This window comes from Rhodococcus sp. ACPA4, from assembly GCF_002300185.1.
Taxonomy (GTDB): Bacteria; Actinomycetota; Actinomycetes; order Mycobacteriales; family Mycobacteriaceae; genus Rhodococcus_F; species Rhodococcus_F globerula.
Window position 1 is genome coordinate 16263 of the sequence record NZ_NSDY01000002.1, and the last position, 114661, is coordinate 130923.

Below are 114661 nucleotides of genomic sequence, written 5' to 3' on the forward strand. Positions count from 1 at the left end.
AGCCTGAGACGTGATGCGTAGCCGATTGAGGCGAATTCAGTGATCCTATGCTGCCGAGAAAAGCCTCTAGCGAGCTTTCACACGGCCCGTACCCCAAACCGACACAGGTGGTCAGGTAGAGAATACTAAGGCGATCGAGATAACTATGGTTAAGGAACTCGGCAAAATGCCCCCGTAACTTCGGGAGAAGGGGGGCCCTGTCTGGTGACGACATTTACTGTCTGAGCTGGGTGGGGCCGCAGAGACCAGTGAGAAGCGACTGTTTACTAAAAACACAGGTCCGTGCGAAGTCGTAAGACGATGTATACGGACTGACGCCTGCCCGGTGCTGGAAGGTTAAGAGGACCGGTTAGTTCTTCGGAGCGAAGCTGAGAATTTAAGCCCCAGTAAACGGCGGTGGTAACTATAACCATCCTAAGGTAGCGAAATTCCTTGTCGGGTAAGTTCCGACCTGCACGAATGGCGTAACGACTTCTCAGCTGTCTCAACCGTAGACTCGGCGAAATTGCATTACGAGTAAAGATGCTCGTTACGCGCGGCAGGACGAAAAGACCCCGGGACCTTCACTACAGCTTGGTATTGGTGTTCGGTTCGGTTTGTGTAGGATAGGTGGGAGACTGTGAAACGGTGACGCCAGTTATCGTGGAGTCGTTGTTGAAATACCACTCTGATCGAATTGGACCTCTAACCTCGGACCATGATCTGGTTCAGGGACAGTGCCTGGTGGGTAGTTTAACTGGGGCGGTTGCCTCCCAAAATGTAACGGAGGCGCCCAAAGGTTCCCTCAGCCTGGTTGGCAATCAGGTGTCGAGTGCAAGTGCACAAGGGAGCTTGACTGTGAGACTGACAGGTCGAGCAGGGACGAAAGTCGGGACTAGTGATCCGGCACCGGCAAGTGGAAGCGGTGTCGCTCAACGGATAAAAGGTACCCCGGGGATAACAGGCTGATCTTCCCCAAGAGTCCATATCGACGGGATGGTTTGGCACCTCGATGTCGGCTCGTCGCATCCTGGGGCTGGAGTAGGTCCCAAGGGTTGGGCTGTTCGCCCATTAAAGCGGCACGCGAGCTGGGTTTAGAACGTCGTGAGACAGTTCGGTCTCTATCCGCCGCGCGCGTAAGAAACTTGAGGAAGGCTGTCCCTAGTACGAGAGGACCGGGACGGACGAACCTCTGGTGTGCCAGTTGTTCCGCCAGGAGCACCGCTGGTTAGCTACGTTCGGAAGGGATAACCGCTGAAAGCATCTAAGCGGGAAGCCTGTTCCAAGATGAGGTTTCTCACCCCCTCGAGGGGGTAAGGCCCCCGGCAGACCACCGGGTTGATAGGCCAGAACTGGAAGTACAGTAATGTATGCAGGTGACTGGTACTAATAGGCCGAGGACTTACCACAAAGAAGCTACGCGTCCACTGTGCGGTATCTGAAACAACACACAGATACCTTGAATTCGATTCCCCATCATTCACCGACACTTGTCGGTGGGTGTGTGGAGGATCTGGTTCACGGTTAGTTACTGTGACAGTTTCATAGAGTTACGGCGGTCATAGCGAAGGGGAAACGCCCGGTCCCATTCCGAACCCGGAAGCTAAGCCCTTCAGCGCCGATGGTACTGCACTCGACAGGGTGTGGGAGAGTAGGACACCGCCGAACACAACTTGAGAAAGCCCCCCAACATTGTTGGGGGGCTTTTTCGTGTCCCCGAAACACCCCCCGGGATCGAGCGAACGGTACACCCGTCGCCTCGGATCGACCGAACGTACCGTTCGCACCATCACGGGCGGGGCAATCGAGGCGAACCGGACCCTGTTACAGCGCTGATTCCAATGTCTCGCAGAGCATTTCGAGTGCCCGAGGGTACTGGGACGGCGATGGCGTGCTGTAGCCGACAACAATGCCGTCGGAGCCGGCGGAAGACGTGTCGGGGTGCCGGAATGTTGACAGCCCTTCAAGTCCGAGGCCGCGCGAATTCGCGGCAGCCATCACGGATTGTTCGCTGCCACGGGGCAATCGAACTACGGCATGAAGTCCCGCGGAGATCCCCTCGACCCGAACTTCGGGTACTCGCGCAGAGAGGATCGCAACCAGTTGATCGCGTCGTTGTCGGTAGGAAACCCGCATCTTCCGAATGTGAGTGTCGAACCGTCCTGACTCGATGAAGTCTGCCAGCGTCAGCTGATCGGTTGAACTGACCCAACGCTCGTACGGCCCTTTGACTGCGAGCGCGGGTTCGATCAATCTGTCCGGCAACACCATCCAGCCGATACGAATGGCCGGCGAGAGCGTCTTGCTCGCGGTTCCGAGGTAGGCGACGTGTTGTGGGGCGATCCCCTGTAGTGCGCCGACGGGTTTTCTGTCGTAACGGAATTCACCGTCGTAGTCGTCTTCCAGTACTACTCCGCCAGTGCTCGACGCCCATTCGACGGCAGTTGCCCGTCGTGCGGGTGTGAGCGGTCCGCCGAGTGGAAACTGGTGCGTCGGCGTCAGAAGTGCGGCTCCGGCGGTAGTGGATGCCAATTCGTCTGTGCACGTGCCTGATTCGTCAACCGAGATAGGAACGGTTCGTATGCCCTCGTCGATCAGTAACTTCCGGTGTAGATGAAGACTGTAAGCATCCACTGCAAATGTTCCGCCTAGGGTGCGGGCTAGAAGCGCGATCCCGTGACCTGAACCGGCGCTGACCACTATTCGATTCGGGTCTACCCGCACTCCTCTGGTTCGGCCCAGGTACCCGGAGAGGGCATTGCGAAGTTCGACGCGACCTCGGGGGTCGGTGGCGCCAAACGCGTCGTTAGGTGCTGCGGTTAAAGCCCGTCGGGCAGACGAAATCCAGGCAGAACGAGGAAAAGCTGATACGTCAGGCGATCCGGGCATCAAACTGTGTGTGAAGCGCACTGTCGATGGTGCGCGCGCCGCGTCATTGCGGGAGTCCGCGAGCGAAGCGACGACGGTGCCGGAGCCCTGACGTGTCGCGAGCCACCCGGCTGCGGCGAGTTCGGCGTAGCAATCGGCCACGGTGTTTCGCGCTATGCCGAGGTCGTGTGCAAGAGTGCGTGACGGCGGGAGTCTGGTGCCAGGCTTCAAGACACCGCCGTCGATCGCGTCGCGAAGTGCCTGCAGAAGCGCTGCTTTGACGCCGACGCCGTGCGGCAGTTCGATGTGCAGATCGAAACCGAGATTGGCCCACGAATTCACTCGCAAATTGAACCATGTTTGAGGGTCATTGCGAGATTATCGTTCTAGGTATGACAACAACAGGGCAACGACTCAACATCGCACAGCTGGCACCCGACGTTTACAAGGCCATGGTCGCGCTGGACAGTGCTGCACGTAAGGGCCTGGATCCCACACTGGTCGAGTTGATGCTGACGCGTGCGTCGCAGTTGAATCATTGTGCGTGGTGCTTGGACATGCACACACGTGATGCGCGCAAAGCCGGCGTGACGGAGCAGAAGCTGTACCTGCTGAACGCATGGGAGGAAGCCCGGGATCTCTACTCCGACAAGGAGCGCGCAGCCCTCGCATTGACGGAGGCCGTCACAGTTCTCACCGACGGGTTTGTTCCCGACGCCGTATACAACGAGGCGTCCGAGCACTTCGCCGACGCAGAGCTGGCTCAGCTCATCAGTGTCATCTTGACCATCAATGCATGGAACCGCATTGCCGTCACTTCGCGTATGGCACCGCCTGTCCGGGACTGATTCCCCTCGTGTGGATAGTCTCGCGGCATGGATCTTCGACTTTCGGGAAAACGCGCAATTGTTGCTGGTGGTAGCAAGGGGATCGGGCTTGCGATCGCCAGAGGTTTGGCCGAGGAAGGCGTCGATCTCGCGATACTTGCCCGAACAGAACAGTCAGTGACCGACACGGCCCGAGAACTGGCGTCGGAGTTCGGGATTCGAGCAATCGGCGTGGCCGCCGATACGCGAGACGACGACGCAATTCAGGCGGCGGTACGTGAGGTTGTCGCGACGTTGGGTGGCGTCGACATTCTGGTCAACTCTGCGGCAACCCCGTGGAGCGCTGGAAGGCCAACGGATTTCTGGTCGACGACCGATGACGTAGTGCGGGGAGAAGTCGAGGTGAAGGTTCTCGGCTATCTCCGTACGGCCCGGGCAGTCGCCCCGCACATGGTGGCGCAGGGCTGGGGCAGGATCATCAACATCAGTGGCCTGGGCGCGCGTACCGCCACCTCGATTGCGCATACGGTGCGCAATGTCAGTGTCTCCGCGCTGACGAAGAACCTGGCGGACGAGTTGGGCCCCAGTGGAATCAATGTGACGGTTGTCCATCCTGGGGTGACTCGAACCGAGCGACTGAAGGCACGGATCGAAGGTGAGATGAATCTGACGGGGCAATCGCTCGCCGAGGTGGAGGAAGGAATTGCCACCAACTCGATTCGCAAGATCGTCGACGCCGCCGAGGTGGCCGACGTCGTCACGTTCCTGGCGTCGCCGCGCAGCGTCGCGATCACGGGTGACGCGGTTGCTGTCGGCGGCGGTATTCCGGGGCCGGTGTACTACTGACCTGCACGGAAGAGTATAAATACATCTTGTGTCTATGTTGCATTCCACGGCGGAGTCGGTATTCCGCGAAGTGAAGGAACTCATCCTGTCCGGGGAGTTACCCGGTGGTGAGCTCATCAGCGAGGGCGAGATCGCCAGTCGAATGGAGTGCAGTCGGACTCCCGTGCGTGAGGCGTTTCTGCGGCTCGAAGCCGAAGGGTGGATGCGCCTGTACCCGAAGAAGGGTGCATTGATCGTCCCCGTGGCGGACGGCGAGGCCGAGCATGTGGTCGCGGCGCGGCAACTGGTAGAGACGCAGAGTGTGCGTGTTGTAGCTGACCGACCGCAGGCTCGCAGCGGATTGATTGCAGCTTTGCAGGCGAGCATGGCCGAGCAGCGCGAGCTAGCCGACGGCGGCGACGTCGCAGCATTCAGCGCCGCCGACGCAGATTTCCATAAGATGATCGTTGCTGCGGGTGATAACCCTCTGCTCGATACCTTCTACGCCGGTCTGCGGGATCGACAGCGGCGCATGACGGCACGATCGATCTCGCTCGACCCCGGCAAGCTCCCCAGGATTCTCGAAGACCATGCCGAACTGGTCAGCCTTGTCGAGGCCGGCGACGCCGATGCATACAACGACGCGGTGCTGGCGCACATGCGTCGTGTTCATGGTCTCGGACTGCGCGGGGGCCTGTGATGAGCGTCGAAACCCTGTTGTCGAACAGGTCAACGGAAAACCGTTCTGCCCGAGCTTGGCTCATGGTTGCCGCCAGTATGTTCGCAGTTGCCTGGGGCGGGAACGAATTCACACCGCTGTTGGTGATGTACCGAATCGACCACGGCTATTCGCCCGTGATGGTCGACTTCTTCCTCTTTGCCTACGTAGTAGGGATCGTTCCTGCGCTCTTGCTCGGTGGCCCGCTGTCCGATCGGCTGGGTCGACGCCCGATCATGCTCCCGGCCCCGTTCATCGCGATCGCAGGCTCGACGCTGCTGGCTTTCGGAGCAGATTCCGCAGCCGTCCTGATTGTCGGACGTATTCTCTGCGGTATCGCGCTGGGAATCGGCATGGCCGTCGGCGGTTCCTGGGTGAAGGAACTATCTGCAGCTCCTTGGGATCCCGATGCCACCGAGGGCTCTGGTGCCAGGCGTGCCGCGATGAGTTTGACCGCCGGTTTTGCGTTGGGTGCGGGCTTCGCCGGCGTGTTGGCACAGTGGGCGCCACTGCCCAGCGCGTTGGCTTATGTCTTGCATATCGTGATCACTGTGCTTGCGGGAGTTGCCTTGTGGCGCGCACCTGAGACTCGCGCCGCGCAACCGAAGACCGAGCGTCGACGGTTGATCGACGACCTGAAGATTCCGTCGGCAGGTCATCGCCGATTCCTGTACGTAGTTGTTCCGTTGGCGCCGTGGGTGTTCGGAGCAGCAAGTGTCGGGTACGCAGTCATCCCCGCGCTGATGACCGGCCACAGTGGCAATGCGCCGGTCGCCTTCTCGGCGTTCCTCTGTGTTGTTGCCTTGGCCTGCGGATTTGCGATCCAGTCCCTCGGACGCAAGATCGACACGAATAGCAGTGCACGTGGCGCCGTCGTCGCGCTGGTGTTCCTGGTAATCGGAATGGCTGCAGCGGCCTTGGTGGCGTCGACGCTGACAGTTGCCGCCGCGATTGTTGCGGCTGCGATCCTGGGCTGCGGGTACGGAATGGCGTTGGTGTCCGGCCTGCTCGAGATTCAGCGCATAGCCGGGCCGGATGACCTCGCCGGCCTGACCGCAGTGTTCTACTCGATCACCTACATCGGGTTCGCGGTTCCGGCGGTCTTGGCGATGCTGTCGGAAAGCATTCCGGCGCTGAGCTATACGGCAACCCTGTTGTTCGGCTCTGCGGCAGCTGCGGCCTGCCTCGTACTCGTACTGTTCAAATCCCGGTCGCATCTCCCGGCGGATGAATCGGCTATGGTCAAGGCGGGCTGAGCCTGGCCCACGAATCAGGAGGAATACTCAATGGGGACTTGGGGTTCGGGACCGTTCGAAAACGACGCGGCCGGCGATTTGCTTGTGGCGGTTCGGGCCGGTGAGTTCGACATCGCCGATTTCACCAGCCATGTCGACGACGAGTACGTCGAGGTGGACGATTCGCAGGCGGCAATCGCGATCGCTGAGATTGTTGCGGTGGCACATGGACTCCTACCGGCCCCTGAGCAACTCGACGGTATCGATGCCGTTGCCTACACCGCGTCCTTGACCCCGGAGCAGCGCGAATGGATTCTCACGACACTCGAGCGCACAATTGCCGACCCCGAAACTTCCGAACTCTACGAGTTGTGGGCCGAGAACGGTCCGGAAGATGTCGAGGAATGGCGGGCGCCGATCCTGAAAAGGTTGGAGAGCCTCAAAACCCTGAGCTGAGGTCGGACTGATCGATGACTCAGGTCCGGCGAGGTAGGGGTTTCTGATTGAGCCACGCGTCCCACAGTGGACGCAGCGGGATGTCGGTGAATCGTGATGCCAGATCGGTGAACTGCTCGGTACTGACAGTGCTGTGGCGGTGCTTGGTAGTCCACTGACGGAGGAGTTCGAAGAACTTGTCGTCTCCCAGAACCCCGCGCAAAGTGTGCAGGGTAAGAGCGCCGCGTTTGTAGATTCGATCGTCGAACATCATGGCCGGCCCGGGATTGCCGAGGATGAGATCCTGAGGCTTGCGCATCAGTCCTTGATAAGCGTTGGCCGCAAGGGCTTCGGACGACGGGCCACCAGAGTTTTCAGACCAGATCCACTCCGCGTAACAGGCAAAGCCTTCGTGTAGCCAGATGTCGCACCACGCGCCGATCGTGAGGCTGTTGCCGAACCACTGGTGTGCCAACTCGTGTGCGACAAGGCGTTCGGAGCCGCGTCGGCCGGTGCAGTGATTGGCGCCGAAAATCGAGAGCCCCTGTGCTTCGATGGGAATCTCGAGTTCGTCGTCGGTGACCACGGCGGTGTAGTCGGCAAAGGGGTACGGGCCGAACAGTTTGCCGAAGACGTCGAGCATCTGCGGCTGGCGTGAGAAGTCGACGTCGAACTCGTTGTGCAACCGGGGTGGATGAACCGCGAAGATCGGGACCCGGCCGGAGCTGACCTGTCGATGCTCGTACTGCCCGATCTGAATGGTCGCCAAGTAGGTGGCCATGGGCTCGGTCTGCTCGTACACCCAGGTGGTTGCGCTGGCGCGGGTTTGCTTGCGCACCAATGCGCCGTTGGCGAGTGCGTAGAACGGTGAATCGGTGGTGATCGAAATGCGGTACGACGCTTTGGAACTGGGGTGGTCGTCGCACGGGAACCACGACGCGGCCCCGTTGGGCTGGCTCGCGACGAGGGTTCCTTCGGTGAGTTCTTCCCAGCCGACTTCACCCCAGAGACCTTTGATGGGTTCGGGGTTTCCGGTGTACTGAACGGTGACCGAGAGCGCTCCGCCGGCGGGAATCTTGGTGCCGGGCGTGACGATCAGCTTGTTGTTCTGGCGGGAGTACTTGGCGCCGCGGGCGCCGTTGACCGACACCTTGGACACCTGCAGGTTCTGGGCAAGATCGAAGCTGAACTTGGATCGGTTCTCGGTGGTGACGGCGGTGATGACGGCTTTGCCCGCCAGACGGTTACTGAAAACCTTGTAGGTCAGTTCCAATTCGTACCGGGATACGCGATATCCGCGGTTGCCGTTCTGCGGCAGGTAGGGATCGATCGGCTCGTCGAGCATCTTGTTCGGCTTCACGAAGCCGCCCATGGGGCAATGGGGTTGCCCTGCCACCGGGTCGACGGCGGAACGGTGTCGCCTCGCATGACCAATGATGCAGGTCCGACGGTTGCGCCTGCGCCGATTCCGGCTGCGGGTAGCGCGACACAGTGTGGTCCCAGCGTTGCTCCGGCTCCCAAGGTGACGGTATCCATGGCCATAATCCGATCATGGAAGAGGTGAGTTTGCACGACGCACCCCCGTTCGACGGTTGCCCCGTCACCCAAAGTCACGAGATCTGCTTCGGGTAGCCAGTACGACTCGCACCAAACCCCTTTGCCTATTTTGGCGCCGAGTCCGCGCAAGAAAATGTTCAGTACGGCAGTGCCAGTTGCTGCTCGTGCGAACCAGGGCGCCGCGACAGTCTCGACAAAGGCGTCAGCAACCTCGTTGCGCCAGACGAAGGAACTCCAGAGCGGATGCTCCACCTTCTTGATCTTGCCGACGACAAGCCACTTGGCCGCGACGGTGATCGTCCCGGCAACTGCGCCCGCGATCAGCAAGACGACGCCACTGAGCAGAGCGGCGAACCAGAATCCGACGGCGCCGGCGAGGGCTTCGAGTGCAAACAGCACGCCAAGGCCGATGCCGAAGGTGACCATGACGGGGATGAGTCGGCAGGTTTCCACGACGCCGCGGGCGATCTTGAGACGCGTCGGGGGATTGAAGGTGCGGGCCGCGTCGGTGTCTCCGACTGCACGACGCAGGCGCACGGGCGGGCTACCGAGCCAGGAGGATCCGGACTTCGCCTTCGACGGCGTCGCGGACAACACCGCAACAAGCCCGTTCTTGGGGACGCGTCGGCCGGGGGCGGTCATTCCGGAGTTGCCGAGGAATGCGCGCTTGCCGATCTTGGCGTGCTCGATGTGCATCCAGCCGCCGCCGAGCCCGTAGCTGGCGACCATGGTGTCGTCGGCGAGGAACGCGCCGTCTGCGACGGTCGTGAACTTGGGAAGGAGCAGGACGGTGGACGCTTCGACGTTCTTGCCGATCTTGGCGCCGAGGAGGCGCAACCAGCCGGGGGTGAGCAGGCTGGCGTACAGCGGGAAGAGGAAGGTGCGGGCGGAGTCGAGTAGACGCTCGGTGGCCCAGACCTGCCAGCCGATCCGGCTGCGGACGGGGTGGTATCCCTCGGTCAATCCGATCGACAACAGGCGTACTGAGACTAGCGTGATGACGGCAAAGACCAGCAGGCTCAGAATCGTCGCGAAGGGAAGCATGATGAGCGACTGGGCAATTGCGCTACCGAGGGTTTCGGTGTTGCGAATCCACCAACCGATCAACACGATTCCGGCCACGAGAGCAAAGATCGGGACACCGGCAAGGAAGACGGACGTGATGCCGTACACCGGAACCCAGCCGGGGGCGCGCTTCGGATGTTCCGACGGCCAAGGATGATTCGCTTTGCCGACCTTGGTGGCTGGCGAACCTGCCCACTGCTGATTGGCTTTCACCCGGCCGAACACAGCTGATCCGGGTTCGACGACGGCGCCGCGTCCGACACGGGCACCGGGCAGAAGTGTGGAACGCGAACCGATAGAAGCACCGGCCCCGATCTTGATCTCACCGATATGAATGAGATCGCCGTCGATCCAGTGACCGGACAGGTCGACTTCGGGTTCGACGGAGCACCCGTCGCCGAGTTCGAGCATGCCGGTGACGGGCGGCAACGTGTGCAGGTCGACGCCGTGGCCGATGTCGGCTCCGAGGGCTCGCGCGTAGTACAACATCCACGGTGCGCCCGAAAGATTCGCTGCGCCACTGGCTTCGGTGAGTCGCTGAGCGATCCACAGTCGCATGTGTTCACTGCCGCCGCGCGGGTAGGTGCCCGGCTGCAGGTTTCGCAGCAGCGCTCGGGTACCGATCACCGCGATGGTCATACGGCCGATCGGCGTGATGAAGACGATGAATGCCAACAGAATCCACCACCACGAGACCGTCGGCGCCCAGCTGACGTCGACGAACCACGCGAGAACGTTGTTCGCGATCGCGATCCAGGTAACCCACTGGAGTCCGGCCAGGGTGGTGATCGGAACCGTTGCCGCAACCTGAGCCAGTTGGGTTTTCAGAGGCGTGGGCGTGACGATACGTGGTTCGACGGTTTCCGTAGGAGCCAATTCGTCGAGGTATTCGGCCAGGGACCCCAACCGTGGATGATCGTAGAGCTGGGCGACGGTGACCTCGGGGAAGCGTTCGCGTAGTGCCGTCACCAGCTGCGCCGCGGAGAGTGATCCGCCGCCCACTTCGAAGAAATCGTTGTCGAGGCCGGTGATCTGGGCGCCGAGGATGGAACCCCACAGTCCCGCGACCCAGGCCGCGGTTCCGTCGAGTCCGAGTGCGGCTCCGGCATCTTCGCCGGCACCGGGCAGGGGCCAGGGGAGAGCGTTGCGGTCGACTTTGCCGGAGGTGCGTGTCGGGAGTTCGTCCATCAACGCCAGACGCGGGACGAGCGCTGCCGGCAACTGTTCGCTGAGCGTCGCGTGTGCGGCCTTGAGGTCGAAATCGGGGTCGGTGCTCGCGATGTATCCCACGAGTATTTGGTTTCCGGCCGCAGTCTTCTTGACCGCGGCTGCGGCACCACTGACACCGGGAAGGTTCTGCAGCGCGTTGTCGACCTCGCCGAGTTCGATCCGTCGGCCACCGAGCTTGACCTGATCGTCGGCCCGGCCCTGGAACATGAGCCCCTCGAGCTCGAGCCGGACGAGGTCGCCACTGCGATAGGCACGCTCCCAACCGAGTGAGGGCATCGACGCGTACTTCTCGGCGTCTTTTGCCGGGTCGAGATAGCGGGCGAGGCCGACGCCACCGATCACCAGTTCGCCCACCTCCCCGACTGCGACGGGGTTGTTCTGAGCGTCGACGACTGCGAGGTCCCAGCCGTCGAGGGGGAGCCCGATGCTGACGGGACTCTTGCCGTCCATCAAAGCCCCGCACGCAACAACCGTCGCTTCGGTTGGTCCGTACGTGTTCCACACCTCGCGGCCTTCGACGGCCAGGCGTTCGGCCAACTCGGGCGGGCAGGCTTCACCGCCGAAGATCAGGAGGCGGACAGCTTCGAGGGCCTCGGCCGGCCACAACGACGCCAACGTGGGAACAGTAGAGACGATGCTGACGTCGCGGGAGACCAGCCACGGCCCGAGGTCCATGCCACTGCGCACGAGTGATCGCGGTGCGGGAACCAGGCAGGCGGCATGACGCCACGCGAGCCACATTTCCTCACACGACGCGTCGAAGGCGACGGACAGTCCCGCGAGAACACGGTCACCGGGCCCGATCGGCTCGTCCTGAAGGAACATGCGGGCCTCGGCGTCGACAAACGCTGCGGCATTGAGGTGGGTGACGGCGACGCCCTTGGGTGTGCCGGTGGACCCGGAGGTGAAGATGATCCAGGCGTCGTCTTCGGGCAGGGGATCGCGCACGGGTGGGTGCTCCAGCCGCTTCGGTGCCGTGCCAGGCCCGATGCCGTCACCCGTGATGATCGCGGCTACCTGGGCTTCACCGAAAACGAGTTCGGCGCGCTCTTCTGGATCATCGGCGTCGACGGGTACGTAGGCGGCGCCGGCCGCGAGGATCGACAGGATTGCCACGTACAGCGAACGCGAACCGGACGGCATCCGGATGCCGACGCGATCACCCGCGCCGACTCCGGCATCGGCGAGCCAGCGCGCGCCCTGTTCGATTTCGCCCAGCAGTTCGGCGTACGACAGCGTCGTCTCACCGTCGTCGATGGCAGGTGCTTCGGGGTTGGCCTGCGCGGATGCCCGCACGATGTCGATGAGGGTGCGCGGCGCAGGTGCCTGCGTCGAGCGGAGAAATACGGACGGAATCCCGAAAGACGATTCCGTTTCCGCGTGCGGCTGGAGTGGCAAACCCGTTGATCCTGTTCTGCTCATGAATCTCAGTCGTGCGACCTGTCGAGTTGTTATCTCATGACAAGTTTGCGAGTTGGTGAACAGTTCTGCCTAATGCAACATGCCGACGCGGCGCTTATTCCGAGTTTGTGACGCTCTGCAGGTGCCCTTCAGCCGAATCGGCGAACTCCGGAGTGTCGAATACCTCGCCGCCCAGCGGATCGACGGCACGAGAATCTGCGGAGATGTCGACGACGCCGGTATCCGGGTTGATGTTGACCGCGTGCTGCGGGACTTCGTGGACTGCGACGAACATGTGGGTATCACTCGGATCAGTGGTGATTCCTGATTGCGACGGCGTCAGCCCGGCGAAGCTCGACGAGATGTTCAGGTCGCGCAATCGTTTGGTCGACGGTTGTGGCACGTCGACCGAGCTGTTGGTGGTCGAGATCCGCAAGTACCGCGGAGCCGCGGCAACCTCGTATCGGAACGCCTTGAGCATCGACAGGCACGCCAGCACCATGATGATCGAGAACGGCACAGCCGTCGCGATAGCCACGGTTTGCAGGGCGGTCAGTGATCCACTGCCGCCGACAAGGAGCAGAACAGCTGCGGCGGCGCCGGACAGGAAGGTCCAGTAGACCCGGGTGATCTTGGATGTCTCGAGATTGCCGCCCGTCGCGAGAATGTCGATGACGATCGAGCCCGAGTCGGCCGACGTCACGAAGAAGAACACGATGACAACGATCGCGAGAACACTCGAGATAGTGCCGAGCGGAAGACCGTCGAGCAGCGTGAACAGCGACGTGTTGGTATCGACGGCGCCGGACGCGTCGAGCATGGTGCCCTCGTTGCGCTGACGCAGGATGCCGGAGTTGCCGAAGATCGTGAACCACAGCGAACCGACGAGTGTGGGCGCGAGCAGAACACCGAACACAAATTCACGGATGGTGCGTCCACGCGAAATGCGGGCGATGAACATGCCGACAAACGGCGCCCAACTCATCCACCATCCCCAGTAGAAGATCGTCCACGCGCCGGCCCAGCCGTCGTCGGCAAACGGCGAGGTGCGCAGCATCAGTTCCGGAAGAGCCTGAACGTAGCCGCCGAGGTTCTGCACCCAGGACTGCAGGAGGAACAGCGTGGGGCCGAGGATCAGCACGAACAGAGCCAGAACCGCGGCCAGGATCATGTTGATGTTGGAGAGCCACTTCAGTCCCTTGGTGACACCGGAGACCACGGAGAAGGTAGCCATACCGGTCACGATGACAATGATGGCGATGACCAACCAGTTGTCGGTCTCCACCCAGCCGAGGTAGTCGAGGCCGGCGGTAATCTGCTGAACACCGAATCCGAGCGAGGTCGCGACGCCGAACAGGGTGCCGACGATCGCAACGACGTCGATGGCGTGCCCGATCTTGCCCTCGATGCGGGCGCGTCCGAGCAGGGGTTCGAGGAGCCAGCGGATCGACAGCGGGCGACCCTTGCGGTAGGTCATGTACGCCAGTCCGAGGCCGACGACAACGTAGATTGCCCACGCGTGCAGGCCCCAGTGGAACATCGTCAGTTCCATTGCCTGATTTGCGGCCGCGTCGGTCGATCCTGCTACCCGGCCCGCGACCGGCGGGTCCACGTAGTGCGAAAGTGGTTCTGCCACTCCGTAAAACACCAGACCGATGCCCATGCCTGCACTGAAGAGCATGGCAAACCAGGACATCATGCCGAACTCGGGTTGTTCGTCGTCGCGGCCGAGTCTGATGTTGCCGATCCGGCTGATCGCGCAGTAGAGCGCAAAGACCACAAATCCGGTGGCAGACAGGATGTACCACCAGCCGACACCATCGGTGATGGCGTTGTTGAGGCTCTGGAAGGCGTCGGACGCAGTCCCGGAGTAGATCACAGCAAAGGCGATCAACCCGAAGATCACTATCGATGCCGGGACGAATACGGGTTTCCGTAGTCCCCTCCACGCGTTTTTGACCGCAGTCATCTCGCTCCTTCACACAGTTCAGCGTTCTTGTCGCATTCCGGCGACATCGTCGACGCGCTCAGCCCTCGTACGGCGGCCACAGGTCGCGTAGGTGGGCATGCGCTCGCACCATCGCAGTAAAGACCGGGCTATTGCTTTGCAATTCAACGTAGCTGCGCAGTTCTGGTGACTCAAATGAATGAAAGATGGTGCAGTGTTGACGAATCTGCCGGTCTTGTTCGACTATCGATCTGTATTTTGTTGCTGTTTAAGGATTCTCGTAATCGTTTGCTCGAAATCTGTTCGAATCTCTCTGGAATGCAAGGAATGAAGGGTCAATGCGAGATTCGGAACGAATCGTATTTGTCAAACTCGGTGAATGATTCTGTAGGTCAAGCGCTTATGGCCCGTGAATGCTCCTCGGAAGGTTGCGGTGCCACGGAGGCCGAAACGTTACCGTGATGGTGGTCACCACGAAGAGATGTCGGGCGATTTGTCGGAGTCGAGAGCGTGTTCTGCGTTGGGGTTGACAAGCCGGTTGACTCCTGCCATTCTCGTTTGCAGGTCACGAGTACCAGTGTTCAGCCCCGGCTTGCTGGTCGGCAACCCTCCTCCGCGGTGGGGTGCTCCGGGTGACGACCCGGCTGTATCCGAAAACGGATTCGGCAAGCGCGGACTCTTCCGGGGACATCACCCGAACGAATGAGTCCTTGAACGTGAGGATTGTCTTCGATGACTGCTGTTCTGAGTGCCGATACCTGCACCGCTCCCATTGCCAAGGTTTCTGGTGCCGACCTACAGGTTCCCCTGGTCCAGGGTGGCGAGTGTTCCTACGCGAACTTCGACTACGCAGCGAGCGCGCCGGCATTGGCCCAGGTCACCGACCGCATTGCAGAACTTCTTCCCACGTACGCCAGCGTCCACCGTGGTGCCGGATACGCCTCCCGCATCTCCACGCTGACCTACGAGAACGCTCGCGAATCGGTTGCTCGCTTCGTGAACTGCGCTGACGATCAGGTTGTCGTCTTCACCCGCAACACCACGGACTCGCTCAATCTTCTCGCTCAGTCCGTGCCGGGCAGCACCGTCGTTCTCGACGTCGAGCATCACGCAAACCTGTTGCCCTGGAACGACGCTCGCATCGTCACGGCCGCCGATACCGTCGAAGAGACCATCGAGCGCCTGATCGCGGAACTGTGCACCAAGCCCGCCGCGCTCCTCGCCATCACGGGAGCGTCCAACGTGACCGGCGAGATCCTGCCGATCGCACGCCTCGCGGACATTGCACATCGTTGTGGTGCACGCATCCTCGTCGACGCCGCTCAGTTGGCTCCCCATCGTCGTATCGATCTGCAGGAATGCGGAGTCGACTACCTCGCGTTCTCGGGTCACAAGCTGTACGCACCGTTCGGTGCCGGCGTCCTCGTCGGTCGCCGCGACTGGCTCGACGAGGCCAAGCCGTACCTCGCCGGTGGCGGCGCTGTCCGTGAGGTGACGCTGGAATCCACCGAGTGGGCCTGTGCTCCCGCCCGTCACGAGGCCGGTTCGCCCAACGTCCTCGGTGCTGCTGCAATCGCCGCAGCCTGCGACGCACTGACCGCGCTCGACTTCGACGCCATCTCGGAGCACGAGAAGGCGCTCACCGCTCAGCTGACCGACGGACTGGCCGCCATCGCCGGCGTCAACTTGCTCCGGTTGTGGGCCGATGCTCCCGACGCCGTCGGAATCGTCACCTTCACGGTCGACGGCTACGAGGCCGGCGAGGTTGCCGCATTCCTCTCCGCAGAACACGGCATCGGCGTCCGCGACGGACGCTTCTGCGCACATCCGCTGCTCTCGCGTCTCGGCCTGTCCGGCGGTGCCGTGCGCGCCAGCCTCGGGTTGGGCAGCAGCTCCGACGACGTCACCCGCCTGATCAACGCCGTGAGCATCCTGGTTTCGAATCAGCGTGATTGGAACTACGAAAAGACCGCCGGTGCATGGAATCCCGTGCCCGAGACCCGCACTTTCCTTGGTGGCACCGCCGGCGACGCCGGCGCAGCCGAATGCGTCTGAGCCCACATCCGGATGCACTGATCGAAATAGGCAACTAACATGGCAGACATGACAACTGCGACGTTTGGAATGTGTACGAGCTGACGATCGTCTCGCGCTCACCCCTCCCTCCATACTTTCGGAGAAACACATGTCTTCTATCGCATCTCATTCCCTGCATGTAGCTGTTGAACTCACCGGATTCGGCCACCACCCCGCCGCCGAAGGAGCTCCCGGAAACCTTCCGCTCATCGGCGCGGATTACTGGGTGGATCTCACCGAAGGTGACACCCTTCTCGATCTGACGGCCTTCCCCGTCAATGTCATTCGTATCCGGGCCACCGACCTGCGCGACGCGCAGGCTCAGTGCGCCCAGATTCGTGCAGCGATCGCCGAGGACGGCCGCGATCCCGACTCTGTTGCAGTGTTGGTCGATCTCGAAGTTCTGATCGCTCCGGAAGCGCGGGCCGCGCGTAAAGAGTTGGCGCAGTTGGACAGTGCGCTGAACGTCCCGCGAGTCCCGGCGTCGCTGCATTACGTCGGTACGCCGTCCGGGCTCGGCAGTTTGATTGCCGATATTCGGGCTGCCGACGTCGCAGACGGTGTGACTTTGCTCCCGTTGTCGTTGCCTCGAACCCTCGAACATCTTGTCGGCGAAACCATTCCGTGGCTGCAGTCGCGGGGATTGGTGACTCCGGCCACCGCTGTCGACGAAGTTCTCGGTCGCTTCGGATTGCCCCAGCGTCAGCGCACTCTCGCGTCCTGATCACCGATTGCATCTGCGTACAGGTGGAACAGCGAGGGTAGTTGGTCGGCGCCGTCCACCTGCGCCAGAAGTGTCCAGCACTGCGCAGTGATCGACCGCGCTCTCTTGCCGATCCAGTTGGTGGGCAGTAGTTCCGGTGGCAGGAGCGGATCGGGTTCCATTGCTCGCGTGAATTCAGCCGCGAGTTCGACGGTCATCGTGACGGCGTCGGTGGCAGTGAAGGCTGAGGTGTTCCGCAGTTTTTGCAGGCGCGCGGTCGCCACGTTCAGTAGCTGATCGTATCCGGCCACGATCTGATCCAGCGGCCACAATTGTGCGGCAATCTTCGACGGGTCTTCGAGGGTGCCCACTTTCAGATCGCGAGTGGTAAGCGAAGACAGATACTGTTCGACGTCGAGTTGGGCGGCCGCATCGAGAACATAGGGTTCCCACGCGTGCGGCGAGACGTACAAGCCGCCCTGCACCAGGGCTCCACCGAGATAGGTCACCCTGGTGCGCAGTGCATCTCGCGCTTTCCGCGACGACTCCGGAATTGCGAATCCCACCACATGCCAGCGCCCATCCCACGGCGCCTCGGTGCCTCGATCTTGTTGATAGGCGAGCCGAACGAACTCGACGTCGGGTTCCATCTCCCGCACGGCTTTCGGGGTTGCCCGCAGCGTGGCCTGGCGTCCACGTCCCTCCTGCGTGAACTTTCCCTCGGCGACCAACCGCTTGATGCACAGTCGAACCTGCTGATCCGTCATGTCGAGGGCGCCGGCGGTGGCATACAGGGTGTGCCCGTCGACAGTTCCGTCTGCGCGCAGAAGTCCCTCGATCAGAATCCGCGTGGGTACGTCGACAGCTGTGTCGGTCATTGCCCGGCCCTTTCTTTTCTTATCGACATCTTCGCCCCTCACTGTACTATCCAATTAGAAACGATCGTTTGACATTCGTACGTTAGGGCGGGGAGGTGGCGGTGCAATCGGTGAGCGAGAGGACGAACAGCCCACGTTTACGCAGGTGGGTGATCACTTCTCTGGGGGTGGTCGTTGTACTGATCATTGGTCTGGTCGGCTGGACCCTGTACCAAAACACCTACGACATCCGTGAGGAAAAAGTGACGATCACCGGGGGATTGGTGCCGCTTCAGGGAGTGTTGGCACTTCCCGATCACGGTGACGGTCCCTTCGGGCTGGTAGTTTTTGTCCACGGAGACGGACCGATCGATGCAACACACGAGACCTTCTATCGGCCGCTCTGGGAGTCGTTCGCGCAGGCAGGCTACGCGTCACTTTCGTGGGACAAACCGGGGGTCAACGGGGCGCCGGGCAATTGGCTCGGCCAGAGCATGGATGATCGAGCCGCGGAGACAGAAGCGGCGATCGAGTGGGCGCGGGGACGCTCGGATATCGATCCGGCTCGCATCGGCCTGTGGGGTGCAAGTCAGGCAGGCTGGGTGATGCCCAAGGTGGTAAACCTCGATTCGGACATCGCGTTCGTCATTGCTGTGAGTCCCGCGGTCAACTGGCTAGAGCAAGGTGAATTCAATACTCGTGCAGAGCTTTCCGAACGGAATGCGTCGGCCGACGCATTCGAGAAGGCCCGGGCCGACCGGGTGAAGAGCTTGGAACAGTTGGCCAGGGACGCGTCGTTCGACGATCTCGTGGTGTCCGGTGAGGCTGACGGTCTCACCGAAGATCGGTGGAACTTCATCCGGAAAAACTATCGGTCTGATGCCCGAGCCGATCTCGAAACCGTGGATGTTCCGGTGCTCTTGATTCTCGGCGGACATGACGTGAATGTCGACGTGGCAGATACGGAATCGGTGTATCGCGAATTGCTCGACTCACCAGGGCAATTGGTGGTCAAGAAGTACCCTGAAGCGACTCATTCGCTGGTGGAAAAGAACCTCGAAGACTCCGAACTGATGTCGACCCTGGTGGCCGTCCTTGCACCTCGTTCGCTCTTCGCGCCCGGGTATCTGGCGGACCAAACCGCATTCTTGGCGGGAATTCAGGGCTGAGTGAAGTGACGGACTGTGATGCCGTGCTCGTCGATCCGGACGGTTCCGTCCTCGTACATACGCTCAGATGACCATGTGGCAGTAGATGCGGTCGCCACGGTGCACTGCCCCGGTTGCCAGTTCGGCAAGCGCGGCGAGAAATGGCACCGATTCCTCGGAAGGCTCGACCGTCTCGTCGATTGCCCAAGCGCGAGCCGCTGCCATCACACCTTCGGCATCCAAACCGGCTAGTGCGTCCCGTAGTTCGTCGGCGACGGTCAGGATGTAAGCGTCACCGTCGTCGTTGACGGCAACCAGCGATCCTCGCCTGAGTCCGGCTGTGATCTCGTCATATGTCCTGCCGGTGAGCACCGACTCGAGGCGGCTGAGCGAGACGATCGGGTCGACGCCCTTGGCTTGCACAGGGTCGATCGGCCCGTCGTCCAATGCGGTGGCTGCGGCGGCATCCGAGGGGGCTGCGAAGTAATCGGTGATGGCAGACATACACCGCATATTCTCACATCTGTCTGACCGCCGGCGGGCCTGGAAATTAGGAAACCGTCGGCACCTGATGGTGTCGACGGCTTCGCAAGTGTCAGTGCCCGCCTTGCGCCTCTCGGCAAGTGGCCGCTCGAAGCGGCATTTCTGGGGTGGTACCCGGGGCAAAGAACCGAACACTGACAGCCAGTACAACGACCGGGTCCTAGAAGTTATTCCACAGCCGTCACCTGCGGGTATTGATCATCCGAAGCGCAAAACGGAACAAGACCGCAGCGCCAAGGCCGACAGCGAGGCCCGCAAGAACGTCGGTGAGAAGGACTCCGATACCAACACCGAGGACCGTCGCGGCCGCGACGGCAAGGGCGACATCAGCGCGAGGAGCGGCTATCGCGAGGTCCTTTCCCGAGAATCGAACGAGTGCCGGTCCAGCGGAGCATGCCATAAATCCGTTCTCTGTGGGTGTGACGCGGCGGGCGAGGCCGACTCCGACTTCTCTGAGACAAACGCGAAGCGGGACGCAGTCAGAGTCACGTCGGCGCCATTTGCTGTTTCGGCAAGGAACGTTGCACCAACCGTGGAGATTACTCATCCTGGAATGCATGAGCCCCGAACACCATGACCACGAACACCATGACCACGCACACCAGAATCACGACAACCACGCTGACGCGACCGAGAACCCGTTTGCCAAGGCGGATGCACAATTCTGGAACTCGCTGTACGAGGAACGCCCAGCACGGTGGAGCGGAAACCCCAACCCGCAGTTGATCGCCGAGGCTTCAGACCTTGCGCCGGGTACCGCGCTTGACGTCGGATGCGGCGAGGGCGCCGACGCTCTGTGGTTGGCACGCCGCGGGTGGAAGGTCACGGGCACGGATATTTCGTCGGTGGCGCTCAGTCGCGCTAAGGCTCACGTCGAGGGCTCTGGCGTTGATATCGAGTGGCTGGAAGCAGACCTGACCAAGTGGGATCCGCAGGGCCGTTCGTTTGATCTGGTGTCCGCGCAGTTCTTCCACATGCTCGAACCCGCACGCGGGGAACTGTTCCGAGCTCTCGGTGAACTGGTTGCACCGGGTGGTCATCTGCTGATTGTCGGCCACTCGCCCCACGAGTCGCCGACGGAGCACCATCGAGCAATGCTGCATACCCCGGACTACGTGGAGTCGCTGTTCACGGATGGGTGGAAGGTGTTGGTCTCGGAGTCGCGGGAGCGCGATCTTCCCGCGAACCCCGAGATGCATCACACCACGGATACCGTTGTGCTGCTTCAGCGATTGAGTGCGAGTACCGACAGCAGCTCGTAAGCGACGTGAGCCGCTGCGATACCGGTGATCTCGGCGTGGTCGTATGCCGGCGCGACCTCGACGATGTCGGCGCCGACCACGTTGAGGCCCACCAAACCTCGCAGTGTGTTCAGCAATTCGCGCGACGTCATGCCGCCCGCTTCCGGTGTTCCGGTACCCGGAGCGTGGGCGGGATCGAGTACGTCGATGTCGACGGAGACGTACACCGGGCCACCGTCGAGGCGCTTACGCATGCGCTCGACGATGCTGGCGACGCCGTCGACCTCGTAATCGTCGCTGCGAATCACCTGGAAGCCGAGCACTCGGTCGTCCTCGAGGTCCTTCTCGCTGTAGAGCGGTCCGCGGATGCCGATGTGCTGTGAGCGCTCCATATCGATGAGGCCCTCTTCGCTGGCGCGGCGGAAAGGTGTTCCGTGCGTGAAGGGTTGGCCGAAATAGGTGTCCCACGTATCGAGGTGGGCATCGAAGTGCAGCACGGCGATGGGTCCGTGATCGCGTGCGAGTGATCGCAGGATCGGCAGCGCGATGGTGTGGTCGCCACCGAGCGTGAGCACCGAGGAGCCGTCGGCGCGCAGGTCGGTGACCGCGGATTGAATCGTCGTCAACGCTTCTTGGATGTCGAAGGGATTGACGCCGATGTCGCCGAAGTCGGCAACCTGCTGGTTGGCGAAGGGGGAGACCTTCAAAGCCGGGTTGTACGGACGCAGCAACTTCGACGCAGCGCGGATGTGACCAGGGCCGAAGCGCGCGCCGGGGCGGTAGCTGACCCCTGAGTCGAAGGGGATTCCCAGGATGGTCACGTCGGCGCGCGACACCTCGTCCAGACGCGGCAGGCGCGCAAAGGTGGTTGGTTCGGCGTATCGGGGGACTCGAGTCGCGTCGACTGGTCCGATGAATGATCCGGCGTCGTTGGTGGCCATGTGTGGGGTCCCTGCTTGTGAACGGCACATCGGTGATGTAGCTCTCTGTGCAAGTATGGTTTCTTCAAGAAGCCTATTTGTCAACTCTTGTTTCCTATAGGGGACAGATTGTGTTGAAGGAGTTACCGCGTGGTGAAGATGAAGGACAGCTCGGAGCCTGGTGGGCCGCAGATCGGGGCCAGGCTCAAGGCTGCCCGTCAGTCGAAGCGATTGACCCTCGACGACCTGGCCGCTTCGTGCGGAGTGACCAAGGGATATCTGTCGAAACTCGAGCGCGATCACGTCAACGCGTCGGTGGCGACCCTGATCAAGGTGTGCGCTGCACTGGAGATCCCGGTCGGCTCGCTGTTCGAGAACGCGACAGCAGGTGAGGTGGTCCGCGCCGACGCTAGGCCACAGATCAGCTTTGGCGGCGAAAAGATGGCGGAATTCCTGCTCACGCCGTCGAATGAGCGTCGCATCCAGGTGCTGATGAGCGAAATCGAACCCGGTGGGGGAAGTGGGCGGGAGTACTACAGTCTGCCGGCCGATGTGAACTTCGTTCACGTCCTCGAAGGTGGTTTGCGGGTGTCGTTCGAGGGCGGGAGAACCGACCCGGAAAGTGAGTCCGTCGACGCGGAGGACGTGGTCCTCCAAGTGGGGGATTCGTTCACCTTTGCTCCGCGTCACAACCACAGTTTCTCGGCTGAGGGCACCGTGCAGGCCAAGGTTCTGTGGGTGTTGAATCCGGCTTTGCCTGAGGGTCCACGCGTTCCCGCCTGATTTCCCAGGTTGAATTTTAGGAAACTCTAGTTGACAGATTGGGCGTTGCCGATCACCCTTTGTAGTCGTCCCCGTCGCATACTGACGTCACGGAACTTCTCGAGGAGCGCACGATGAAGGTCGATTCCCTCCGGGTCGGACTGTTTCAAGGCCCGCTCACGTCGAAAGATGCCATTGCGTCGGTGGAGTGCAATGTGGAGGCGATCGGGGCCGCAGCACGCACAGCGGCGGCGTCGGGGGCATCCATCCTGGTGACGCCGGAGATGTCCGCAACGGGATACAACATCGGTGGACTGGTCGGAACGCGCGCGGAACCGGCGGACGGACCGATCTTCGACGCGATTGCGGCGGTCGCGGTCAGCACCGGAATCACCATTGTCTACGGCTATCCTGAACTCTCCGGCAGCGATGTCTACAACAGCGTGCAGGTAGTAGGGCGCAACGGCCTCTCGCTTGCCAACTACCGCAAGACGCATCTCTTCGGGGCGCTCGATCGTGAGAATTTTGTGCCAGGTGACACTTTGGTTATCGGATTCGATCTCGACGGAATCCGGTGTGGTCTGTTGATCTGTTACGACGTCGAATTCCCCGAAGCTGTTCGTGCCCATGCTGATGCCGGAACCCAGTGGTTGATCGTGCCCACCGGACTGATGGCTCCGTACGAACACATTGCACAGCAAGTTGTTCCGGCTCGTGCCTACGAGAGCCAGATGTTTGTGACCTACGTCAATCGCTGTGGTTCGGAGTCCGAACTCACCTATTGCGGGTTGTCGTGTGCGATCGATCCGACCGGTAGGGAGCTGGCCCGAGCGGGTGCCGCGCAGGAACTGATTCTTTCCGATATCTCCGCCGCGGTTGTCACTCGATCACGTTCGCTCAATACACATCTCGATGATCGTCGACTCGATCTGTATCCCGACTATCGCTCCCAGCGAGAGGGCCGCCGATGACCGTTCCCGTAGCTCCCGACAGTTCCTCCGAACCGGGGCCGTTGCCTCCGCTGACGATGTTCGGCCCCGACTTTCCCTTTGCCTACGACGATTACGTGGCCGACCCGGCTGGGTTGGGATCGGTGCCCGACGTCGTGTTCGGTACCGAAATCGCGGTGATCGGCGGCGGGCTTGCCGGCATGATCGCGGCATACGAGCTGCTCAGAATCGGACTCAAACCGGTTGTCTACGAGGCAGATCAGATTGGCGGCCGAATGCGCTCGGTCGAATTCGACGGCTACCCGGGCGTAGTCGCGGAGATGGGTGCGATGCGATTCCCGCCGTCGTCGACAACGCTCTTCCACTACCTCGACGAGATGGCGCTAGAGACCCAGGAGTTCGCCAACCCGCTGGCGGAGGTGACCCCGAGTACCGTCATCGACCTCAAGGGCGAAAGCCACTATGCGCACACACTCGAGGATTTGCCGCCGATCTTCACCGAGGTCGCACAGGCGTGGGCACGCACTCTGGAAGACTACGCCGATTTGATTCCCATGCAGCAGGCAATTCGGGACCGCGATACCGCTGAGATCAAGCGGATCTGGAACGAGTTGGTGGTGCGATACGACGACCAGACGTTCTACGGATTCCTCGCCGCGTCGAAGCACTTCAAGTCCTTTCATATGCGGGAAGTGTTCGGGCAGGTAGGATTTGGTACCGGCGGCTGGGATACGGATTATCCCAATTCGATCCTCGAGATCCTTCGTGTGGTCATCACAGCAGCCGATGACGATCACCGTGGCATCGTCGGTGGATCGCAGCAGTTGCCGTTGCGGCTGTGGGACCGAACCCCCGCGCAGATGAGGCACTGGCCGGCAGGCACAACGGTTTCTTCGCTGAATGGCGGGAAAACGCGGCCCCGTGTCACTGAACTGCGACGTACCGAACCGTGTCGGTTCACGGTTGTCGATGCCGAGGGTTTCATCCGAACATATGCGAGTGCCATTGTGACTGTGCAGAGCTGGATGCTTCTCAACAACATTCGCTGCGCCGACGATCTGTTCCCGATCGATCACTGGACTGCGATCGAGCGAACCCATTACATGGGCTCGACCAAGGTATTTGTTCTTGTCGATCGTCCGTTCTGGAAAGACAAGGATCCCGAGACCGGTCGCGATTCGGTGTCTATGACACTGACCGACCGCATGAGTCGCGGCACGTACCTCCTCGATCAAGGGGAAGGGAAACCCGGCCTGATCTGTCTGTCGTACACGTGGTCGGATGATTCGTTGAAGTTGTTGGCGCTGAACGCTACCGAGCGCATGGAGATCATGTTGCGCTCCTTGGAAGAGATCTACCCCGGCGTCGATTTCCGTAGCCACATCATCTCCAGTCCGGTCACGCTGTCCTGGGAAACCGAACGCGACTTCATGGGTGCCTTCAAGGCAAATCTGCCTGGGCATTACCGGTACCAGGAACGGCTGTTCTCGCACTTCGTGCAAAGTGACCTGGAACCGCGTCATCGCGGAATCTTCCTCGCGGGCGATGACATCTCCTGGACGGCGGGCTGGGCCGAGGGAGCGATCCAGACGGCGATCAACGCAGTGTGGGGCGTCGTCCACCATCTGGGCGGTTCTACGCCGTCCGGGAATCCTGGTCCTGGGGACGTCTTTGCGGATCTGGCGCCGATCCGGCTGGGTGACTGACCCGAGATTTGCAACTGCCGGATTGTCGTGTCCGGGGAGGGTTTGTACTCCTATCGGGCACGAACTTTATTCGGTGATGCACGTAACACTGGAAAGTGTTCGGATCCAATACTTTCCAGGAGGGTGTTCAATGGCGAGCACATCAACGGCAACCAAGTCAGAATTCGCGGACTCAGCGGATCCAGCGTTGGGACTGGTTGCCGAGTTGGCAGCAGCAGGGCAACGACTGGTATTTCGTCAGGGCGACGAACTGACCGGCGTGGTTCTGTGGCCCTCCGGAGAGCCCTCCCTCTCCGATCTGTGCGAGAACTTCGAATCCCTCGGACTTCGAGTGTCGACGCACCGCCCACTTCCGACAGTTCTCGGATCGGCGCATCATTTCACCTTCGAGCCCTGCGCCTTCGACGGCGGTGCACTCGAGAAGATGGCCTCGGCTTTCGAAGCTGTTGTTGCCGGTAGGACCCGGATGGACAACTTCTCCAGCCTGATCGGCCGAGCCGACATCACGTGGCGTGACGCAGAGTTGCTGCGCGCGGCGTGCCGGTTCCTCGCGCAGGCACGCATCGGGCTGTCCGAAGGCTACATCGTGGGAGTATTGCAAGCGAAACCCCTATTCGTTCGGGCGGCACTCGGACTGTTCACTGCGCGATTCGACCCGGCAGTGCCGAAGCGCAGTGTGGCGGTTGCCGCCGCGATCACCTTGATCGACGAGTTGGTCGACAGCGCAGACACTCTCGACGAAGATCGGGTTCTCCGCGGTGTTCGCTCGTTTCTCCAGGCAACATTGCGGACCAACTGGTACCTGCGCGACGGCGCCGGCAATCCGCTGTCGTATGCGTCGTTCAAGATCGACTCCCAGGTTCTGTCGACGCCGCAGAAAACCGTTCCGTTCCGCGAGATCTACGTCAGCGCACCCAACGTCGAGGGCGTTCACCTGCGTAGCTCGTCGGTGGCCCGTGGCGGCCTGCGATGGTCCGATCGCTTCGAGGACTTCCGCACCGAGGCCTTGAGCCTCATGAAAACCCAGAGTGTCAAGAACTCGCCCATCGTTCCGACCGGAGCCAAGGGCGCTTTTGTCGTGCGCGGAACATCCACGCCCACACCGGACCAGGTGCAGGAGTCGTACAGCACGTTCATTCGCGGACTGCTCGACGTGGTGGACAACATCGTCGACGGCTCGCCGGTACATCCGGCCGAAGTGATCGCCTACGACGGTGAAGACTCGTATCTTGTGGTGGCAGCGGACAAGGGAACCGCCCGGTTCTCCGACGTGGCGAACGGCATTGCGATCGAGCGTGGTTTCTGGCTGGGCGACGCCTTTGCGTCGGGTGGTTCGGCCGGCTACGACCACAAGGCCATGGGCATCACCGCCCGCGGCGCGTGGGTGGCTGTGCGACGCCATTTTGCCGAACGTGGTGTGGACGTCGACACTGATCCTTTCACCGTCGCGGGGATCGGCGACATGTCCGGCGACGTGTTCGGCAACGGAATGTTGCTCTCGCACAAGATTCGTCTGGTTGCGGCGTTCGACCACCGCCACATCTTCATCGACCCGAACCCTGACCTGGAGGCCACGCTGCGCGAACGCGCCCGCCTCTTCACCGTGCCGCGCTCGTCCTGGGACGACTTCGATCGCACCGTGATATCGAGCGGCGGCGGCGTGTGGCCGCGCAGCGCAAAGTCCATCAGTCTTCCGCGCGAGGCCCGCGACGCACTCGGAATCACCGAGGAGAAGCTCACCCCGCAGGAATTGATCCGGGCGATCCTGTGTGCGCCGGTCGACCTGTTGTGGAACGGGGGCGTTGGCACATACGTGAAGGCGTCGGGCGAGAGCAACGTCGACGCGGCCGATCCGTCCAACGACGGTGTTCGTGTGAGTGCGGACGAATTGCGTGCCGGCGTGGTGGGGGAGGGCGGCAATCTCGGTTTCACACAGCGCGCGCGGATCGAATACTCTGCCGGCGGTGGACGAATCAACGCCGACTTCATCGACAATGCGGCCGGTGTTGCGACGTCGGACCGAGAGGTCAACATCAAGATCGCTCTTGCGGGGTTGGATTCCGGCTCACGAAATGCGCTTCTGGCGTCGGCCCAGGACGAGGTAGCCGCGTCGGTACTGAAGGCCAGCGAGGATCAAACCCTTGCCATCAGCCTGGCCGAGCATCGAGCGCCGGCACTTCTCGACCAGCATGAGCGGCTGATCGAGAATCTGATTGCGGCGGGCGCCATGAAACGCGTCGAAGAATCGCTGCCGGATGCCAAGTCGCTTGCCGTGCGGGCCCGGGCAGGTCAGGGGCTTCTTCGCCCCGAACTTGCTGTGCTGGTTGCTCAGTCGAAGAATGTGCTGACTGCCGAGTTGGGTGCTTCCGAGGCCCCTGACAACAAGATCTTTGCCGACCGGCTGACGCAGTACTTCCCGCCGTCGGTGGTCGAGGCAGCGCCAGAGGCTGTGCAGGCGCACCGACTCGGACGCGACATCATCATCACTTCGGTGGTCGACGAACTGGTCAACCGCGTAGGGCCGGGTGTGCTGTTCCGGCTGGAAGAGCACTTGGGTGTGCGCAGCCCGGAAGCGTCGTTGGCGTATGCGGTGGTCAGTGAGGTGCTCGGCACCGAGGGTCTGCGCCGCGACATTCTGAACTCCGATCTTGATGCTGCCGAACAACTTCAGGCACTTGATCGACTGCAACAGTTGCTCGAGTCCGAAATGAGCTGGGTGCTGCGACGGCCAGGAGCGGCCGGACGGTTTGCGGTGAACCCGCGGGCAGACATCGATCGATGGTCGGGGCCGGTGCGCGAACTCACGGCGGGGCTGAACTCGAGCGAACGTATCGAGGTGTCCTTCGGAGCTCTGGCGTTGGCCGACCTTGCACTGCAGGAGAATACGTCGGTCCAGGCGGCTGCGACCGTCTACCGTGAGCTCGCTGCAGAGCTTGATCTGGGTGACGTGCTCGGCGGCGTCGACGTTGCCGTCGGAGCTTCACATTGGGAGGTCATGGGCAGCGCTGCCGTTCATGCTCGATTGACGACGCGATTCGCGGATCTGGTATCAGGTGCTCTCGACGACGATCGCGACGGCGTGGTGCAGCGGTGGTCGAGCGCCAATATCGATGCTGTGCACCGATTTACGACGTTGATGTCCAGTGTTCGCCGCAGCGGTTCGCTCGACACTGCACGACTGTGCACCGTCGATGCGGAACTCGAACTGCTGATCCGCGGCACATCGTCGTTCTTGTCAGCGGCTCTCCCAAGCGAGTAGCGACAGCAGCAGTTCAGCTCTGACCCTGGCCTCGCCGAGGTCGCATCGCAAGAGTTCTTCGACGCGGGTGATGCGACCTCGGAGAGTGTGCCGGTGGATACCGAGTTCGGAAGCGGCAGATTCCCATTGGCCGTTGGCCTCGAGGTAGGCGCGGAGCGAGATCGCGAGGGCTGTTCCGTGTTTGTCGTCGTGTTCGGTCAGCACGGGAATCGTGTCGGCGGCCATGGCAACAAGCGCTTCTCTTGCGGGTTCGGACGCAAGAATCGTCGAACCCGTCAGTGCATCGAATTCGAGAATGCGCGCTGTAGCCGTTGTGAGGTTGGCTGCAGCGCGGGCTTGGACGAGTGCGCGCGCAGCGTCGAGGATTGGGTGCGGCGTGCTGATCCCGGCGCGAACTGCTTTGGATTCGCTCGGAGACAGCTGCGCCAGAAGCGCTTGTGCGGTGTCGACGGTATCGGTGCCACGAAGCAGCACGGTGAGTGCAGTGTTCTCCACTTGGGCAAAAAGAGGTCTTCCTGCGCGTGCAAGTGCGCTATCCAGCTCGCGTAGAGCAGGTCCCAGCGCTGATCCTCGGATGTGGACGACGCGTACCAATCCGTTGGTGTCGCTCGCTTCGCCGAGATACGACGGCACGGCGTCTTCGGCGATTCGTCCGTCGAGTAGCAGTCCGAATGCCATCGAGTTCAGTTTGGATCGTTCGGCCCGCAGGCGCACTGGCTTCTCGAGTTCGAGGGTCAACAGTGAAACAGCATGTCCGAGAAGCACTCTGTCGATGTTGCTCAGTGGTCCCGAACCGGCCAGCGCAAGGTAGCCGTGCCAACTGTCGGTCACGCCGACCGGGGAGAGCGTAAGCGTCCGCTCGGGGGTGCTCTGCGAAATCGATGCCGGTGCATTGGGATCGCGAGTGGTCGCGGCCACGGCACGCACCTCGGCGATCAGCGACTTCTGATTTGCGGGATGTACGGCGGTAATGCGGTCGCCGACAAACGCAACCGAAGTTTTTGTCGCCGTGGCCAGTTCGCGCACGATCGCGGAGACACCGCCGCGCAGCGCAACCCGGGTGATGCGCGTCTGTACTTCTGCCGCGCGCAGGACGGACTCGTACTCCTGCTGACTCAGCCGGGTCATCACCGCGCGGGTGACTGCCGCGAACGGGGTGGTGAACGGAACGTCGAGCAGGGGAAGTCCGCGACCGCGGGCAGCTGCGAGAAGCTCCGGCGGGACCTCTTTGTGAGAAAGTCCCGTTCCGAACCCCAGCGCTGACACTTCCGCCGACGCCAAACGGTCGACGTAGTCGGCAAAATCAGTGGCAGTAGCGCCCACGAATGCAAGCCCGGTGGTGAGCACCAGTTCCCCGCCCGAGAGCCACGGAGTGGGGTCCGTCAGCTCTGTGGCCTGTGCAAACGTGACCGGCTGAGTGGATGACGACGGGTCGGTCAGCAATGTCAGCGACAGGTGCTTCTGACGCAGAAGCCAGGAGATCGGAACGGTCACGAGTTCAAGGCTAGCGGGAGCTGCCGATATGGAGTAGGCCTGAGTATGTAGATATCCATTTCGGCACTGCTCGATGGTGCTCGCGCGTCGCATACTCGAATGCAATACACAACCGAGAGGGTGGTCACATGAGTGCAATCGAATACCGGCTTCCGCAGGAACGTCGCATCGTCACGGAGTTCCCGGGCCCGCGCTCGGCTGCGCTCGCAGAGCGTCGTAAGAAGGTTGTCGGAGCAGGCGTCGCGTCCACCCTTCCGGTGTACGTCGCTGACGCGGACGGCGGAGTGATCGTCGATGTCGACGGCAACTCGCTCGTCGATCTCGGTGCCGGTATCGCCGTGACCAGCGTCGGTGCATCCAACCCGGCTGTTGTCGCCGCAGTTCAGGATCAGGTTGCGCACTTCACCCACACCTGTTTCATGGTCGCTCCGTACGAGGGCTACATCGAGGTCGCCGAGCGCCTCGCCGAGCTCACCCCCGGTGACCACGAGAAGCGTTCCGTTCTGTTCAACTCCGGCGCCGAAGCCGTCGAGAACGCCGTCAAGATCGCGCGTCACGCAACGGGTCGCGACGCCGTTGTGGTGTTCGATCACGCGTACCACGGCCGCACCAACCTCACGATGGCACTGACGGCAAAGTCCATGCCGTACAAGAGTGGCTTCGGCCCGTTTGCCCCCGAGGTCTACCGCGTTCCGATGTCCTACCCGTACCGCGAGGGCCTGAACGTCGACGGTTCGAAGATCACCGGTGAGCAGGCTGCACAGCGCGCCATCACGATGATCGAGAAGCAGATCGGCGCGTCGAACACGGCAGCCATCCTCATCGAGCCCATCCAGGGTGAGGGCGGATTCATCGTTCCCGCAGAAGGATTCCTCCCGACGCTCGTCGCGTGGGCCAAGGAGAACGGCGTCGTCTTCATCGCCGACGAGGTCCAGGCAGGCTTTGCTCGCACCGGTGCCTGGTTCGCCAGCGACCACGAGGGAATCGTCCCGGACCTGGTCACGCTTGCCAAGGGCATCGCCGGCGGTATGCCGCTCGCAGCTGTCACAGGCCGCGCCGACCTGATCGACGCAGTCCACCCGGGCGGCCTCGGCGGCACGTACGGCGGTAACCCCGTCGCCTGCGCCGCGGCGCTGGCATCCATCGACCAGATGCACGAGCTGGACCTCTGTGGTCGCGCCCGCACCATCGAGACCACCGTCGTCGGTCGAATGAACGCGCTGGCAAAGGAACTCGACGTCATCGGCGACGTTCGTGGACGCGGCGCCATGCTCGCCATCGAGCTGGTCAAGCCCGGCGGACAGGAGCCGGATGCCGACATCACGAAGGCCATCGCAGCTGCGTGCCTCGCGGCAGGCGTTGTGATCCTCACGTGCGGCACTTACGGTAACGTCATTCGTCTACTCCCTCCGTTGGTCATTTCCGAAGAGCTGCTCGACGACGCCCTGACCGTCCTCGAGTCTGCTATTCGCACTGCAGCACAGGAGAACTGACATGTCGAACGTCTCGGAACTTCTCGATTCCGTACCCCAAGGTCTCTGGCTGGGCGGCAAGCTCACGCCGGCCGAGAAGACCTTTGCGGTCTACAACCCGGCAACCGGCGAAGAGTTGGCTCAGGTAGCCGACGCCACTGCAGCTGACGGTATCCGTGCGCTCGATCTCGCTGCTGCGGCACAAGATGATTGGGCCGCGACGCCCGCTCGGACCCGTGGCGAGATCTTGCGTCGCGCGTTCGAGTTGTTGCACGCCCGCGCCGAGGACTTCGCGCTGATGATGACCCTGGAAATGGGTAAGTCGTTGGCCGAGAGTCGCGGTGAGGTCAACTACGGCGGCGAGTTCCTGCGTTGGTTCAGTGAGGAAGCCGTCCGCATCGGTGGACGTTTCACACAGGCTCCGGCCGGTAACGGTCGCATCCTCGTCACCAAGGAAGCCGTCGGACCGGTTCTGGCGATCACGCCGTGGAATTTCCCGTTGGCCATGGGAACCCGAAAGATCGGACCGGCACTTGCGGCCGGCTGCACCATCATCGTCAAGCCGGCCGAGGACACTCCGCTCACCATGCAGCTTCTCGGCCAGGTATTTGCCGACGCCGGCCTGCCTGACGGTGTGCTCTCGATCCTCCCGACCTCCGACGCCGCAGCTATCAGCGGACCGCTGATGGAAGACGCACGTCTGCGCAAGGTTACGTTCACCGGTTCCACCGGCGTCGGAAAGCTGTTGGTGCGCAATGCCGCTGACAAGCTTCTCCGCACGTCCATGGAACTGGGTGGCAACGCTCCGTTCATCGTCTTCGACGATGCCGACATCGATGCAGCTGTCGACGGTGCGATGCTTGCGAAGATGCGTAACGGCGGCGAGGCGTGCACCGCAGCTAACCGCATTTACGTTGCCAACTCGGTGCGCGAAGAATTCACCGACAAGTTCACCGCCAAGGTTGCGGCCTTGAAGGTGGGCGCAGGTGACGCCGAGGGTACCAACATCGGCCCGCTGATCAACACCAAGCAACTCGCCACCGTCACCGGACTCGTCGACGACGCCGTGTCCAAGGGTGCTCGCGTGCGCACCGGCGGATCGGCGCCAGAAGGCCCGGGGTTCTTCTTCACCCCGACCGTTCTCGACCAGGTGCCCGCCGACGCGCGCCTGCTGAAGGAAGAAATCTTCGGACCTGTTGCAGCCGTAGTCGGTTTCGACACCGAAGACGAAGCCATCGCCGCAGCGAACAACACCGAGTTCGGGCTTGTGGCGTACTTCTACACCCGCGACATCGATCGCGCGATGCGCGTCTCGGCGAAGCTGGACACCGGCATGGTCGGCGTCAACCGCGGCGCGATCTCCGATGCCGCAGCACCGTTCGGTGGCGTCAAGGAATCGGGCTTCGGTCGCGAAGGCGGAACCGAAGGTATCGACGAGTACCTCGATACCAAGTACGTAGCGCTGTAAGTTCTTTCGCGAACAACGAAGGCCTCGCCGGATTCCCGGCGAGGCCTTCGTTGTTCGAGGTTATTGTCCCAGCGGAGTGGGGCGGTAGTACTTGCCCTCGTGATAAAGAAGCGGCGCCGCGGCGGAATCATCGTCTTCGTCGGCGTGAACTCGGGTGACAAGCCCGACAACAAGGGTGTGGTCGCCAACCGGAATCAACTGATCGACCGTGACGCGCATCCAACTGGGCGTGCCGTGCAGAACCGGCTCGCCGGTATCGAGGACAGCCCAGAGTGATTGATCGGCAAAACGCTGATCGGCGCTGCGCGCAAAGCGCTGGGCCAAATGTTGTTGGTGTTCACCGAGAAGATGAATCACCAAGGACTTTGCGGCCTTCAGGGCGGTGATGCTCGACGACGTCTCCGCGATGTTGAACGACACGAGCGGCGGCTCGAGCGAGAGCGACGAGAACGAGGTCGCCGTGAACCCTACCGGTCCGGTGCCGGAGTCGAGGGTGACAACAGTGACTCCCGCGGGGTGACGGCCCAGTGCGGCCCGGTAGTCGGCGGCGCAGATGCCGGTGGACAACTCGGGCGCGGTGGTCGCGTCGGGTGTGGTTGGGTTGGAAATATCGTTCGGCGTGTCAGTCAACGGGGCTCTCCGGTGGGAAATTTGGTCTTTCGACCCACTATAAGCGCGCGTCTGACCGTCCTTAGTCCATATCCACGGCAAGGCCGGCCGTGATGCGCAGTAGTTCCGGATACGTCGTGCGGAAGACTGTGTTCGGATGGCCCGCCGCGGCCCACAGGATCGGATACTGCTCGAGCGCAGTGTCGACGTACGTCGGCAGGTTGGTGGGGTGCCCGAGCGGCGCTACTCCGCCGATGGGTTGACCCGTTGCGGCCTTGGCCATCTCCAGCGGAGCCCGGGTCAGTTTGCCTTCGAGGCGCTCACCCGTTGCCTGCAGATTCACCTGGTGCGCGCCTGAGACCAGCAACAACACTGGATCGTCGTCGAGTAGGAAGACGAGTGACTTGGTGATCGCGCCCACCTCCACCCCGACAGCTGCCGCTGCTTCTTCGGCAGTGTGCGTCGCGTCGGCTTGCGTGACGATGACGCCGTGATGACCGCGAGCGATCAGGGTTTCGGCGACGTGCGAGGCGTTGGGGTGGAGGAGGCTCGTCATGAATTCAAGAGTAGGACTAGTCGGCGATTGTCACAGCCGGAGTTGGCACTGTGTCGGCGGACTTTCGGTTCTTCCTGATTGTAAATCCGAACAACATGGCGGCGCCGACCGCGGCGTACAGGAAAAGCGTCAGCACGGGCTGGCCGACTCCGACGTTGCCGAAGTACACGATGCTTCGAACACCCTCGGTGCCGGCGCCCGGAGTGATCCACCGGCCGATCGCGGCATAGAACGACGGGAGCACATTCGAGCCGAAAGCGCCTCCGGCACTGGGATTGCCGAGGATGACAAACACTGCGATCGCCAACGGGACGGCGAGAACGCCGATTGCCGCGCGGAGTCCGACCGTGAACATTGCCGTACCGAACACGACGGCACTTCCCAGCAGCGAGAGCGGGAGCCAGTGCCCGGCAAAGGTCCCGAGAACGTGCGACGTGATGAGTGCGCCAAACGCCCCGGAAATCACCGAGTACACGGCGATCACACCGGTATGCGCAGCTGCCTGGCGAAGCGTCTTCGGTGCACCGATGAACAGGCCGATTGCTGCGGCAAAGAGGTAGCCGCCCACAACCCAGCCGATCGAGAGGTAGAAGCCGGACAGGCCGCGGTTGTCGTGAGCGCCCACCGGGATCTCGTCGCGCACCACGAACTCGCGGTTCTGGCTGCTCTCGACCTGGGTAAAGATCGATTCGAGTGACGTTGCAATGGAGCTACCGCCCGCACTGGCGGTGATCAGGGTGTCGGCTCCCGCCGGATTGATGACAAACGCACCCTGGATCTGGCGATCGTGGAGCATCCGACGCGCTGCGGCGGTGTTGTCGCCAACTCGTGCGTCGAGCGGGCTGCCGTCGATGGCGTTGAGCTTGTCGGCGATCTGCTGATCCATGCCGGCCGGTGTGCCCTGATCTGCGATGACCACAATCTCGATGTCACGTGGCGTCGGCTGATGGAACGCGGCGACATAGCTGAGGATGAAGCCCATCTGGAGCAGGATCATGCCGACGAACAGCGCGACCATGACTTTCGGGGCGCCGTATTTGGCCAGCAAGTTGTCGCTGGGGTGTTCGTGCGGAGGCGTGGGTGTTTCCGGTGCGGCGTGTGCCGGATGCGTTGTGGTCACGATGAGTCCTGATCTTGTCGAAAGTAAAGAGCTTGTCAATACCCGAGGTATTGAATACTCTAGGTATCGTGACCGAATCCCGTCAACCGGACTTCGTGCCGGCAACCCGCCCCGGACGCGATGTTGTGCGGCAAAGACTGCTCGACGCTGCAGCGGAAGAATTTGGGGAGCAAGGATTCAGTGCTGCACGTCTCACCGAAGTGGCCCGCCGAGCGGGCTTCACGAAGGGCGCCGTCTACTCCAACTTCGAGTCCAAGCAAGACCTGTTTGCCGAACTATTTGCGCAACGGTCACTCGAACTTGCCGGAAGGGTGCTCGCCGAGATCGCGGGCATGAGCCCCACCGACGCCGCCGGCAAAAGCGGCGAGGCAATCGCGTCGTGGATGGCGGGCAACCCCGGGTGGTTGCTGCTCGTCCTCGAATTCGGAGTCCTCGCCGGACGTGACCCCCAGATCGCCCAGGCATACCTCCGAGAGCGTCGGCACCTACGCAGTCAACTGGTGGAATTGATCGGTGCGCGAGCCCGGGAATGGGGCGTCGAGGATGCCTTCGATGTGCGGACTACCGCAATCTCGTTGATGGCCTTGATATCCGGATTGGTTCTCGAACACTCCGTGGACCCGGAAGAAGTCGATCAACAAGCAATGGGCGCCGCAGTGACCGCTCTATTTGCAGGCGCAGTCGCGCGGGCCGGTTTGCCAACCAGCTAACGCATCGGCGTCTGGGTGGCGTCGCAGTCGCGGATATTCGGTGCCGCGCGCCAATTGTGCGCCCGCAGGGACAACTAGCCGCGCGGCCGAACATTAGCCGCGCGGCAACCGCATCAATTCCGACATAGCAAACAAAACGCCCGCGACCGGAATCGGCCGCGGGCGTTCGAGCAAAGAAACTCAGACCGTTGCTGGAGTGTTCTCGTCGAGTTTCGGATCTTCGTTCGCGATCCGCTTGTTTCGGATAACGCTGCTGATAAAGGCCGCGCCGATCAAGAAGACACCAACAAGGCCGGTGATGATCTCGTTGATGTGAACACCGATGGACACCATCAGGATGACGGCCAGAGCGCCGATGGCCCAGTGAGCGCCGTGCTCGAGGTAGACGTAATCGGACAGCGTGCCCTTGCGGACGAGGAAGACGGTGATGGAGCGGACGAACATCGCGCCGACAAAGCCGAGGCCGAGAGCGATGATGATCGGGTCCGAGGTGATCGCAAACGCGCCGATGACGCCGTCGAAGGAGAAGGACGCGTCGAGGACCTCGAGATACAGGAACAGGAAGAATCCGGCCTTACCTGTTGCCTTGGCCAGCTCGGTGGGTCCGCCTGACTTGACGGTCTCTTCGTCTTCGTCCTCTTCGGGAAGGTTGAAGAGTTCACCCAACCCGTTGACGGCGATGTACGTGATCATGCCGAGCACGCCGGAGATCATGACCGTCGTGACCTTGTCGTCTGCGGCGAGGAACGAACCTGCAAGAACCAGAGTGAGGCCGGCAACGACAACTGCGAGCTGATCCAGCTTGCCGATCCGCGCAAGGGGCTTCTCGAGCCAGGACAGCCAGGTGATCTCACGCTCTTCGAAGATGAAGCCGAGGAACAGCATCAGCAAGAACATGCCACCGAAGGCGGCGATGGTCGGGTGAGCGTCGGTGATCAGTGTTTCGTAGCTCGGATCGCCGTTGGGGAAGTAGGCGGCGTCGTCGGCCGGCGGGTTCAGCGCGAGGTCGAGTGCCGCGATCGGACCCAGGCCCGATGCCGCCCACACGATGACAAGCGGGAACACCAGACGCATACCGAACACCGCAATGACGATGCCGACGGTGAGGAAGATCTTCTGCCAGAAATCACTCATTCTTCGCAGAACGGTGGCATTGATGACGGCGTTGTCGAAGGAAAGCGAAATTTCCAGAATTGACAGGATGACAACGAGGAATAGTGCCTCGGGGCCGCCGTAGATGAACGCGACGATCATCGCGATGATCGAAATGCCGATCGATAAACCGAATATTCGCAGTACCACGGAGCGTGGCCCTTTCTAGTTGGTCAGTGCGCAGTGGTTACTGCAGCGGTTATCTCACCGCAATCGAGACGAAGCCGGGGAGAGTTCCACAGCGTACTGCGGAACTCTCCCTTTGGTCAGCTCGACGGTAGGCCGACTATCAGACGTTGACGCCGTAGTCGCGTGCGATGCCCGCGAGGCCCGAGGCGTAGCCCTGGCCGATAGCGCGGAACTTCCACTCTGCGCCGTTGCGGTACAGCTCGCCGAAGACCATGGCGGTCTCGGTGGAGGCATCCTCGGACAGGTCGTAGCGGGCAAGTTCGTTGCCGTTGGACTTGTCGACAACGCGGATGTACGCGTTGCGGACCTGGCCGAAGGACTGCGAGCGTGCTTCTGCGTCGTAGATCGAGACGGGGAAGACGACGCTCTCGATGTTGGCCGGAACAGCGGCGAGGTTCACGTCGATCTGCTCGTCGTCGCCTTCGCCTTCACCGTCGGTGTTGTCACCCTTGTGCTCGATCGAGCCGTCGGGCGAACGCAGGTTGTTGAAGAAGATGAAGTGCTGGTCGGAGACGACCTTCTTGTCTGCACCTGCGCCGATTGCGCTGGCGTCGAGGTCGAAGGCTGCGCCGGTGGTGGAACGTGCGTCCCAGCCCAGGCCGACAACCACTGCGGTCAGGTTCGGGGCCTCCTTCGTGAGAGAGACATTGCCGCCTTTGGTCAAGCTGACGCCCATTCAGGGGTCCTTTCAAGAGAAGAGACATGGCCCGCGACGACGATTGGCCGTCTTGGGAATGTGTTTACCTCCTCCACCCTAACGGCACTTCGGGTGTGGCTGCGGTAACAGTGGAAATCGAAACGGAAGCGCAAGCAGTCGGCCCCGTAGGATTCAATCGTGGTAGGCAGATGGTCGGAGCGCTTCAATCGGGGGGTGAGCGTGGAGGAGTCGATCAGTCGTGCGCGGGAGGCGCAGACTGCGATGGTCTCGGCGTTTCTCGACATGGACAAGCGTCAGACGATTGCTTCCGCTGCTGTCAAAGCGTCGACCGAGCTCTTCCCCGAGCGTGGTCTGGGCGAGGCCTGGAAACCGGTGAGGGACAAGTGCTACGTGGCGGTGTCGAACTACCTGTCCACGAGCGAGCAGTACGGGAACGACCAAGCTCTCCATCGTGATGCGCGCACTGCCACTGCGGCCTTCGAGAAGTCGGTGGCCGAACTGGTATCCGCTGCTCAAAGCATTGATGCTTTCTACAACGGCAATCGAAGCCACCTCGAGCAGGCCACGGCGACGATGTCCACGATTCCGGTTCTCGGTCAGCAGGCGCGCACGGCTGCCGAGGCCGCTCGCCGCGCGTTGAGTGATACCGATCGGCGCTATTGCGAGTACCCGTCGGTAGTTGCGTCGTCGGAGCATCTGGACGCGTCCGTTGCCGCGCTCGCTCGGGCGGAACACGGTGAGCGGGCAGACGAAATCCGGGTCGAAGCCGAGCGGGTCAACGCCGCGGCAGCAGCACTCACGGAAGCATTGGCCCAGGCACCGTCCACACAGCGACATGCGCAGACGACGGTGTCGGCCGTGTCGACGAGGCTGGCGGCGGTGCGAACGCGGGTGGACCGCCTCGACCCTGCGTATTCGGCATTGCTCCGGGAGTTCAATGCCGCGAGTTCAGCAGATCTGGTCAACAACAGCAGTCGGAGTCGTGAACATATCGATAACGCCGCTGCCGATTTGAACGAGGCAATGCAGGCTTTGGATGTGGGCAATCCGGAACATGCGTTGGCGTTGATGGCAGATGCGCGGCTTCATCTTGCCGAGGCGGAAGCCTGCGTCGATGCTGTGACGGATCGTTTGACAACACTTCGGGCAGTTCGGGCAGATCCGACAGAAAAAGAGCGTCAGGTCCGTTTTCGTTTGAAAGACGCGCAGATGTTTGCCGTCAATCACGGTTTGGTGGCGGAATGGGGGTCCGTGCTCGATGCGCAGTTGGCGCGGATCGAACGGGCGGCTGCGTCACTGACGGGAACTCATCCGGACTACTGGTCGTATGTCATGCAGTTGGATTCGGTTTCGGCGTTCATTGCCGAAGTCGTCGAAAAGATGCGAACGCAAGCAGGAAGACGCTGACCAAGAACTGAATATGCAGGTCGGGGCCGATCGGGGGATCGGGATGGACACCCGAAAAATCAAGTGGGGGGCATGAAACGTGGAATTGCCATCGGTCATAGAGAGAAGAGACATGCAGCACTTTCAACACCTCGAGGATGATGTGCGGGAACAACTGTTCCTGCATGCTCCCCGGACCTTCAGCGACTCCGACGAGCGAGATCTGCTGGCGATCGCTTTGGGCGCGACTCTCTACGTTCCCGCCACGAGGGCAGGGTTGGCCGAGATCGTGGAGAAGCGCGCTGGCGAAGGTGTCAGTTCGATGGTTCTCGATCTCGAGGACGCCGTCGCGGACGACGAGGTGGAAACAGCGCGGGCCAATGCCGTGGCAGCGCTCGACAAGATCGCGGCAACGGACGCGGTCGGCATGTTGCTCTTCGTCCGGGTCCGTGAAGTCTCGGACATCGCGGACATCGCACAATCGCTGACGATTGGGCGCGCTGCGCTGACCGGATTTGTCATCCCGAAATTCGGGAGTGAATCCGGCGAGTCATTCCTCGATGCCGTCGCTGACGCGTCCGAAGCGCTCGGAAAGCATCTGTACGCCATGCCCGTGCTCGAATCGCCGGAACTGGTACACCGTGATACCCGCGATCATGAATTGCGCAGTGTCCAGGAGCTTCTTACTCGTCATCGGGATCGCATTCTCGCGGTTCGCATCGGCGCCACCGACATGTGCAGCACGTTCGGTATCCGCCGTGACCGCGACTTGACGATCTACGACGTGCGTGTAGTTGTCGATGTCATCGCCGACATCGTCAATTACCTTGGCCGAGCCGATGGTTCGGGTTTTGTCATCACCGGGCCGGTGTGGGAGTACTTCGCGGACCACGAGCGTATGTTCCGTCCGATGCTGCGTGCGACGCCGTTCGAGGAGCACGACGCGGTGCGGTTCCGGCAGCACTTGGTGAGCCGCGACCTGGACGGTTTGTTGCGGGAAATCGCTTTGGATCGGGCCAACGGCATTCAAGGTAAGACGGTTATCCACCCGTCGCACGTTGCCGCGGTCAATGCATTGTCCGCAGTCACGCATGAGGAGTACCACGACGCTCTCGACATTCTGGGCGTCGAGGTGGGTGGGGTCCAGGCGTCCGGCTATCGGAACAAGATGAACGAGATGAAGCCGCATCGCAACTGGGCTAGGCAGACGGCCTTGCGCGCACGTGTTTTCGGCGTGACCAACAAGGGGATCACGTTTGTCGAACTGCTGACGGCGTTGGTTGATCGATGACCAGCAGCGTGGGGTCGGTTCCCTGGGCCACAGAAGAATTCGGATTGGATCTTGTACACGGCGACTCCGCTGTCGGACGGACGGTGCCGGAGTTGGTGATTCCCGGACTGCGTCGCAATCCGCGCCGTGCGCACCTGTTGGTGTCGACGGTACTCGGCAAGCACATCCCGACGCCGCCATCGGTCGTCATCGGGGCCGCCGACGATCTGGGTGATCTGGTGCGCGAGCGCCTGGGCGTCGGCGTTGACGTTGTTGTGCTCGGATTTGCCGAAACTGCAACAGGTTTGGGCCATTGTGTTGCAGCCCGCCTGCACGCTCACTGCTACTTGCATTCGACGCGCCGCGACGTACCAGGGGCTACTACGTTGGCCGGGTTCGAGGAGGGGCACTCGCATGCGACAAGTCACCTGATGCAACCGACGTCGGCGGAACTGTTCGAGAACAATTTGCCCCTGGTGTTGGTAGACGACGAAATATCTACCGGCGCAACAGCTATCGATGCCATTCGCGCACTGCACGGCCAGTGCCCGCGCGAGCGGTACGTCGTGGCCTCGCTGGTGGACATGAGAACCGACGAGCATCGCGCGGCCAGTGAGGCTGCCGCGGCAGAATTGGGAGTGGCTATCGATTACGTCAGTCTCGCATCGGGTTCCACTGTTCTGCCGCTCGGTCTGACGGAACGAGTGACGGCGCTGGATGCTCCCACTCTCAATATTGCCGGTACCGATCGCGGTTCGGTCACCAGAGTGGACATTCCGTGGCCGGCGGCAGTACCGGACGGAGGCCGTCACGGATTCCTCGACGCGGATTCGGCAGGTTTCGACAGCGCGGTCGAAGCCGCTGTCAGGGTTCTGGATTCGACGGTGGCACCAGACCGTGCACTGATCGTGGTCGGTCACGAAGAGTTGATGTATCTCCCTCTTCGCATTGCGAGCGGTCTCGAACGCGGCGGCCGCCAGGTGCGGTACCAGACGACCACGCGGTCTCCGGCATACGTCATGGACCATGTTGGCTACCCGCTGCGTCGTGGATTCACCTTTGTCGCACCGGAATCCGGCGAGAACGAGCCGCGCTTTCTGTACAACGCGCAGTGGCCGGACGTGGCCGTCGACGCACTTGTCGTGCTGATCGTGGACGAACCTGCCGACACCGATCGCCTGATGGCGTCCGGCGGTGTCGTGGAGGCACTGAGAAATGCCGGGACCGATGTTGTCGTGGCAACGGTGCGTGGCGCAAACCCGTCGACGTTGCGGGATTCGAGAGAAGGTGAAGGCGCATGACGGCGCCTCTGGTCGGACCGGAGTTCGGTTCGTATGCACCCGACGAAGTGACGTGGTTGCTCAAGGATCTGTCTCACGTGGACCTCGAAGCGGATGTTGCGCTGCGGGAGAAGCGTATTCAGTCGGGTGAAGCACATTATGCCGAATCCCTTCCCATCGAGTACCAGCCCGATGCCGCGTATCGCGAACTGTTCGAAACCGTGTTGTCGGAGAGTGCGCCCAGGTTGGCGCGTGCGGTCGGAACGGTCACAGACCTGGTGCTGGCCGAGCGCGGCTCCGACGTCGTATTGGTCTCGCTGGCCCGCGCGGGTACTCCGGTGGGAATTTTGATGCGTCGGTGGGCGCAGCACGTCCACGGATTGACCTTGCCGCACTACGCCGTGTCGATTGTGCGGGGTAAAGGCATCGATTCTGTCGCGCTCGATTATCTTGCGCGCCATCATGATGCGTCGAACATCGTCTTTGTCGACGGCTGGACGGGCAAGGGTGCTATTGCCCGGGAACTCGAGGCCGCTCTCGCCGAATATCATGCGGCGGGCGGCGCCGAATTCAATCCGGACCTCGCTGTTCTCGCGGATCCCGGATACTGCGTTCGGACCTACGGCACCCGAGACGATTTCCTGATCGCGTCGGCGTGCCTCAATTCGACTGTGTCCGGTCTGGTCTCACGGACGGTTCTCAACGACACCCTCATCGGACCCGGGGACTTTCACGGCGCGAAGTTCTACGCCGATCTGGCCGATGTCGATGTGTCCAACCGTCTACTCGACGTCGTCTCGGCGGAATTCGACAACGTACGGAGCGATGTCGCGGATTCACTTGCCGCTGTGCGCGATTCGGATCGGACACCGACCTGGGCCGGCTGGGAATCGGTGGAGAAGGTGCAGGCGGAATACGGGATTTCGACCGTGAACTTCGTGAAACCGGGTGTCGGCGAGACCACCCGCGTGCTGCTTCGCCGACTGCCGTGGAAGGTACTCGTACGTCGGAGGGCCGCGCCCGAACACGCACACATCCGGCTGCTGGCCGAAGCTCGCGGCGTCCCGGTCGAGGAAGTACCCGATCTTGCGTACTCCTGCGTCGGATTGATCAAGGACATCACATGAGTGCGTCACCGGTACTGGTTGCGACCGATCTGGATCGCACGATGATCTATTCGAAAAACGCGATCGGCGGGGATCCCACCGGCACCGATCTGACCTCGGCACAGCACTACGTGTGCGTCGAGTACTACGACGGCGGTCCGCTGTCCCACATGAGCACCGAGACCATCGATCAGCTCCGGGCGCTCAGCGCGGCAACGCCGGTGATTCCCACGACCACCCGGACTATCGCGCAGTTCCAGCGCATCGACCTGCCGGGCGCTCCGTGGAAATACGCGATCACGAGCAACGGCGGCAACATCCTGGTGGACGGAAAGCCCGATCTCCGCTGGCGCAGCGAGATCGACCGATCGACCCGCACTGCCGGGATGGAGCTGGCGCACGTTCACAGTGAACTGGAAACCCGCATCGACGTCAGCTGGGTCAGTTCCATGCGGGTGGCAGACGAGCTGTTCCCGTACTTGGTAGTGGACTTGTCGACCATCCCGGCCGATTTCGAAGCGGACTGGAGTGCCTGGTGCACCTCACGCGGATGGAACGTCTCGCGACAAGGCCGGAAGATCTACACGATGCCGGACGCGGTCTCGAAATCTCGAGCACTCGCCGAGGTGCGAGCCCGCCTCGTCGACGCGGGCGAACTCACGCCGGACGCCACTGTCCTGTCGGCCGGAGACGGAGCACTCGATGCGGACATGCTCGAATATGCGGACTTCGCGATCCGGCCCCGGCACGGTGAGCTGGAAGAACTCAACTGGCAACGGCCGACCGTTACTGTGACAGAAGGATCCGGTATCGCGGCGAGTGCGGAGATTGTGCGTTGGTTCTCCGCCCATGTTGCCGCGATGACGGTCGGAACACTGCAAGAGTCCGAGCAGCTCTCTAAGTAATGCACGCTCTGAAATGAAGGAGATGTAGTTGTCTGTATCGCTTGCCAAAGGTCAGAACGGTCCGTTGGATGTGCCGGAGGTGATTGTCTCAGTGCAGTTGGCCGCCGCCGCTGACCTCTCCGCACTGCTCGTGGCCGGCAACGGCAAAGTGCGCTCCGACGCGGACTTCGTCTTCTTCAATCAGCCCACCGGGCCAGGTGTGCAGTTGGTTCCCAACCCGGGTGGCATCGCGTCGCTCAAGGTTTCGCTGGCCGGTGTGCCTGCCGACATCGAGCAGGTTCGTGCGGTGATCACTCTCGACGACACTTCCTCGAATTTCGGGCGCACCGCGGCGCCGACGGCTCGGGTATCGGATGCCGCCGGAAACGTGCTGTACGAGTACGTGATCGACGGGCTGTCCAGCGAGTCCATCGTCATCGCGCTCGAGGTGTACCGACGTCAGGGCGCGTGGAAGGTCCGCGCCGTCGGGCAGGGCTATGCCGGTGGATTTGCAGCGTTGGTGACGGATCACGGTGTCTCCGTCGACGAGGCACCAGCACCCGCTGCCCAGGCCGCACCCCCGCAACCGGCCTACAGCCCGCCGCCGCAGCAGCAGCCGGTGTACAACCAGCCTCCCCAGCAGCAGCCGGCGTACAACCAGCCGCCACAGCAGCAGCCGGCCTACAACCAGCCGCCGCAACAGCAGCCCTCGTACAACGCGCCGCCGGCCCCGCCCGCGCCGCCGGTGTACAACCAGCCTCCTGCCGCACCGGCTGAGGTGAGCCTGGTGAAGGGTCGCCCCGTCAGCCTCACCAAGGGGCAGAAGGTCACGCTCCGCAAGGAGGGCGGCGTTGCACTCACTCTGATCCAGATGGGGTTGGGCTGGGACCCGATCAAGAAGAGCGGCATGTTCGGCAGCCGCACGGCCAATGTCGACCTCGATGCGTCGGCGCTCCTGTACGCCGACGGCAATCTGGTCGACGTCTGCTACTACGGACAGCTCACGTCGAAGGACGGGTCGGTGCGTCACATGGGTGACAACCTGACCGGCGACGGTGATGGTGACGACGAAGTGATGACGGTCGATCTTCAGCGGGTGCCTGCGCACGTCAACGCGGTGATCTTCACGGTTACGTCGTACCGCGGGCACACTTTCGAGCAGGTGCAGAATGCGTTCTGCCGTTTGGTCGACAGCACCACCAACTCCGAATTGGCTCGGTACACGATGCAGGGCGGTATGGCGTTCACCGGAATGGTGATGGCAAAGGTGTACCGGCAGAACGGTGAATGGAAGCTGCAGGCGATCGGCGAGGGCATCCAGGCAAAGCACGCCGGCGAAGCCGCACCACAGCTGGGCCGTTTCCTGATGGCGTAGTGAGTGAAATTCGGTTGGGGTGTGAAAGGGCTTGGCTCGGTAGATGATTAATCGTGGGATTCGGTTCGGTTCAGTTGCGGCCACCGTGGTGGGACTGGTTCTGACGTTGGCGGGTGCCGGCGTCGCACACGCGTCGGTTCCCGTGGACTCCGGAGAGAACGCAGGCATCAAGTACACCGCTCTCGGAGACTCCCGGGCGTCGGGACCGCGCTTGGAACCGATGTACCCCGACGGGTGCTCGCGGTCGTACGAGAACTTTGCGGGCAAGATATCGCGCGAACTCGGAACCTCGGAGTTCGCGGACGTGTCATGCAGTGCTGCTCGTAGCGAGAACATCATCTCCACACCCCAACTGATTCCGACGCAGTGGCCGGTCCAATTGGATGCAGTACACCCTGACACGAATCTGATCACCCTCTCGGTCGGGGGCAACGACTCGAACACCCTGATCGTGGGGGCACTGTGTGCTGCTCCCGCACCGGGCGTCGATCGCGGATGTCGCAACGATCCGCTCACCGAGTCCCTTGCGCAGTCCGGCATCGATCAGGCTGCCGATTCGCTCGACAAGACTCTGGCTGCGCTGACGCAGCGGGCTCCGCAGGCGCGGATCTACATGGTCGGAGCAGGCGGGATGATCGGTGCCAGGGCGTGCTGGCCCAATGTTCCGTTCTCGGACGGTGACGCGGCGTGGTTCATGAACTACTACGCGCGTTTCAACACACAATTTGCCGCGATCGCCGGCCGGTACGGCGTTCACGTCATCGACATCGCCACGGACGCGGTAGCGGGTGGACACGACGCCTGTGCTGCGCCGGAACAGCGGTGGTTCGAGGGCATGTTCTCGGAGTCGACGGCGCAGCGTTTGCATTTCACAGCGAGCGGAATGACCGAAGTTGCAGGCCGAATTGTGGCAGATCTGCAAGCGAACCCCATCGGCGTGGCATAGTTCTCGGCTGTGACTGTGGAGTTCGTTCCTGGACAGAATGCGCCGCTGCAAACATCCGTCGTGACGTTTCGTGCGTCCAGCCAGACGCCGTTCGACGTGTCTGTGATGGTGACGGATACGCGCCTGCAAGCCCTTTCGTCCGACGCTTTTGTCTTCTACAACCAGCCGTCGACGGCCGGCGTGCAGCTGACAGGCGACGTCGTCCGGGTCGATCTCGATCGTCTTCACCCCGATGCGGCAGCGGTGCTGTGCATCGTGAGCGTCGATCCGAGTGCCGCCACAGCCGGGGCCTTTCGGGTTGCCGGTTTGTCTGCGCGGCTGAGCGATGAATCCGGTTCGGTGCTCGGCGAATTCGACATTCCCACCGCAGGTTCGGAGACCGCAGTCATCTGCTGGGAGCTGTACCGGCGAAACGGCGCGTGGAAGGTTCGAGCAGTCGGACAAGGCTATGCGGGCGGTTTGGCCGAACTCATCGGCGTTCACGGAGTCGAGGTAGACGACGCACCGGCAAACGCGGGAAGCCCTACTGCGCCGGTGCGCGACGATCAGGTTGTGGAGCCCGTCGAAGAGGGCCGCGCACTCGAACGTATGTGGATGATCTTCGAAGACGCATCGAGGTCGGCGGCGTCGCTGATATCGAGCAGCGAATACGCGATGACGAGGTTGGACGAGGAACTGTCGGTAGCGGTAGCTGACGCGAGCACCCGCAACTCGCCGGCCGGTATTGCCGCCCGTGAAGCTGCGCAGAAGCGTCACGACGAACTGGTGGCGACAGCCCGCGAGAGCCATACGCGAGATTCCGCGCAATTGGCCCATGAGCTGACCGTCGTGGATTCGGTGATTCCGCGGGCGATGGCGTCCTGGGAATCACCGGTATGGGCGGCGGGTTCGGCGAGGGAATCTCTGACGTCGAGTGATGGTGTGCGACTTGGCATGTTGTCCGCACCTGACCGAAGTTCACTGAGTGTGCCCTACTGCATGCCGCTCCCACTGCCACGGCCGATCTGGGTGGACAGCACCTCCGGGGCAGCGGCGGTCGCTGTGGTCAGTGCGTTGACGCTGCGAATCATGGCTGCCGGGCCGATGCCATTGCTTGACGTCGTCGATCTGACCGGGTCGTACACGTTGCTGACGGATCGTTTGTCCGCGCAGTTGGCCGGGCCGGTAATTCGCACGCATCAGGAGATTTCTGCGCGGTTGACGGAGTTGGCCCAAGCTGTGGATTTGGCGGGGCTGGCAAGAAACAGCGGCCAGGAGTTCGCGATGTCTCACGACGCCGGCCCGAGCACTCCACGACTACTGATACTCGGCGACTTCCCGCACGGGTATTCGGCGCAGGACGCCGAGGCGATCATGTTTCTCGCCGAGCACGGACCGATGATCGGATTGTCGATACTGCTTGTCGGAGATGACGAGTCGAGTTCGACCGAGGAGAGCATCGTGGCCTTGGCACATGGGTGCCGCCACGTTCCGGCGGCCGGTGAGATCGACGTCCACGATCCGTGGACGGGCTCGCACTGGGTCTTGGTCCCGGACACCCTCAATCCGGCCACGCAACCGCAACTCTTTGCCGCGTTCGACAAACTCTGACTCGATCAGAGTTCGTCGAGCGTAATAATCCCGTCCTGCAATGCACGTGCAAGCAGGCTCATCTTCGTGGGGGCTCGCCGACCGACGGCCGCGTATTTCCCTCGAATTCGCATCAGATGTGTGTTGATTGTCCCGATCGAGATGAGCAGCTGCGCGGACACGACGGTCTTACTGTCGGATTTGAGCCAGTGCCGGAGCACTTCGATTTCGCGGCTGGAGAGACCGGGATCGCGTGGCGGCGCAGCGGGTTGTTCGGGCGACCCGGTCACGGAAGTGCTCCTCGATCTTGACTGATTGCAGGGCCGCAAGCATATAAGAACCTACCGGAAGGTTTTAATTGCAGGGGTGGATGGCAAAATTCGGGGCTCCCAGGCAAAGTGGTTGGTACGACTACGCGCGGTGCGTGGCGGCTCTACCCGAGGAGACTCATGGCATTCTGGGATCAGCTGAAGGCTAAGGCTCAGGAAATGAACAGCCAGCTCAAGACCAAGACGAGCCAGTTCCAGAACAAGGAGTTCAAGAACGCAAGTATGGCGATGTGCGCGTTGATCGCGGCCGCAGACGGCTCGATCGACCCGGCGGAGCGTCAGAAGACGTCGGCATTGATCATGAGCAACGAGTCGCTGGCGGTCTTCCCGCCGGCAGAGTTGAGTCAGCAGTTCGATTGGTACTGCAGCAAGCTGACGTCGGACTTCGAGTTCGGAAAGCTAGAGGCAACCGCGGCAATTTCCAAGCTCAAGTCCAAGCAGGATCAGGCTCGCGCGGTCATTCAGATCGGCATCATCATCGGCGGCGCCGACGGCAACTTCGATCAGCATGAGCGCGCAGTAGTGCGGGACATGTGTTTTGCGGTCGGAATTGCTCCCTCGGAATTCGATCTCTGATAGTTCTCTTGCAGAAAGCGGGTGCGGTGCCACTGGCACCGCACCCGCTTTTGTCTCGTCAGTACTCCGGGTAACCGTCCTCGGGGCCGAGCATGCGCTCGATCCGGGTACATGTGATCTTTGCCAACTCGTCGACGCAGATCTTGCGTTCCACGGATGCCGGATTAGTCAGGCGGACGCGGATGTTCTCGAGGAGATCCTGGGCATCGTGCCCGTGTGAGCACCAGATGTATCGGAACGCGAAGGTCGACTCGTATTCCTCACCGGCTCGGCGGATGGTGGCCATCAGTGACTCGTCGGAATCCCAGATCGCGCATTGTTCGAGGTGGGATGGCACACTTTGGGCGCGGACGCCGACGGGCGGATGGCAGTGCAGGGCATTTTCGACATCTGCGTCGGACAGGTTGAGCAGTGCGTTCTCCGCTCGGGCCAGGATCTCCGCGTAACTGGCAAACGGGCGACCGTCGCTGACCCATCCAGCCCACGTCATCGAGCAACAGCATTCGTACAGCGCATGGATTGCCTTCGGGCGGGGCAGTTCGTTGAAGCGTTCCAACCCGATCGACTGATGTAGCAGCATGTGCCCTCCCGGTCGGTTCCTGAGGCAGTGTTGGGCGTCCTGCCACGGGTTAGCCAGATGTGCGATCATCCTCGATGATCCGACGTTTACCTGCGAATGGGAAGGTTTGCCAGCTCGAATTTTCAGGTTCTTAACACGTGGGAAATCCGTTCAACCGACGTGAACATGGGGCCGGCGGGAGCGTCGACGTTCGGCGCGGCGCAGCACTTCGCGGGTTACCGGAGCGGTTTCGCCTTCGCCGATGAACAGGAAACGAAGCAGGTTGGTCAGAGGATTTCCCTCGGACCATTCGAAGTAGACATCCGGGATCACGCCAGTGAGATCGCGAGCCTTCAGGAGAACGGCTGCGATGGTGTTCGGCACTGCCGGACTGTCCACTCGCAGGACGCGGTGTCTGCCGCGGCGTCGGCCGTGGACAACAAGATCGGTGCTGAAATCGGAGGAGTCGGTGACATTGACTTCCATGAAGATGATCGATTCACCTCTGGGGATGTTGCTGTGCACTCGTTGCTGGAGTTCCTTGACTCGGTACTCCTTTTCGCTCAGGTGGGCGGCGTCGTGCGCGACAATTGCGAGATAGCCCCGGTGCGTGGCTTCGTTGATGAATTGCACAGCGGTGTCGTCGAATTCGACGGATTTAGCGCGCAGCTCGAACGCGCGTGTCACCCTCGACAGGAGGGATACGACCATGATCGCAGCGATGAAGAACGATGCAACTTTCACCCCGTCCGGTCGTTCGATGATATTGGCGATGGTTGTGTAGACAAAGAGAGCTGCAACAAAACTGAAGGCTACGAACAGTTTTCGATTTCCACGTCTGCGCACGGACAGGGTGACTGCCACCGCCGCGGAGGAGATGAGAACCAACACGCCGGTTGCGTACGCGGAACTCTGGGCGTCGACGCTTGCATCGAAGTAGAACGTCACGGTGATCGCGATGACGCTGAACACGAGCACGAGTGGGCGGACCGCGCGAGCCCACGACGGGGCCATTCCGTACCGGGGGAGATATCGGGGAACAAGATTGAGGAGACCGGCCATCGCGGAAGCGCCGGCAAACCACAGGATGAGGATCGTGCTGAGGTCGTAGACGGTGCCGAATATCTGCCCGAGATAGTCGTGAGCAAGAAACGCCAAGGCACGCCCATTTGCAGCGCCACCCGGCTGAAACTCGTTCTCCGGGATGAGAATTGTTGTCACCAGGCTCGACGTCAGCAAGAACCCACTCATGATCAAGGCGGCCGCGGTGAGTAGATGTTTAGTGCCGCGGATACGGCCCTCCGGCTGCGCTTCGGTGTCGCGTGGCCCGCCTTCGATCTGCGGCATCACGGCAACACCGGTCTCGAAACCCGAAAGGCCCAGAGCAAGTTTCGGGAATACGATCAGAGCGATCAGGATCATCATCGCGGGATTGCCGTGTTCCGTCGACATGGCTCGGGTCCAATCGGTGACCAATGCGGGCGCGCTCACGATGTGCCACAGGCTCACGCCGATCACCACGAGATTCAGCGTCAGGTACACCGCGACGAGTCCGACCGCGATGCCGATGGCCTCGGTGAAACCGCGAAGGAACACCGCTGACAGCAGTGCCAGGAGAACCAGCGTGATGACAACGGTCTGTCCGGAGAGAAATGTTGGCGCAAAAGGATTTTCGACGAGGTGGGCGGTTGCATCCGCAGCCGAGAGCGTCATCGTGATCATGAAGTCCGTTGCGGCAAATCCCAGTAACACCAAGACGAATATCTTGCCGCGCCACTTCGGAAGCAGTCGTTCGAGCATTGCAATCGAACCTTCGCCGTGCGGACTTTCCCGCGCCACGCGTCGGTAGACGGGTAGTGCGCCGAACAGGGTGAGAAGGATGAGCACAACCGTTGCCAGCGGGGCCAAGGTGCCGGCTGCGAGGGCGGCGATCCCAGGTTGGTACCCGAGCGTGGAGAAGTAATCGACCCCGGTCAGGCACATGACTTTCCACCACGGGTGGCGATGTTCCTGCTTTGACGTGATGCGGTGTGGACCCAGGTGTCCGCCGGGTTCTTCGGTGATGTCTGAGAGCATCCACGACCTCAGCCGACGTCTAGGAGTGTTCGGTTCGGCGGTCGTCGCCATAGTGATCGCTCCTCGTGCGCAGGCTCGATCAACCGGGTACCCGTTTTCCGGTTCTCAGCATTTCCGGTTCTCAGCGGATTCGCAGGAATCTCGAGCTGAATTCTTCGGGAAGCGGGTCTACATTGAAGTAGTCGAACTTCGCCGCAGGCTTGACTTTTGGAACCTGCGACGAGAATGCGGAGTCGAGAGGATCGCGTAATGGCTACTACTGTGGAGACCAGGAATCCGAGAAGTTCGAGCGTGCGGACCGTCCCGCTGGCTCAGTACATCGAAGAGCACCCGACGGTGCGGGTTTTTCCTCCGACGAGCGAACGCGCCGCGCGGATCGCGATGCAGACGATGTGGGCGCTGATTGCCGTGTCGCTTGTGATCTTGGTGCTGGATGAGGCCGGGCTCTTCGGCTGATCGCAACTCGAGGTTACTCTTGAGTAATGAGCGAACAGAAGAGCTGGAATGCGTTCACCGTAGAGCGCGAAGACCACATTGCCCAGGTCACGTTGATCGGCCCTGGCAAGGGCAACGCGATGGGCCCGGATTTCTGGAGTGAACTTCCCGAGATCTTTGCGGACCTCGACGCCGATCCCGATGTGCGCGCTGTCGTCATCGCCGGTTCCGGCAAGCACTTCTCGTTCGGTCTTGATCTGCCGGCGATGAGCGGTGAATTCGGTGCTGTCCTCGCGGACAAGGCTCAGGCCGGTCCGCGAACCAAGTTCCACGACATGATCAAGCGCATGCAGTCCGGCATCAATGCAGTCGCGGATTGCCGCAAGCCGGTGATTGCCGCAGTTCAGGGTTGGTGCATCGGCGGCGGCGTCGACCTCATCACGGCAGCAGACATTCGCTACGCAAGTGCCGACGCCAAGTTCAGCATCCGTGAGGTCAAGGTCGCCATCGTTGCGGACATGGGCAGCCTCGCCCGTCTGCCTGCGATCATCGGCGACGGACACCTGCGCGAACTCGCGTTGACCGGAAAGGACATCGACGCTGCGCGCGCCGAGAAGATCGGCCTCGTCAACGACGTGTTCGACGACGCAGACGCCGTGCTTGCCGCAGCCCGCGCAACTGCCCAGGAAATTGCGCTCAACCCGCCGCTCGTCGTCCACGGCATCAAGGACGTGCTCGATCACTCGCGCAGCGCGAGCGTCGACGACAGCCTGCGCTACGTCGCAGCCTGGAACGCGGCGTTCCTGCCGTCGCAGGACCTGACGGAAGCCATCACCTCGGTCTTCCAGAAGCGCCCTCCGGTCTTCACGGGGGAGTAGACAAACGGGGAGTAGGCAAACGGGGAGTAGACAAACGAAAATCCCCGCGCACCGGAAGGTGAGCGGGGATTTTTTGTGCGCAGATCTTTCAGTGACCGCCGTTGGCAGCGAGACGCTTGATCGAAGCCTCGACCTCGGCCTCTGCCTCGGCGCGGCCGACCCAGTTTGCAGCCTCGACGTGCTTGTTCGGCTCCAAGTCCTTGTAGTGGACGAAGAAGTGCTTGATCGCGTCAAGCTCGAACTGCGAAATGTCGCTGAGGTCCTGGATGTGATCCCAACGCGGATCACCTGCAGGAACGCACAGGACCTTGTCGTCTCCGCCGGCTTCGTCGACCATTTTGAACATGGCAACGGGACGAGCTTCGACGATTACGCCGGGGTACACCGACTCGGGCAGCAGAACCATGGCGTCCAGAGGATCGCCGTCCTCGCCGAGGGTGTTCTCGATGTATCCGTAGTCAGCCGGGTAGCCGAAGGCGGTGTAGAGGTAACGGTCCAGCTTGACGCGGCCGGTCACGTGGTCGACCTCGTACTTGTTGCGCTGACCCTTGGGGATCTCGATGGTGACGTCGAACTCCACGCCGATTCCTCGCTGTCGTGTCGGTAATGATTCGTCCGGAAGGATATCGGGTCAAGGATAAGGTTGGCTGACCACCCAGCAGGGCGAGCACAGACGGAGGGGCGTTGGCGGGCCAGGGAAAGAAAAAGATCGGCTCGTTGGAAGAGCGCAAACGACGCACAGTGCGCATTCTGCTGGCGGTGTGTGTGGTCGCGGTAGTCGCGATCGCGGCAGTGTTGGTTGTCGCACTGGGAACTTCCGAAGAACCCACGCAGAACGCGATTGTCACGACATCGCCACAACCGAGCCCGGTGACGCCGTCGCCGCAGGTAGTTCCTGTTCCGGCAGACGCGCCGATACCGTCGGAGGCTGGAATTGCCGCGGCTATCGGACCGGCTGTCGCGAACCCTGACCTGGGGAAATTCACCGGCGTTGTCGCTGATGCGCTCACCGGGCAGGTTCTCTGGAGCGCCGACCCGTCGACGCCCATGACACCGGCATCCACCACCAAAGTGCTGACCGCAGCTGCTGCGCTGCTGGCATTGCCGCTCGATCATCGACTGTCGACGACAGTGGTCCAGGGTGCTGCGCCGGGGCAGTTGGTGCTGGTCGGTGGCGGTGACCCGACATTGACCGCAACGCCGAAGGGGCAGAGCGGGTACTACGCAAACGCTGCGCATATTGCCGATCTTGTCGATCAGATCAAAGCGTCGGGAACGCCGGTGGACAGCATCGTCGTCGACAGTGGTCTGTTCAAAGGTGACACCATGGCGCAGGGATGGTTCCCGGCCGATATCGCTGCGGGATACATCACACCCATCGAATCGGTGATGATCGAGGGCGGTCGATTCGACGGCTCCATGGACGAATCACCGCGTTCGGAAACTCCCGCATTGGACGCGGGGAAGGTTCTGGCACAGGCGCTGGGCGTCGACGTGGCCAAAGTCTCGGCAGGAACTGCGCCCGCCGGCGCCAAGGCGATCGCGAGCGTGCAGTCCGCACCGCTCAGTGACCGTCTGATCCAGATGATGGAACATTCCGACAACGTGCTCGCCGAGACCATCGGGCGCGAGGTGGCGATTGCGTCAGGCACCGAAGCGTCGTTCGCTGGGGCAGTGGAGGGAACCGCCAAGACTCTGCGCGCCGCCGGCTTCGATTACACCGGTGTGACGCTGTTCGACTCGAGTGGACTCTCCGTCGACGATCTCATTCCCGCGGAGGTTCTCGATCGAGTGATGACCGCCGCAGCGGGAGACGGCGACCCGAAGCTGCGGCCGTTGCTCGACTACCTGCCGGTTGCCGGTGGAACCGGCAGCTTGTCCGACCGATATGCGTCGGGCAACCGAACCGGCGCAGGCTGGGTGCGTGCCAAGACGGGAACTCTGTCGACGGCTAGTGCGTTGTCAGGTTTTGTGGTGGATCAAAACGGACGAGTGCTCACCTTTGCGCTCATGTCCAACGATCGGCCACCGGAAGTCAGCCGTCCGGCTTTGGACGCCATCGCCGGAGCATTGAGGAATTGCGGGTGCCAATAGTGGCAGCAGAGAACGACTCGACAACTCTGGGTGGAGCGGTCGACTGGAGTCTCGCGACCAAAGCCGGCATCAAATTGGCGCGCGGTGGTCCGGCCATGTCGCGCTACACCGCCGAAACCGCCACCGCAGAGCTGGCTGACGCGTCGAAGCGTGCCGAACTGCCGGTGCGCGATGTCACCGGTCTGGCCGACGGCCTGCCCGTCCCGGCAGCGGACGTTCTCGACCGCGCCGGCTGGATCACTGCGGCGTCGCGGTCGATGGCCCATCTCACCGGCGCCGATCCGGACGGCAACGGAAATCTGCTGGTCGGCAAACCCGCGGGTTTGCAGGCAGGTGCGATGCTCGCCTACCTGTCGTCGGCGATTCTCGGGCAGTACGACCCCTTCACCGGCGAAAACGGCACGCTGCTTCTGGTCACGCCGAACATCGTGTCCGTCGAGCGTTCGCTCCGACTCAACCCGAGTGATTTCCGGCTATGGGTCTGCCTCCACGAAGTGACGCATCGCGTGCAATTCTCGTCGTCACCGTGGTTGGCGGATTACATGAAGGAATCCGTCGAAACATTGAGCGCGAGCGTCGACGAGTCGATGACGGATGTCGTTGGTCGTCTAACCGCCGAACTGCGGTCCAGGAAGAACCCTGCAGCCGACGGTGACGACGCCACCCCCGGCGGAATCATCGGGCTGCTGCGTGCGTCGCAGGCGGCGCCGCAACGCGAAGCACTTGATCGCATGCTGGTTCTCGGCACTCTGCTCGAAGGTCACGCCGACCACGTGATGGATGCAGTCGGGCCTGCCGTTGTGCCGTCCGTCGCCATGATTCGCGCCGCCTTCGACAAGCGTCGGCAACGCAAGTCCAATCCGGTCCAGCGCATCATCAAGATGCTGCTCGGCATGGACGCCAAGATGGCGCAGTACGTCCGAGGCAAGGCGTTTGTCGACGCCGTGGTTCTCAAAGTCGGGATGGAGCAGTTCAACACCATCTGGACCGGCCCGGAAACACTGCCGTTGCTCGACGAGATCGACCATCCCGACGCGTGGGTGACACGCGTGCTCGGTTAGACGGTGCTGCCTGAAACTGCGTCACTGCTGGAAATGCGGCTGGCGCTGCGGGGGTGGCTGCGTCGCTACCACTCCCACAGCCGGGTGTGTGTGGCGCTGTCCGGTGGTGCTGATTCCTTGGCGCTCACTGCCGCTGCGGTGGCCGAAGCGGAGTCGGTGGACGCGCTGATCGTCGACCATCGTCTGCAGGAGGGCTCGGACGTCGTCGCTCGTGCCGCCGCTGACCAGGCACTGGCTCTGGGAGTTCGCTCGGCGCGGGTACTCACTGTCGACGTCCACGGCAACGGCAGCCTGGAGGCCGCCGCCCGCGATGCGCGCTACGAGGCACTGGACGGCAGCCGGGGAGATGCACCGGTTCTGCTCGGACACACCCTCGACGACCAGGCCGAAACGGTTCTTCTCGGACTCTCCCGCGGATCCGGTGGTCGATCCATTCAGGGAATGCAGGCCTTCGACGATCCGTGGGGTCGGCCGCTGCTCGGCGTGCGACGCGGCGTGACCCGAGCCGCCTGTGAGGACCTGTCGATCACGCCGTGGGAGGACCCGCACAACACCAACGACGAGTTCACGAGGGTTCGATTGCGGCACGAGGCCTTGCCGCTACTCGAAGAAATTCTTGCGGGCGGAGTTGCCGAAGCACTGGCCCGCACTGCCACACAATTGCGTGAGGACGGGCAGGTTCTCGACGCGCTTGCCGGCGCCGTACTGCTTCGCGTTGTTGTCGACGGGGAAGTGGAAGTGGACACACTTGCCGAATCGGCCGGCGCGATCCGGCGACGCGTTCTCCGGAGCTGGCTTCTCGATAGTGGCGCAAAAGCGTTGACGGACAAGCAGTTACGAGCCGTCGATGCCTTGATTGCCGATTGGCGGGGGCAAGGTGGTGTCGCGATCGGTGGCGGAACCCCGGAGTCGAGGTTGGTGGTGGTTCGTCGACGTGGCAGGCTGACCGTCGGATTCGAAGACCGACGAAGGGTTTGACGCGTGTACGAGGGTGACATCGCATCGGTACTGATTACCGAGGAACAGATTCGTCAGCGAACGGCCGAACTCGCGGAGGAGATCGCGGCGCGTTACCCCGTCGGTGCACCCGAGGGTGACCTGCTTCTGATCGGTGTTCTCAAAGGCGCAGTCTTCTTCATGACGGACTTTGCCCGGGCTCTCCCGATTCCGTCTCAGATGGAGTTCATGGCCGTCAGCTCTTACGGGTCCTCGACCTCGTCTTCGGGCGTCGTCCGCATTCTCAAGGACCTCGACAAGGACATCGCCGGCCGCCACGTGCTGATCGTCGAGGACATCATCGACTCCGGTCTCACGCTTTCCTGGCTGATGCGCAACCTCAAGACCCGGAACCCCGCGTCGCTCGAGGTCGTCACGCTGCTCCGCAAGCCCGACGCCGTGAAGATCGACGTCGACGTTCGTGACGTGGGCTTCGACATTCCCAACGAATTTGTCGTCGGTTACGGACTCGACTACGCCGAGCGTTACCGCGATCTGCCGTACATCGGATTGCTGGATCCCGAGGTCTACGGCGGCTGAACTCGCTGCCTCGCGTGAGGTAGGAGTGTGTGTTCGGTCGCTGAGCACGACTTTGGAGTGTGTGTTCGGACGCTGAGCACGACTTTGGAGTGCGTGTTCGCTTACAGGGAACTATGCGCTGTGGTTGCTCGGGAACCTCGTGGTCCTGGTCGTCGTTGAAATTGCAGACGATCGTTTCGATCGACCTCGACGGCTGCTGACGGGCACAGACAGGACCGACCACGGTAACCTGCAGGTGTCCGGTTGACAGCCGGCGGCGACCGGCAGACCCGCACTCCCGAAAGGACCGGCCACATCGGCCGACCTGTATGAACCGTAAGACTGTGTTCCGTAACGTGCTACTCGTAGCCGTCGTGCTGATGGTGATCTACGCCTTCAGCTACTTCGGTAACGACACCCGTGGCTTCAAGACCGTCGATACGTCGGTCGCGATCTCCCAGATAGACGCTAAAAACGTCACGTCTGCGCAGATCGACGACCGTGAGCAGCAGGTTCGCCTGTGGCTCAAGGAAGGTAACGACGCGACTGGTGGTCAGACGCAGATCTTGGCGAAGTACCCCGAGAGCGCGTCCCAGCAGATCTTCCAGGACATCGAGGGTGCCGGGCTCGAGAAGTTCAACACCACCGTCACCACTCAGAGTTGGCTGACGTCGATTCTGTTGTTCGTCCTGCCGATGATCATTCTGTTCGGCATCTTCTTCTTCGTCATGAACCGCATGCAGGGCGGCGGGGGACGCGGCGGCGTGATGGGCTTCGGTAAGTCGAAGGCCAAGCAGCTGTCCAAGGACATGCCCAAGACCACGTTCGCCGATGTCGCCGGTGCGGACGAAGCTGTCGAAGAGCTGTACGAAATCAAGGACTTCCTCCAGAATCCGACGCGTTACCAGGCCCTCGGTGCCAAGATCCCGCGTGGTGTTCTGCTGTACGGGCCTCCCGGTACCGGTAAGACGCTCCTCGCTCGCGCTGTTGCAGGCGAAGCCGGTGTCCCGTTCTTCACCATCTCCGGTTCCGATTTTGTCGAGATGTTTGTCGGTGTCGGCGCGTCGCGTGTTCGTGACATGTTCGAGCAGGCCAAGCAGAACAGCCCTTGCATCATCTTTGTCGACGAGATCGACGCCGTCGGTCGTCAGCGTGGCGCAGGCCTCGGCGGCGGGCACGACGAACGTGAACAGACTCTTAACCAGTTGCTCGTCGAGATGGACGGTTTCGGTGACCGCACCGGGATCATCCTGATCGCGGCAACCAACCGCCCCGACATTCTCGACCCGGCTCTGCTCCGTCCGGGCCGCTTCGACCGCCAGATTCCCGTCGGTGCCCCCGACCTCGCCGGCCGACGCGCCATCCTGCGTGTTCATTCGCAGGGCAAGCCGATCGATCCCAACGCAGACCTCGAGGGTCTCGCCAAGCGGACCGTCGGTATGTCGGGTGCAGATCTGGCCAACGTCATCAACGAGGCCGCACTGCTCACGGCGCGTGAGAACGGCACCGTCATCACGGAAGCCGCACTGGAGGAATCCGTCGACCGCGTTGTCGGTGGACCGCGTCGCAAGAGCCGCATCATCAGCGAGCACGAGAAGAAGATCACCGCGTACCACGAGGGTGGACACACACTCGCGGCGTGGGCGATGCCCGACATCGAGCCCGTCTACAAGGTCACCATTCTCGCTCGCGGTCGCACCGGCGGCCACGCGATGACGGTGCCAGAGGACGACAAGGGTTTGATGACGCGCTCCGAGATGATCGCGCGTCTTGTGATGGCAATGGGTGGACGCGCCGCGGAGGAATTGGTCTTCCACGAGCCCACCACCGGAGCGTCGTCCGATATCGACATGGCCACCAAGATCGCTCGCGCGATGGTCACCGAATACGGCATGAGCGCCAAGCTCGGTGCAGTCCGCTACGGGCAGGAGGGCGGCGATCCGTTCCTCGGCCGTTCGATGGGCGTGCAGTCCGACTACTCGCATGAGATCGCCCGAGAGATCGACGAGGAGGTGCGCAACCTCATCGAGGCCGCGCACACCGAAGCGTGGGCAATTCTCAGCGAGTACCGTGACGCCCTCGACCTCATTGCCAGCGAACTGCTCGAGCGTGAGACGTTGACCCGCAAGGATCTCGAGAAGATTCTTGCCGGCGTGGAAAAGCGTCCGCGCATCACGGCTTTCAATGATTTCGGCGGCCGCACGCCGTCGGATCGTCCGCCGGTCAAGACGCCTCGTGAATTGGCGATCGAGCGTGGCGAGACGTGGCCGGAGCCGGCCCCGGCGCCCGTGCTCGTGAAGTCGGGTGCGCCCGCTGCCTCGAGCATCGGCGGTTCCAACGGTTACGCGCAACCCAATGCTCCGCAGCAGCAGCCTGCGGCCCCCCAGCAACCCGCACCCGCGCCGGGTACTCCCGACTACGGAGCACCGGCCGGTTGGTCGGCTCCGGGTTGGCCGCCGCGCGAGAACGAGACGCAGGCGTACCCCGGCCAGCAGACCGGCGGATACCAGGGCACGCCCAACCAGGGCGCTCCCAACCAGGCACAGCCTGCGCCGGGCCAGTACGGTCAGCCGGCACCGGGTCAGTACGGCCAGCCCGCACCGGGTCAGTACAGCCAGCCCGCACCCGGTCAGTACGGTCAGCCGCAGAGCCATCCGGGTGAGCAGGCCTATGGTCAGCAGAATTCGGGCCAGCAGCAGAATTCGGGCCAGCAGTACCAGGGCCAGCCTCAGTACCCGACCCAGCATTACACGGGTCAACAGGGTCAACCGAGCTACCCGGTGCAGTACCCGGACGGTGGGCCGTTTGCCGATCCGAACCGTGGAAATGCCGGTGGAAACACGGGCGTCGAGGGTCAGGATCAGTGGCTGGCGCCGGAGTCGGATCCCAACGCCGCGTCGAGCGACGACGGACCGAGCACCATGCGCTGGGACGGACCGGACGGATCTCGCTGACCAACCGCCGTTAGGCTCATGCGGCGGGGTATGAAACAAACTCTCGAGGAGCGTTCGGTTGTCGGTGAATGAAGTGGTCAGTGAACTGGTATCGGTTGAAACAGGGCGGCCGTTCGATCAGGCCCGTGCAGAAGCAGCGGTTCGTGAACTGTTGATCGCGGTGGGCGAGGATCCGGACCGTCCCGGTTTGCTCGATACACCCGCACGGGTGGCTCGGTCGTACAAGGAGATCTTTGCCGGGCTGTACTCCGAACCGGATCAGGCGCTGAACACCACGTTCGACGAAGGACACCAGGAACTGGTGCTCGTGCGAGACATTCCGATGTACTCGACCTGCGAACATCACCTGGTCTCGTTCCACGGAGTGGCACATGTCGGCTATATCCCGGGTAAATCCGGCAAGGTCACCGGCCTGTCCAAGTTGGCGCGAGTTGTCGATCTGTACGCAAAGCGGCCGCAGGTCCAAGAACGGCTGACAAGCCAGATCGCCGATGCGTTGATGCGCAAGCTCGATCCGCGCGGTGCCATCGTGGTCATCGAGGCCGAGCATCTGTGCATGGCGATGCGTGGTATCCGCAAGCCCGGTGCGAACACGACGACGTCGGCTGTTCGTGGGCTCCTGCAGTCCAGCGCGGCCTCGCGTTCCGAGGCTCTGGACCTCATTCTTCGTAAGTGAGCGCAGTGAACTCGGCGGGCGGCGTGTCGACGGATCCGGGTCGGACGCTGGTGATGGGGGTCCTCAACGTCACCGCTGATTCATTCTCGGACGGTGGCCGGTTCCTCGATCGAGATGCGGCGCTTGCCCGCGGACTGGAACTGAAAGCTCTGGGCGTAGACATCGTCGATGTCGGTGGCGAATCGACCCGGCCCGGAGCCTCGAGGGTTGATCCGAAAGTGGAAGCGGCACGGGTAGCGCCGGTCATCGAGGAGTTGGTGGCCGCGGGCATTCGCGTCAGCGTCGACACCATGCGCGCATCGGTTGCCGCTGCCGCGATCGAAGCCGGCGTCGACATCGTCAACGACGTATCCGGTGGTCGCGCAGATGCCGACATGGCGTCGGTGGTTGCTGATGCCGGGATTCCGTGGGTTCTGATGCACTGGCGCTCGGCGAGTGACTACGTTCACCGCGGCAGCGCCGATCACTACGACGACGTTGTCACCGACGTTCGTGATGAACTCCTGACTCAGGTCGACCTCGCACTGAAAGCGGGTGTCGATTCCTCTGCCATCATCCTCGATCCGGGCCTGGGGTTCGCGAAGAACGCCGACCACAACTGGGCACTGCTGCGGGCGTTGCCCGAGTTCACGGCGTTGGGTTTTCCTGTTCTGGTGGGGGCGTCGCGTAAGCGTTTCCTCGGGTCGCTGCTCAGCGATTCCGACGGGACGCCGCGTCCGCCGGCCGGCCGTGAAACTGCGACAGCGGTGGTCTCCGCGCTTGCCGCACGTGATGGCGCGTGGGGTGTTCGTGTTCACGACGCCCAGGCGTCACTCGACGCTATCGCTGTTGTGGAAGCGTGGTCTCGTGGACGGGAAAGGGACTGACATGGGCGATCGGATCGAGTTACGAGGACTGAAAGTCCGTGGCAATCATGGTGTTTTCGACCATGAGAAGCGTGACGGTCAGGACTTCTTCATCGACGTCACGGTGTGGATGGACTTGGCCCCGGCAGCCGCGTCGGACAATCTCGAACACACGCTGCACTACGGCGAGTTGGCCGAGGCTGCCGCAGCGATTGTCGGTGGACCGTCACGCGATCTCATCGAAACCGTTGCTGCCGAGATCGCCGACAACGTCATGACGGATACGCGGGTGCAGAGCGTCGAAGTTGTTGTCCACAAGCCGTCGGCACCGATCCCACTCGTGTTCGCAGACGTTGCTGTCGTTGCTCATCGGACGAGGCAGAAATGACTCGGGCCGTTCTGTCGATCGGCTCGAACATCGGCGATAGCCTGGCCCATTTGCAATCTGCGGTCGACGGTCTCGGAGACGCCGTAGTGGCTGTGTCACCGGTGTATTCGACCGCGCCGTGGGGTGGCGTCGAACAGCAGGATTTTCTCAACGCCGTCCTACTCGTGGATGATCCGACGGCCGGAAGCTACGACTGGCTGCTGCGGTCGCGCAAACTCGAGGAAGACGCCGATCGGGTGCGTGATCAGCGATGGGGTCCGCGGAGCTTGGACGTCGACGTGGTGGATTGTGAAGGAATTGTCAGTGCTGATCCGGAGCTGACGCTGCCGCACCCGCGGGCACATCTGCGGGCCTTTGTACTCATTCCCTGGCTTGACGTCGAACCAGGTGCAACCCTGATGGTCGATCAGGAGGTTCGGGCTGTTGCGCAGGTGCTCGCGAACCTCGATCGCTCGGAGCGCGACGGAGTGCGCGTCACGGATTCGGTTCTGATTCGGTGACCGAACAGGATCGGGGCATGAAACCGACAAAAATCAGCGAACTACTGGTTTTGACCGGAGTGGCCGCGGTTGCCACCTGGATTCTGATTCGTGTGTTCTACGGTTCGATGCCGCCCATCCCGGTGTACGCGGGCGCGTCGCTGTATCTGGCCGCGATCGCCGAGGTGATCCTCGCGTTTGTCATTCGGTCCCGGATCAAGGGAAGCCAGATCGGCGACGGTTATCGACAACTGCACCCGATCGCTGCTGCACGCGCCCTCGCGCTCGCAAAAGCGTCAGTACTGGTCGGTTCAGCTACCACCGGGGTGTGGATCGGAGCACTGGTGTATCTGATCCCACAACGATCCGTTTTGAAAGCTGCCGCCGAGGACACGCCGGGGGCGTGGGTCGGACTTGGTGCAGCAATTGCGCTGGTAGCAGCCGCGCTGTGGCTCGAACACTGTTGTAAGACGCCAGAAGATACACCTGACGAACCGGCGCACTGAGCGCTGCGGTAGGCGAATCGCATGGGTAAGGTCCATGGCACCTGCGCTCTCGACAAGTACCCTGGCAACCATGACGAATTCTGGTCGATCGAAGTCTGCGCGCCGTAGCAAGCGCAGCGCGAGCCAGATGATCGTTGCCGGTCTTCTTGCTCTCGCCGTCATCGCCTCACTGTTTCTGATCTTCAGTAACAGTGTTCAACTCCTTCGTGTCGGACTGGTGGTGGCGCTCTGGGCAGCCACGCTGGGTGCGATCGCGATGACGAAGTACCGCCGCGAATCGGCGCTCGACAAAGCAAAGGTCGCGGACTTGCAGACCGTGTACGAGCTGCAGCTGGAGCGTGAGATTTCCGCTCGACGCGAATACGAGTTGAGTGTCGAAAGTCGTATCCGCCGCGAAGTCGGCACCGACTCGGCAGAACTGTCGGCGCTTCGCGAAGAATTGGTGGCGCTGCGACGCAATCTCGAAGCGCTCTTCGACGGTGGATTACTCCCCGAACGCCCGGCTTTGAAGGCCGACTCGACGCGCGTTGGAGAACTCGGCGGCGGTTCCTACAGCGCATATCAACCCGCAGCATCGGGCCTGTACGTACCCGGTGCCGGTCAGAACGCCACCAATTCCCCGAGCCCTCAGGTAGGTGGGTTGGCGTCGCCGAACGACGGTCCGGTCACCGCCGAAACCACCGTCGTATTCGAGGAAGTCGCGTGGCGCGAGGTAGCTGCGAAGAATGCGGCAGTGAAAGATGCTCAGGTCAAACGCAATTCGCAGCAGGCGCAAGGTGCGCAGCGCGGCGAGAACCGTGAGCCTGCTGTTGCCGCAGTGAAGCCTGTGGTTGTCACGCCGCCGATCGCGAAGCCTGCAGTTGTGAAGCCTGCAGTTGTGAAGCCTGAGACCGCCAAGCCGGTCGCCAAGCCGGTCGTTGACGAGCCAGTAGTCGAAGAAGTGGTCGAGGTAGTCGCCGAAGTAGTCGAAGAGCCAGTTGTCGCACCTGCAAGCAGTGCTCCTGAGCCAGCGGTCACACCTGCAAGCAGTGCTCCTGAGCCAACCTCCGAACCCACGGAGGAACCACGTCGTCGGCGTCGCGCAGTCCCGGACAGTGCCGACAGCGGTGCTCACTCCAACGGTTTGACGGTGGCCGAGATCATGGCAAATCTCAGTTCTGCGAATCCGGCGGAAGGCTCGGGGCGCCGTCGGCGCCGTGAAGATTGAGAGCCGTTGAGTCCTAGATCACTCGCTCGTCCATAGCGTCGCGTCTGGCGCGGGGGATATCCTCGTCGAAGAACGTCTGGTACCCGCAGAGCGGGACTGGAACGAACGAGAGGAATCCGGTGACTTCCTTCGGGATCACTAACGGACCTGTGCCTGCGCGATTGACGGTTGGAATTGTCTCGGCAGGGCGGGTCGGAACTGCTGTAGGCGCCGCACTCGAGCGTGCTGGACACATTGTCGGCGCATGCTCTGCTGTCTCTGCGGCATCAGTTGCGCGGGCGGCTAAACGACTGCCCGATTCCGAGATCCTGCCTGCCGCCGATGTTGCAGCTCGTTCGGAATTGTTGATCCTTGCAGTTCCGGACGATCAACTGGCGGATCTGGTCAAGGGCCTGGCAGCTACGCACGCAGTCAAGCCAGGGACACTTGTGGCCCACACATCCGGTGCCAATGGGATTTCGATCCTGGCTCCGTTGACGGAACTGGGCGCGCTGCCATTGGCTATCCATCCGGCGATGACGTTCACCGGGCATGACGAGGACACCGCACGGTTGTCGTCGGCGTGCTTCGGGATCACCGCTGCAGATGACATCGGGTACGCGATCGCTCAATCGCTGGTCCTCGAGATCGGCGGCGAACCGGTTCGGGTCCGCGAGGAGAACCGTGCGCTGTACCACGCTGCATTGGCGCACGGCAGTAATCACCTCGTCACGCTGGTGGTGGATGCCGTCGAGGCGCTGCGCGCGTCGTTGCAGGGAGATGAGCTGCTCGGTCAGCAGTTGATCGACGGCGATCCCGGAGGAGTTGCAGAGCGAGTTTTGCAGCCACTTCTCTCCGCTGCCTTGGACAACGCATTACGACGCGGCCCGTCGGCATTGACGGGTCCGGTGGCTCGCGGTGATGCCGCGGCTGTCGAGACACATTTACGAGTACTGACGGATCTCGACCCGGAGCTTGCAGCCGGATATCGAGCGATGTCCTTGCGATCGGCCCAGCGGGTGGGCGCCCCCACCACATTGTTCGACATCTTGACTGAAACGGGAGGTGACCGTCGTGAGTGATTTGCAGGGCGGATACAAGCGCGGCGAACTGACAGTGCACCACGAGCCGGACATGATTCGGCGTGTGTCGAAGGCCTTGCGCGGAGTGGGTCGCCAGGTGGCGTTGGTTCCGACGATGGGCGCTCTTCACGCGGGGCACATCGAGTTGGTTCGTCAGGCCAAGATCACCGGAGCGGTTGTCGTCGTCTCCATCTTCGTGAATCCGCTGCAGTTCAGTGCGGGCGAGGACCTGGACGCGTACCCACGCACTCTCGACGCGGACCTTGATCTGCTTCGGGCTGAGGGCGTCGAGTTGGTCTTCGCGCCGAGCGCGAAGACGATGTATCCGCGCGGTCAGCGCACGACAGTAATGCCGGGTCCGTTGGGCAGCGAACTCGAAGGCGGCGCCCGCCCGACGCACTTCGCAGGCATGCTGACGGTGGTGGCGAAGCTGCTGCAGATCGTGGCTCCCAACCACGCGTACTTCGGGGAAAAGGACTACCAGCAGCTGACGCTGATCCGTCAGATGGTGTGGGATCTCAACTTCGACGTGCAGATCATCGGTGTTCCGACGGTCCGCGAGTTCGACGGACTTGCATTGTCCTCCCGCAACCGTTATCTCGACGAGAGTCAGCGGACCGCGGCCGTGGCATTGTCGGCGGCGCTGATCGCCGGCGCTCATGCTGCCGCCGGTGGTGCAGAAGCGATCCTCGAGACTGCGCGCGCCGTTCTGTCCGCAGTCCCCGAGATCGAGGTCGACTATCTCGAAGTTCGTGGTGTTGATCTCGGACCGGCCCCGGAGCGAGGTGACGGCCGACTGTTGGTGGCCGCCAAGCTCGGTACCACCCGCTTGATCGACAACGTGGGAGTCGCGGTGGGAACCGGATTCCTCGAACGTGACACCGATCCTTCCGCCGACGCTGTTGACGACCTGCTGTCTCACTGAGCCCCCTCACGAGTAAAGGACCTTGGATATGTTTCGCACCATGATGAAGTCGAAGATCCACCGCGCGACGGTGACTCATGCCGATCTGCATTACGTCGGCTCGGTCACTGTCGACGAGGATCTGATGGACGCCGCCGATCTGCTCGAAGGTGAGCAGGTGTGCATTGTGGACATCGACAACGGTGCCCGCCTCGAGACCTACGTCATTGCGGGTGAGCGCGGCAGCGGTGTCATCGGAATCAACGGTGCGGCAGCGCATCTGGTCAAGCCTGGCGATCTCGTGATCCTCATTGCGTACGGCGTGATGAACGCGCAGGAAGTCAAGGAGTACAACCCGCGAGTCGTGTTCGTCGACGCCGACAACAACCAGGTGGAACTTGGTTCCGACCCGGCACACGCACCCGAAGGTTCCGGTCTGATCACTCCTCGTATGCTGTCGACCTTGGACGCCGAGCGTGAATCCAGTCTGGTCTAACCGTGCTGCTCACGGTCGACGTGCGGAACACCAACATCGTTCTGGGATTGTTCTCCGGGGTTGGTGAGTATTCGAAGTTGTTGCAGGACTGGCGGATGCGTACCGATCCGCGGATGACGGCTGATGAATTGGCGTTGACCTTCCGCGGGCTGCTGGGGCAGCATGTCGATCAGATCACCGGTGTCGCGGCGTTGTCGACGGTACCGTCGGTGCTGCGTGAGATTCGCGTGATGCTCGGGCGGTACTGGGGACATGTTCCGCACGTTGTGGTTGAACCAGGTGTGCGAACCGGAGTGCCGCTGCTGGTGGACAATCCCAAAGAGGTGGGTGCCGACAGGATCGTGAACAGCCTTGCTGCGCATTATCTTTACGAGAGCCCCTGCATCGTTGTCGATTTCGGAACGTCGACGTGTATCGACGTCGTGTCGGGCAAGGGTGAGTTTCTGGGCGGCTGTATTGCGCCGGGCCTCGAGATCTCGACCGACGCCTTGGCGTCGCAGTCTGCCGCACTGCGGAAAGTGGAATTGGTGCGTCCGCGTTCGGTGGTCGGAAAGAACACCGTGGAGTGCATGCAGTCAGGAGCGGTGTTCGGCTTTGCCGGTCTTGTAGACGGATTGGTACGACGCGTTCGTGAGGAGTTGCCGGAGTTCGGTGGCTTGGACGTCGCGGTGATCGCCACGGGAGACAGTGCACCGCTGATCATTCCGGAGTCCGCCACCATCGAGCACCTCGAACGGGATCTCACGCTCGAGGGGTTGCGGTTGGTGTTCGAGCGCAATCAGGCGCGTAGGGGATCGGGTCGACGGCCGATAGCGTGACCGTCCATGTGTGACGTAGGGAATTCTCTCCACAGGTTTCGCGATCGCAGAAGTTGTGCCACAATGGTCAACGTGAATCGCTGCATGAGTGCTCAGGAGTGTTGTCGAGGCTGACCGCTGCCTTGACCAATTCACATCTCCTTGGAGCTAGCTCGTGCTACCCACATATTCTGCAGATCTCTCTGTTTTGACCCCTACTCTTGCATCTGGTCGTGGTGTTTCCGCAGGTAACGGTGCTAATCGCGGTTCGTCCGGACGACGTCAGAACCGGGCTTCGTTGCCCACCCGCTTGCGTCCCGCTGATCTTCTGCGCCTCACTGACGAGGGTGCAAACGGTGTTCTCGACGGACGTTTCGATCACCTCATTCCCGAGGCGTTCCCGACCGTCGAGCGGTGGTCCACTCGCTTGTATGCCGACGACGACGTCGACGTCTGGCTCATCAGCTGGGTTCCGGAACGTAACACCGAATTACACGACCACGCAGGTTCTTTCGGGGCACTCACGGTTCTCAGTGGTTCGCTCACCGAATATCGCTGGGCCGGTGAAGAATTGGTGGAGCGTCAGCTCGACGCCGGCGATCAGGCGGCATTCCAGCTCGGGTGGGTACACGACGTCGTATGGACACCGCCGCAGCCCGGATCGAAGATCGAAATAAGCTCTGATTCACCGACTTTGAGCGTCCATGCCTACTCGCCGCCATTGACGGCAATGTCCTACTACGAAGTCACGGACAACAACACACTTCGTCGCACACGTACCGAGCTGACCGACCAGCCCGAGGGAGTTTGAAAATGACTATCGACCAAATGCTCGACGACGCTCGCGCACAGATCGATCGTATGTACGTCTTCCAGCTCACCGAAGCCTTTCATCGCGGGGCGATCTTCGTCGACATTCGCCCGCAGGCGCAGCGCGCCATCGAGGGAACTCTTCCCGGCGCACTCGCGATCGAGCGGAACGTTCTCGAGTGGCGACTCGACCCCACCAGCAGCGCACACCTCGCGTTGGCCACCGACCACGACGTCGAGTGGGTGATCGTCTGCTCGGAGGGCTACACCTCGAGTCTGGCCGCTGCGTCGTTGCAGCAACTCGGCCTGCGTAACGCCACCGATCTGGTTGGCGGATACAAGGCGATCAAGGCTGCGGGCTTGCTCGGTGCGCTCAGCGGAGTGCGTCATTGCACCCGTGAGTTGGCGGCGGTTTCCGCCCACTGAGGCGGCCGGCGGGTTTGCCGGAACGCTTTCGGGCTCACCCCGTGATGTCGGGTGAAGGCGGTTGTGAGGGCAAAGGGGCTCGAGTAACCCACTTCTCGCGCGATCGACGACACCGTTCGTGCCGGGTCTGCGAGCAGATCTGCCGCCACCGACAAGCGCCACTCGGTCAGGTAGCCAACCGGTCCGATCCCCATGAGACCGGTGAACCGGCGCGCGAAGGCGGCTCGCGAACAGCCGGCTTCCTGGGCCAAAGCCGCGACCGTCCAGGGGTGTTCCGGCCGATTGTGTATGAGCCGCAAGGCATGCCCGATGATGGGATCCTCGTAGGCCTTGATCCATCGCGGTGATCGATCCGGGTTCGCCGCGAACCAGGTACGGACCGCCGAGATCAGAACCAGGTCGAGGAGCCTGTCCAACAACACTTCCTGTCCTGGCCCGTCCGCGGCGATTTGTTGTTCCAGAAGCGTCGTCATCGGCGTGGTTTCCATGCTGCGACGGACTACCGCGACGGGTGTCAGGCTGTCGAGAATCTGCCCGCTGACGTAAGAGTCCAAACGGTATGTGCCCGTGAGCATGACGGTCTGGCCACTGGTCGAGTTGCCCCAGGTGCGAACGCCGAGAACTGACATGTCCTCGAGTGGCGATCCGTCGACTGCGGCGCAGTTTTGTGCCTCGTCGATGAGTACGTGGACTGGCGTGCCCGGGTGATCGGCGACCGTATAGGGGTCGGGGCCGCGCAGGAGTGCAATGTCGCCGGCCTCGAGGTTCTCGGTCTGTCCGGTGTCCGAGACGACGACTGCGGTGCCGCGAACCAGAATCAGCACGGTGACGGGTGCGTGGTCCTCGATACGTAATGACCAGGGCGGATCGAGCAGCGAGCGCAGCAGAAAAGCGCCCTCCGCCCGCGATCCGGCCAGCATCATCGACAATGCATCCATGATTGGACGGTAGACGCTGACGTATGTTTTTGCGACCTTCAGCTATGGATCGTATTGCCTCCGCGCGATCGAATGAGTTCATGACTACAACAAGCGACATTCAATCGGCAGTGGTGATCGGTGGTACCGGCAAGACCGGTGCGCGCGTTGCGCAGAGGCTGACGGCGGTGGGAATCCGTACCCGAATCGCGTCGAGAACATCCGGGACGCGTTTCGACTGGAACGATCAGACGACGTGGCAGCCCGCGATGTCCGGTGTCGAAGCGGCATACGTGACCTATGCGCCGGACCTCGCAGTGCCGGAATCGAGCACCCACATCGAGGAACTCGCGGAGCTTGCGTACAGCGAAGGGGTTCGTCGCATGGTGCTCCTGTCCGGGCGCGGTGAACCGGCGGCGCAGAAAGCCGAGCAGGTTCTGGCCGACAGCGGTCTGGAATGGGCTGTGGTGCGGGCCAGTTGGTTTGCCCAGAACTTCAGCGAGGGGTATCTACTCGATCCGATTCGGGAAGGCCACCTGGAACTTCCGGTAGGCGGGGTGGGGGAGCCGTTCATCGACGTCGACGATCTCGCCGATGTGGCGGTGGCCGCATTGACTCGGACCGACCTCCTCGGCCGAGTTCTCGAGGTGACGGGTCCGGAGTTGCTCACCTTCGTGGAGGCCGTTGAGGCGATTTCGGCGGCGTCGGGGCGTGCGGTGTCATTCGAAACGATTGGACTGCAACAGTTTTCCGACGGCATGGAAGAAGTTGGCGTCCCGAGTGATGTCGTCGAGTTGCTCACGTACCTGTTTGCCGAGGTTCTCGACGGACGAAATCAAAGTGTGACCGGCGTCGTCGAAGAGGTCCTGAAACGACCCGCTCGAGATTTCACCACTTTTGCCGCCGAGGCTGCTCGAACGGGGGTCTGGTCGTGAAGAAATCCGAGATCTTTCTGGAGTTGCTGGTCGGCGTGACTGCGTTCGGTGCACTGGTCGCCGGCGGTGCGCTGTTCGCATTCTCCGCCTTCGTGATGCCTGCCCTGCGCTCGGTGGATGCACATACCGCGATTACGTCGATGCAGGCGTTCAACGTGGAAGCGCCGCGGAGTGCCTTGATGCTGCCCCTCGTCGGATCGGCGCTCACCGCGATCGCCGCCGGAATCTGGGCATCGATCTCGAGACCGGACGGTTGGGTGCTCGCTGTTGTCGGTTGCGTCGGGGTGCTCGCGTCCTTCGCGGTGACAGCGATCTACCACGTCCCACGCAACGACGCTTTTGCCTCGGTCAGGGCTACCGACGCAGGCGCATGGTCGTCGTACGAGGCCGGTTGGACGATATGGAATCACGTCAGGGTTGGGCTGTACCTGTTGTCGGGAATCGTGCTCGCGGTGGCCGCGGTGCTACCAGCAACAAACGCGGTGGACACGGCCCAGTAGTCTTGTACCCCGTGAGTGATGTAGAAGCCCAGCCAGTCGACGACACCCCCGAGCAGCTCCGTATCCGGCGCGAGAAGCGTGAGCGGATCCTGGCGCAGGGGCAGGAGGCGTACCCCGTCTCGGTTGATCGCACGCATACTTTGGCGCAGATCCGTGCCGAGTTCCCGGAACTCGAAGCTGACACCGCTACCGGCGTGATTGTCGGCGTCGTCGGCCGCGTCATCTTCATGCGCAACACCGGCAAGCTGTGCTTCGCGACTTTGCAGGAGGGCGACGGTACCCAGCTGCAGGCCATGATCAGCCTCGCCGGCGTCGGCGAAGAGGCATTGGCCGCCTGGAAGTCCGACGTCGACCTCGGCGACTTCGTCTTCATCCACGGTGAGGTCATCAGCTCCCGTCGGGGTGAGCTCAGCGTGATGGCCGACGCGTGGCAGATCGCGTCCAAGGCGCTGCGTCCCCTGCCGGTCGCTCACAAGGAAATGAGTGAAGAGTCCCGTGTGCGTCAGCGCTACGCGGACCTGATCGTTCGGCCCGAGGCTCGGGACAACGCCCGCAAGCGTGTCGCTGTTGTCCGTGCGCTGCGTAATGCGCTCGAGAGCCGCGGCTTCCTCGAGGTCGAGACGCCGATGCTGCAGACGCTGCACGGCGGCGCCGCAGCTCGCCCGTTCGTCACGCACTCCAACGCCCTCGACATCGACCTGTACCTGCGTATCGCGCCGGAACTGTTCCTCAAGCGTTGCGTCGTCGGCGGTATCGAGAAGGTCTTCGAGATCAACCGCAACTTCCGCAACGAGGGCGTCGACTCCACTCACTCGCCCGAGTTCGCGATGCTCGAGACGTACGAGGCCTACGGCACGTACGACGATTCCGCGAAGATGATTCGTGAGCTCGTCCAGGAAGTTGCGCAGGAAGCATTCGGCACGCAGGTCCTCACCCTCGCCGACGGTTCCGAGTACGACGTCAGTGGCGAGTGGCAGGTTCTCGAGATGTACCCGTCGCTGTCGGCTGCCATCGGCACCGAGGTCACGCCGGATACGACGGTCGACGAGCTTCTCGCCTTGGCGGAGAAGGTCGGCCTCGAGGTTCCCAAGGACAAGGGTTACGGCCACGGCAAGCTTGTCGAGGAGCTGTGGGAGCACCAGTGCGGCGATCAGCTGTACGTGCCGACGTTCGTGCGGGACTTCCCGGTCGAGACGTCGCCCCTGACTCGTGATCACCGCAGTAAGAAGGGGGTCACCGAGAAGTGGGACCTCTACATTCGCGGATTCGAGCTGGCGACTGGCTACTCCGAGCTGGTCGACCCGGTCATCCAGCGTGAGCGTTTTGTCGATCAGGCGCGCCTCGCGTCGGCCGGCGATGACGAAGCAATGGTGCTGGACGAGGAATTCCTTGCCGCCATGGAGCAGGGCATGCCGCCCACCACGGGAACCGGCATGGGTATCGATCGACTACTGATGGCGCTCACCGGTCTCGGAATCCGCGAGACGATCCTGTTCCCGATCGTGCGTCCGTCTGCTCGCTAGATTTTCCTGAAAAGGGTTCGACCGCACACTGTTGTGGTCGAACCCTTTTTCGGTTCCCCGACGGATTCGGGCCCGCCAGTTCAACGAACTGTTGCGTCCGTGGTCTCCGACTTTCGGATCGTCGAGATGATCTGGTCGATCGCTGCCTTGTCGAGGGACTCGGGGTGACCCTGATCTGACTGGATCAGGAAGATCATCACTTCCGCCGTGGCGTATCCAGGTGTGGCGACGATGTCGAATGTTGCTGATGACGGGTCGCATTCGTTGTCTGGGGGGATGTTGGTGGCGGTTGCGGTGTATCGGACAGCGGGGCGTCCGGAAATGGTGAAGTGAGTTGGTTCTCTGTAGGCGATGGTGGCGTGGGTGCCGTGCTTGTCGGAAAAAATGAGATCGGCTTTGTGGACCCATTCTTGTGCGACGGTGTCGATGTCGACGCCGTTGCGACCGGTTGTCCCCAAGTGCGCCAAAGATAATGGTGTCCTCAGTGGTGGTCCACCCGGCGACTGAGTCTGAGTTATTTCGCCAATCGGGTGGAATGTCATAGGTGAGACCGAATTTGGTGGCGATAGGCTGAGGTTGGCCCGGTTCCACATCGATCTTCGGTGGTGGCCGATCCAGAGGGTTGAATCAGCACATTGTGGGCGCGTTTTCCGAAAAGCGATTGATAACGCGTTCTAGTTTGTTAGCGTCTGCACGGTTTGTATCTGCCGTCAGAGGAGTCGATCGTGCGCAGAACTGGGATTTTCGGGGGAGTTGTACTCGCGGCGGCGATCCTCGTCGGGATGGGGTCGACGGCGTCGGCGCAGGCACCGTTGCCCGTTCCCAGTGCGTTTCTTGCCGGCGTTCCCCAGGAGTTGGGGAATCCTGGTGGTTCGGCTCCCGGATCCAACGACTTTTCGTGTAAGTCGACGGCTGAACATCCGAATCCCGTTGTGCTCGTGCATGGTACGGCCGGCAACCGGGCGACCAACTGGGCTACCTATTCGCCATTGCTCGCCAATGAGGGTTACTGCGTTTTCGCGCTGACCTACGGCAATTTTCCGGAACAGCCGTGGCCGCTGTCGGCGATCGGTGGGATGCAGGAAATACCTTCCAGTGCAGCGCAATTGTCGAGTTTTGTCGATCAGGTTCTTGGTGCTACCGGAGCGTCGTCGGTAGATCTGATCGGACATTCGCAGGGCACGATCATCAACGGGTATTACGCGAAGTTCCTCGGTGGCGCCGACAAAGTGGACAACATCATCTCGGTTGCGCCGCTGTGGAAGGGAACGCTCGGAAACGAGCAGGTCAGCATCGGGCGCACCATGCGTGATCTCGGGGTGTCCGAGGCAGCGCAGGCCGGATTCCCGATCTGTAAAGCCTGCTTGAACATGGGCGCGGGATCGGAGTTCATCGAGAATCTTCGTGCCGGTGGCGTCTACGCGTCGGGTGTTCACTACACGAACATCACGACGCGATACGACGAGCTGGTTCTTCCGTACACAAATGGTCTCGAGCCTGGGCTGAACGCCACCAACATTGTTGTCCAGGACGGTTGTGAGCAAGACATCTCCGATCACCTCGCCATCGCGGCATCGCTGCGCGCTGCGACATTTGCTCTCAATGCGCTCGATCCATCGCACCCGCGACCGGTACCGTGTCATCCGGTGTGGCCCATCGTGGGTTGAGCAGAGCATGGAGGCGTGCGATGGGCATACGGGCACTAGCCTGCGCGGCGGTTGCGGCAGCAGTACTGGGGGCTGCTGCCGCGCCGGAACGTGCGTCGGCGGATACGCCGCCCGTGACTACACCGTCTGTCACTTCAACACTGCCTGTTCCGTTCGGTTTCGCCAGCGGGATTGCGCTGGAAGCGCTCGACCCCGGGGGATCAGTGCCGGGAACCAACAACTACTCGTGCACGCCTTCGGTGGCGCATCCGGATCCCGTGGTCCTCGTCCACGGAACCGCGGCAAACCGTCAGACCAACTGGGCGGTACTTGCGCCGGTTCTCGCGAACGAGGGTTATTGCGTTTTTGCACTCACGTTCGGGAACCGATCCGACCTGCCATGGCCGTTGTCGGCTGCAGGTGGCCTCGCGCCGCTGCCGGAGAGTGCACAGCAGTTGTCGGACTTCGTCGACGGAGTACTGGAGGCGACGGGTGCCTCGAAAGTCGATCTCGTCGGACATTCGCAGGGGACGACCGTCAGTGGGTACTACGCCAAGTTCTCAGGCGGTGACGACAAGGTCTCGAAGATCGTGTCGATAGCCCCGCTGTGGAACGGTTCCGACGTCGGTCCGCCGAAAGGCGTCGGCGGTCCGGATTTCGACAACGCGAGCTTTGTGTCCGAGCTGCGTGACGCCGGCGTGTACGCGGACACCGTCGAGTACTCCAATATCGTGACTCGCTACGACCAAGTAGTGGTTCCGTACACCAGCGGAATACTCGCGGCGTCGAATGCGTCCAACATCGTGGTGCAGGATGGTTGCCCGCAGGACCGGTCGGACCACATTGCCGTGGTGGCGTCACAGAGAACGGCAGCGTTGACGCTGGCGGCACTCGATCCGTCGACGACCCGTGAAATCCCGTGTGATCGAGTGCTCCCGATTATCGGCTGATCTCAGCGCCGAACTCGATATACGTACCTGTTCGCTTCAGGCGTACAGGAAGTGGGAAACGATTGCCGGAGCTGCGACGTTGTGAGATGTAAGTAAGCCGGTATCCCCTGCCAATCGGGTGGAGGAGCAGCAGGTGGACTTCGCGCCCTCTAGAGTAATAAGTGGGGTCGTGCAACCTCAGTCGATTCGTAGACGCCATGTCTGCTGACCGGCGAGGCGATCAGTCTGTAGTGCCGGAGCGAAACGCGGCGACCAGGGACGAGACATCCGGTCTCGAACCTGCCCGCCGGAGAGTGTGAGGGAGAGCGATGTTCGAGAGGTTCACCGATCGCGCGCGGCGCGTTGTTGTCCTGGCTCAAGAAGAAGCCAGGATGCTCAACCACAACTACATCGGTACGGAGCACATCCTCCTCGGCCTCATTCACGAGGGCGAAGGTGTTGCCGCCAAGTCGTTGGAGTCGTTGGGTATCTCCCTCGAGGGAGTCCGCAGCCAGGTCGAGGAGATCATCGGCCAGGGCCAGCAGGCTCCGTCCGGTCACATCCCCTTCACACCGCGCGCCAAGAAAGTCCTCGAGCTGAGTCTGCGCGAAGCGCTGCAGCTCGGACACAACTACATCGGTACGGAGCACATCCTGCTCGGTCTCATCCGCGAGGGTGAGGGCGTTGCAGCCCAGGTTCTGGTCAAGCTCGGTGCCGATCTCAACCGTGTCCGCCAGCAGGTCATCCAGCTGCTGTCGGGCTACCAGGGCAAAGAGCCCACCGAAACCGGTGGCACTCGCGGAGAGGCCGGCACGCCGTCCACCTCGCTCGTGCTCGACCAGTTCGGTCGCAACCTGACGCAAGCTGCCCTCGAAGGCAAGCTGGACCCGGTCATCGGCCGCTCGAAGGAAATCGAGCGTGTCATGCAGGTTCTCTCGCGTCGTACCAAGAACAACCCGGTCCTCATCGGTGAACCCGGTGTCGGTAAGACCGCTGTTGTCGAGGGCCTGGCTCAGGCAATCGTCAACGGTGAGGTCCCCGAGACCCTCAAGGACAAGCAGCTGTACACGCTCGACCTCGGGTCGCTCGTGGCCGGCAGCCGTTACCGCGGTGACTTCGAAGAGCGCCTGAAGAAGGTTCTCAAGGAGATCAACACCCGCGGCGACATCATCCTGTTCATCGACGAGCTGCACACTCTCGTGGGTGCGGGCGCGGCTGAGGGCGCTATCGACGCGGCCTCCATCCTCAAGCCCAAGCTTGCCCGCGGTGAGCTGCAGACCATCGGTGCCACCACTCTCGACGAGTACCGCAAGTACATCGAGAAGGATGCCGCACTCGAGCGTCGTTTCCAGCCCGTTCAGGTGGGCGAGCCCACCGTCGAGCACACCATCGAGATCCTCAAGGGTCTTCGTGACCGCTACGAGGCTCACCACCGTGTGTCCATCACGGACGGTGCTCTCGTGGCAGCTGCGACGCTGGCCGACCGCTACATCAACGACCGCTTCTTGCCGGACAAGGCGATCGACCTCATCGACGAGGCGGGCGCGCGAATGCGCATCCGTCGGATGACTGCACCGCCGGACCTGCGCGAATTCGACGATCGCATCGCCGACGCGCGTCGCGAGAAGGAGTCCGCGATCGACGCGCAGGACTTCGAGAAGGCCGCGAACCTGCGTGACAAGGAAAAGACCCTCGTTGCTCAGCGCGCTGAGCGTGAGAAGCAGTGGCGTGCGGGCGACCTGGACGTCATCGCTGAGGTCGACGACGAGCAGATCGCCGAGGTTCTGGGCAACTGGACCGGCATCCCCGTCTTCAAGCTCACGGAGGAGGAGACCACTCGTCTGCTCCGTATGGAAGAGGAACTGCACAAGCGGATCATCGGCCAGGAAGAGGCAGTCAAGTCCGTCTCGAAGGCGATCCGTCGTACGCGTGCAGGTCTGAAGGATCCCAAGCGTCCCTCGGGCTCCTTCATCTTCGCCGGCCCGTCCGGTGTCGGTAAGACGGAGCTCGCGAAGTCGCTCGCCAACTTCCTGTTCGGCGACGACGACGCTCTGATCCAGATCGACATGGGCGAGTTCCACGACCGCTTCACCGCTTCGCGTCTGTTCGGTGCCCCTCCCGGGTACGTCGGATACGAAGAGGGTGGCCAGCTCACCGAGAAGGTCCGTCGCAAGCCGTTCAGCGTCGTGCTGTTCGACGAGATCGAGAAGGCACACCAGGAGATCTACAACACCCTCCTGCAGGTGCTCGAGGACGGCCGTCTCACCGACGGTCAGGGTCGTACCGTCGACTTCAAGAACACGGTGCTGATCTTCACGTCCAACCTCGGTACGTCGGATATCTCCAAGGCTGTCGGCCTGGGCTTCAGCTCGGGAACGGGCACCGGCTCGAACTACGAGCGGATGAAGCTCAAGGTGCACGATGAGCTGAAGAAGCACTTCCGCCCCGAGTTCTTGAACCGTATCGACGACATCGTCGTGTTCCATCAGCTCACGAACGAGCAGATCGTTCAGATGGTGGACCTGATGCTTGCTCGCGTCGAGAAGGCACTCAAGAACAAGGACATGGCCATGGAGGTCACCGACAAGGCCAAGTCGCTTCTGGCCAAGCGCGGATTCGATCCGGTACTGGGTGCGCGGCCGCTGCGTCGCACCATCCAGCGCGAGATCGAGGACCAGATGTCCGAGAAGATCCTCTTCGGAGAGATCGGACCGGGACACATCGTGCTCGTCGACGTCGAAGGCTGGGACGGCGAAGGCTCGGGCGAGGACGCGAAGTTCACGTTCACGCCTACGAAGAAGCCGATCGACGTGCCGGACGCACCGCCGATCGAACTGTCCAAGGCAGGCGAGAGCGAAAGCGCCGCAGAGTAAGTAGTACAGAGCTGTAAACGAAAACGGGCGGCACCCTTACCGGTGCCGCCCGTTTTGTGTATCACGGGGAGAGAGCATATTCATGAACGAGATCGAGATGGGCCATCTGCGACGTTGTGTCGAATTGGCGCGAGAGGCATTGGACGAAGGCGACGAACCGTTTGGATCGGTACTTGCTGCCGCTGACGGGACTTTCCTCGCGGAAGATCGAAACCGAATTGCGGGAGGCGACAGCACACGACATCCGGAATTCGAGTTGGCGCGGTGGGCCGCGCAGTATCTGACGACGGAAGAGCGCTCTACGGCAACGGTATTCACCTCCGGCGAGCATTGTCCGATGTGTTCGGCTGCTCATGCCTGGGTGGGATTGGGCCGGATCGTGTACGTGTGTTCGTCTGCGCAGTTGAGTGAATGGCTTACGGAGTGGGGAGTGGCCTCGGGGCCGGTACGATCCCTCCCGATCAACGAGGTTGCGCCGAATCTTCCGGTGGAAGGGCCGGTTCCGGAGCTGGTCGATGAGGTCCGCGAACTGCACCGCATGCTGCATTCACGCGGCGCCTGACGACACGCAAACGGACGGCACCTCTCGATCGAGATGCCGCCCGCTCTATGACGTTCAGGACATGACGTTCAGGACACTACGTCTACAGCCCGAGCCTGTTCACGCAGTTCGCCCTTGACTACCTTGCCACTTGCATTGCGCGGCAAGGCTTCCACGACGATGATGTCCTTGGGGTGCTTGTACCGTGCCAGGCGATCATTGAGGAAGGTGCTCAGCTCCTCGATGGTCAGGTCCACGGTTGAACCGGGGGTCATCGCGATGATCGCTACCGGTACCTCGCCCCACTTGGCGTCGGGACGCCCGACGACCGCGGCTTCGACTATCAATTCGTGTTCGTACAGAACGTTCTCGACCTCGGCGCAGTAGATGTTCTCGCCGCCGGAGATGATCATGTCCTTCTTGCGGTCGACGACGTACACGAATCCTTCGTCGTCGACACGGACCAGGTCGCCGGAGTGAAACCACCCGCCGTGGAAGGCATCTGCGGTGGCCTGGGGGTTATTCCAGTACTCACTCATCATTGTGGGTCCGCGGTAGACAATTTCCCCGATTTCGCCGGGTGCCACGTCATCCATGTTCTCGTCGACGACGCGAGCCGAGATGGTGGGGATGACCCGGCCGACTGAACCGAGCTTACGGATGGCGTCATCGCCGTCGAGTACGCAAGTGATGGGAGACATTTCGGTTTGCCCGAAGACTGCGACGTTGAACGCATCAGGGAAGGTTTCGGCCATCGCCCGCAAGATCGTGTCCGACGACGGGGCGGCACCCCAGGAAATGTTCTTGAGCGAGAGGGCTCGAGGTTGGGCTTTCTGAACTGCACACACCGCCTGCCACTGCACGGGCACGAGGAACAAGCTGGTGACCTTCTCGGCTTCGAGGATATCGAGAAGCTGACCCGGGTCGAATGCGCCAACCGGGTGGATCACCGTGGTAGTGCCCAGTTGCAGGCTTGGGGCGATGGAACCGAGGGCAGCGATGTGGAACATCGGCGACGCACAGAAGCCGATGGAATCCTCGTTGAACAGGTGGAAGGCACGAATGCAGGTCAACGCTTGTGACGAGAGATTGGAATGCGAGAGCACGGAACCTTTGGGGCGTCCTGTGGTTCCCGAGGTGTACATGATGAGAGCCGGTGTGTCGTCCGGGATGTCGATCAATGCATGAGGTTCACCCGGTTCGCTGATCAAGTCCTCGTAGTTCAAGCTGTCGCCCTCAGCGGGTGCGCCCACCGTGATGGAGATGTCGATGCCCTCGGACGCTGCGCGGGCTGCGCCGGCCAACGGAGCCAACGGGCCCTCCGCGACAATGACTTTGGAGCCCGAGTCGTTGACAAGGTAGGCGACCTCAGGTGGGGTCAGTCGGAAGTTCACCGGGACAGCGATCGCGCCCAACGCATTGGTCGCGAGAACAATCTCGAGGTACTCGGGGCGGTTCAGCATCAGGATCAGAACGCGGTCACCAAAACTGACGCCGCGCCGGGAGAGCGCGTCTGCCAGTTTTTCGACGCGCTCGTTCAGCGTGCTCCAGGTGATGGAATCGCCCTGGAATCGCAGCGCGATGCGGTCCGGGATCATCTGCGCGTGGCGGGCAACCTGATTGTTCCAGTTGGTGCGTCGCAGGCGCTGTACCTCGGACGCTGTATCGGTGGAGGGCATCTACTGTTTCCTCTCAATCACTTGAAGTGGGGTGCGCGTTTCTGAAGCATTGCGGTCGCGCCTTCGGCGAAGTCGGCTCCGACAAGAAGTTCTGCTTGACCGGTCTTTTCGAGTTCCAGAGCGGAGTCGATGCGATCGAGTGTTGCGGCGTTCAGTGCGGCTTTGGTGAGTTGGAGAGCACGACGGGGCGCTGCGCTGGTGCGCTTCGCGACGGACTCGATGTGTGCAGCGAACTGATCGTCGGGAAGGGTTTTGGAGACGAGCCCGAATTGCGCTGCATCTGTAGCGGATAGACGCTCACCCAGCAGAAGCATCTCGGCTGCACGCGCCCGGCCGATCGCTGCCGGAATCAATGCGCTGGCGCCGCCGTCGGACATCAGTCCGATGTTGACGAAAGACATGAGGAAGTAGGCACTTTCGGCAGCATAGGTCAGGTCTGCGGCGAGGGCGATGGAGACGCCTACACCTGCGGCAGGTCCGTTGACTGCGGCGATCACGGGCACGGAGGTGCTGGTGATAGCGCGAATCACGGTGTTTGCGGTGTCCATGACGATCTGGGGATCTGTCGGATTGGTTGTGATAGCTGCGAGGTCTGCTCCCGTGCAGAAGGCGCGGCCTGCTCCGGTGATGACGATGGTGCGCACATCCGGGTTGTCGCCGGCGTCGGTAACAGCGTCGATGAGACTTTTCATGGTCTCGAAGTCGGCTGCGTTCATGCGTTCGGGGCGGTTGAAGGTCAAACGCAGAATGCCGTTGTCGAGTTCCGTCAGGAGACCCGCTTCGGACGAGGTCATGACGAACTCGGGAAAACGGTACAACACATGCGAATCATCAGCACACAGCTTCCTTCTCACGGTTGATCTGGCGAAATGTGTTCCCTTGGCGTAGGCCGTAACTCGTGCCGCAGGAGGGTCTCTTCAGTGTTGAATCTATCTGCGAGATTGTGCGAATAGCGGTTAACATAACACCTCGAGTGGCAGTGTCAAGGGTGTTCGGAGAATCCGATACGGTAGCTGTGAAACGAATGGAGGGATTCATGCCCGGACGGACACGCGTCGTGGCACGTGGCGATGAATCCACTTCGCGTACGCGGCCGAAGAATCGCAAGGCTCAGATCGCGGCGGTTGCAGCCGAGGCGTTCAGTGAGCGCGGGTACCACGCGGTGGGTATCGACGACATAGCGTCTGCCGTCGGCGTGTCCGGTCCCGCGCTGTACCGCCATTTCCCCACCAAATACGCACTGTTCGTTCACGCGGTCGAAAACTTGTCTCGGGCACTGCTCGATGCGGCCGATTCCGCGCACTGCGAGAGCGACGATCCACGGCAACAGTTGCAAGCCGTCATGGTCGCGGTCATCGGTGTCACCCTCGAGAATCGGCGTCGGGGCGGGCTCTATCGTTGGGAAGGCCGCTACCTCGAGAAGGTGGATCGCGAGAACCTGCGCCTGGAGGTGGTGGCGTTGCGCTTGCGGGTGTCAGAGCCGTTGGCTGCGGTCCGCCCGGAGCTCGGTCGTGCCGATCTCGACCTCGTCACGGCAGCGATTCTGAGTGTGATCGGTAGTGTCACGGGGCATCGATCGGCGTTGCCGCCCAAGCAGATCGAGTCCTTGATGCTCTCCGCCTGCTGGTCTGTGATCGATATGGAACTCCCGCGGCGAGCCTCGTCGGTAGTGCCTTTGCAAGGCGTCAATACGATTCCAGGACTCGAACGTACATCGAAACGTGAAGTGCTGCTTCGCGAAGCGGTGCTGCTTTTCCATGAACGTGGGTATCACGAGGTCAGCATCGAGGAAATCGGAGCCGCCGCCGGGATCACCGCATCGAGTGTGTACCGGCATTTTCCGAGCAAGGCAGACCTACTGGCCGCAGCCTTTCATCGGGTGTCCGAACAATTGACCGTCACGTTGGGCTCCGCCCTGGCAGAATCCGAGACTCCGCGCCAGGCTGTGCACACACTTGCTGAGCTGTACGTTGCCGTCTTCTTCGCTCAGAGTGAGTTGCTTGCCGTCTATTTCGCGGAAGTCGGAAATCTCCCTGCCGATGCCGGCAAGGAGCTACGGAAGATTCAGCGACGCAATGTCGAGGAGTGGGCGCACCTGTGCGTCGACGCCCGGCCCGAACTCACTGTCGCGTCGGCTCGATTTCTTGTTCACGCGGCGCTGGGACTGGTTCTCGATGTCGGCCGCGTCGTCCGATTCGCGGAAGCCGAACGCGTCGCGGCACTTCTGTCGGTGACACTTCTCGGATAGTCGCGGGTAAGTTCGAGTGGCAAGGCGTTTCACACAATCCGCAGACGGAAGTAGGGACACCCAATGCCAACTCGTACCGCACGCACTGCCTGGAACGGCACCTTGGAAGCCGGATCGGGGCAGGTGGAACTCACCAGTTCCGGAGTCGCGACATTCGACGTGTCGTTCCCCAAACGAGCAGCTGAGGAAGCCGGCGGAACCACCAGCCCAGAAGAACTGATCGCCGCGGCACATTCGTCCTGCTACGCGATGCAGTTGTCAGCGCTCATCGCCGAGGCCGGGGGAACTCCGCAGAGCCTCGACATCACGGCGGATGTCTCGTTGGGCCCCGACACGGTCGGCTTCAAGCTGACCGGAATCAAGCTCACCGTTCGCGCCGAGGTCGACGGCCTCGACGCCGACGGTTTTGCCAAGGTAGCCCAGGCCGCAAAGGAAACATGCCCGGTCAGTAAGGCTTTGACAGGCGTCGACATCACATTGGATGCAGCGCTGGACTGATCTTCTCGTGCTCGGGCGCCGTTTTCGGCGCTCGAGCACCTCTGATCACCAGGTAGCTCGCGAGCAGTATCGGGAGCACCCACAGATCCGAAGGATCGCGGACGACGAGGATCGGCAAGAGGTTTCCGCGTAATCCTGCTGCGGCCCAACGCAGAAATCCGATCACCCACTCGTACGCGTCGCCAACCGGCGCAACCATTTTCACGGCGGCAAAGCCTATTCCCGTGACTGCGATGGACCAGGCGATCGCTGCTCGCCCCACCAGGCTGCGTCTGGGCACCTCGAGAACCGAGAGCAGAAGCAGTGGAAACAGGAACACACCGGCTATGTCGGACAGCTTGCCCGTCATCGTGTTTCCGAAGGCGTCCTTGAGCACGTGGTCGTTGATCAGAATGATCGCCACCGAAACCAGGGCCCACGGACTCAGCAGCAGATCGCCCGGACGCCTCACGACAGGTTGATGGTTGCCGAGCCGGACGAGAACAGATCGCATTTGAACTGCAAACGCAGACCGGTGGTGGCTTCGGGGACCTCGTACGACAATTCACCGCGCTTGGCCGCACCCGGCGCTAGTTCTCCGTCGACGCTCGACGTGCTGCTGTCGGTGAACGTGATGTTGTATGACTTGTTTGCCGAGTCCTGCAGTTCGAAGCACATCATCGACGACACCGCGGCGGGCTTGTCACTGTTGTTGGTGACCTCGGTGTCAACCACGACGTAGCGGTTTCCGGGATCAGCGGTGATGAACTGATTGGTCGAGACGTACGGATCGACAACGCCGTGTACCTGAACGCGCCAGTCACCGAGTTCGACGACGTCACCGATACCGAAAGCGGCAGCGGGTGCGGCGGACGAACCGTTGTCGTCGACCTTCTTCGCTTCATCGGTTTCGCCTGACGCGATGGTTGCGAACAGGGCTGCGCCGACGGCGAGGACGGCGAGGGGAGTGCGGAGTGATCGCATGATGGGTGCCTTTCGAGAGCGGGTATGGCACTAGTCAACGATGTCCGGGATGCCTTTCGCGTCAGCCGAAAGATCGGGTGATCTCCTCCTTTCGGTCGTTGTTTGCGCGCGTGGTGGTCCAATCGGCTGATTCGAGGAGTCGGTGGTGGTCTATACGCTTACTCGGTGATCACCACCCGAGGAACTGCAGTGCGACGACGCGTATGGACAACTGTCGCCGTCGCATTCAGCATTTTCTGCTCGATCATGACGGCGACTATCGCCGGCTCGTCGGGAAATGTGCCACCGGTGCTGGTCGGAATCGGCTTTGTTCTCGGCGCAGCTGGTGGGATATCGCTGGTGTGGCGGCGTCAACGTCCCTGGGCGGTTCTGGCGATCACGCTGGTCGGTCCTCTGTTCTTTCCGACAGATGCCACGGCGGCGCTCATCGCTTTGTTTGCAGTTGCTCGAATCGCGCGCGGAAATCAATTGGCGGTCGCGGGCGCGGCGGTGTACGTCGCATGCGGAATCTCGTTGACCTACGACGCCTTTCGGGATCGCGAGTTTTCGGTGCTGACAATCGGAACTGCTGCACCGAAGGACGGCACAGAGCTCGCGCAGTACGACCTGGCGCTGTGGATTCCATGGCTGGTCGCAGCCGTCATGGTCGCCGTCGTGGTGGCGCTCTCGCTTCTCGTTCGTACCAAAACCGAACTCGTCGAGGCCGAGCACGTGCGGGATCTGGCGACGGAACAGACCGATGCGATGCGCGACGAAATGATTCGCACCGAGGAACGCACCCGGATCGCCCGCGACATGCACGACACAATCGCGGCCAGCTTGAGTCGAATTTCGTTGTTTGCCGGCGGGTTGCAAGTCAGTGCTGCAGACAATCCGGAGAAGGTCGTCAATACCGCAGCCATGATCCGAACCACCGCACACGAGGCTTTGGACGAATTGAAGGGCATCGTCGGAGTGCTCAGGGGAAGTGGTGATCGTCGTGAGCACGGTGGGCACCAGGGAATCGATGCGATCGGTGATCTGGTCAACGGTGCTCGTGCGGCCGGCATTCACTGCCGTCTGGAATCGGAACTGCTTCCGGGTGACGTGGGAATGCTGGCTGGTCACGTGTGTTATCGCGTAGTGCAGGAAGCGCTCACCAATGTTCAGAAATACGCGAGCGATCAAATGCTCGTCATTTCCGTCACTGGATCACCGCATGACGGAATTCGCATTCTGGCACGTAACAAGCTCAGCGATCTGCCTCCGATGACGTCGATCGGTTCGCGTTCGGGGCTCCGCGGATTGGCCGAGCAGGCACGCGAGATCGGCGGCAAGGTCGAGGCCGGCGCGCTGGGGGAGGACTTCCTCGTCAGTTGCTGGGTGCCCTGGTTCGCATAATTTTGTCGGTGGCGCTCGGTAGTGTTCAGCCCACCATGAACACAGACTCGCGGGTGACGACGCTGATTGTCGACAACGACGCCTGGGTGAGGCGCGGGATGAAGGACATCCTCGAAGCCACACCCGACATCGTGGTGGTTGCAGAGGCCGAGGACGGCGACCAAGTGCCAGCCAAGGTCACTCGATTTCGTCCCCACGTGGTACTGATGGACCTCAAAATGGTCCGCGTCGGGGGCTTGGAAGCAACTCGCCAGTTGATGTTGATGCCCAACCCTCCCAAGGTCATCGCAATGACGGCTTTCGACGTCGACGGCCTGGTGATCGAGGCGGTCGAGGCCGGCGCGCACAGCTTCATGCGGAAAGATGCTGCACCCGAAGCCTTTCAGCAGGCCGTGCGCGTCGTTGCATCCGACCATGCGCTGTTCAGCCGGGATTCTCTGCGGGCTATCGCCGAGTCCACTCCCCGTGAACCTGTTCGGGACCAGACGGCGTTGGCGGTGCTCACCGACCGTGAGCGCGAAGTTCTGGTGCAGTTGGCCACAGGTCTGGGAAACGGTGAAATCGCGGAGCGTATGTACCTCGGTGAAACAACGATCAAATCGCACGTCTCGTCGTTGTTCTCGAAACTCGGAGTGAACAATCGGGTGCGTGCATCGTTGGTTGCGTACCGCTGCGGTCTCGTCGTGTGATGTAAGGACTAATCTCGCCGCTGCTGTTGTTGGACCTTCGGTGACTGATCAAATCGTGATTGACCAAGACGTGACCATCGAAGTGTGGTCGGACGTTGCTTGTCCGTGGTGCTACATCGGAAAGACCAGGTTCCTCTCGGCCCTGGATCGTTTCGAGAACAAGGACCGCGTCAACGTCATCTGGCGCTCGTACCAGCTTGCGCCGGAGACTCCGGTGGGAGAGGGCCGCACGGAACTCGACGCCTTGGTCGAGATGAAGGGAATGGCGCCTGATCAGGTACGCCAGATGTTCTCGCATGTGAGCGCGACGGCCGCCGAGGTCGGATTGACCCTGGACTTCGACACCGTGATCGCCGCCAACACTTTTGATGCGCACAGACTGCTACATCTCGCCGGTGAGCGACAGAACGAACTCCTCGAAGCACTGTTCAAGGCTCACTTCAGCGACGGAAAGGTGATCGACGATCGTGAGGTGCTGGTAGATCTGGCTGTGAGCGTCGGCCTCGACGCGGACACCGTGCGTGAGCAGCTCAACTCCGATGCCGCCGCCGAGTCAGTGCGCGAGGATCTGTCCATGGCCCGCCAGCTCCAGGTCAGCGGCGTTCCGTTCTTCGTCGCCAACCGTGCGGTCGCTGTGTCCGGCGCTCAGCCCGAAGAGGTGTTCCTGCAGCTGCTCACGCAGGCTTCCGAGCCGGCCTGACAGCGAACATCCCTGACAGCGCGTGCGCAGAGGCGCTGTCAGGGATGGGTCACGGCCGCAATACGCAGCGAGTTCCCCCGTAGATCGTGGTAATACATTTGTTGCAGTGAATGCAGAGCGTCTGCCCGTGACCTTCTTCCTCGATCGTCTTGATCAAGTTCGGGTCGCTGAGCAGTGCGCGGCCCATTTGGACGAACTCGAATCCCTCACGCATGGCGAGGTCGATCGATTCCTTGCCCGTGATTCCGCCGAGCAACACCAGCGGGAGGTCTACTGCGTCGCGGATCTGGCGCGCGTGATCGAGTAGGTAGGCGTCGGTGTACGGGTAGGTGCGCAGGAAGTGCTTTCCCACCAGTTTGATTCCCAGCTTCTGTGGCTGCGGCATGAGTGCCCCGAATTCCCGTAGCGGTGCGTCACCTCGGAACGTGTAGAGGGGGTTCTCGAGTGAGCTTCCGGCTGTGAGGACCACCCCGTCCAGGGTTCCGTCTTCTTCGAGCCAGCGCACAACTGTGATTGCCTCTTCGAGCCAGAATCCACCAGGCACGCCGTCATCCATGCTGACCTTGGCGATCACGGCGATTTTCGTACCGACCGCGTCTCGGACGGCGCGTGCGGTTCGACGCGCGAAGCGTGCCCGATTCTCCAGGCTTCCCCCGTAGGAATCGGTGCGGTGGTTCAGTTTCGGGCTCAGGAATGAACTGATGAGGTAACCGTGACCGAAATGTAGTTCGATGGCATCGAAGCCTGCCTCGACGGCCGCTCTGGCAGCGTGGGCGTGAGCCTCGACGATCCGATCGATGTCTGCCTCGGAGGCGGCTTCGGCAAAACTGAGGGTTGTCAGGTGAAAGTGTCTACTCGCTGAAAGTGCCTTCTGGCCAGTCGCTTTCGGTGGTGCGACAGCACCCGCATGGCCGATCTGCGCTGAGACTGCCGCACCTTCGGCGTGAATCGCATCAGTCAACCGGCGCAACCCGGGCGCGGTTTCCTCGGTCCATTGGAGTTGCCCGCCGGCCGCACGCCCTTCCGGTGCGACGGCGCAGTAGGCAACTGTTGTCATACCGACGCCGCCGGCAGCGAACTTGCGATGAAAGTCGATCAGTTCGTCGGTGACGACGCCGTTGGGTGTCATTCCCTCGAACGTGGCCGATTTGATGATTCGGTTCCGGAGCGTCGCCGGTCCCAACTTCGCAGGCGCGAAGGCCTCCAGTGTGGTCATCGGCTCGTATCCAATTCTGCGACAGCTGCTTCGAGCTTCTTGATCTGGTGTGCCAGCCACCCGGATTCCCAGAAGTTCGCCTCGGTGGACGGCTGTGTCAGCAGTTCCCGGTGGCAGGCCAGGAGGACGCGGGTAGCAGGTCCGTTATCGGGCTCGAATGCGAGAGCAGCCTCGGACAGCGCGGTGGCTTCGACCACTGCTCCTTCGGCGAGTCTCGTTTCGGCGAGTTCGATTGCACGCTCCACTCCGGCCAGTTCGACGAGATCAGCCAGAGTCTTCGTTCGGGGCAGATCGTAGAGCGCTGTGGTGGAGTCGTGATGGAACCATCCCAGGTAGGTTTCCCAGATGGTCTTGACTCCCCACTTGACCTGACCGTAGCCCTGTCCGACGTAAAGGTGTGGCGGCAAGGCGATTTCGCGCATCAGCGATTCGACGGACTTACCCGCGTTGATTCCGTCGAGCGTCGTGCGGTGAACGTAGTCGACGGCGTCGTACATCCGCTTCAAGACGGCGTCGATCAGTTCTTCGCCCTCGATGGGCTCGCCGCGGCCGGTGATCAGTGTCTGCGGACGCAGATCACGCAGCGTGCGAATTGTCTTCAGGTACGGCTCGACAAAGCGGTATCGTTGTCCGCGAACGGTATTGAGATTGGGGAAGTGGCCGAAGAGAGGGCCGAGCAGATTGCTGATCATCGCGATGCGATGCTGCGGAAGCCACACCATTGCGCCGTCGACTGTTTCGCCTACACCAGAATGTAATTCGACATCCAGTCCGCCGACCGTGAGGTCGAGACGATCTGTGAAAGTGAGATCCGGGATCGGCTCGTCCTGTGCATTGGACACGGATGGGAATTCTGCGGCAAAGCGTGCGACGGTATCGCCGTCCCGGCCGAACCATACGGGTGCCCATTGACGCATCCGCTTGATGACACGAGCATCGTCGAGCTGAACGGACTGGTTCAGCTCGTTGGCCACGTAGACGGCACCCGGCTCACGAAAGGCGTGAACTCCACCGACGTGGTCGGTATGGCCTTGAGTGGTGATGATGTACCTGGTCGGCCCGGAGTAGATGTCGTCGAACAGCTTTCGATGATGCGGTCCTTCGAATCCGCAGCCGGTGTTGACGATGATCCGGCCGGCCGGCGTGACGATCATGTACGCCGAGCTGGTGCCGCCGCTGCGGTAGATGAAATCGTTGATCGTGATCGCTTCGTCGGTGTACTCAGGTTCGAGCAGGGTCTTTCCCGGTCGTTGTGCGATCAGAGCGTCGACTTGATCGGAGATGTGCTGGTTCACAGAACCTCTACTTTCACAGAGAAGGCGTCAAAATAGTTGGCAAATCGAGTGCGCAGTTCGGCCGGTTCTCGGCCGAAGTCTGCTCGCAGGTCGTACACAACCTGACCGTTGGAACCGCGTTTGTGACTGGACATGTACTCGCGGATCTCTCCTCGCGCCTGCTCGGTCATCTCGAGGCCGGCGCGGTTGTAGATGTGCTCGACAGTTCCGATGTCGTTCGCCATGAATTGGTCGAAGTACACATCCACTCGCCGCTCGTCGGGGATCAGGGCGAGATCGCGGGTTCCCGCATCGAGCAACCGGCTGACGCGGTCGATCCAGTAGTCGCACACCGCATCCAGGTCGAGCTCGTGAAAGTTCATCCGGGCGCCGTAGCCGACCATCGTCGCTGCAGACTGGACTACCGACACCGGATCGCGGTGTGTCATGACGACGGTGGCGTCGGGGAAGGTGTCCATGAGTGGACCGAGTTGCTCGAGGTGCTGCGGGCACTTGAGAATCCAACGGTTCGGACCACGTTGCCACTGAAGGAGTTTGAGCATCGTCTTGATGAACTCGTAATGGGGGCGCTGATCGTGGGCGAGATAGTAATCGCGCCAGCGAGGTGCCATCGACGACATCCACTCGAAGTTGTAACTCGAGAAATCGAGGCTTTCGAGTTCGAGTTCCTCGTGAATATGTTCCGGGGTCATCGGATGCATTGCTGCCACCAGAGGGCTCTTGGCCTGCATCTGGTTCCAACGTTCTTGGCTCCGAAGCAATCTCGGGTCGACGCCGTCCACGCCGAGTTCGTCACCCGCGAAGGGGACGGGTTCCTGACTTTCCCAGAGTGGCAGCGACCGGAAACGGGAATCAGCCGACATGAGGTTCAGGAGATGCGTGGTACCCGAACGCGGCAGTCCCACAACGATGATGGGAGCCACGATCTCCTCGTCGTGAATCTCGGGGTGGCGACGCAGGACATCCAGTACTCGAAGTCGGTTGGCCGCGTAGCGGGTGCACGCTGCGTGAGTAGTCATCCGGGAGACCGGTGAACGGTTGGGATCGGCGTCGATCTCGTCGAGCCACAACGCCAGTCGCTCGCGGAAGTCGTCAGGACCGAAATCGCCGAGGCCTGTTTGTTCTCGCGCGGCGGAGAGAACGCTGTCCACGGACAGGGTTATCGGGTTCGCTTCGGCGTAGGCCCACGTCTGTTGCTGGGATTCGGTGAGTACGGGGTAACGGAGGTCGGTGATGCGCACGCGTTTCGGTGAGGTTGCTTCAGGTTGCGCGGTGGACGACGGCATCGAAGTCATCCTCTGATCGAGAATCCGCCGTCGACGGGCAAGGTCTGTCCGGTAACGAATTGTGCGGCCGGGCTGGCAAGGAACAGTACGACGGGAGCGACGTCCACGGACGGGTCTGCCCACCGGGCCATCGGTGTGCGATCGAGTGACGGTTTGCTGTGTTCAGGGCGCTGCTGGAGTCCTGCCGTCATTTTTGTTGCCGTCAGTCCAGGGGCTATGGCGTTGACTCGAATGCCGTCCTTGGCCCAATTCGATCCCATCGTCTTGGTCATCTGGACGACGGCGCCCTTCGATGCGCCGTATCCGGGCACGACGTCGACGGCGAAGTACGACGCCATCGACGCGACGTTGATGATGGAAGCGCCGCCGCTCTGGGTGCTTTCCTTGAGTAGTGGGAGAACCGCGGAAGACATCCGGAATCCGCTCACGACGTTCACGGTAAGCGATTCCTCGAATACCTCCGGGTTCCACTCGCCCTTCTGGGTAAGTGTCTGACCGGCGTTGTTGACCAAGATGTCCAGTGCGGACAGTCCTGCCGCGACGGCGGCGATCTGCTCGCGATCTGTCATGACGCACTGCCGGTAGACGAATGCCGAGAGGTCGTGCTCGTAGTCGTCGGCCGACGCTTTGGTTCCGGTAATCGTCACGTGCGCGCCGGCGTCGACGAAGCGGTGTGCAATCGCAAGTCCGAGGCCGTTGGACCCTCCGGTTACGAGAACTCGGGAGGAAGAAAAGTCGAATGCCACAACACTTTTCGCAATAGAATCAGTTGCTCTGTCTTCGGTGCTTGATGTCATGAGGTGTGACAGTAGCCAGTTTGTGAACAATGTTCAATAGCTGTTGAACATTGTTTAGCGAGCAGCTAGTGTGTGTGGATGAACGCAACGAACACCACGTCTGTCCGCGGAGATACGGAAGCACGGCGCCGAGGGATCCTCGATGCTGCAGCAGCCATCCTGGATGTGGGTGGCTACGCCGCACTGACGATTCGGAGCGTCGCCAAAGAAGCCGGTATGAGTCCCGGACTCATCTACCAGTACTTTGTCGACAAACGCGACATCTTTGCAGCTCTCCTCTTCGAGAGTCAGCAGGAGTTGACCGTGTTCATTGCCGAATTGCCACGCGATCAAGGCATATCGGCCCTGATCGCAGCTATCGTGCCTGAAACCACCAAGCAATGGGCCCGAGTCGGGCACGTGGCATCTGTGTGGAGAACGACCGAAGACGCTTCGAACTCCGACGGGCAAGCGGTCCAAGACTTACGACATTCCACCGAAGCACAATTTGCAGAGTTGCGGACAGCTCTCGAAGACGCAGCGGGTGCACAGGGGCTTTCACTCCGTGAGGGACCTTCCCTGATCCCCTTCGTCTGGGCCGGCCTCATGGGGCTGGCCGACACCATCGTCAACAACTGGGCCCAAGACCTCGATCCGACGGAGTACATCACGTACTCGGCAGACGGGCTAGCGAGGGCAATTACACACTGACTGGAGCATCGATGACGCGAACTACCACGCATCATGACGACCCACCCGAAATGACGTGCGATACAACCGCTGCCATCGATATCAGCACTGCCGCAGGAGAACTGCTCCTCCGGTATCGCGAAGCGTTGACTTCCGACGATGTCGAGCCCGTCGCATTCCGAAAGGGTGCAGACCGAGTCAGTCAGGAATTCATCGCTGGGGAACTGGCTCGCCGATTCAACGACGACGCGGTGCTCTCGGAAGAATCACCTGACAATGCTGTGCGGCTCGGTGCGTCGCGCGTCTGGATCGTCGACCCACTCGACGGAACCCGCGAGTTCGGTGAGATCGGCCGCGGTGACTGGGCTGTGCACGTTGCATTGTTCGAAAATGGCTCTCTCACAGCAGGAGCCGTGGCGCTCCCGGGTCTGGGAATAACACACTCGAGTAGAGACCCGGTACCGCTGTACAACGTCGTGCCGTCCAACCCTCGGGTTGTCGTAAGTCGCACTCGGAGGCCGGAGCCAGTGATGGCACTGGCCCGAGCGTTGGATGCCGAGTTGATCGAGATGGGCTCGGCTGGAGCCAAAGCCATGGCGGTAGTGCGCGGCGACGCTGACATCTACGCCCATGCCGGCGGACAGTACGAGTGGGATTCTGCCGCCCCGGTTGCCGTGGCTCAGGCTGCCGGCCTGCATGTTTCACGAATCGATGGCTCTGCTCTGCACTACAACCAAGAGAACCCTTGGTTGCCCGACTTGTTGATCTGCCGCCCTGAACTTGCTGCTACCGCACTGGAGGTGCTGAACCGATGACTACCGCGCTGACGCATCTCGAACGGCTCGAAGCCGAGAGTATCCATATCATGCGAGAAGCGCTCGCCGAGAGTGAAAATCCGGTGATGCTGTATTCGGTGGGCAAGGACTCCGCCGTGATGCTGCACTTGGCGCGCAAGGCGTTCTACCCGTCGAAGCTTCCGTTTCCGTTGCTGCACGTGGACACTACGTGGAAGTTCCGCGAGATGTACGGCCTTCGCGACGAGACAGCAGCGGCGCCGGACCTCGATCTCCTCGTGTACAAGAATCCGGAATGTGTGGAGAAGGGAATCAACCCCTTCACCCACGGCAGTGCCGTCCACACCGACATGTGGAAAACCGAGGGACTCAAGCAAGCCCTCGATCACTACAAGTTCGACGCCGCATTCGGTGGCGCCCGCCGTGACGAGGAAAAATCCCGCGCCAAGGAACGGATCTTCTCGATCCGATCGGCAGCGCACCGCTGGGATCCCAAGCAACAGCGCCCGGAATTGTGGCGGATGTACAACGTCCGCAAATCGCCGGGGGAGAGCTTGCGCGTGTTCCCGCTCTCGAACTGGACCGAGCTCGACGTGTGGGAATACATACGCCAGGAACAGATTCCGATTGTCCCGCTGTACTTCGCCGCCAAGCGTCCCGTCGTCGAACGTGACGGCGCGTTGATCATGGTCGACGACGACCGGATGCCGTTGCTGCCGGGTGAAACACCGGAACTCAAGAGTGTTCGTTTCCGAACCCTCGGGTGCTATCCGCTGACCGGCGCTGTCGAATCGACCGCGACATCCTTGACCGACATCATCCAAGAGATGTTGTTGACCACCACATCCGAACGCCAAGGCCGGGTCATCGACCACGACTCGAGCGCGTCGATGGAGAAGAAGAAGCAAGAGGGGTACTTCTGATGACCGTTTCCTCGGATCTGATTGCCGACGATATCGAACAGTATCTCGAACGTCATGCCAACAAGACGATGCTCCGCTTCATCACCTGCGGCAGTGTCGACGACGGCAAGAGCACGCTCATCGGTCGCCTTCTCTACGAATCGAAATTGGTTTTCGAAGACCAACTTACGGCTCTGGAAAACGACTCACGCAAGGTCGGCACACAGGGCGAAGGTCTCGATTTCGCGCTCCTCGTCGACGGACTGGCTGCCGAACGTGAGCAGGGCATCACTATCGACGTCGCGTACCGGTACTTCACGACCGAGCGTCGCAAATTTGTCGTCGCCGATACTCCTGGTCATGAGCAGTACACCCGCAACATGGTCACCGGCGCATCGACAGCTGACCTCGCGGTCATCCTCATCGATGCTCGCAAAGGTGTGCTCACTCAAACCCGCCGCCATTCGTACTTGGTTTCACTGCTCGGTATTCGACATGTAGTCATCGCCGTCAACAAACTCGATCTTGTCGACTACTCGCAGGAGGTGTTCGACAACATTGTCGCCGAATACCGTGCTTTTGCAGACGAAATCGGTTTGAAGAACGTCGTTCCGATTCCCATGTCGGCATATATGGGGGACAACCTCACCGAGCGCAGCGCGAATACCCCGTGGTACGACGGTCCGACACTTATCGATCACCTCGAAACCGTCGAGATCGACGATGATGTGCAGCAACGCCCGTTCCGTATGCCGGTGCAATGGGTCAACCGCCCCGACCTCGATTTCCGCGGCTTCTCCGGCCAGGTCACTTCCGGCATCATCCGCCCGGGTGATCGGATTCGAGCGCTTCCCAGCGGAAAGGAATCGACCGTCGCGCGCATCGTCACGATGGACGGTGATCTCATCGAAGCCATCGCCGGCCAATCCGTGACCATCACACTGACCGACGAGATCGACATCAGCCGCGGCGACATGCTCGCTTCATCGGATGCGCTGCCCCCGGTAGCCGACCAGTTCGAAGCCCACGTGGTGTGGATGGGTGAGCATGAGATGCTCCCGGAGCGGCCGTACCTCTGCCAGATCGGCACTATGACGGTCCAGGCTCGAATCACCAAGCCCAAGCACAAGATCAATGTCAATACTATGGAGAAGACGGCGACCGACACGCTTGCACTGAACGAAATCGGTGTCTGCAACCTGAGTTTCGACCGTCCGGTGCCATTCGACCCGTACGCCGACAACCGTGATACCGGTGGATTCATCCTCATCGACAGGTTGACGAACACCACCGTCGGCGCCGGACTCATCCAGCATTCTCTTCGGCGTTCGGACAACATTCACTGGCAGGCCGTCGATATCGACGAGAAGGCGCGAGAGACGCTCAACAGTCACAAACCGTGCGTAATGTGGTTCACCGGGTTGTCCGGCTCGGGTAAGTCGGCGATTGCCAACGAGTTGGAGCGTAAACTCCATGCGCTAGGCTGCCATACCTATCTTCTCGACGGCGACAACGTTCGCCACGGACTCAACCGTGATCTCGGATTCACCGAAGCTGATCGTGTCGAAAACATCCGCCGCGTAACAGAAGTCGCTAAACTTATGGCCGATGCCGGACTGATCGTCCTCGCTTCGTTCATCTCACCGTTTCAGATCGAACGTCAATCCGCCAAGGAAACCATCGGCGCCGATCAGTTCTTCGAGGTGTTCGTCGACACCCCGCTGGCTGTCGCCGAAAAGCGAGATCCCAAGGGGTTGTACAAGAAGGCGCGCAGTGGTGCGTTGAAGAACTTTACCGGCATCGACTCGCCGTACGAAACTCCGGTCTCGCCGGATATTCGTATCGATACGACGTCATCGTCGACTCTCGATGCCGCTGATCAGATAATCCGGCATCTGCTCGAACGCGGAATCATTCACTGATTTCTCGATCTGCTGATAACTCAACCCTCAATTAAGGAGTCCTACATGCCTTCTCGTGACGAGATCTGCGCCGTTGTCGACAGCTACGTCAAGCTGCTCGGATCGCACCAGATCGATGAGTTGATGGAATTGTTCCATCAGGGTGCTGTGCAGCACGAGCCCGTCGGTGTTCGCACCAATCGGGGTTTCGACGAGATTCGGGCATTCTTCGCCGAGAGTGAGGACACGCCGTTCACCGTGAGTCTGCTGACCCCTGTCACTGTTGTGGGCAAGTTTGCTGCGATGCAAATGCGTGTCGAGCGCGAAGGTTTGGAGGATTTTGCGTCTACAGATCTCTTCGAGTTCGATGACAACTGCAAGATTCTCTCGATCACTGCAGTCCCCGACATCAAGGCCCTCATTCCCTGATTCGGGCGGCCCGGACGGCTGGAGCGTTCGAGAACGGGAGCAGATGTGCACCGATGTCGGGGCAGGAGAGCGTGACCTGCGCTGCATCGACAAACCGATACGGTTGTGCTGCAACTACTCCAGCAAGATTCTTGCGTAGGCGGGACATCTCGGCCCGTACGGTCACCGTGCGGGCTGGGTCGTCGAACAGGTCCTGAGCTAATTGCGACGCGGTGCGCCCTCTTCGCTCCGATCCCAGGAGAAACAGAATTTCCGCATGGCGCTGGGTGGGGGAGTACGTCCATTCACCCAACTCCGAAGACACTGTTACCGACATGTTCTCGGAATCGCGCAGATCGACGTGCACTGTGGGAGCGGCGACGTTGCTACCGGTGGAGGTCGGCCTGATCAGCCAACCTCCTGGTAGTGGATCCAGTTCGCACACCCCGAGGGCCGGGAACCACGTCCGACCGGGAGCCAGCGCCGAGGGCAGCAGGATTCGAGTGCGATGTGGCAGAGAATCGACCGCCGCAACCCAGCCATGAGCGTCGGTGACCAGTGCGGGTGATCCGCCGCGTGCGAGCATCGGCGCTGCAACAGAACGTAATTGGTCGAGGTTGTCGCGGTGCTTGTCACGCAGGTGTGATTGGGCAAGACGTGCGACGGCGTCGACCAAGGCGAGTGTGGTGGGGTGAATGGTCTTGGCCGGCCCGCTGATGTCGACCACGCCGATTACCCGATCGTCTCGTGGATCTCGAATAGGTGCACCCGCGCAGGTCCACGGGTGATGGCTGCGCGCATAGTGTTCCGCCGAAAAGATCTGAACGGCTTGATGCGACACCAATGCGGTACCGATGGCATTGGTGCCGACAGAGTCCTCGGCCCAGTTTGCACCCTCGATAAATCCGAGCCGCCCCGCCTGATCCAGTACCCGATTGGATCCGCTGCGCCACAGCACTGTTCCACGTATGTCCGCGACAACCATGATGTTCTCGCCGCTCGCAGTCACCGATTCGAGTCCGCGGGTCACGTCGTCGAGTACGTCGTACAGGCCCGATTCACGGCGACGTAGGTCGAGTTCTGCCACATCCATCGACGGTTCGATTCGGCTCTGTTCAGGATCGACTCCCAGCTCTCTCAGCCGCTGCCAGGACTTGCGGATCACGTCGCGGGGACGAGCGGGGGATCGATCACCGGCCATCGTGGCGTCGTACACCGCGGCGAGGGTCCTCGCGTAGTTGCGAGGATCCTCACCGGGTGGCATCGCGGGCTCGGGCAACCGCGTTGTGGGTGTGGCCATGTCAGCGATATACCAACCCTCCGTCGATGAGTCCGGCTTGGCCGGTCATGTAATCAGAATCCGGTCCGGCCAGATAGGAGACAAACCCCGCCACGTCGTCGGGAGTCTCGGCTCGACCCAGAGCAATGCCGCCGACAAACTTTTCGTAGGTCGCACCTTCCGGTGCCCCGGTGAGTTCGGAGAATCGCTTGTCGATGGTGACCCACATGTCGGTTCCCACAACTCCGGGGCAGTACGCGTTGACTGTGATGCCGTCTGATGCGTATTCCTTGGCCGCAGCTTGAGTGAGTGCCCGGACGGCGAATTTAGTTGCGCTGTACACACCCAACATGGCAAAACCGTCGTGGCCTGCAATGGACGATGCGTTGATGATTTTCCCGCGCTGACCGAGTTCCTTGAACTTCGCGGCCGCGGCTTGAATACCCCACACCACGCCGTCGACGTTGACGCTCCAAATCTTGGAGACTTCCTCGGGGGTGACGTCGGACAGGGGGCCTACCAGTGCTATTCCGGCATTGTTGACGATGATATCGAAGCCGCCCAACGTTGAATGTGCGTGTTCAATGCTTGCCTGCACCTGGTCGCGGTCGCTGACATCGGCGATGAACGTGGTTGTCCGACGGCCGATTTCGCGAATCTCTTTGGCGACGGCATCCAGCTTGGTCTGGTCGAGATCGACTAGCGCGATGTCTGCGCCGTCGTGGGCGAGCCGGAGTGCGATTCCACGTCCGATCCCTTGGCCTGCTCCGGTGACCAGTGCAACTTTGCCGGTGATGCTCATATTCAGTGTCTCCTCGTTGGCGGGTAAGCCGATGAGTGAGTTATATGTGATGACGACCACACTATAGAAGGGTTGCATCGCGTTGCAAACCCGAACAATCGGACATCGATTGCAACTGTCGGCAACTCTCCCTGTGTCCGGTTCGGTGCCTTCATAGTTGCGCGACCACTTCGCGAATTGCTTTGTGGCACAAACCGGGAGAAGAAGATATGACTGCAACAGTCGATGTTCCGAAGGGTTCGGCGACGCCGAGCCGTCGACCCTCGCGCCGCTGGATTCCGTTCGGTGCTGCAAATCTTGTGATCGTTCTGGTTCTGGCTCTGGCGAGTTGGTATCTTCTGGCCGATCCGGTGACCAGCCCCTGGAATTTCTATCCGTTGCCGTTCAATGCAGCGCTGTTCTGGGCCATACTTTTTGTGGTGTTCATCGGCTTCAACTGCGAGTTTGCCGGATTCGATCGACTGCCGCAGCCGGCCAGAGGCGTTGCAATCATGGCAGCGACAGCCGTGTTCGCGGTTGTGGTGACGTGGTTGCTCGCCAACGGAATCGGGAGTCTGTATCCGGACTTCGCGGCAGACCGCGCCGGCGGTCTCGGCTACTTCGCCGGTGCGTTGTTTGTGCTGTTCGGGTTCGGAACCTGGGTGATGGTGGTGCTGAACTGGCAGCATTGGCCGTGGGTCTCCATCGGGATGAAGCAGCCGTTGGTGGGTCTGTGCGAGATCGCGTTTGTCGCGGTACCGACGCTTGCCCTGTATTTCGTTTTCGGGCTGCCGTCCGTATCGCTGTCCGCAACCAATCCATTGATGACCGTCGACACCGTGCTCGGGTGGTTCTACTGCGTTGTGGTGGTCGTGATCTTGACCGGTCAGACTCTGGAAAATTGGCCGTGGCGGCTGTTCGGTGGTGGAGGGAAAACCGCACTCGCGGCTACGGTGGGCAATTTTGCACTGGGAACCGGGCTGTACTTCGTGGCACTGTCTGTTGTGAAGGTTCTGCTGGGAAGTGCTGCGGTTGCCGAGTTGGGTGGCGTCGTGAATCAGTTTCCGGCCCAACTCGGTGTGTGCTGGGCCTTCTGGATGATCTTCTGGGCCAATGCATTCGGAAACAGGCCGACTGGGTTCGCTGACGGGGTGAACCTGTTGATCCGCGCAGTGCTCACGTTGGGGCTGGCAGTGGTGACGTTCCTCTTCTACTACCGTTTTGCTGCCGAGCACATTCTTCACGAACCCGCAGTGGCCGACGGATTGCACGGCAATGCACTGGGTTTCGTGGACTGGGCGGTGCTGTGGACGTTGTTCTACGTTGTCGGTTTCCAGTCGCTGGGGCTTGGCCGATTGAAGCCTGAATCCGTGTGAACTGGTTGCCCGCAAATGTATGCGGGCAACCAATCGCGTAGGTCAGACTTTCGTGAGGGGTGCTGACTCTGCGGCAGTTTCCTTCTGCGCCGCGTTCTTTCGTGCGGGAATCAGCAGCGTGATTGCGCCGGCGATCAGTGCGGCACCGCAGGCGATGAGCAGACCTGTACGGAACCCGGCTTCCGTCGGGAGGGTGTGACCGGCGAAGTCCATACTCATCTGAGCCAGGACAACGCCAACGGCAGCGGCGGAGATCGAGGTGCCGACGGACCGCATCAGGGTGTTGAAGCTGTTGGCCGACGCCGTGGCGGACGGCGGAACCGCGCCCATGATGAGGGCGGGCATCGAGCCGTAGGCAAGGCCGATTCCAGCGTTGCAGATGCAGGTCACGATCAGCAAGCCCCAGTCGGCGCCCTTGGACACAGCCAGCAGAAGCGAGACCAATCCGACTCCCAGTCCGAGTGCTCCGATCAGATCGAAGCGTTCGCCGGTGTTGTGTACCGGGGTGGCGGGAACGAAGAACCAGATCAGCACGGCGATGATCACGCTGAGAACGGCGGAACCCCAGAAGAGGACACGCCAGTTGGTGTGCTCGGCCACGGCAGCTGCCATTGGCAACCCGAGTGCGCCGCCGATGCCCGTCGTGTCGAGATTCGGTGCGCGGATCGAGAATGGATCGGTAGAAGGACTGGCATGGACAAGCCCACGCATTTGATCGAGTTCGAAACCATGCTGCTCGGGCGATACGTCGGCCTCCATCCGCCGCAGTACAAGCATGGTGGCAATCACCTCGATCGAAGTGCGTACACGTTGCTCAGTCGCATTGACATGCAAGGCCCTATGTCGATCGGTGAACTCGGCGAGGCCTTCGGGTTGGATACATCGACACTCAGTCGCCAGACGTCCGCAATGGTGAATTCGGGTTTGGTTCAACGTATTTCCGACCCTGATGGCGGTATGGCGCGAAAGTTCCGCATCACCGACGAGGGGATGCGCCGACTCGGTGCGGATCGGGCTGGCAAAGTGGACGGCCTGGATCGGGTCGTGGCTGATTGGGAACCTGAGGATGTGGCGACGTTTGCGATGTGGCTTCGGAGGTTCAATTCCGACGTCGAGAAACTAGCCGGACGTCCCTGGCCGCGAACGTAGCGGGCACAGTCCGGGAGAACTTCAACGGCCCGGGGATTGCAACGGATTGCAACGCTTGTGACCCGGGCCACTTATGCGATGTGCTGTGTATCACATTCCCAAAGAAGGAGAAGTGATGACGCAAACCATCGATTCCGCAGTCGTAGCCGCGGAAAGCTCGACGGCTGTGACACCTCAGGAGCGCGTCGACGCCTGGCTGGCGGATTTCGAGTCGGCGCTCGCCGCTCGTGACATCGAACGGGTCGCAGCAAAATTCGCCCTCGACAGCTTCTGGCGAGACTTGGTTTCGTTCACCTGGAACATCAAGACCGTCGAAGGTCGCGAGCAGATTGCCGACATGCTCTCCGAGCGTCTCGACGACACTGATCCTTCAGGATTCCGGACCACCGAGACCCCCGACGAAGCCGACGGCGTCACGTCGGCCTGGATCGAATTCGAGACCGCGACGGGCCGCGCGCACGGACACCTTCGGCTCAAGGACGAACTCGGCGAGCCTGTTGCTTGGACGCTGCTCACGTCGTTGCAGGAACTCAAGGGACACGAAGAGGGCAAGGGCACCCGCCGGCCACGCGGCGCGAAGCACGGGGCAGACCCGGACCGCATCACCTGGGCCGAACAGAAGGAGATCGAGGACCGCGAACTCGGCTACACCACACAGCCTTACGTCGTGATCGTCGGCGGCGGCCAGGGCGGAATCGCGCTCGGAGCGCGCATGCGTCAGCTCGGAGTTCCGGCCATCGTGATCGACAGCCACGAGCGGCCGGGAGATCAGTGGCGCGGACGCTACAAGTCCCTGTGCCTGCACGATCCGGTTTGGTACGACCACCTGCCCTACATGCCGTTCCCCGACAACTGGCCGGTGTTCGCGCCCAAGGACAAGATCGGCGACTGGCTCGAGATGTACACCAAGGTCATGGAGGTTCCGTACTGGAGTTCCACGACCTGCACGTCGGCGTCATTCGACGAGAAGGCCCAGGAATGGACCGTCGAGGTCAACCGCAACGGCGAGAAGCTGGCCCTGCGTCCCAAGCAGTTGGTGATGGCAACCGGGATGTCCGGCAAGGCAAACGTTCCGACGTTCCCCGGTCAGGACAAGTTCCTGGGCGATCAGCACCACTCGAGCAAGCACCCCGGCCCGGATCAGTACGGTGGTAAGAAGGTTGTGGTCATCGGGGCGAACAACTCCTCGCACGACATCTGCGGCGCTCTGTGGGAGAACGGCATCGACGTGACGATGGTGCAGCGCAGCTCGACGCACATCGTGAAGTCGGATTCGCTGATGGATCTGGGCTTGGGTGATCTGTATTCGGAACGCGCACTCGCCGCCGGTATGACGACACACAAGGCCGACCTCACGTTCGGTTCGCTGCCGTACCGGATCATGCACGAGTTCCAGATCCCGGTGTACGACGCAATCCGTGAGCGTGACAAGGACTTCTACGATCGCCTCGAGAAGGCAGGCTTCGAGCACGACTGGGGCGACGACGGTTCTGGCCTGTTCATGAAGTACCTACGACGCGGCTCGGGTTACTACATCGACGTCGGCGCTGCCGAACTGGTCGCGAACGGGGACATCAAGCTCGCGCACGGCAACATTCGTGAGCTGACCGAGAACAGCGTGATTCTCGAAGACGGAACGGAACTACCGGCCGACGTGGTGGTCTACGCAACCGGTTACGGCTCGATGAACGGCTGGGTGGCCGATCTGATCGGTCAGGACACTGCCGACAAGGTGGGCAAGGTCTGGGGCCTGGGGTCGAACACCACCAAGGATCCAGGACCGTGGGAGGGCGAGCAGCGCAACATGTGGAAGCCGACGCAGCAGGAAGCGCTGTGGTTCCACGGCGGCAATCTGCATCAGTCTCGCCACTACTCGCTGTATCTGGCGCTGCAGTTGAAGGCGCGCTACGAGGGCATTCCGACGCCGGTGTACGGGCTGCAGGAAGTGCATCATCTGAGCTGAAAACAAACTGCTGTGCGCCTTTTTTAACCGCCCGTGGTTAACAAAGGCGCACAGCAGGGTCAGCGCAGGGCGAACTTTTTCGCGACGTCGGCATCCTTGGTCGCGCGCTCGGTGAGGAAGGCAAATGCCAATCCGAGTGCAAGCCACAAGGTTGCCTGTGTAGCGAGGGACGAGAGGCGGAACTCCCACAGCAGAGTTGCCGGGAAGTCGTCGCCCACCTCGTTGATCGTGGGCAGCGAGAGGTAACCGATTGCCACGATGACAAGGAACGCAGCCACCGGAGCGGCGACGCGCACACTGAGGAACTCGTGGGCGGATACAGCTTTTGCCGCCGCGGCGGCCGCGGTGACGGCCAGCAGTCCGAGGATCACGGTCGCGAGCCACAGCCAGGTTCGCTGGTTGATCGTGTCGGGATCGCCGACGGCTGGTGGGTTGGCCGGGTACTTGAAGAACGGCACCGCCTCGATGGCGAGCCAGCCTCCCAATGCGATGGCCATCACCAACAACGGTCCGGACATGGTGGTGATCCGCCGCGCGTAGTTGGCGACTACGGCGAAGATGGCACCGAGGGCCAAGCCCGCGAGCGACGTTGCGAGGAAGAGTCCAGCGCGTTGACCGTCACGACTGACGAGTGGAGCTTCTTCGTCGCCGTGCGAGTGTCCGGCAGTTTCGCCGGCGGCACTGTTGGCTTCTTCGATCGCGATGGCAGCGTTGACGTGCGGTTCACCCAGCACAAATGCAACTCCGCCGGCAAGGATGCCTGCGATCAAACCAGCCAACAAGCCACGAATCAGAAGCTTCGTGAAATTGTCGACTAGTGGCACGGGAGGCCCATCAAGTGGCGTCCGTCGTGCATCAACTCATGCATGTACATGCCTGTGCGTGAGATTGCGCCCTGGTCGAATCCGACCAGGTAGAGAGCCAGCATCGCGAACAGCACAACAGCTGCGGCGAGGAAGGCAAGACGAGTCGAATCGATCGACGAGTCGGGAGAGTAGGCGAGTGCCATCGAAGCCTCCTGGGATTTTCGCGTCCCCTAGGTCAAATGCGATGGCCGAAGTGTCTGGCTGTCGAGGTGGTTTCACCTCGAATTACAGTGGCGCGACCGCTCCGGGCTTTCACCGGATTCCTGTCGACCATCGCGTGTACAGAGCGCACTTTAGCAGTGAACACACGAAAATCGTGAAGGATTTTGTTCGCTAGGCGACCAAAATCCTTCACGATCACGGATCAACTCTTGGCGGGGACGTCCAGAACGACCTCGAACTCGAGCAGCGACGCTCCCGAGGCGACGGGCTTGGCGCGCTCACCTGAGTGCGCTGCGCGGGCCGGGCCGTCACGCCAGTCGGCGAACGCCTCCTCGTTTTCCCACTGCGTGACCACGAAGTAGCGGTTCTCGCCGGCGGTGGGGCGCAGGAGCTGGAATCCGAGGAATCCGGGAGAGTTCTCCACGGCATGAGCGCGTGCTGCGAAGCGCTTTTCCAGTTCGGGGCCCGCGCCCTCGGGGATTTCGATTGCATTGATCTTCACGACTGCCATGTAAGCGACATTACCGCGCGGCTCCACCGCGTACGGTGACATTCGTGTTGCATGACGAAGGTGGTACCGGCCAGCCGATTCTGTTGTTGCACGGCCTCATGGGTAGTGCCCGGACGTGGCGCCGGCATGTGCCCTGGATTCGCGAGTTCGGCCACGTCTACACGTTCGACGCGGCCGGTCACGGACGGCCGGCGCCCGCAGAATTGACGACCGAGGCCTTTGTCGAAGACCTTGCGTCGGCCGTCACGATCATCGACGAGCCGATGATCGTGATCGGGCACTCGATGGGTGCCCTGCACGCGTGGTGTTTTGCCGCCGCACATCCGGACCGAGTGCGTGCGTTGGTTCTCGAGGACATGGCACCGGATTTTCGCGGGCGCACTGCGGAGGACTGGGCTCAGATGGTGTCGTCGTGGCCGCAACCGTTTGCCACCGATGACGCGGTGAAGGAATTCTTCGGTCCGGTTGCAGGACAATACTTTCTGGATTCGTTCGATCGCCGTGACGACGGGTGGTACCTGCACGGTGACGTGTCGACCTTCCGCGATATCTCGGAAGAATGGGGCACGCGACATTTCTGGGATCAGTGGAGTGCAATCGAGGTACCCACCCTTCTCGTCGAGGGTGAGTTCACGATTACCCCGCAAGGCCAGATGCGCGAGATGGCAGAGCGTCCGGGGACTCGGTATGTGCGCATTGCCGACGCCGGTCACCTTGTCCACGATGATCAACCAGAGCAGTACCGCGACGAAGTGACGGCGTTCCTGGTTGATCAGAGCTGACTTCGGATCGACGCTCCCGCTTCTTCGAGTTCGACGGCTCGCCTCGCCAGGAGCCCGGCTGCGAACTTGGCTTTGTCTCCGCTGTGTCGCGGCACAACGTGCAGATGGGAGTGAAAGACGGTCTGACCGGCAGCACGACCGTCGTTGACCAGGATGTTGACGCCGTCTGCGGCGATGTCGCACCTCCGCAGCGCGCCGGCGATGAGTGTGCCTACCCGGAACATCTCTGCGCCCTCGTGGTTTTCGAGTCCGTCGAGGTTGGTGGCGTGGCGTTTGGGCACAACAAGGGTGTGTCCGCGACTGACCGGGCGGGCGTCGAGAAAAGCGAGCACGGTTTCGGTTTCGAAAACACGAATTGCGGGCTCGTCTGCCGAGATGATGTTGCAGAAGACGCAGGTATGGCTCATGACTACAGAATGTATCCCGTCGGTGGATCAGAGCAGACGTAGCTCCCGTCCGCGTGCGAGTGCTTCGCGGCGATTGTGGACTTGAAGCTTTCGGTACAGCGTGCGCACCTGCGTCTTGACCGTGTTGACGGAGATGAAGAGTGCGTTTGCCATCTCCGTCAAACTGGCGTCGGACGCGATCAGATCAAGAACTTGTCTTTCTCGCTCGGTCAAGGTGACCAGGTTCAGTTCGTGTGGAAATGTCTCTCCTGGAGCAAGTTTCAGGAATTTGGCAAGTGCGCTCGATCCGGTACCCGCTATGGATTCAAGGTGATCGACGTCGTGTCGAGATATGGTCGAGAACGATCGGAGATTGCCGGTTTGGTCGGCGATGCTGCAGGCATTCGACCAGGCTTCGGCGGCGCGTCGCGGCTCGCCACCTCGCGAATGCGCGACGGCTTGAATCAGGAGTGCCTCGATTTGTGGGCGTGGGTACGACTCTCGCGCCCAATCGAATTGGTGGCACAGCGCGATTGCCGATTCATTCTGACCGGCCCGCTGATACAGGCGCGCGACGGAAACCAGTGTCCAGGGGTTGGCGGCCGGCTCGGCGATGTCCGACGACAGTGCCATTGCCAAGTTTCCGTCCCCGAGCGCGAGGGCGAGATCGATTTTGGTGGAGCGCAACAACGGTAGCGCAAACGAATCGGGTTTCAGCTTTGTGGGGTTGTCGGAAATTGCCTTGCGCAGCAACGTGATAGCTGCGGCTTCTTCACGGCAGGCGAGTGCGTACTGGCAGTGCGTGTAGAGGACAAATGCCCACAGTTCCTCGTTGTTGTCGGGCTCTCCCAGGGCTGCGACGGCCTCACGTGCATCCTGGAGGTCGAGAGTGCACAGTGCAGTCAACGCACGGGCTACCAGTCCTGGCGTTCGTACCATCGAGTGGAGCCATCCATATGTGTTCGGATGTTTGCGCTCGAGCCGTGACCATCCCTGCGACAGAGTGGGTTCCCCGACAATCGCCCAATTCATGGCTACACCTCCCGCCGCATTGCGGGCGATGAAGTCGATGCCTTGTGATTCACCGCCCCAGTACGCCATGCGCATCTCGGTGGTGGATTCGGCGAACCGTCCGCTCAGTTGAAAGGTGATACCCCATTGCACGCGCATCAACGGGAGTTGCGGGCTGATGTCGTCGGGGTTCGTAGCGAGAGCGCTTCTGCTGATCTGGGCCAGGCGGCGGGTCGTTTCGGCTGCAGGCCCGTATTTTCCGGCGACGCGCAGCCTGATCGAGTGAACACAGCCGACATTGAGTACGTCGCGGGCGTCCTTGCTTGCACCGATCGCTCGGAGTGCTTCGGCAGAGCGAGGCAGCGCGGTGATCGGCTTGGGGATGTCGCCCGGCTGCATGGTGAACAGGTCGCGGCCCGCCAGAGCAATCGAACTCTTCTTCGCCGTTGCGGGCGGTATCTGTTGCAATGCGCGGCGTACGATATCAAAGCTTTCGGAAAGCATTGTTACCCAATTATTTTCGATAATATTGATGGCAAGATCCCAGTCGCCGCCTTCGGTCGCGTACTTCAGCGCCGACGCGTGTCGGCCGGAATCGAGTCGGAAATGTGCCAGCGAGGACAATTGCTCTGTCGGATCAAGTCCGAGCTGTGGTTGCGTTGCCATCAGTGACGCGCGAACTGCCGCTGGAAGTTCCCAGCTTTCGTCAGTTCCGATTTCGATCCGGGAGAGTGTGCCTGCCGATTCCAGCTCGAGTAGACGTTCACGAATCCGGTTACGGGATTCGGGGGAGGCGAACAGGTGCGCTGCAGTGCTCACATCGAGGGTTCGCGCTGTCGAGCAGGATACGAGGAAGTCCCGATGGTCAGCGATGTCGGTGTTATCGAGGGTCGTGCGCCGGGTGTACTCGTCGATCGTCTGTTGCAGGTTCAGCTCGAGGAGTTGATCTCGATCATGTTGTGTGGGTAGTAATTCGACGACCGCGGCGCCGGCATGTACGAGAGTTGGTAGGCCGCCGGTCATTGTCGTGATCTTCTCGGCTTCGCCGGGAAGGGGATTCGACCCGATGAACGTCAGTAGGTTTGCTGTGTCGGCCGAGTTGAAGAGTAGTTCCTCAGCACGGATCAGTTCGTGATCTACCTCGAGGAAATATGGTTCGGCAAACAGGGTGAGTCCCGACAATGTCACGGCGATGTCCAACTGGTGGCAGCGGGTGACTAGTTCGACAAGTTGCTCTTCGAGTGCGTGGTTCGGGATGAGATCCGGCCGAATCAATACCAGGAGAACTGGATTGGTGACGGCGGAGAATGCGGCGGCGAGGTCGGTGAACGGATCGCCGGATACGTGTGGGGCAACAATGCCGGACTGCCTGCTCTGGCGGAGGATCGTGGTGAGGTATTCCGATGCGCTCGAATTGAGCGGTGGAGCCGGAACCCACACGAGATCGTGGTCCGAGGTGTCGGAAGATTCGAGCCAGGATTTCAGGAGGTCGGATTTACCGTATCCGTTCGGGGCGCGCACAATTGTCAGGGGAGTCCGGCGATCCAACTTTGCAAAGAGCGCCTGACGGGGGAATGGTCTGGCGATGGCAGAGTGATTGACGCCCTCGACAGTTGCGTCCCCCTCCCGCCCCGACATCCTTGTGTTCCTAATCCCCGTTGTGCTCGTGCTTGCAATCTTCGGACCGACAGGCACAGAGAGATTGGGTGAAATGTCCAATTCTTCGTGTGCTTCCGAAATAGTAACTGGTACGGAGAATTGATGCCCTAATTAGGGCAATTCGGGCACAATTCTTCTCGAGGGAATCTGGTGTCCGGCCGATAATCCAGCCTCACCACGGGCTTTTGTGCCCAGAGAGTGAGGACGTAGGGCCATAGCTCGAGAATCGCCGGAGTGTTAGCGCTTAACCCGCTGTCAGCGGTTGCCCTCACCGGCCAGTGCAAACAGGCCGTCTTCGGTTTGTTCCACCAATCCGTCGACAAGCAGTGAATGCAGTGCGCGGTCGCGTTGACCGGGGTCGGTGAGCCAGACGATGTCGAGGCGCGCACGTTCGACGGGATGGTGGGTCTCTCGAAGAACAGCCATCAACTTGCCGCGGACCTGGCGATCGGTACCGGCGAATTTCTGCACTTTCTTCGGTGGACCGGTGTGTGCCGGTTTTCCGGAGGCAACCCAAGCGCAATTGGGCAGCGGGCAGTTGTCGCAGCTGGGTGTACGCGCCGTGCAGATCACGGCGCCGAGTTCCATCAGCGCAGCACTGTAGGTTGCCGCTCGTGCGCGGGTGCGGGGCAACAGAGCGGCGACGTCCGCGAGATCGCGCGTGTTCGACGGATTGCCCGGCTCTGCGTTGCCGTGCACGGCACGGGCAACAACGCGGCGAACGTTGGTGTCGACGACGGGAACTCGTTGTCCGTAAGCAAAGCACGCCACGGCACGCGCCGTATAGGAGCCGATACCCGGCAGTGACAGCAAAGTGTCCACGTCGCTGGGGACCACGTCGCCGTGTTCGGTGGCCAGGACGCCGGCACACTCGTGCAGGCGCAGTGCGCGTCGTGGGTAACCGAGCTTGCCCCACGCCCGCAGTACCTCAGCCTGGCTCGACGCCGCCATTGCCGACGGAACCGGCCAGCGCTGGACCCATTCCTCCCAGATCGGCGCGACCCGTACCACCGGCGTCTGCTGGAGCATGATCTCGCTCATCAGAATCTGCCAGGCACTGACTCCGTCGCGTCGCCACGGAAGATCACGGGCGCTATCGGCATACCACTTCAGCAGCACCGAAGATTCCACTGCCACCTTGACTGACACACTCCTAGGGCCTGGTTACGCGCTCGGCGACGTTCACCAAGACCCTATCGTTACGCTCCGACATCCAACATGCGCACCTGATGCAGAGAAAACGGTGGGTGGGCGGTATCAAGAACCGCCCACCCACCTCGTCGTTTCGATCAGGACGCGTACTGTGCATCCGTTCGTGTCGCGGTCGACGCGGGCGTCGACGTTCCCGAGTACCGGCGAACGATGATGTAGAGGCAGATCAGTCCGATCGCTCCGGCAGCGGCAAGGAATGAACCGACCTTCCACGCATTGTCCGGATTACCGTTGATCAGCATCACCATGATCATCGGCGCAAAACCGCCGATGATGGCCGAGATCTGATAGCCGAGCGACGCTCCGGAGAATCGGATCTCCGGCGGGAACAATTCTGCGAAGAGTGTTCCCTGAGTGCCGGTTTGGAGCGACATCGCAACGACGCCGACGATCACGGCCACTGCGAACGGCCAGATCGTGTCCGGACTGGAGCCGCCGATCATCAGCCACATCGGAATGCCCCACAGCATCATCGCCGCGGTGCCGAGACCGAAGACGAGCTTGCGGCCGTACAGATCGGAGAGGTAACCGGCCAGAGGGACCAGGGGAATCTGAATGGCGCAGGCAATCAGGATGTACGTCAATACCGTGGACCGGGGGATCTCCAGATACGTCGTCGCGAACTGCACGGATCCGGTGATCATCGTGTAGAAGAAAATCACACCGATTGCATTGGCGCCTGCCGCGGCAAGAACCGTGCCCGGGTTCTTCTTGAGGACCTCGAGAATGGGGGACTTGCGGACAACCGGCGATTCTGCGAGCTTCTCGGCAATTGCCTTGAATTCAGGCGTCTCCTCGAGATAACGGTGAATGAGGAACGCGACCGGGAGCATCACCAAACTGATCCAGAACGGGATGCGCCAGCCCCAGGCGAGGAACGAATCCGCGGCGAGAGTGGCTGTAAGAATGAGGAAGACGATATTTCCGAGCACGACGCCAATCGGAACGCCCAGTTGCGCAAAGCTTCCGAACAATCCACGACGGTCGGCTGGGGCGTTCTCGGTTGCCAGCAGCACTGCGCCGCCCCACTGTGCGCCGACGGCCAAGCCCTGGCAGATTCGCAGAGTGACAAGGATAGCCGGGGCCAGCCAGATCACATTGGTGTTCGGGACGAAGCCGACCAGCGACGTGGCAATGGCCATCAGGACAACCGCGGCCACCAACACCGGCTTGCGGCCGTAGCGGTCACCAAAATGTCCCGCGAGCACGCCGCCGATGGGGCGAGCGATGAAACCGACTGCAACGGTGGCAAACGAACTCATTGCTGCAACCACCTCGCTGTCGGTGGCGAAGAACGTCGAGTTGAACACGAGTGCCGCAGCAGTCGCGTAGATGAAGAAGTCGTACCACTCCAGGGAAGTGGAGATGGCCGCTGCGAAGGACGCGCGCCGGGACCTACCCTGGCGCTGCACCGCTGATTCGGTGTTTTTGGTCATCACGATTCACTCTCTGTGGGATCGTTCACTTGGGTTCGTTGAGGACTGGAGTTGCGGCGAATTCGGCGCGAGCGAGCGAGCGACGGTGGACTTCGTCCGGGCCGTCCGCGATCTGCAGGAACCGTGCCTGCGCATACAGGACCGGAAGAATGGTGTCCTGCGACAGCCCGGCGCCGCCGAACACCTGAATGGCGTTGTCGATGATGTCCTTGACTGTCAGTGGAACCAGAACTTTGGCCGCTGCAATGTCATGGCGCGCAGCCTTGTTCCCCTCGACGTCCATCCGCCAGGCGGCGCGCAGAACGAGCAACCTGGCGGCGTCGAGCTTGATCCTGGAATCAGCAAGGTTGGCCTGTACAACACCGAGATCGGCGAGGGGAGACCCGAAAGCGACTCTGGTCCTGGCACGTTCGGTGAGCAGTGCGATTGCGCGCTCTGCCATACCGATCAACCGCATGCAGTGATGAATGCGTCCTGGACCCAAGCGTGCCTGAGCGACTGCAAAACCCCGGCCGCGGGGACCGAGCAGGTTTTCCCTGGGGACACGAACACTGTCGAAGACGATTTCGCCGTGTCCACCCTCGTGGCGGTCGTCGAAGCCGAGAACCGTTGTGGAACGGACGATCTGCAGGCCGGGGGTGTCCATGGGTACCAGCACGATGCTGTGGCGGCTACCGACCGGAGCTTCGGAGTCGGTCACGCCCATGACCATCGCAACCTTGCAGTCTTCGCGAAGGGCAGCAGTGGACCACCACTTGCGTCCGGTCAGCACCCACTCGTCACCGTCCTCCGCGATATCGAGACACACGTTGTTTGCATCGGAACTCGCGACCTCGGGTTCGGTCATCGAGAAGCACGATCGGAAATCGCCGTCGAGAAGTGGGGTCAGCCACTCGGCCTTCTGCTGCTCGGTGCCGTAGAGATGGAGCAGTTCCATATTGCCGGTGTCCGGTGGATTGCAGTTGACGGCTTCGGGACCGATCAACGGACTCCAGCCCGTCAATTCCGCCAACGGTGCGTATTCGAGGTTGCTCAGGCCGGCGCCCTCGCGGGCCGGGAGGAAGAGGTTCCACAGGCCCGATTCCTTGGCCGTTGCCTTGAGTTCGGCCATGATCGGTGGTGCGCCCCAGTGGCTGGGGTCTGCCGCCAATTGCTGCGCTGCAACGGCTTCGGCGGGTAGGACGTGCTCTTGCATAAAAGTCGTCAGCTTCTGTTGCAGCTCTTTGACTTTCGGACTGTATTCGAAATCCACGTCGGTGGTTCCAATCTCGGGGCGCGTCGCACAAAAAGTCAGCGGCGCAGTTCGTGAACAGAGGAAGTGCGGGTCAGATCGAGCGCACGCTGTAGAAGCGGGCCGACCATGTCGGCGACGTCGTCGAATCCTTCGCCGACAGTGTCGCCCTTGGCGTGTCTGGCATTGATGCCCTCGAGGATGACGGCAATCTTGAAGTCGGCGAACACCGTGTACCAGTCGATATCCGGCAGATCGATGTTCCGGCGGTCGGCATATCGTTCGAGTAACGCAGCGCGACTGGGAAATCCGTCCAATCGAGCAAGTCCGCGAGTGATCGGGTTGTCGACGGCTCCGGGTTGATCCCAGAAGCTGAGCATGATGCCGACGTCGGCGAGTGTGTCTCCGAGTGTTGCCATCTCCCAGTCTAGAAGGGCAACAATCTTTCCGGGATCGGAGCGGGAGTAGAGAACATTGTCGAGTTTGACGTCCCCGTGCACGATCCCGGGTAGGGATGTGGTGGGAACGGCACGGCGAAGTTTGTCGAGGAGTGCCGCGACCTCGGGGCGATCAGTGGTTCGAGAGGCGTCCCATTGCCGCGACCATCGGTCCAGTTGTCGCTCCAGGTATCCGTTGGTTCGCCCGAAAGTGTTGAGTCCCACTGAATCAGGATCGACAGAATGAAGGTCGGCGAGGACATCGGCAAAGGCAAGTCCGGCGCGTTCTCGATCGACCGGCAACAGGGCGGCGGCGGATTCCGGGGTGCCGATGGAATTGCCGTCTATCAGTTCCATCAGATAGAACGTCGCGCCGAGTACGTCTTCGTCCTCGCAGAGAAGGAACGCCTCAGGTACCGGCACCGACGTGGATGCGAGCGCGTCGATGACGGTGAATTCCCGAACCATGTCGTGAGCGCTCGGAAGTACGTGACCGAACGGCGGACGGCGTAATACCCAGGTGTTCGAGCCGTCTGCGACGCGATAGGTGGGGTTGGATCGCCCGCCGCTGATGAGTGACGCTGTGATCTCTCCGTCGATCCCGCCAGCGAGATGTGTCGACAGGTACGTGGAGAGTGCGTCGAGGTCGAGTCCGGAGACGACGCGGCCTGCGTCGGACGTCGTCGATGATGCCGCGGACATTCGATGCACGCTCCTTTCGATGGAAACACAGCCGAACGATCGTTCGGCTGTGGATCATCATCAATGGAACGATCGACAAATGTCAACCATGAATAAATATCGAATTTCCTGCGAACATTGGTGCGGGAGCAACGATGATCGAACCGCTTGCCAAACGATCGTTCGCCTGACATTATGGGCATTTAGTGACGCAGGTCTCACGGATGGTGGAGGTGTGGATTCCGGTGAAACGCGTGCAAAGGAAGGATTGTTCGGGCCGGTCAGGCCGGTTCGACCATCGCGGTGGCCAAAGCGCAGTAGCGATCCGCAAGGTCCTGCGCGCTCAGTGGGCCGTCGGCACGCCACCACACGCAGACCTGCTGCCCCATGTTGATGATGGCGCGAACGGCGTCTCGTGGGTATTCGGTGCGAAACGCGCCTTCTTCCACTCCGCGTTCGATGACATCCCGGAAGATGTTCTCCTGCTCGTCGCGCAGTGCGACTACCAGGCGGTGCCCCGGCTCGTCGAGACTGCGCAGCTCGGTTGCTCCGACAAGAGCGTCTTCGCGCCGCGTCGTGTGGAACATGACCCAGGCGCGAACCAGCGCTTGCAGTTGGTCTTTCGGCTCTCCGCCCGAGCGGAGCAGCGCGCTACGCGTCATGCCGTGAGCGTCTCGCAGTGCCTGGAGCATTATTTCCTGCAGAATGTCCTGCTTGGATTTGAAGTGGTGATAGATGGATGCGACTGTCAGATCGGCGCCTGCAGCGATGTCGCGCATGGATGTGCCGTGGTAGCCGCGTTCGTTCATGTTTCGGACGGCGGAATCGAGAATGAGCTGCCGGACTGCGGCAGTTTTTGCCACGCTCATTTTTCGAACTCCTCGCGTTCTGCACGTCTTCCGGTATCCGGACACAGCGTAGTAGCCGAACGATCACAAGGTTCGACGGGCAGCAAATATCCGCCGTGAACTGTGAAGATCCACGTCCTGTGAGCTTATCGTTCGTTAACAAGAGGAGAATTGCCTGTGCAGCACATATCGCTGACCGTGGACGATGGCATTGCCGTCATTACTCTCGATCGACCGGACAAGCTGAACGCCTTCACCACAATCATGGAAAACGAGCTGATCGAGGCGTTCGACATCACCGACGCTGACGATTCCGTACGCGCCGTGATTCTGACCGGAGCAGGCCGAGCGTTCTGTGCCGGCGCCGATCTGTCCTCCGGGCCGGATACCTTCACCGAATGGAGCGCCGAGCAGAACGGCGCAGAGGAGAGTAGTGCCGGCGAACGGCGCGATGGCGGCGGTCGTGTGGTGTTACGGATGTTCGACTCGCTGAAGCCGATCATCGCGGCGATCAATGGTCCTGCGGTCGGCGTCGGTATCACCATGACTCTCGCAGCGGACTTCCGATTGGCGGCTGACGACGCCCGGATGGGGTTCGTCTTCAATCGCCGAGGCCTTGTGCCGGAATCTTGTTCCTCATGGCTGCTGCCGAAGCTGGTTCCGCTGCAACGAGCGCTCGACTGGATTTACTCCGGGCGCATCTTTCCGGCTACCGAAGCCCACGCCGCCGGATTGGTCTACCAGCTCTATTCTGCCGACGATCTGCTTGGCGAGGCTATTGCCCTCGCGCGCAGCCTTACTCGCCACAGCGCTCCGGTTTCTGTTGCTCTCTCGCGTCAGATGGTCTGGCGCCTGCTGGGCGCCCCACATCCCATGGTGGCGCATCGGATCGAGAGCATCGGGATCAACGCCAGAGGGTCGCAAGAGGACGTCCGGGAAGGCATCAGCGCCTTCCTCGGCAAGCGTGACGCGAACTTCCCGGATCGGTGCAGCGACGCGATGCCTGACCTGTTCTCGGAACATCTCCCGCGAC

The 114661-nt window shown here is 61.6% G+C and carries 107 protein-coding genes, 2 rRNA genes, 1 pseudogene and 2 riboswitches (2 of these 112 only partly in view); of the genes and pseudogenes, 68 read left to right on the forward strand and 42 right to left on the reverse strand.

Features of this window, described 5'->3' with window-relative positions; genetic code table 11:
• Positions 1-1389, forward strand: a 23S ribosomal RNA gene (locus CJ178_RS23295); it begins 1744 nt to the left of the window's first position.
• Positions 1390-1530: 141 nt separating this feature from the next.
• Positions 1531-1647 (forward strand): 5S ribosomal RNA (rrf, locus tag CJ178_RS23300).
• A 156-nt stretch (positions 1648-1803) separates the two neighbouring features.
• Here rrf and pdxR read toward each other — a convergent pair.
• Positions 1804-3189: a MocR-like pyridoxine biosynthesis transcription factor PdxR gene (pdxR, locus tag CJ178_RS23305; protein ID WP_095888119.1), complete on the reverse strand. Its 1386-nt coding sequence runs from the start codon at positions 3187-3189 to the stop codon at positions 1804-1806.
• Between the two features lie 50 nt (positions 3190-3239).
• On the opposite strand from pdxR, the gene CJ178_RS23310 reads away from it, so the two are divergent.
• From CJ178_RS23310 to CJ178_RS23330, 5 genes are read left to right on the forward strand one after another with little or no spacing between them, the layout of a single operon-like run.
• The gene (locus CJ178_RS23310; protein ID WP_095888120.1) at positions 3240-3695 is read left to right on the forward strand and encodes a carboxymuconolactone decarboxylase family protein; all 456 of its coding nucleotides are present in this window, start codon (positions 3240-3242) and stop codon (positions 3693-3695) included.
• Between the two features lie 27 nt (positions 3696-3722).
• Positions 3723-4520, forward strand: coding sequence for an SDR family NAD(P)-dependent oxidoreductase (locus CJ178_RS23315; protein WP_095888121.1), 798 nt, complete (start codon positions 3723-3725; stop codon positions 4518-4520).
• Between the two features lie 34 nt (positions 4521-4554).
• The gene (locus CJ178_RS23320; protein WP_092805972.1) at positions 4555-5199 is read left to right on the forward strand and encodes a GntR family transcriptional regulator; all 645 of its coding nucleotides are present in this window, start codon (positions 4555-4557) and stop codon (positions 5197-5199) included.
• Positions 5199-6473, forward strand: a complete 1275-nt coding sequence (locus CJ178_RS23325; RefSeq protein WP_045068247.1) for an MFS transporter — start codon at positions 5199-5201, stop codon at positions 6471-6473. The genes CJ178_RS23320 and CJ178_RS23325 overlap by 1 nt, the downstream gene beginning before the upstream one ends.
• Before the next feature lie 30 nt (positions 6474-6503).
• Positions 6504-6908, forward strand: coding sequence for a DUF4259 domain-containing protein (locus tag CJ178_RS23330; RefSeq protein ID WP_033236279.1), 405 nt, complete (start codon positions 6504-6506; stop codon positions 6906-6908).
• A 19-nt stretch (positions 6909-6927) separates the two neighbouring features.
• On the opposite strand, the gene CJ178_RS23335 is transcribed toward CJ178_RS23330, so the two are convergent.
• From CJ178_RS23335 to CJ178_RS23345, 3 genes are all read right to left on the reverse strand, one after another.
• Positions 6928-8259, reverse strand: a complete 1332-nt coding sequence (locus CJ178_RS23335; RefSeq protein ID WP_095888122.1) for a M1 family metallopeptidase — start codon at positions 8257-8259, stop codon at positions 6928-6930.
• Positions 8244-12161, reverse strand: coding sequence for a Pls/PosA family non-ribosomal peptide synthetase (locus CJ178_RS23340; protein WP_095888123.1), 3918 nt, complete (start codon positions 12159-12161; stop codon positions 8244-8246). Before CJ178_RS23340 ends, CJ178_RS23335 begins: the two co-directional genes overlap by 16 nt.
• A 94-nt stretch (positions 12162-12255) precedes the next feature.
• Positions 12256-14109, reverse strand: coding sequence for a BCCT family transporter (locus CJ178_RS23345; RefSeq protein WP_095888124.1), 1854 nt, complete (start codon positions 14107-14109; stop codon positions 12256-12258).
• A 542-nt stretch (positions 14110-14651) separates the two neighbouring features.
• Positions 14652-14766, forward strand: a riboswitch (SAM riboswitch).
• A 54-nt stretch (positions 14767-14820) separates the two neighbouring features.
• Here CJ178_RS23345 and CJ178_RS23350 point away from each other — a divergent pair.
• On the forward strand, positions 14821-16143 hold the full coding sequence (locus CJ178_RS23350) for an aminotransferase class V-fold PLP-dependent enzyme (protein ID WP_033236282.1): 1323 nt from the start codon (positions 14821-14823) through the stop codon (positions 16141-16143).
• Positions 16144-16273: 130 nt separating this feature from the next.
• The gene (locus CJ178_RS23355) at positions 16274-16888 is read left to right on the forward strand and encodes a hypothetical protein (protein ID WP_095888125.1); all 615 of its coding nucleotides are present in this window, start codon (positions 16274-16276) and stop codon (positions 16886-16888) included.
• On the opposite strand, the gene CJ178_RS23360 is transcribed toward CJ178_RS23355, so the two are convergent.
• Positions 16867-17745 carry a PaaX family transcriptional regulator C-terminal domain-containing protein gene (locus tag CJ178_RS23360; protein ID WP_095888126.1) on the reverse strand — a complete coding sequence of 293 codons (879 nt, stop codon included), beginning with the start codon at positions 17743-17745 and terminating at the stop codon, positions 16867-16869. The two genes, CJ178_RS23355 and CJ178_RS23360, sit on opposite strands and share 22 nt — an antisense overlap.
• A 149-nt stretch (positions 17746-17894) precedes the next feature.
• Between CJ178_RS23360 and CJ178_RS23365 the strand changes: the two genes are divergently transcribed.
• Positions 17895-18893 carry an alpha/beta hydrolase family protein gene (locus CJ178_RS23365; protein WP_257013550.1) on the forward strand — a complete coding sequence of 333 codons (999 nt, stop codon included), beginning with the start codon at positions 17895-17897 and terminating at the stop codon, positions 18891-18893.
• 63 nt (positions 18894-18956) lie between these two features.
• Here CJ178_RS23365 and CJ178_RS23370 read toward each other — a convergent pair whose 3' ends face one another.
• Positions 18957-19376 carry a hypothetical protein gene (locus CJ178_RS23370; RefSeq protein WP_033236286.1) on the reverse strand — a complete coding sequence of 140 codons (420 nt, stop codon included), beginning with the start codon at positions 19374-19376 and terminating at the stop codon, positions 18957-18959.
• 220 nt (positions 19377-19596) lie between these two features.
• A complete protein-coding gene (locus CJ178_RS23375) occupies positions 19597-19815 on the reverse strand; it encodes a hypothetical protein (RefSeq protein ID WP_033236287.1) in 219 nt (72 codons plus the stop codon).
• A 157-nt stretch (positions 19816-19972) separates the two neighbouring features.
• On the opposite strand from CJ178_RS23375, the gene CJ178_RS23380 reads away from it, so the two are divergent.
• Positions 19973-20677 (forward strand): class I SAM-dependent methyltransferase, encoded by a 705-nt coding sequence (locus tag CJ178_RS23380; RefSeq protein ID WP_095888128.1) that lies wholly within the window; start codon positions 19973-19975, stop codon positions 20675-20677.
• On the opposite strand, the gene speB is transcribed toward CJ178_RS23380, so the two are convergent.
• Positions 20641-21597, reverse strand: coding sequence for an agmatinase (gene speB, locus CJ178_RS23385; protein WP_033236289.1), 957 nt, complete (start codon positions 21595-21597; stop codon positions 20641-20643). The genes CJ178_RS23380 and speB overlap by 37 nt on opposite strands.
• Positions 21598-21735: 138 nt before the next feature.
• On the opposite strand from speB, the gene CJ178_RS23390 reads away from it, so the two are divergent.
• The 4 genes from CJ178_RS23390 to CJ178_RS23405 all read left to right on the forward strand — a co-directional run bounded on the left by CJ178_RS23390 (position 21736) and on the right by CJ178_RS23405 (position 28253).
• Complete coding sequence (locus CJ178_RS23390; protein WP_092806789.1) at positions 21736-22359, forward strand: helix-turn-helix domain-containing protein; 624 nt, start codon at positions 21736-21738, stop codon at positions 22357-22359.
• A gap of 113 nt (positions 22360-22472) precedes the next feature.
• Entirely contained in the window at positions 22473-23309 is an 837-nt protein-coding gene (locus tag CJ178_RS23395) for a carbon-nitrogen hydrolase family protein (protein WP_095888129.1), read from the forward strand.
• A complete protein-coding gene (locus tag CJ178_RS23400; RefSeq protein WP_095888130.1) occupies positions 23306-24994 on the forward strand; it encodes a flavin monoamine oxidase family protein in 1689 nt (562 codons plus the stop codon). The genes CJ178_RS23395 and CJ178_RS23400 overlap by 4 nt, the downstream gene beginning before the upstream one ends.
• A gap of 130 nt (positions 24995-25124) precedes the next feature.
• On the forward strand, positions 25125-28253 hold the full coding sequence (locus CJ178_RS23405) for an NAD-glutamate dehydrogenase domain-containing protein (RefSeq protein ID WP_095888131.1): 3129 nt from the start codon (positions 25125-25127) through the stop codon (positions 28251-28253).
• Here the strand turns inward: CJ178_RS23405 and CJ178_RS23410 are convergent.
• Complete coding sequence (locus tag CJ178_RS23410) at positions 28230-29747, reverse strand: PucR family transcriptional regulator (protein WP_092805995.1); 1518 nt, start codon at positions 29745-29747, stop codon at positions 28230-28232. The genes CJ178_RS23405 and CJ178_RS23410 overlap by 24 nt on opposite strands.
• A 128-nt stretch (positions 29748-29875) precedes the next feature.
• Between CJ178_RS23410 and gabT the strand changes: the two genes are divergently transcribed.
• Both gabT and CJ178_RS23420 read left to right on the forward strand, forming a co-directional pair.
• Positions 29876-31240, forward strand: coding sequence for a 4-aminobutyrate--2-oxoglutarate transaminase (gabT, locus tag CJ178_RS23415; protein WP_033236294.1), 1365 nt, complete (start codon positions 29876-29878; stop codon positions 31238-31240).
• 1 nt (position 31241) lies between these two features.
• Entirely contained in the window at positions 31242-32687 is a 1446-nt protein-coding gene (locus CJ178_RS23420) for an NAD-dependent succinate-semialdehyde dehydrogenase (protein ID WP_095888132.1), read from the forward strand.
• 60 nt (positions 32688-32747) lie between these two features.
• On the opposite strand, the gene dszD is transcribed toward CJ178_RS23420, so the two are convergent.
• The 3 genes from dszD to CJ178_RS23435 form a co-directional block, all read right to left on the reverse strand.
• The gene (gene dszD / locus CJ178_RS23425; protein ID WP_033236296.1) at positions 32748-33317 is read right to left on the reverse strand and encodes an NADH:FMN oxidoreductase DszD; all 570 of its coding nucleotides are present in this window, start codon (positions 33315-33317) and stop codon (positions 32748-32750) included.
• Positions 33318-33378: 61 nt separating this feature from the next.
• Positions 33379-33852, reverse strand: coding sequence for a YbaK/EbsC family protein (locus tag CJ178_RS23430; protein ID WP_033236297.1), 474 nt, complete (start codon positions 33850-33852; stop codon positions 33379-33381).
• A 16-nt stretch (positions 33853-33868) separates the two neighbouring features.
• Entirely contained in the window at positions 33869-34972 is a 1104-nt protein-coding gene (locus CJ178_RS23435) for a hypothetical protein (protein ID WP_095888133.1), read from the reverse strand.
• Between the two features lie 68 nt (positions 34973-35040).
• On the opposite strand from CJ178_RS23435, the gene CJ178_RS23440 reads away from it, so the two are divergent.
• Positions 35041-35682, forward strand: a complete 642-nt coding sequence (locus CJ178_RS23440) for a TetR/AcrR family transcriptional regulator (protein ID WP_095888134.1) — start codon at positions 35041-35043, stop codon at positions 35680-35682.
• A gap of 180 nt (positions 35683-35862) precedes the next feature.
• Here the strand turns inward: CJ178_RS23440 and CJ178_RS23445 are convergent, their stop codons facing one another.
• Positions 35863-36984 (reverse strand): DUF475 domain-containing protein, encoded by a 1122-nt coding sequence (locus CJ178_RS23445; RefSeq protein WP_095888135.1) that lies wholly within the window; start codon positions 36982-36984, stop codon positions 35863-35865.
• Between the two features lie 139 nt (positions 36985-37123).
• Positions 37124-37699, reverse strand: coding sequence for a TerD family protein (locus tag CJ178_RS23450; protein ID WP_033236300.1), 576 nt, complete (start codon positions 37697-37699; stop codon positions 37124-37126).
• A gap of 243 nt (positions 37700-37942) precedes the next feature.
• Between CJ178_RS23450 and CJ178_RS23455 the strand changes: the two genes are divergently transcribed.
• The 8 genes from CJ178_RS23455 to CJ178_RS23490 all read left to right on the forward strand — a co-directional run bounded on the left by CJ178_RS23455 (position 37943) and on the right by CJ178_RS23490 (position 47518).
• Positions 37943-39088, forward strand: coding sequence for a hypothetical protein (locus tag CJ178_RS23455; protein WP_033236375.1), 1146 nt, complete (start codon positions 37943-37945; stop codon positions 39086-39088).
• 112 nt (positions 39089-39200) lie between these two features.
• Complete coding sequence (locus tag CJ178_RS23460) at positions 39201-40358, forward strand: HpcH/HpaI aldolase/citrate lyase family protein (protein ID WP_092806007.1); 1158 nt, start codon at positions 39201-39203, stop codon at positions 40356-40358.
• Entirely contained in the window at positions 40355-41638 is a 1284-nt protein-coding gene (locus tag CJ178_RS23465; protein WP_095888136.1) for a phosphoribosyltransferase family protein, read from the forward strand. The genes CJ178_RS23460 and CJ178_RS23465 overlap by 4 nt, the downstream gene beginning before the upstream one ends.
• Positions 41635-42744 (forward strand): cysteine protease StiP family protein, encoded by a 1110-nt coding sequence (locus tag CJ178_RS23470; RefSeq protein WP_092806011.1) that lies wholly within the window; start codon positions 41635-41637, stop codon positions 42742-42744. The genes CJ178_RS23465 and CJ178_RS23470 overlap by 4 nt, the downstream gene beginning before the upstream one ends.
• Positions 42741-43628 (forward strand): HAD family hydrolase, encoded by an 888-nt coding sequence (locus CJ178_RS23475; protein ID WP_095888137.1) that lies wholly within the window; start codon positions 42741-42743, stop codon positions 43626-43628. Before CJ178_RS23470 ends, CJ178_RS23475 begins: the two co-directional genes overlap by 4 nt.
• A gap of 28 nt (positions 43629-43656) precedes the next feature.
• Complete coding sequence (locus CJ178_RS23480) at positions 43657-44982, forward strand: TerD family protein (RefSeq protein ID WP_095888138.1); 1326 nt, start codon at positions 43657-43659, stop codon at positions 44980-44982.
• Positions 44983-45025: 43 nt separating this feature from the next.
• Entirely contained in the window at positions 45026-45928 is a 903-nt protein-coding gene (locus CJ178_RS23485; protein ID WP_095888139.1) for an SGNH/GDSL hydrolase family protein, read from the forward strand.
• A gap of 9 nt (positions 45929-45937) precedes the next feature.
• Positions 45938-47518 carry a TerD family protein gene (locus CJ178_RS23490; RefSeq protein ID WP_257013400.1) on the forward strand — a complete coding sequence of 527 codons (1581 nt, stop codon included), beginning with the start codon at positions 45938-45940 and terminating at the stop codon, positions 47516-47518.
• Positions 47519-47523: 5 nt separating this feature from the next.
• Here CJ178_RS23490 and CJ178_RS23495 read toward each other — a convergent pair whose 3' ends face one another.
• Positions 47524-47787, reverse strand: coding sequence for a helix-turn-helix transcriptional regulator (locus CJ178_RS23495; RefSeq protein WP_033236308.1), 264 nt, complete (start codon positions 47785-47787; stop codon positions 47524-47526).
• A 159-nt stretch (positions 47788-47946) separates the two neighbouring features.
• On the opposite strand from CJ178_RS23495, the gene CJ178_RS23500 reads away from it, so the two are divergent.
• Positions 47947-48402 (forward strand): tellurite resistance TerB family protein, encoded by a 456-nt coding sequence (locus tag CJ178_RS23500; protein ID WP_033236309.1) that lies wholly within the window; start codon positions 47947-47949, stop codon positions 48400-48402.
• A gap of 58 nt (positions 48403-48460) precedes the next feature.
• On the opposite strand, the gene CJ178_RS23505 is transcribed toward CJ178_RS23500, so the two are convergent.
• Together CJ178_RS23505 and CJ178_RS23510 are read right to left on the reverse strand one after the other, a co-directional pair.
• Positions 48461-48982 (reverse strand): 2-oxo-4-hydroxy-4-carboxy-5-ureidoimidazoline decarboxylase, encoded by a 522-nt coding sequence (locus tag CJ178_RS23505; protein WP_045068284.1) that lies wholly within the window; start codon positions 48980-48982, stop codon positions 48461-48463.
• Positions 48983-49132: 150 nt separating this feature from the next.
• A complete protein-coding gene (locus CJ178_RS23510; RefSeq protein WP_095888140.1) occupies positions 49133-51088 on the reverse strand; it encodes an amino acid permease in 1956 nt (651 codons plus the stop codon).
• Positions 51089-51286: 198 nt separating this feature from the next.
• On the opposite strand from CJ178_RS23510, the gene CJ178_RS32520 reads away from it, so the two are divergent.
• Together CJ178_RS32520 and CJ178_RS23520 are read left to right on the forward strand one after the other, a co-directional pair.
• Positions 51287-51493 (forward strand): hypothetical protein, encoded by a 207-nt coding sequence (locus CJ178_RS32520; RefSeq protein ID WP_092806021.1) that lies wholly within the window; start codon positions 51287-51289, stop codon positions 51491-51493.
• A gap of 26 nt (positions 51494-51519) precedes the next feature.
• Positions 51520-52350 carry a crotonase/enoyl-CoA hydratase family protein gene (locus tag CJ178_RS23520; protein WP_095888142.1) on the forward strand — a complete coding sequence of 277 codons (831 nt, stop codon included), beginning with the start codon at positions 51520-51522 and terminating at the stop codon, positions 52348-52350.
• A gap of 88 nt (positions 52351-52438) precedes the next feature.
• Here the strand turns inward: CJ178_RS23520 and CJ178_RS23525 are convergent, their stop codons facing one another.
• Complete coding sequence (locus CJ178_RS23525) at positions 52439-52930, reverse strand: inorganic diphosphatase (RefSeq protein ID WP_033236312.1); 492 nt, start codon at positions 52928-52930, stop codon at positions 52439-52441.
• A gap of 104 nt (positions 52931-53034) precedes the next feature.
• On the opposite strand from CJ178_RS23525, the gene dacB reads away from it, so the two are divergent.
• The 11 genes from dacB (at position 53035) to CJ178_RS23580 (ending at position 64075) form a co-directional block, all read left to right on the forward strand.
• Positions 53035-54444 (forward strand): D-alanyl-D-alanine carboxypeptidase/D-alanyl-D-alanine endopeptidase, encoded by a 1410-nt coding sequence (dacB, locus tag CJ178_RS23530; protein ID WP_033236313.1) that lies wholly within the window; start codon positions 53035-53037, stop codon positions 54442-54444.
• Positions 54435-55505 carry a zinc-dependent metalloprotease gene (locus CJ178_RS23535; protein ID WP_373557488.1) on the forward strand — a complete coding sequence of 357 codons (1071 nt, stop codon included), beginning with the start codon at positions 54435-54437 and terminating at the stop codon, positions 55503-55505. The genes dacB and CJ178_RS23535 overlap by 10 nt, the downstream gene beginning before the upstream one ends.
• 33 nt (positions 55506-55538) lie before the next feature.
• Positions 55539-56483, forward strand: a complete 945-nt coding sequence (gene tilS / locus CJ178_RS23540) for a tRNA lysidine(34) synthetase TilS (protein WP_095888649.1) — start codon at positions 55539-55541, stop codon at positions 56481-56483.
• A 3-nt stretch (positions 56484-56486) separates the two neighbouring features.
• Positions 56487-57041 (forward strand): hypoxanthine phosphoribosyltransferase, encoded by a 555-nt coding sequence (gene hpt, locus CJ178_RS23545; protein WP_033236316.1) that lies wholly within the window; start codon positions 56487-56489, stop codon positions 57039-57041.
• A gap of 308 nt (positions 57042-57349) precedes the next feature.
• Positions 57350-59974, forward strand: coding sequence for an ATP-dependent zinc metalloprotease FtsH (gene ftsH / locus CJ178_RS23550; protein ID WP_095888144.1), 2625 nt, complete (start codon positions 57350-57352; stop codon positions 59972-59974).
• A 58-nt stretch (positions 59975-60032) separates the two neighbouring features.
• The gene (gene folE, locus CJ178_RS23555; protein ID WP_033236318.1) at positions 60033-60650 is read left to right on the forward strand and encodes a GTP cyclohydrolase I FolE; all 618 of its coding nucleotides are present in this window, start codon (positions 60033-60035) and stop codon (positions 60648-60650) included.
• Positions 60651-60703: 53 nt separating this feature from the next.
• On the forward strand, positions 60704-61516 hold the full coding sequence (gene folP / locus CJ178_RS23560) for a dihydropteroate synthase (protein ID WP_095888650.1): 813 nt from the start codon (positions 60704-60706) through the stop codon (positions 61514-61516).
• Position 61517: 1 nt separating this feature from the next.
• On the forward strand, positions 61518-61883 hold the full coding sequence (gene folB / locus CJ178_RS23565; protein ID WP_095888145.1) for a dihydroneopterin aldolase: 366 nt from the start codon (positions 61518-61520) through the stop codon (positions 61881-61883).
• Entirely contained in the window at positions 61880-62383 is a 504-nt protein-coding gene (folK, locus tag CJ178_RS23570) for a 2-amino-4-hydroxy-6-hydroxymethyldihydropteridine diphosphokinase (RefSeq protein ID WP_033236320.1), read from the forward strand. Before folB ends, folK begins: the two co-directional genes overlap by 4 nt.
• 17 nt (positions 62384-62400) lie before the next feature.
• Positions 62401-62868 carry a DUF3180 domain-containing protein gene (locus CJ178_RS23575; RefSeq protein ID WP_033236378.1) on the forward strand — a complete coding sequence of 156 codons (468 nt, stop codon included), beginning with the start codon at positions 62401-62403 and terminating at the stop codon, positions 62866-62868.
• Positions 62869-62938: 70 nt separating this feature from the next.
• On the forward strand, positions 62939-64075 hold the full coding sequence (locus tag CJ178_RS23580) for a DUF6779 domain-containing protein (RefSeq protein WP_095888651.1): 1137 nt from the start codon (positions 62939-62941) through the stop codon (positions 64073-64075).
• A 13-nt stretch (positions 64076-64088) separates the two neighbouring features.
• Here the strand turns inward: CJ178_RS23580 and CJ178_RS33360 are convergent, their stop codons facing one another.
• Positions 64089-64214 (reverse strand): hypothetical protein, encoded by a 126-nt coding sequence (locus CJ178_RS33360; RefSeq protein ID WP_255285245.1) that lies wholly within the window; start codon positions 64212-64214, stop codon positions 64089-64091.
• Here CJ178_RS33360 and CJ178_RS23585 point away from each other — a divergent pair.
• The 6 genes from CJ178_RS23585 (at position 64195) to CJ178_RS23610 (ending at position 68569) form a co-directional block, all read left to right on the forward strand.
• On the forward strand, positions 64195-65136 hold the full coding sequence (locus CJ178_RS23585) for a Rossmann-like and DUF2520 domain-containing protein (protein ID WP_095888146.1): 942 nt from the start codon (positions 64195-64197) through the stop codon (positions 65134-65136). The two genes, CJ178_RS33360 and CJ178_RS23585, sit on opposite strands and share 20 nt — an antisense overlap.
• Positions 65129-66061 (forward strand): pantoate--beta-alanine ligase, encoded by a 933-nt coding sequence (panC, locus tag CJ178_RS23590; RefSeq protein ID WP_179300836.1) that lies wholly within the window; start codon positions 65129-65131, stop codon positions 66059-66061. Before CJ178_RS23585 ends, panC begins: the two co-directional genes overlap by 8 nt.
• 28 nt (positions 66062-66089) lie before the next feature.
• Complete coding sequence (gene panD, locus CJ178_RS23595) at positions 66090-66536, forward strand: aspartate 1-decarboxylase (RefSeq protein WP_033236324.1); 447 nt, start codon at positions 66090-66092, stop codon at positions 66534-66536.
• Positions 66537-66538: 2 nt separating this feature from the next.
• Positions 66539-67354: a type III pantothenate kinase gene (locus CJ178_RS23600; protein WP_033236325.1), complete on the forward strand. Its 816-nt coding sequence runs from the start codon at positions 66539-66541 to the stop codon at positions 67352-67354.
• Positions 67355-67631: 277 nt separating this feature from the next.
• A complete protein-coding gene (locus CJ178_RS23605) occupies positions 67632-68144 on the forward strand; it encodes a cysteine dioxygenase (protein WP_033236326.1) in 513 nt (170 codons plus the stop codon).
• 2 nt (positions 68145-68146) lie between these two features.
• A complete protein-coding gene (locus tag CJ178_RS23610) occupies positions 68147-68569 on the forward strand; it encodes a rhodanese-like domain-containing protein (RefSeq protein ID WP_092806033.1) in 423 nt (140 codons plus the stop codon).
• On the opposite strand, the gene CJ178_RS23615 is transcribed toward CJ178_RS23610, so the two are convergent.
• Complete coding sequence (locus tag CJ178_RS23615) at positions 68530-69507, reverse strand: AraC family transcriptional regulator (protein WP_095888148.1); 978 nt, start codon at positions 69505-69507, stop codon at positions 68530-68532. The two genes, CJ178_RS23610 and CJ178_RS23615, sit on opposite strands and share 40 nt — an antisense overlap.
• Positions 69508-69587: 80 nt before the next feature.
• On the opposite strand from CJ178_RS23615, the gene CJ178_RS23620 reads away from it, so the two are divergent.
• Genes CJ178_RS23620 through lysS form a run of 3 tightly spaced genes read left to right on the forward strand, consistent with a single transcriptional unit; the run spans position 69588 to position 72444 of the window.
• Entirely contained in the window at positions 69588-70421 is an 834-nt protein-coding gene (locus CJ178_RS23620; RefSeq protein WP_095888149.1) for an NAD(P)H-binding protein, read from the forward strand.
• Positions 70418-70921 (forward strand): anthrone oxygenase family protein, encoded by a 504-nt coding sequence (locus CJ178_RS23625; RefSeq protein WP_095888150.1) that lies wholly within the window; start codon positions 70418-70420, stop codon positions 70919-70921. The genes CJ178_RS23620 and CJ178_RS23625 overlap by 4 nt, the downstream gene beginning before the upstream one ends.
• An 11-nt stretch (positions 70922-70932) precedes the next feature.
• The gene (lysS, locus tag CJ178_RS23630) at positions 70933-72444 is read left to right on the forward strand and encodes a lysine--tRNA ligase (protein WP_033236329.1); all 1512 of its coding nucleotides are present in this window, start codon (positions 70933-70935) and stop codon (positions 72442-72444) included.
• Between the two features lie 80 nt (positions 72445-72524).
• Here the strand turns inward: lysS and CJ178_RS32525 are convergent, their stop codons facing one another.
• Positions 72525-72902, reverse strand: a complete 378-nt coding sequence (locus tag CJ178_RS32525) for a hypothetical protein (RefSeq protein WP_143547537.1) — start codon at positions 72900-72902, stop codon at positions 72525-72527.
• 267 nt (positions 72903-73169) lie between these two features.
• Between CJ178_RS32525 and CJ178_RS23635 the strand changes: the two genes are divergently transcribed.
• From CJ178_RS23635 to CJ178_RS23650, 4 genes are all read left to right on the forward strand, one after another.
• Complete coding sequence (locus tag CJ178_RS23635) at positions 73170-74111, forward strand: esterase/lipase family protein (RefSeq protein WP_033236382.1); 942 nt, start codon at positions 73170-73172, stop codon at positions 74109-74111.
• 20 nt (positions 74112-74131) lie between these two features.
• Complete coding sequence (locus CJ178_RS23640; protein ID WP_033236330.1) at positions 74132-75040, forward strand: esterase/lipase family protein; 909 nt, start codon at positions 74132-74134, stop codon at positions 75038-75040.
• Between the two features lie 308 nt (positions 75041-75348).
• Positions 75349-77892, forward strand: coding sequence for an ATP-dependent Clp protease ATP-binding subunit (locus tag CJ178_RS23645; protein ID WP_033236331.1), 2544 nt, complete (start codon positions 75349-75351; stop codon positions 77890-77892).
• 82 nt (positions 77893-77974) lie between these two features.
• On the forward strand, positions 77975-78454 hold the full coding sequence (locus CJ178_RS23650) for a nucleoside deaminase (protein WP_033236332.1): 480 nt from the start codon (positions 77975-77977) through the stop codon (positions 78452-78454).
• Positions 78455-78522: 68 nt separating this feature from the next.
• On the opposite strand, the gene fadD5 is transcribed toward CJ178_RS23650, so the two are convergent.
• Together fadD5 and CJ178_RS23660 are read right to left on the reverse strand one after the other, a co-directional pair.
• On the reverse strand, positions 78523-80112 hold the full coding sequence (gene fadD5 / locus CJ178_RS23655) for a fatty-acid--CoA ligase FadD5 (RefSeq protein ID WP_095888151.1): 1590 nt from the start codon (positions 80110-80112) through the stop codon (positions 78523-78525).
• Between the two features lie 17 nt (positions 80113-80129).
• The gene (locus tag CJ178_RS23660; RefSeq protein WP_045069609.1) at positions 80130-80906 is read right to left on the reverse strand and encodes an enoyl-CoA hydratase; all 777 of its coding nucleotides are present in this window, start codon (positions 80904-80906) and stop codon (positions 80130-80132) included.
• A 242-nt stretch (positions 80907-81148) separates the two neighbouring features.
• Between CJ178_RS23660 and CJ178_RS23665 the strand changes: the two genes are divergently transcribed.
• Positions 81149-82360: a TetR/AcrR family transcriptional regulator gene (locus CJ178_RS23665; RefSeq protein WP_045069611.1), complete on the forward strand. Its 1212-nt coding sequence runs from the start codon at positions 81149-81151 to the stop codon at positions 82358-82360.
• A gap of 63 nt (positions 82361-82423) precedes the next feature.
• Positions 82424-82858, forward strand: a complete 435-nt coding sequence (locus tag CJ178_RS23670; protein ID WP_007726950.1) for an OsmC family protein — start codon at positions 82424-82426, stop codon at positions 82856-82858.
• Here the strand turns inward: CJ178_RS23670 and CJ178_RS23675 are convergent.
• Together CJ178_RS23675 and CJ178_RS23680 are read right to left on the reverse strand one after the other, a co-directional pair.
• Positions 82833-83309, reverse strand: a complete 477-nt coding sequence (locus tag CJ178_RS23675) for a hypothetical protein (protein WP_045068321.1) — start codon at positions 83307-83309, stop codon at positions 82833-82835. The genes CJ178_RS23670 and CJ178_RS23675 overlap by 26 nt on opposite strands.
• Positions 83306-83821, reverse strand: coding sequence for a DUF4352 domain-containing protein (locus tag CJ178_RS23680; protein ID WP_045068324.1), 516 nt, complete (start codon positions 83819-83821; stop codon positions 83306-83308). Before CJ178_RS23680 ends, CJ178_RS23675 begins: the two co-directional genes overlap by 4 nt.
• A 165-nt stretch (positions 83822-83986) precedes the next feature.
• On the opposite strand from CJ178_RS23680, the gene CJ178_RS23685 reads away from it, so the two are divergent.
• From CJ178_RS23685 to CJ178_RS23695, 3 genes are read left to right on the forward strand one after another with little or no spacing between them, the layout of a single operon-like run.
• The gene (locus CJ178_RS23685) at positions 83987-85201 is read left to right on the forward strand and encodes a sensor histidine kinase (protein ID WP_230590349.1); all 1215 of its coding nucleotides are present in this window, start codon (positions 83987-83989) and stop codon (positions 85199-85201) included.
• Between the two features lie 35 nt (positions 85202-85236).
• Entirely contained in the window at positions 85237-85890 is a 654-nt protein-coding gene (locus CJ178_RS23690) for a response regulator (protein ID WP_033236385.1), read from the forward strand.
• A 40-nt stretch (positions 85891-85930) separates the two neighbouring features.
• Positions 85931-86590: a DsbA family oxidoreductase gene (locus CJ178_RS23695; RefSeq protein WP_033236336.1), complete on the forward strand. Its 660-nt coding sequence runs from the start codon at positions 85931-85933 to the stop codon at positions 86588-86590.
• Positions 86591-86639: 49 nt separating this feature from the next.
• On the opposite strand, the gene CJ178_RS23700 is transcribed toward CJ178_RS23695, so the two are convergent.
• The 4 genes from CJ178_RS23700 to CJ178_RS23715 are packed head-to-tail and all read right to left on the reverse strand — an operon-like array spanning position 86640 to position 91184.
• A complete protein-coding gene (locus CJ178_RS23700) occupies positions 86640-87806 on the reverse strand; it encodes an NADH:flavin oxidoreductase (protein WP_033236337.1) in 1167 nt (388 codons plus the stop codon).
• A complete protein-coding gene (locus tag CJ178_RS23705) occupies positions 87803-89101 on the reverse strand; it encodes an alkyl sulfatase dimerization domain-containing protein (RefSeq protein WP_051730701.1) in 1299 nt (432 codons plus the stop codon). The genes CJ178_RS23700 and CJ178_RS23705 overlap by 4 nt, the downstream gene beginning before the upstream one ends.
• Positions 89098-90387, reverse strand: a complete 1290-nt coding sequence (locus tag CJ178_RS23710; RefSeq protein WP_045069616.1) for a sulfotransferase family protein — start codon at positions 90385-90387, stop codon at positions 89098-89100. Before CJ178_RS23710 ends, CJ178_RS23705 begins: the two co-directional genes overlap by 4 nt.
• Positions 90388-90392: 5 nt before the next feature.
• On the reverse strand, positions 90393-91184 hold the full coding sequence (locus tag CJ178_RS23715) for an SDR family NAD(P)-dependent oxidoreductase (protein WP_218833759.1): 792 nt from the start codon (positions 91182-91184) through the stop codon (positions 90393-90395).
• Between the two features lie 78 nt (positions 91185-91262).
• Here CJ178_RS23715 and CJ178_RS23720 point away from each other — a divergent pair, with 78 nt between their 5' ends.
• The 5 genes from CJ178_RS23720 to CJ178_RS23740 are packed head-to-tail and all read left to right on the forward strand — an operon-like array spanning position 91263 to position 95879.
• Positions 91263-91874, forward strand: a complete 612-nt coding sequence (locus CJ178_RS23720; RefSeq protein ID WP_033236338.1) for a TetR/AcrR family transcriptional regulator — start codon at positions 91263-91265, stop codon at positions 91872-91874.
• An 11-nt stretch (positions 91875-91885) separates the two neighbouring features.
• Positions 91886-92668: a 3'(2'),5'-bisphosphate nucleotidase CysQ gene (locus CJ178_RS23725; protein WP_373557489.1), complete on the forward strand. Its 783-nt coding sequence runs from the start codon at positions 91886-91888 to the stop codon at positions 92666-92668.
• Entirely contained in the window at positions 92665-93570 is a 906-nt protein-coding gene (cysD, locus tag CJ178_RS23730; RefSeq protein WP_095888153.1) for a sulfate adenylyltransferase subunit CysD, read from the forward strand. The genes CJ178_RS23725 and cysD overlap by 4 nt, the downstream gene beginning before the upstream one ends.
• Positions 93570-95471, forward strand: coding sequence for a sulfate adenylyltransferase subunit CysN (gene cysN, locus CJ178_RS23735; protein ID WP_095888154.1), 1902 nt, complete (start codon positions 93570-93572; stop codon positions 95469-95471). The genes cysD and cysN overlap by 1 nt, the downstream gene beginning before the upstream one ends.
• A 45-nt stretch (positions 95472-95516) precedes the next feature.
• Entirely contained in the window at positions 95517-95879 is a 363-nt protein-coding gene (locus CJ178_RS23740; RefSeq protein WP_033236342.1) for a nuclear transport factor 2 family protein, read from the forward strand.
• Here the strand turns inward: CJ178_RS23740 and CJ178_RS23745 are convergent.
• Both CJ178_RS23745 and CJ178_RS23750 read right to left on the reverse strand, forming a co-directional pair.
• Positions 95869-97122, reverse strand: coding sequence for a GAF domain-containing protein (locus CJ178_RS23745; RefSeq protein WP_095888653.1), 1254 nt, complete (start codon positions 97120-97122; stop codon positions 95869-95871). The two genes, CJ178_RS23740 and CJ178_RS23745, sit on opposite strands and share 11 nt — an antisense overlap.
• 37 nt (positions 97123-97159) lie before the next feature.
• Positions 97160-97939, reverse strand: coding sequence for an acetoin reductase (locus CJ178_RS23750; protein ID WP_033236344.1), 780 nt, complete (start codon positions 97937-97939; stop codon positions 97160-97162).
• Positions 97940-98148: 209 nt separating this feature from the next.
• Between CJ178_RS23750 and CJ178_RS23755 the strand changes: the two genes are divergently transcribed.
• Entirely contained in the window at positions 98149-99294 is a 1146-nt protein-coding gene (locus CJ178_RS23755; RefSeq protein WP_095888155.1) for a hypothetical protein, read from the forward strand.
• A gap of 42 nt (positions 99295-99336) precedes the next feature.
• Here the strand turns inward: CJ178_RS23755 and CJ178_RS23760 are convergent.
• Positions 99337-99933, reverse strand: a pseudogene (locus tag CJ178_RS23760) (hypothetical protein); the annotation flags it as partial.
• A gap of 54 nt (positions 99934-99987) precedes the next feature.
• Here CJ178_RS23760 and CJ178_RS23765 point away from each other — a divergent pair.
• The gene (locus CJ178_RS23765; RefSeq protein ID WP_095888156.1) at positions 99988-100443 is read left to right on the forward strand and encodes a MarR family winged helix-turn-helix transcriptional regulator; all 456 of its coding nucleotides are present in this window, start codon (positions 99988-99990) and stop codon (positions 100441-100443) included.
• Positions 100444-100558: 115 nt separating this feature from the next.
• Positions 100559-102406, forward strand: coding sequence for a flavin-containing monooxygenase (locus tag CJ178_RS23770; protein ID WP_095888654.1), 1848 nt, complete (start codon positions 100559-100561; stop codon positions 102404-102406).
• A 59-nt stretch (positions 102407-102465) separates the two neighbouring features.
• Here CJ178_RS23770 and CJ178_RS23775 read toward each other — a convergent pair whose 3' ends face one another.
• From CJ178_RS23775 to mhuD, 3 genes are all read right to left on the reverse strand, one after another.
• A complete protein-coding gene (locus tag CJ178_RS23775) occupies positions 102466-103230 on the reverse strand; it encodes a CbtA family protein (protein WP_045068352.1) in 765 nt (254 codons plus the stop codon).
• On the reverse strand, positions 103221-103415 hold the full coding sequence (locus CJ178_RS23780) for a CbtB domain-containing protein (RefSeq protein WP_033236349.1): 195 nt from the start codon (positions 103413-103415) through the stop codon (positions 103221-103223). The genes CJ178_RS23775 and CJ178_RS23780 overlap by 10 nt, the downstream gene beginning before the upstream one ends.
• Positions 103416-103441: 26 nt before the next feature.
• A riboswitch (cobalamin riboswitch) is annotated at positions 103442-103562 on the reverse strand.
• Positions 103563-103636: 74 nt separating this feature from the next.
• Positions 103637-103945, reverse strand: coding sequence for a mycobilin-forming heme oxygenase MhuD (gene mhuD / locus CJ178_RS23785; protein ID WP_033236389.1), 309 nt, complete (start codon positions 103943-103945; stop codon positions 103637-103639).
• Between the two features lie 44 nt (positions 103946-103989).
• Between mhuD and CJ178_RS23790 the strand changes: the two genes are divergently transcribed.
• Positions 103990-104727 carry an alpha/beta fold hydrolase gene (locus CJ178_RS23790; protein WP_095888655.1) on the forward strand — a complete coding sequence of 246 codons (738 nt, stop codon included), beginning with the start codon at positions 103990-103992 and terminating at the stop codon, positions 104725-104727.
• Here the strand turns inward: CJ178_RS23790 and CJ178_RS23795 are convergent.
• From CJ178_RS23795 to CJ178_RS23825, 7 genes are all read right to left on the reverse strand, one after another.
• Positions 104718-105134, reverse strand: coding sequence for an HIT family protein (locus CJ178_RS23795; protein WP_045068355.1), 417 nt, complete (start codon positions 105132-105134; stop codon positions 104718-104720). The genes CJ178_RS23790 and CJ178_RS23795 overlap by 10 nt on opposite strands.
• A gap of 27 nt (positions 105135-105161) precedes the next feature.
• Positions 105162-107762 (reverse strand): helix-turn-helix transcriptional regulator, encoded by a 2601-nt coding sequence (locus tag CJ178_RS23800; RefSeq protein ID WP_095888157.1) that lies wholly within the window; start codon positions 107760-107762, stop codon positions 105162-105164.
• 276 nt (positions 107763-108038) lie between these two features.
• Positions 108039-108920 (reverse strand): A/G-specific adenine glycosylase, encoded by an 882-nt coding sequence (locus CJ178_RS23805; protein WP_033236392.1) that lies wholly within the window; start codon positions 108918-108920, stop codon positions 108039-108041.
• Between the two features lie 152 nt (positions 108921-109072).
• Positions 109073-110431 (reverse strand): MFS transporter, encoded by a 1359-nt coding sequence (locus tag CJ178_RS23810; protein ID WP_095888158.1) that lies wholly within the window; start codon positions 110429-110431, stop codon positions 109073-109075.
• A 25-nt stretch (positions 110432-110456) separates the two neighbouring features.
• On the reverse strand, positions 110457-111683 hold the full coding sequence (locus CJ178_RS23815) for an acyl-CoA dehydrogenase family protein (protein ID WP_095888159.1): 1227 nt from the start codon (positions 111681-111683) through the stop codon (positions 110457-110459).
• Between the two features lie 38 nt (positions 111684-111721).
• The gene (locus CJ178_RS23820; protein ID WP_095888160.1) at positions 111722-112801 is read right to left on the reverse strand and encodes a phosphotransferase family protein; all 1080 of its coding nucleotides are present in this window, start codon (positions 112799-112801) and stop codon (positions 111722-111724) included.
• A 260-nt stretch (positions 112802-113061) separates the two neighbouring features.
• Positions 113062-113649, reverse strand: coding sequence for a TetR/AcrR family transcriptional regulator (locus tag CJ178_RS23825; RefSeq protein WP_095888161.1), 588 nt, complete (start codon positions 113647-113649; stop codon positions 113062-113064).
• Between the two features lie 156 nt (positions 113650-113805).
• On the opposite strand from CJ178_RS23825, the gene CJ178_RS23830 reads away from it, so the two are divergent.
• On the forward strand, positions 113806-114661 hold the 5' portion of the coding sequence (locus CJ178_RS23830) for a crotonase/enoyl-CoA hydratase family protein (RefSeq protein WP_095888162.1). The gene runs 11 nt beyond the window's last position; only the first 856 of its 867 coding nucleotides appear in the window; the start codon lies at positions 113806-113808; the stop codon falls past the right edge of the window.

Excerpts from the sequence above, each read along its gene's own strand:
- CJ178_RS23475 (WP_095888137.1), top strand. The coding sequence starts at position 42,741 with ATGAGTGCGTCACCGGTACTGGTTGCGACCGATCTGGATCGCACGATG.
- CJ178_RS23715 (WP_218833759.1), bottom strand. The coding sequence starts at position 91,184 with ATGACATCAAGCACCGAAGACAGAGCAACTGATTCTATTGCGAAAAGT.
- CJ178_RS23485 (WP_095888139.1), top strand. The coding sequence starts at position 45,026 with ATGATTAATCGTGGGATTCGGTTCGGTTCAGTTGCGGCCACCGTGGTG.
- CJ178_RS23380 (WP_095888128.1), top strand. The coding sequence starts at position 19,973 with ATGAGCCCCGAACACCATGACCACGAACACCATGACCACGCACACCAG.
- CJ178_RS23755 (WP_095888155.1), top strand. The coding sequence starts at position 98,149 with ATGACTGCAACAGTCGATGTTCCGAAGGGTTCGGCGACGCCGAGCCGT.
- CJ178_RS23350 (WP_033236282.1), top strand. The coding sequence starts at position 14,821 with ATGACTGCTGTTCTGAGTGCCGATACCTGCACCGCTCCCATTGCCAAG.
- CJ178_RS23740 (WP_033236342.1), top strand. The coding sequence starts at position 95,517 with ATGCCTTCTCGTGACGAGATCTGCGCCGTTGTCGACAGCTACGTCAAG.
- CJ178_RS23720 (WP_033236338.1), top strand. The coding sequence starts at position 91,263 with ATGAACGCAACGAACACCACGTCTGTCCGCGGAGATACGGAAGCACGG.
- fadD5 (WP_095888151.1), bottom strand. The coding sequence starts at position 80,112 with ATGCCCTCCACCGATACAGCGTCCGAGGTACAGCGCCTGCGACGCACC.
- CJ178_RS23765 (WP_095888156.1), top strand. The coding sequence starts at position 99,988 with ATGGACAAGCCCACGCATTTGATCGAGTTCGAAACCATGCTGCTCGGG.
- CJ178_RS23455 (WP_033236375.1), top strand. The coding sequence starts at position 37,943 with ATGGTCTCGGCGTTTCTCGACATGGACAAGCGTCAGACGATTGCTTCC.
- CJ178_RS23315 (WP_095888121.1), top strand. The coding sequence starts at position 3,723 with ATGGATCTTCGACTTTCGGGAAAACGCGCAATTGTTGCTGGTGGTAGC.
- CJ178_RS23395 (WP_095888129.1), top strand. The coding sequence starts at position 22,473 with ATGAAGGTCGATTCCCTCCGGGTCGGACTGTTTCAAGGCCCGCTCACG.
- CJ178_RS23745 (WP_095888653.1), bottom strand. The coding sequence starts at position 97,122 with ATGCCACCCGGTGAGGATCCTCGCAACTACGCGAGGACCCTCGCCGCG.
- CJ178_RS23345 (WP_095888124.1), bottom strand. The coding sequence starts at position 14,109 with ATGACTGCGGTCAAAAACGCGTGGAGGGGACTACGGAAACCCGTATTC.
- CJ178_RS23670 (WP_007726950.1), top strand. The coding sequence starts at position 82,424 with ATGCCAACTCGTACCGCACGCACTGCCTGGAACGGCACCTTGGAAGCC.
- CJ178_RS23320 (WP_092805972.1), top strand. The coding sequence starts at position 4,555 with ATGTTGCATTCCACGGCGGAGTCGGTATTCCGCGAAGTGAAGGAACTC.
- CJ178_RS23800 (WP_095888157.1), bottom strand. The coding sequence starts at position 107,762 with ATGTCGGGGCGGGAGGGGGACGCAACTGTCGAGGGCGTCAATCACTCT.
- tilS (WP_095888649.1), top strand. The coding sequence starts at position 55,539 with ATGCGGCTGGCGCTGCGGGGGTGGCTGCGTCGCTACCACTCCCACAGC.
- CJ178_RS23465 (WP_095888136.1), top strand. The coding sequence starts at position 40,355 with ATGACCAGCAGCGTGGGGTCGGTTCCCTGGGCCACAGAAGAATTCGGA.
- CJ178_RS23430 (WP_033236297.1), bottom strand. The coding sequence starts at position 33,852 with ATGACGAGCCTCCTCCACCCCAACGCCTCGCACGTCGCCGAAACCCTG.
- CJ178_RS23770 (WP_095888654.1), top strand. The coding sequence starts at position 100,559 with ATGACGCAAACCATCGATTCCGCAGTCGTAGCCGCGGAAAGCTCGACG.
- panD (WP_033236324.1), top strand. The coding sequence starts at position 66,090 with ATGTTTCGCACCATGATGAAGTCGAAGATCCACCGCGCGACGGTGACT.
- CJ178_RS23710 (WP_045069616.1), bottom strand. The coding sequence starts at position 90,387 with ATGCCGTCGTCCACCGCGCAACCTGAAGCAACCTCACCGAAACGCGTG.
- CJ178_RS23370 (WP_033236286.1), bottom strand. The coding sequence starts at position 19,376 with ATGTCTGCCATCACCGATTACTTCGCAGCCCCCTCGGATGCCGCCGCA.
- CJ178_RS23340 (WP_095888123.1), bottom strand. The coding sequence starts at position 12,161 with ATGAGCAGAACAGGATCAACGGGTTTGCCACTCCAGCCGCACGCGGAA.
- cysD (WP_095888153.1), top strand. The coding sequence starts at position 92,665 with ATGACTACCGCGCTGACGCATCTCGAACGGCTCGAAGCCGAGAGTATC.
- CJ178_RS23690 (WP_033236385.1), top strand. The coding sequence starts at position 85,237 with ATGAACACAGACTCGCGGGTGACGACGCTGATTGTCGACAACGACGCC.
- CJ178_RS23460 (WP_092806007.1), top strand. The coding sequence starts at position 39,201 with ATGCAGCACTTTCAACACCTCGAGGATGATGTGCGGGAACAACTGTTC.
- CJ178_RS23795 (WP_045068355.1), bottom strand. The coding sequence starts at position 105,134 with ATGAGCCATACCTGCGTCTTCTGCAACATCATCTCGGCAGACGAGCCC.
- CJ178_RS23640 (WP_033236330.1), top strand. The coding sequence starts at position 74,132 with ATGGGCATACGGGCACTAGCCTGCGCGGCGGTTGCGGCAGCAGTACTG.
- CJ178_RS23310 (WP_095888120.1), top strand. The coding sequence starts at position 3,240 with ATGACAACAACAGGGCAACGACTCAACATCGCACAGCTGGCACCCGAC.
- CJ178_RS32520 (WP_092806021.1), top strand. The coding sequence starts at position 51,287 with ATGGCTACTACTGTGGAGACCAGGAATCCGAGAAGTTCGAGCGTGCGG.
- folB (WP_095888145.1), top strand. The coding sequence starts at position 61,518 with ATGGGCGATCGGATCGAGTTACGAGGACTGAAAGTCCGTGGCAATCAT.
- CJ178_RS23420 (WP_095888132.1), top strand. The coding sequence starts at position 31,242 with ATGTCGAACGTCTCGGAACTTCTCGATTCCGTACCCCAAGGTCTCTGG.
- CJ178_RS23505 (WP_045068284.1), bottom strand. The coding sequence starts at position 48,982 with ATGCTGCTACATCAGTCGATCGGGTTGGAACGCTTCAACGAACTGCCC.
- CJ178_RS23580 (WP_095888651.1), top strand. The coding sequence starts at position 62,939 with ATGACGAATTCTGGTCGATCGAAGTCTGCGCGCCGTAGCAAGCGCAGC.
- CJ178_RS23660 (WP_045069609.1), bottom strand. The coding sequence starts at position 80,906 with ATGACCTCGTCCGAAGCGGGTCTCCTGACGGAACTCGACAACGGCATT.
- folK (WP_033236320.1), top strand. The coding sequence starts at position 61,880 with ATGACTCGGGCCGTTCTGTCGATCGGCTCGAACATCGGCGATAGCCTG.
- CJ178_RS23470 (WP_092806011.1), top strand. The coding sequence starts at position 41,635 with ATGACGGCGCCTCTGGTCGGACCGGAGTTCGGTTCGTATGCACCCGAC.
- CJ178_RS23665 (WP_045069611.1), top strand. The coding sequence starts at position 81,149 with ATGCCCGGACGGACACGCGTCGTGGCACGTGGCGATGAATCCACTTCG.
- CJ178_RS23650 (WP_033236332.1), top strand. The coding sequence starts at position 77,975 with ATGAACGAGATCGAGATGGGCCATCTGCGACGTTGTGTCGAATTGGCG.
- CJ178_RS23620 (WP_095888149.1), top strand. The coding sequence starts at position 69,588 with ATGACTACAACAAGCGACATTCAATCGGCAGTGGTGATCGGTGGTACC.
- CJ178_RS23510 (WP_095888140.1), bottom strand. The coding sequence starts at position 51,088 with ATGGCGACGACCGCCGAACCGAACACTCCTAGACGTCGGCTGAGGTCG.
- CJ178_RS23725 (WP_373557489.1), top strand. The coding sequence starts at position 91,886 with ATGACGCGAACTACCACGCATCATGACGACCCACCCGAAATGACGTGC.
- CJ178_RS23615 (WP_095888148.1), bottom strand. The coding sequence starts at position 69,507 with ATGGATGCATTGTCGATGATGCTGGCCGGATCGCGGGCGGAGGGCGCT.
- CJ178_RS23335 (WP_095888122.1), bottom strand. The coding sequence starts at position 8,259 with ATGGGCGGCTTCGTGAAGCCGAACAAGATGCTCGACGAGCCGATCGAT.
- CJ178_RS23390 (WP_092806789.1), top strand. The coding sequence starts at position 21,736 with ATGAAGGACAGCTCGGAGCCTGGTGGGCCGCAGATCGGGGCCAGGCTC.
- CJ178_RS23325 (WP_045068247.1), top strand. The coding sequence starts at position 5,199 with ATGAGCGTCGAAACCCTGTTGTCGAACAGGTCAACGGAAAACCGTTCT.
- CJ178_RS23520 (WP_095888142.1), top strand. The coding sequence starts at position 51,520 with ATGAGCGAACAGAAGAGCTGGAATGCGTTCACCGTAGAGCGCGAAGAC.
- CJ178_RS23355 (WP_095888125.1), top strand. The coding sequence starts at position 16,274 with ATGTCTTCTATCGCATCTCATTCCCTGCATGTAGCTGTTGAACTCACC.
- gabT (WP_033236294.1), top strand. The coding sequence starts at position 29,876 with ATGAGTGCAATCGAATACCGGCTTCCGCAGGAACGTCGCATCGTCACG.
- CJ178_RS23330 (WP_033236279.1), top strand. The coding sequence starts at position 6,504 with ATGGGGACTTGGGGTTCGGGACCGTTCGAAAACGACGCGGCCGGCGAT.
- CJ178_RS23680 (WP_045068324.1), bottom strand. The coding sequence starts at position 83,821 with ATGCGATCACTCCGCACTCCCCTCGCCGTCCTCGCCGTCGGCGCAGCC.
- CJ178_RS23780 (WP_033236349.1), bottom strand. The coding sequence starts at position 103,415 with ATGGCACTCGCCTACTCTCCCGACTCGTCGATCGATTCGACTCGTCTT.
- CJ178_RS23575 (WP_033236378.1), top strand. The coding sequence starts at position 62,401 with ATGAAACCGACAAAAATCAGCGAACTACTGGTTTTGACCGGAGTGGCC.
- CJ178_RS23750 (WP_033236344.1), bottom strand. The coding sequence starts at position 97,939 with ATGAGCATCACCGGCAAAGTTGCACTGGTCACCGGAGCAGGCCAAGGG.
- mhuD (WP_033236389.1), bottom strand. The coding sequence starts at position 103,945 with ATGGCAGTCGTGAAGATCAATGCAATCGAAATCCCCGAGGGCGCGGGC.
- speB (WP_033236289.1), bottom strand. The coding sequence starts at position 21,597 with ATGGCCACCAACGACGCCGGATCATTCATCGGACCAGTCGACGCGACT.
- CJ178_RS23400 (WP_095888130.1), top strand. The coding sequence starts at position 23,306 with ATGACCGTTCCCGTAGCTCCCGACAGTTCCTCCGAACCGGGGCCGTTG.
- CJ178_RS23825 (WP_095888161.1), bottom strand. The coding sequence starts at position 113,649 with ATGAGCGTGGCAAAAACTGCCGCAGTCCGGCAGCTCATTCTCGATTCC.
- CJ178_RS23610 (WP_092806033.1), top strand. The coding sequence starts at position 68,147 with ATGACTATCGACCAAATGCTCGACGACGCTCGCGCACAGATCGATCGT.
- CJ178_RS23820 (WP_095888160.1), bottom strand. The coding sequence starts at position 112,801 with ATGTCCGCGGCATCATCGACGACGTCCGACGCAGGCCGCGTCGTCTCC.
- CJ178_RS23700 (WP_033236337.1), bottom strand. The coding sequence starts at position 87,806 with ATGACCACACTGGAGGCCTTCGCGCCTGCGAAGTTGGGACCGGCGACG.
- CJ178_RS23375 (WP_033236287.1), bottom strand. The coding sequence starts at position 19,815 with ATGGCATGCTCCGCTGGACCGGCACTCGTTCGATTCTCGGGAAAGGAC.
- CJ178_RS23405 (WP_095888131.1), top strand. The coding sequence starts at position 25,125 with ATGGCGAGCACATCAACGGCAACCAAGTCAGAATTCGCGGACTCAGCG.
- cysN (WP_095888154.1), top strand. The coding sequence starts at position 93,570 with ATGACCGTTTCCTCGGATCTGATTGCCGACGATATCGAACAGTATCTC.
- CJ178_RS23645 (WP_033236331.1), top strand. The coding sequence starts at position 75,349 with ATGTTCGAGAGGTTCACCGATCGCGCGCGGCGCGTTGTTGTCCTGGCT.
- folP (WP_095888650.1), top strand. The coding sequence starts at position 60,704 with ATGGGGGTCCTCAACGTCACCGCTGATTCATTCTCGGACGGTGGCCGG.
- CJ178_RS23500 (WP_033236309.1), top strand. The coding sequence starts at position 47,947 with ATGGCATTCTGGGATCAGCTGAAGGCTAAGGCTCAGGAAATGAACAGC.
- CJ178_RS23810 (WP_095888158.1), bottom strand. The coding sequence starts at position 110,431 with ATGACCAAAAACACCGAATCAGCGGTGCAGCGCCAGGGTAGGTCCCGG.
- CJ178_RS23360 (WP_095888126.1), bottom strand. The coding sequence starts at position 17,745 with ATGACCGACACAGCTGTCGACGTACCCACGCGGATTCTGATCGAGGGA.
- CJ178_RS23450 (WP_033236300.1), bottom strand. The coding sequence starts at position 37,699 with ATGGGCGTCAGCTTGACCAAAGGCGGCAATGTCTCTCTCACGAAGGAG.
- ftsH (WP_095888144.1), top strand. The coding sequence starts at position 57,350 with ATGAACCGTAAGACTGTGTTCCGTAACGTGCTACTCGTAGCCGTCGTG.